The sequence below is a fragment of the Allorhizobium paknamense genome (genome assembly GCF_030815125.1).
GTDB classification, from domain to species: Bacteria; Pseudomonadota; Alphaproteobacteria; order Rhizobiales; family Rhizobiaceae; genus Allorhizobium; species Allorhizobium paknamense.
In genome coordinates, this window is the sequence record NZ_JAUSWH010000008.1 from 57,672 (window position 1) to 173,014 (window position 115,343).

Here is a 115,343-nt window from a genome sequence, read left to right on the forward strand (position 1 = left end):
ACAATGGCAGGCTGCTGGCCGATACTGACTGGCATATCCACACGCTCTATGCGGGTCTGTTGCCGAACGTCACCACGGTGCGCGCCACCTTTCATCGCTATGTGATCGATGCCAATCGCGATCCGGCGGGCAAGAGCCTTTATCCCGGCCAGAACACGACCGATCTGGTGCCCACCACGGATTTTGACGGTCTGTCGATCTGGAAAGACGGGGCCGCACCCACCAAGGCCGATATTGCCGCCCGGTTGCAAGGCTTTCATCAGCCTTATCATACGGCTCTTGCCGCTGAGATCAAGCGCGTCAAGGCGCTGCACGGCGTGGCGGTGCTCTACGATTGCCATTCCATCCGCTCGCTCATTCCTTTCCTGTTCGAAGGGCGGCTGCCGGATTTCAATATCGGCACCAATTCCGGTGCAAGCTGCGATGCTGCGATCGAGGCTGCGGCGGCGGGTGTGGCGCAAACGGCAGACGGCTTCACGGCCGTTGTCAATGGCCGCTTCAAGGGCGGCTGGACCACGCGCCATTACGGCAGGCCGCAGGATGGAGTGCACGCCATCCAGATGGAACTGAGCCAGATCTCGCATCTTGCCACGGAAGCCGTGCCCTTTGCCTATGACGCTGACAAGGCGGACAAGCTTCGCATCTATCTCCAGGCCATTCTGACGCGCATCGAAGCCGTCGCGCTGGCTCTCAAGACCAAGGGGGAATGACATGACCAATCCACGCCACAATATCCGCGAGGTTCGTGCCCCGCGTGGTCCGGAACTCAACGCCAAGAGCTGGATGACGGAAGCGCCGCTGCGCATGCTGATGAACAATCTGGACCCGGATGTTGCCGAGCGCCCGCACGAACTGGTGGTCTATGGCGGCATTGGCCGCGCCGCCCGCACCTGGGAAGATTTCGACCGTATCGTCGCCTCTCTCAAGGATCTGAATGAGGATGAGACGCTGCTGGTGCAATCCGGCAAGCCGGTGGGGATTTTCCGCACCCACAAGGATGCGCCGCGCGTGCTGATCGCCAATTCCAACCTGGTGCCGCATTGGGCCACCTGGGATCACTTCAACGAACTGGATAAAAAGGGGCTGGCCATGTATGGCCAGATGACCGCCGGTTCGTGGATCTATATCGGCACGCAGGGCATTGTGCAGGGCACTTATGAAACCTTCGTCGAGGCCGGTCGTCAGCATTATAACGGCAATCTCAAGGGCAAGTGGATCCTCACCGGCGGCCTTGGCGGCATGGGTGGCGCGCAGCCGCTTGCGGCGGTTATGGCAGGGGCCTGCTGCCTTGCGGTGGAATGCGACGAGACCCGCGTCGATTTCCGCCTGCGCACCCGCTATCTCGATGCCAAGGCCCAGTCGCTGGATGAAGCGCTGGCGATGATCGATGGCTGGACGAAGGCGGGCGAGGCCAAATCCGTCGGCCTGATCGGCAACGCGGCAGAGATTTTTCCGGAACTGGTGAAACGCGGCATCCGCCCCGATATCGTCACCGACCAGACCTCGGCCCATGATCCTATCCACGGTTATCTGCCTGTCGGCTGGACGGTTGCGGAGTGGCGCGAAAAGCAGGAGAGCGATCCCAAGGCAGTGGAAGCCGCCGCCCGCTCGTCCATGAAAACCCATGTTCAGGCCATGGTGGATTTCTGGAACATGGGCGTGCCGACGCTGGATTACGGCAACAATATCCGGCAGGTGGCAAAGGAAGAGGGGCTGGAAAATGCCTTTGCCTTCCCGGGCTTCGTGCCCGCCTATATCCGTCCGCTGTTCTGCCGGGGCATCGGACCTTTCCGCTGGGCGGCGCTTTCCGGCAATCCGGAAGATATCTACAAGACCGATGCCAAGGTGAAGGAACTGCTGCCGGACAACGCCCATCTGCACAACTGGCTGGACATGGCCCGCGAGCGCATTGCCTTCCAGGGCCTGCCCGCCCGCATCTGCTGGGTGGGGCTGGGGGATCGCCACAGGCTGGCGCTGGCTTTCAACGACATGGTGCGCAAGGGCGAGCTGAAGGCCCCGGTGGTCATCGGCCGGGACCATCTGGACAGCGGCTCCGTTGCCTCGCCGAACCGCGAGACGGAAGCGATGAAGGATGGCTCCGATGCGGTCTCGGACTGGCCACTGCTCAATGCGCTGTTGAACACCGCCTCCGGGGCCACCTGGGTCTCCTTGCATCATGGCGGCGGCGTTGGCATGGGCTTTTCCCAGCATTCGGGCGTGGTGATCTGCGCCGATGGCACCGACGATGCCGCCAGACGGCTGGAGCGGGTGCTGTGGAACGACCCGGCAACCGGCGTCATGCGCCATGCCGATGCGGGCTATGACATCGCCATCGACTGCGCAAAAGACAAAGGGCTACGGCTGCCGGGCATTCTCGGCAACTGAGCCCGAGGTTTCGGAAAGGACGGCATATGCGGGTTCTAAGAGCCGAAGCCTATCAGACCGTGCCCTGGAAAAATGGCGGCGGCGTCACCCGGGAGGTGGCGCTGCATCGCGATGATGCCGTGCATTCCGAGTTTCTCTGGCGTGTGAGCATCGCGACCGTGGCGCAGGATGGGCCGTTTTCCCGCTTTGACGGTATCGATCGCAGCATTGCGATGCTGTCTGGCGCAGGCATGCGGCTGGAAGGTGAGGAGGGAGCAGCTCCCGTTCTTTTGCTCCCGGAGAGCGCGCCCTATGCTTTTCCGGGAGAGGCAGCCATCCATGCCGTGCTGGTAGATGGTGTCACCACAGATTTGAACCTGATGACCCGGCGCGCGTTTTTTCGCCACGACATGCAGCGTTTTCCGGTGGAGGGCTCTGCCTCTTTCAGGGTGGATTGCGACGAGATGCTGCTGTTGGCGACATCGCCGGTCACGATTCATCATGCGGGTGAGCGTGTGGTCGCCGGGGCGCTGGATTGCATCGCCGATCTGACACCGGGAGAGGCGGTCTGCCTTACGGCAGATAAGCCTGCGGAGATTTTCATCCTGAGACTGTGGCAGCGTTCCTGATCGTTTTGTCTGGAACCGGATTTGCATCTGCTCCGTTGTTGCAGCATAGCAAGGAGGTGCAACCATGAGAGATGAAACATCCCCCGCCGTCGAATCGCTGGAGCATGAAAAGGCATCCCAGCGGCTGGATAAGCCAGGTAACGACCTTCAAAAGGGTCTGGAAGATACGTTTCCGGCATCCGATCCCGTTTCCATCACCCAGACCAGCCAGCCCGCTGGCCGTGTCGACCGCGATGATGCGGAACATCAACACCGGATGAACCGTGCGCAAGACCGCGACAACGATGACAGCGATGTGCCGAATGTTATCTCCGCTCTCAACGAGCACCAGCGGGAAACGGAGGATGAGAACCTTTCTCCGGAAGAAAAGGTGGAGCATCTGAAGAGTGAAGTGCGGCGCTTGCAGGATCGCCTCGCACGAAACGGCGGACAGGCAGTTGCCACAGGTTCGGGCGACGTTGTCACCGATATCAAGAACCTGATCCGCAGCCGCCCGCTGAAGGCCATCGCCGGAGCGGGATTGATCGGCTACCTCTGGGGTATGAGCCGTTAGATCGCCTTCCGATCTGAGTGAATCAGATCGGTGCTCTAACATATTCCTTTTTAAGCATAATCGTGATCGTCCTTGCTTCAATCCGCTCGGATTAGGCTCTAAACGTGACGGCCGAAGATTATTGCTCTTCGAACAGATGGGCGCGGCAGTGGCCAATCGCGGCTGCTCCGCGCTCTGCTTTTTTATCAATGACATACAGTTGAGCGAAGTCGGTCTGCGCGACCGGCTTCAGGGCTTGCGGAACGGCGTTACCGCCAAACACATCCGCAATATCCGTGTTCAAGATCAGCACATAGTCGAAATCCTGCTGCCAGTGCCGGAGATAGGGTACTTCGATCAGGGCTTCCTGCAAAAGATGCGGGCAGGTCAGCACTGCAGACGTCATCAGGCTTCCCTCCGGCACGGCAATCCTGGACCAGGGGTCTTTCACGGCCAGCGGCTGCTTGCCCTTGGCGGTGAAAATCGTCGGTACGAAAGCGTTCGAGAACGGCACCGCCAGTGTTGCAAGATGGCGGAACGTGTCCTCGTTCCAGGCATAGTAGCGAGACGGAAACTCCAGAGGCCGGTTATCCGGAATATGGGTGAGTGGCAGGATGGCCGCGCCGGGCGGCACATGGCTCAGCACCGTGAGAACGGCCTGGGCATCCTTGTTGCCGCGCCACCAGTTATAGCCGATCCAGCCGGAGCGTCCGAACACCGCGATGCAGACGATCATGGCCAGAAGAAGGGTTCGTCTGGGTGCAAGGAGAGGCCATGGCAGCAGCATGGCCATGCCCGTGAGTGCCGCCATGATCGGAAAGCGCCAACTGATCCAGCCCGTCGCCATGATGTGGCGGGGTGATAGTGTGGCCAGCAGCAGAAGGCCCAGTGTGGCAAGGCAAAGCCCTGCATGGATACGATACTGTCTGGCCTTCAGCGCCCGCGTCACGATCAGAATGATGGGAATGGCGAACAGGACATCCACCACGGGGATATAGGTGGAGATCATCGTTAGCAGGTTCAGGGCAATCAGCACCGGATTGGCGTTCCACATGGCCATGCCCTGATTGGCATCGGGGGTCGGTTGACCTTGCGCGGCAATCAGAAGAACCGGCAGAACGACAGCGAGTGTCGCCATGCCGATCCGGCGAAGTGCCGCAAGCCGGGCCGTGCGCTGACGCCAGGGTTCCATGGTGCTGCCGAAGGCGAGCCCCCACAACAACGCGAGATAAAAGCCCGTGGCAAAGATATGCACGATGGTCAGCAGGAAGGCGGCCAGCACACGGACCATGAACACCACCGCTGGTTTGCGCGCGGCCAGCCGGTGATCCAGTGCGGCCAGCAAAAGAGCCAGCCCAAGCCCGATCTGGAAGTTGATGAAACCGCCGATCAGCGTCGCGCACCAGGCCAGAAACAGAATGGCGATTTGCCAGAGATGCGCGCGTCCGAACAGGCTGCTGTTCAGTGCAATGGCGCCGAGCGGCGGCAGGGTGATGGCGAGAAACAGCAGGCAATGCGCCAGCAGGGAAACGCCGAGCACCGGGCCAATCCACCGCGCCATGAGGTCGATGCCGACATTGGTGACAGCCCGGTGCCAATCGACCTCATAAATGGCCGGAAACGGGGCCTGATCGATCCCGCCGGCCAGAAGCCACATCCGCGCATAATGATTGGGAAAATCCAGAAGCGGTGGAAAGGGGAAGCAGGCAATCAGAATAGTCGTGAGCAGCAGGAACGCGGCAATCGCTGCACGAACCAGCCGCTTTTCCAGGCTTCCGCGCTCGTCTTTCTCCCGGAGGTCGGTGATCCTGTCCATTAGATGCGGGCTCTTGATCGGAAGGTATTAGGGCAGTCACGCCGAGCGGCCGGATTGTTTTCGCTGTGCGGTTTTATCGACCGTCGCGGCATCCATCGCCTCGCGTTTCGCCTGTGGCGGCAGGCTTGCAAAATCGACGGGAAGCTCGGCCAGATCGCCATGGCGAATAATCGCTTCCACCATGAACATCGGCCTTCCCTTATGTTCCTGAACGAGACGTCCGAGATATTCGCCAATGACGCCAAGGCCGATCAACTGGATGGCGCTGAAGGTGGTGATGGCGGCCATCAGGCTTGCCCAGCCGGTGACCGTATGGCCGATAAGCCAGCTTGCCAGGGTGAAGACCAGCAGGGCCAGCGCCACCATCGCTGTGATCAGTCCAAGCCATGTCGCCACCCTGAGCGGCACGGTGGAAAAACTGGTAATCGCATCCAGGGCGAAGCTCACCATCTTCCGCAAAGAATATTTGGTCTCTCCGGCGTAACGCGGATCGCGCTCATAGGGGAGCGCCACCTGTTTCCCGCCGATCCAGCTGACCATGCCGCGAATGAAACGCTCCCGCTCCGGCATGGACAGGAGAATATCCACCACCCGGCGGTTCATCAGGCGGAAATCGCCGGTGTCTCGCGGGATTGCCACCGAACTCAGCCGCGAGAGCAGCCGGTAGAAGGCGGAGGCCGAGGTCAGTTTGAACCAGGTTTCGCCTTGGCGGCGTTGCCGCTGGCCATACACCACGTCGGCACCGCGATCCATGATCGCCATCATCATCAACAGCAGTTCCGGCGGATCTTGCAGATCGGCATCGATCAGCAGCACACGTTCGCCGCGCGCCGTGGCAAGCCCTGCGGTCGCGGCCAGTTGGTGCCCGTGATTGCGCAACAATCTGACGCCGAGAATGGCCTCGTGATCGCGACTGAGAGCGGAGATCTTCTCCCATGTGCCATCGGTCGAGCCGTCATCCACCAGGATGATTTCATAAGCGTCGCAGCAGGCTTCCGCCGCCGCTGCCGCCACCCGGCGGCAAAAAAGATCCAGCCCCTCTTCCTCGTTATGGCAGGGGGCGACAATGGAAAGGCGTGGTCTGGTTATAGAAGCAGGCATGGAAACTGTCCGATTATGGAGCAGACCGTAAACACGAAAGATCAATCTTCCTTTAATGCCGCGCGTTCCGCCGGAACTTCGCGATGGCGGACCGGTTATCCTGTAACAACCGAAGGAATGAGGATACCGACATGGCAGAAGGTCGTAAGGCAGCCCCCGAGCAGGCACCGGCAGGCGGGTGGGGCGCGTTGAACGCGGTGGAAAAACATCTGAGCAATCAGAAAATCCTGTTCAAGGGCAACCGCGCCCTGCTGTCCATGAACAAGCCCGGCGGTTTCGACTGTCCAAGCTGCGCCTGGCCTGATCCCAAAAAGCCTCATATCGCGGAATATTGTGAAAACGGCGCCAAGGCCGTGGCCTGGGAGGCGACCAAGAAAAGAACCGATCCGGCTTTCTTTGCCGACCATACCGTCGAGGAACTGAAGACCTGGAGCGATCACGCGCTGGAAGACAATGGGCGGCTTACCCATCCCATGCGCTATAACAGTATGACTGACCAGTATGAGCCTGTCACCTGGGAGGCCGCCTTTGCGGACATTGCAGAGGAATTGCTGAAACTCGATCCAAAGCGGGTGGAGCTTTACACCTCGGGCCGCACCTCCAATGAGGCGGCCTTTTTCTGGCAACTGTTCGGGCGTGTGCTCGGCACTAACAATTTTCCCGATTGCTCCGACATGTGCCATGCCACCACCACCGTGGCGTTGCCGGAAAGCATCGGCATCGGCAAGGGCACGGTGACGCTGGATGACTGGGAAGCATGCGATGCCCTCTTCATCATCGGTCAGAACCCTGGCACCAACAGCCCGCGCATGATGGGCTATCTGCACGATATGGCCAAGCGCGGTGTACCGATCGTGACCTTCAATCCGCTGAAGGAGAGAGCGCTGCTCAGATTCACCGATCCGCAAAGCCCGGTGGAAATGCTAACCGGCGGCGGCCAGCAGATCAGCTCCCGTTATTTCCAGCTGCGCACCGGCGGCGATATCATGGCCCTTCAAGGCATGTGCAAGGCCGTGATTGCCGCTGATGATGCCGCGCGGGAGCGCGGAGAAGCCCGCATTCTGGACGTGGATTTTATCGAGGCGCACACGCACGGCTTCGAGGCTTTTGCGGATTATGTGCGCGCGCTCCCCTGGCCGGATATTGAATACTACACCGCGTTGCGGCGCGAGGAGATCGAAGAAGCGGCGCGGATCTACATGCGGGCCGAGCGCGTCATCGCCTGCTGGGGCATGGGCATTACCCAGCACAAACATGGCGGCGATGCCATGCAGCAGATTTTGAACCTGCTTTTCCTGCGCGGCAATATCGGTCGTCTGGGCGCGGGGGCCTGTCCTATTCGTGGCCACTCCAATGTGCAGGGCGACCGCACGGTGGGGATCAACAAGACGCCCACGGAAAGCTTCCTCTCTCATCTGGACAAGGCGTTCGGGTTTACCAGTCCAAGAGAGTTCGGCCACGATACGGCCGAGGCTTGCGAGGCGATTTTGAAAGGCGAGGTGGATGCCTTTCTGGCCATGGGCGGTAATTTCTTCCGCGCCATTCCGGATTTCGACCGGATCGGCGCGAAGGTGCCGGATATCGGCCTGACTGTTCATGTCGCCACCAAGCTCAATCGCAGCCACCTGATCCACGGCAAAAAGGCCTTCATCCTGCCCGCCCTTGGCCGCACCGAACTCGATCTGCAAAAAGGCGAGGCTCAGACCGTGACCGTGGAGGACAGTTTCTGCATGGTGCACGGCTCCACAGGCCGCCTGAAGCCCGCCAGCGAGGAATGCCGCTCCGAGCCCTGGATCATTGCGCATCTTGCCAAAGCGACCGTCGCCGGTCGTGCGCCGATCGACTGGACGGGACTGGTGGAAGATTACGACCGTATCCGCGACAAGATCGAGGAGGTTATTCCCGATCAGTTCACGCGCTTCAAGGAGCGTATTCGAGAGCCAGGCGGTTTTCGCCTGCCCAATGGCGCCAGCGAGCGCATCTGGAACACGCCGACAAAGCGGGCGAATTTCCTCTTCAATCCCGAAATCAGGGACCAGAACGACCAGTCGCCGGACCATCCCCATATGCAATTGATGACCGTTCGCAGCCATGACCAGTTCAACACCACCATCTATTCCTATAATGACCGCTATCGCGGCGTTTCCGGCGAGCGCATGGTGGTCTTCATGAACGAGATGGACATGGCCGAGCAGGGGCTGAGCGAGGGCGATGTAATCGAATTCGCCTCTGCCGACCGGGACGGTATCGAGCGGCGGGCAGCGGGCTTCAAGGTGGTGGCCTTCGATGTGCCGAAAGGCTGCTGCGCTGCCTATTATCCCGAAACCAATGCCGTCATGTCGCTGGCGCACCGGGATGAGCGCAGCAATACGCCGGCGGCAAAGTCGGTGCCGGTCACGATTGCGCGAGTGACGCAGGGTGAGCCCGTCTCTCACGAACCGGAGGTGTCAGAGCGTTTTCCCTCAGGGCGACATATGTCCGTCCCAACGGCCTAGGGTCAAAACTCAATCAGGATGGGTGTTCTGCAAGGCGTATTTTGTGTCTGAGTAGGAGGAAAGGTGCAGGAAATGCCGATCATTTTCAAACCTTTCCGACGCCCGCAGGCGCAAAATACGCCTTGCCCGAAGGGTTGAACGGGATGGGCCGCCTGATTGCGAACAATGCTCGACAAGGCCTCAGGGCCTTGCCTTGCGCTTGTTCGCTGCCATTCAATCCCATCCCGTTCAACAGAACACCCATCCTGATTGAGTTTTGACCCTAGAGCACCGATCTGATTGGATCAGATCGGTGCTCTAACGTTTTCTTTTTTGAAGCATAATCTTATCGATCCTCGTTTCACTCCGGTCGGATTATGCTCTAACGCATGTCCGGATGGAAAACCGCGACTGCATTTTTCTCGGGACAATGCTCTAAAAATTGCCAAGCTTTGTCTTAGACTCCGACACATACAGGCCGGGCGGCGGGGAGGGTGCCCGGCTTGCCTTTGTCAGGGCTCACAAGCAACATCGGAAGATGCCACTGTTACGGCATAAGCCGTGAGAATCGGGGCATCTTTCCCACGCCAATCCATCAGGGAGATCAATGTGGCAATCAGGACGATCGTCTGGGGCGAGAATATTCATGAGCATATCAATGCCGTCGTTGGCGGCATCTATCCCGACGGGATGCATTCCACCATCGCCGCAGGGCTGAACGGCGATGCCGCCATTGAAGCGACAACGGCAACGTTGCAGGAGTCTGAACACGGGCTGACCGAGGCCCGGCTTGAGGCGACGGATGTGTTGGTCTGGTGGGGCCACAAGGACCATGGCGGGGTGCAGGATGCCGTGGTGGAGCGGGTGGTGCGCCGTGTGCATGAGGGCATGGGCCTGATCGTTCTCCATTCCGGTCATTTCGCGAAGGTGTTCAAGCGGCTGATGGGCACGCCCTGCTCGCTGAAATGGCGGGAGGCGGGCGAGCGCGAACGCATCTGGACCGTCAATCCCGGCCATCCCATCGCTGCCGGTGTTCCGGAACAGTTCGTGCTGGAAAACGAGGAAATGTACGGCGAATTCTTCGCAGTGCCCGAACCGCTGGAAACCGTGTTCATCTCCTGGTTCGCGGGTGGCGAGGTGTTTCGCTCGGGGCTGACCTGGCGGCGCGGGGCTGGCAATATCTTCTATTTCCGCCCCGGCCATGAGACCTATCCGACCTATCACAACGAGACGGTCATGCAGATTATCCGCAATGCGGTGAAATGGGCCTATCATCCGCATCCGCCGCTCAAGGGGATCCATGATGCGCCGAATGTGCCTGTCGATAAGGCATTGGAGCCGATTACCGAGCGCGGTCCGAAGCTGCATAAGGCTGGAGAGGAGGGCTATCGATGAGCGCACCTGTTCGTCTGCTCATTCTGGGCACTGGCGGCCATGCCAACCGGCATGCCATGGAATTTGCCACCAATAGCGATGCGAAACTGGTGGCTGCGGTGGATGTCGATATCGCCAAGGTCCGCGCCTTTGCCCTGCGGCATGATATTCCCGAAACCTTCACGTCGCTGGAGGAAGCCCTCGCATGGGGAGAGTTCGACGCCGTGGCCAATGTCACCCCGGACCGCGTGCACTACCCCACAACCTTGCAGCTTCTGGCCGCAGGCAAGCATGTATTCTGCGAGAAGCCCCTGGCGGAAACCTATGCCAAGGCGGATGAAATGGCGCGGCGGGCTGAGGAAGCGGGCCTGATCAACATGGTGAACCTGACTTACCGCAATGTCGCGCCGGTGCAGAAAGCCCGGCAGATGGTGCTTTCCGGTGAGATCGGCAGGGTGCGTCATATCGAAGCGTCCTATCTGCAAAGCTGGCTGGTGTCGAAAGCCTGGGGCGACTGGGCAACCGAGGACCAGTGGCTGTGGCGGCTCTCCACCAAGCATGGCTCGAATGGTGTTCTGGGCGATGTCGGCATCCACATCCTCGATTTTGCAGGCTATGGGGCGGCGACAGATGTGGAGCGCATCTTCGCGCGACTGAAGACGTTCGAGAAAGCACCCGGCAACCGCATTCGCGATTACGACCTCGATGCCAATGACAGCTTCACCATGACAGCCGAGTTTGCCAATGGCGCAATGGGCGTGGTGCATGCCACCCGCTGGGCCACCGGCCATCTCAACGAATTGAGGCTGCGCATGCATGGCGACAAGGGTGCGCTGGAGGTGATCCACACGCCGACCGGAAATTCATTGCGCGCCTGCCTGGGCGAGGATGTGGAAAAGGGCCAGTGGCAGGACCTGGACGCGGGAACGGTTGCCACGAACTTCGAGCGTTTCATCGAAGCCATTCGGGAAGGCCAGACGCGAGAGCCAAGCTTCCGCCACGCGGCGGATTTGCAGAAGGTTCTCGATCTTGCCATGCTCACCGAGATGGAGCGCCAAGAGAAAGCCGTCAGCGAAACAATTGCCGATCATCAGCCAAGGCTTGTTTCCGGCTAAATCCTAGGATGTGTGGACATTCGCCCTTGAGCGGGCTGCAAACGGCAATTTTCTGTGCTTCCGGTGCTCATGTACTCAAGTACACTCCGCTCCGGTTCTCGAAAATCACCGTTTTCACCACGCCCAAAGCCGAATGTCCACACACCCTAGAGCATTGTCCCGAGAAAAGTGCTTAGCGGTTTTCCGTCTGGAAATGCGTGAAAAATAAAGAATGAGAGCGGTTCAGTGTTTCTCGGAACACTGAACCGCTCTCATGTTTTCATGCGTTCACATCGATCACCACCCGGCCGCGAATGCGGCCATCCATGATGGCATCGGCCAGGGTGGGGAGGTTAGAAAGCGGCTCTACCGTGGTCATGGCGGCGAGATGGTCGCGGTTCAGTTTCTCCGCCAGCCGTTGCCAGGCACGTTCGCGCTTTACCATCGGTGTCATGACCGAATCGATGCCAAGCAGGCTCACTCCGCGCAATATGAAAGGCATGACGGTGGCGGGCAGGTCTGCGCCGCCTGCCAGTCCGCAGGCCGCGACCGCGCCGCCATAAACGGTTTGCGCCAGCACATTGGCAAGCGTGGTGCCGCCGACACTATCGATGCCGCCTGTGAAGCGCTCCTTTTGCAAAGGGCCGCCCTTCTCAGTCAGACTGGCCCGATCCATGATCGCAGACGCCCCCAGGTGCTTCAGATAATCATGGGTTTCCTCGCGTCCGGTGGAGGCCGTCACGAGATAGCCTGATGAGGCGAGCAGGCTGACTGCGATGGAGCCGACCCCACCTGCCGCGCCCGTGACCACCACTTCCCCCTCGCCGGGCTTGATCCTGCTCCAGTCTTCCAGCGCCAGCACGGCGAGCGCTGCCGTATAACCAGCTGTGCCAATGGCCATGGCCTGTTCCAGGCTGAAACTGTCGGGCAGCCTCATCAGCCATTCCGGCTTGACGCGCTGATAGGGGCTATAGCCACCGGCTTCCGTTTCCGACAGGCCGAAACCGTTGATCAGCACCTTGTCGCCGGGCTTCCAGGCAGCGTTTCTGGATTCGACGACTGTGCCGGCAAGGTCTGCGCCGGCGATGATCGGCATGCGCCGCGCAATCCTGCCTTTGCCGGTGAAGGCCAGGCCATCCTTGTAGTTCAGGGTGGAATAGGCAACCTGCACCAGCACGTCGTGATCGGGCAGGTCAGCCATGGTCAGGCTGCGGAACTGTCCCTTCGGTTTTCCGTCAACCGAATCAATGACGACGGCGGTGAATGACTGGCTCATGAAACTTCCTCCTATGCCGGGATGAAATACGTCGAAGGGAGCTTCGGTTCATCCTTTCCCGGTCCTCTTCCTGCTGCATAATTTAAAGCGCGACAGCGAACCTTGGTGCGCCAGATATGGCGGACGGCGCTGTAGAGCCGCAGGTTGCCATGGCTTGTGCGATTATGCCAGCCGATCCCTGCACGGAAAGCGTGCGGGACGAACGCCGTTTTGCCCGACAAAAAATTTTACCGTGCCGTTTCAAGCCCCTGCGGCGGCGTCAATAATTTCCTGATCTGTGGATTAAAGAGAAAAACAAGCAATTTCAGCTGCTTGCTTCGTCATTTCACCTTTCGTGAGGGCTGTGGGGCGGAAGGTTTGCCCGGTCATGGAAAGGAGTGATTAACCTTTATTTTTTACTTCCTTAGGGAGACGAGTCCTTTTACCGAACCGTAGGCACCATGCGTTTTCCACCGAACTCATCCTACCCGAATGTAGACCCGGCTGCTGGCGAGCAGCCCGACACTCAGGCGGCCATGCCGCCCGGGCAGGAGCAGGTGGGCAAGCCTCTGGCTTCGGCACAAGAGCTTGAGCCCTGGCACAAGGCTTTCGTGCTGGGGCCGAACGTGCGGTTTACCCGCACGCCGGAAAGCGCCATCGCCCGCCGCCGCGAAGCGGAGGCCGCTGCCGCTGCCCAAGCCGCGGATGCAGCGCAACAGCAACAGGCTGTTGCCGCCTCCGCTCTCCCTGAACAGCCAAAGTCCGAACCGGTGGAAAAAACGCCCGCCTATTTCGGCCTGCCAAAAACCGGAGCCCCCTTGCTGATCAAGAATGTCATGAGGAAACAGGTAGAGGCGGAGAAGCCCCAGCCCGTATCCGACACCACGGCGCCCGAAGCCGTGGCCGAACCCGTTGTCATGAAGACAGAGCCGGCTTCCCAGCCTGCCGTGGATGTGGAAGCCTGGAGGTTGCGTCAGGCGGCGGCAGCCATGCGGATGCCGGAAAATATCGAGGTCCATTTGCGCCACGAGGAAGAAGAACGAAAGGCCCCGCCAGCCGAACCAGCCAATCTTTCGGTTGCCCCGCCGCTGCCCGTGCTTGCCATTTCGGATTTCGCCTTCTTTGAAATGATGCCGGAGATGGGCGAGCTGCCGCCGGTGCAGCCCATGCCGGTTGCCGCGCCGCCGCGTCAGGCCATGCCTCTGGTAGGGTCGGTCGCCGCCCTTTATCGCGAAGTGAAGCCGAAGCGGGCCGAAGTAGCGATCCAGGCTGTGCCCGTTGTCCAGCCTGCCGCGCCAGTAGCCCCGGCACCTGTGGCTGCTGCACCCGTCGCTGCCGCCGTCCAGCCGGTTGTTGCTCAGGCTGACGCGCCCGTTGAAGCCCCTGCGCCCGCCCCCGTGGTGGAAGACCGGGCGCCCTGGGAAGAGCCACCCGCGCCTGTTGCCGCCGAACCTGTGATGGAAGCGGCGCCCGCCATCGTTCCGCCTCGCGTCTCTGTCGATCTCGCACCGCGTCCGCAACGCCATGTTGCTGGTGGTATCGAAATTGCCCGCAGCCATCCCTTCGACGGTGATTTCATTTTCCCGTCCATCGGTCTGTTGCAGGAGCCGCCTGCCATCCGTGCCGAAGCCATGCTGCCGGAAGCGCTGGAGCAGAGCGCAGGGCTTCTGGAGAGCGTGCTGGAAGATTTCGGCATCCGTGGCGAGGTGATCGACGTTCGCCCCGGTCCCGTGGTGACGCTCTATGAATTCGAGCCCGCGCCCGGCATCAAATCCTCCCGTGTGATCGGTCTTTCCGACGATATCGCCCGCTCGATGTCGGCGCTGTCTGCCCGCGTGGCCGTGGTGCCGGGCCGCAATGTCATTGGCATCGAACTGCCGAATGCCGTGCGCGAGACGGTCTATCTGCGCGAACTGATCGAATGCGAGGATTATTGGGAAAGCAAGTACAAGCTTGCGCTCTGCCTCGGCAAATCCATCGGCGGCGAGCCGGTGATTGCCGAACTTGCGAAAATGCCGCATCTGTTGGTGGCTGGAACCACCGGATCCGGAAAATCCGTGGCGATCAACACCATGATCCTGTCGCTGCTCTACCGGTTGAAGCCAGAGGAGTGCCGTCTGATCATGGTCGATCCCAAGATGCTGGAGCTTTCCGTTTATGACGGTATTCCGCACCTGCTGACGCCTGTCGTGACCGACCCGAAAAAGGCCGTGATGGCGCTGAAATGGGCCGTGCGCGAGATGGAAGACCGTTATCGCAAGATGTCGCGGCTCGGCGTGCGCAATATCGACGGCTATAACCAGCGAGCGGCGCAGGCGCGTGATAAGGGTGAAATCATCAGCGTCAGCGTCCAGACCGGCTTTGACCGCCATTCCGGCGAGCCTGTCTACGAGGAGCAGGATCTCGACCTGTCGCCCATGCCCTATATCGTCATCATCGTCGACGAAATGGCCGACCTGATGATGGTGGCCGGCAAGGAAATCGAAGGTGCGATCCAGCGTCTGGCACAGATGGCCCGTGCCGCAGGTATTCACCTGATCATGGCAACGCAGCGTCCCTCGGTCGATGTCATCACCGGCACGATCAAGGCAAACTTCCCGACGCGCATTTCCTTCCAGGTCACCTCGAAGATCGATAGCCGCACCATTCTGGGCGAGCAGGGTGCCGAACATCTTCTGGGCCAGGGCGACATGCTGCAAATGGTCGGCGGCGGCCGTATTCAGCGTGTCCACGGTCCCTTCGTTTCGGATGCCGAGGTCGAGCAGGTGGTGGCCCATCTGAAGACCCAGGGTCGCCCGGAATATCTCGGAACCGTCACGGAAGAGGATACGGGTGAAACCGCACCGCCTGAGGAAAGCTATGAGCGCAGCCCGGCTGCGGCCTCTGCCGCTACAGGCAGCGATGACAGCGACGATCTTTACGAAAAGGCCGTGAAGGTGGTGCTGCGCGACCAGAAGTGCTCGACGTCCTATATCCAGCGCCGTCTGTCCGTTGGCTATAACCGCGCCGCCTCCCTGGTGGAGCGCATGGAGCGGGAAGGACTGGTTGGTCCTGCCAACCATGTCGGCAAGCGCGAGATCATTGCCGGCGGCGGCCAGAGCGCCGTAAACCCTGGTATGACGCTGGATGATGCGGAGTAACCAACAAAAAACCCGGCTCTCGCCGGGTTTTTTGCGTTCTCCTGTGAGTTCCTGATCCTGCCTTATGCCAAAGCGTGAACCTTGCCCTCGACGGCAAGATGCATGACATCGCCGGGATTGGGCAGGTCAAGCCGTGAGAGGCGCAGGTGCAGCGGCGGGATCGCCTCGTCGCTGTTCAATGCCACTGTCACGCTGCCGGTCGCCCCGGCAAATTCCACATCAAGAACGCGGGCCGTGCAGGATGACGTCTCTGTGGAGGAGGCGATCCTGATCTGCTCAGGCCGCAGCATCACACGGCCAGCGCCTTGTCTCGCGCTGTGCAGCGTGAGACGGCCAAGGGCGCAATCGGCAAAGCCGCCCTGAAGCGAGGCGTTCAGCATCACGGCTTCCCCCAGCAGGATGGCGGTATCGGCATCGCAGGGCTGTTCATAGAGGGTGCGTGGCGGCCCGGCCTGCACCAGCCTGCCCTCACGCAGCACCGCCAGTTGATCGGCAAAGGACAGGGCTTCGGCCTGATCATGGGTGACCAGGATGGTGGTGATGCCCGCCTTGGCCAGCACCGCTGAAACCGCCTTGCGCATGGTTTCCCGAAGGCCGGTATCGAGGGCGGAAAAGGGCTCGTCCAGCAGCATCAGCCGGGGCTCGCGGGCAAGTGCCCTTGCCAGCGCCACGCGCTGTTGCTGGCCGCCGGAGAGCTGGTGCGGGCGGCGTTTCAGCATGGCGGGATCAAGCTCCACCATGGCCGCCAGCTCTTCGATGCGTTGCTGACGGCGCGGGTCGCGGCGTTCGATGCCGAAGCCGATATTCTCGGCAATGCTCAAATGCGGAAACAGCGCCCCATCCTGGGCGACAATGCCAATGCCGCGCAGATGCGCTGGGCAGGAAAAGCCCGGGGCGACCATGCCGGTCTCGCCCAGCATCACGCGGCCCTGATCCGCAGTCTCGAACCCGGCCAGAATGCGCAGAAGCGTCGTTTTTCCAGATCCGGACGGACCGACGATGGCCGTGCGGCTGGCAGAGGCCACCGTGAGGTTGATATCCTCCAGCGCCCGCACAGGACCGTAATGTTTCGAAACGGCTTCGATCTTCAGTTCTGTCATTGTCCGGCAGTGCGTCTGGATTGGGATTGTACGATGAGTGTCAGCGGCAGCGACAAGACCACCATCATCAGCGCATAGGGGGCGGCGGTCACGTAGTCGATCTCGCTGGTCAGTGACCAGAAGCGGGTGGCGAGCGTTTCGACGCCGTTGGGCGCGAGCATCAATGTGGCGGTGAGTTCATTGGTAATGCCCATGGAAACGAGCGCAATGCTGGCGCCCGCGCCGGGTGCTGCGAGCCGCATGGTCGTCGCCCACACCGCCTTTCCGGGCGAACGGCCAAGGCTCATGGCGGCACGCTCCAATTCCACAGGCGCCTGGGCAATACTGGCGCGCAAGCCAACGATGGCGCGCGGCAAAAACAGCAGGATATAGGCGGCAATCAGCGTGGAGAAGGTTTGATAAAGCGGCAGGGCGACGCGCACCGTAATGGTAACGAGCGCCAGCGCCACAACGACACCCGGCAGCGAGCCGACATAGTAATGGCAGGTTTCCAGCACCTTTTGAAAGCGCCCCGGCGCGCGCACCGAGATCCAGGCCATGGGCGCAGCCACCAGCGTCGCGATAATCCCGCCTGCGAGCGCCAGCAGAATGGACTGGATAAAGCTGCTTGCGACCTCCGGGCTGGCCCAGATCGCAAACCCGCCCAGCCAAAGCCAGCGACCCAGCGTGTAAAGGGGTACACCCAGCGCCAGCAGTGTCACAAGCGCGGGCAGGAGCAGAGCGGGGATCACCCAGGGACCGAGGCGCTTGCGCTCCGCCGGGCGGATCGAGCCGGTGCCGACACGGGCGTAGCGCTCATTGCCGCGCAGCATAAGGTCCAGACCCAATACGGCGGCGCAGCACAGCACCAGCACGCCGCTCAGCATATTCGCTGCCGGGCTATTGTAAGCGGACTGGAAGACATCGACGATTGCCGTGGCAAAGGTGTCGAAACGGATCATTACGAAAAGGCCGTATTCCGAGAGGAGGTGCAGCGCAACGAGCATGACTCCGCCCAGAATGGACAGCCGCAATTGTGGGAGGACGACGCGAAAAAACACCCGCCAGGGCCCAAGGCCAAGCGCTGCGGCGGCATCTTCCATCGCCGGATCGAGCCGGCGCAGCGTCGCGGCAATCGGCAGGTAGAGAAACGGAAAATAGGCCAGAACGGAAACCAGAACCGCGCTCCACAGCCCCTGCATGCCGGGAACAAGCCCGATCCAGGCATAGCTGTGGACGAAAGCCGGAACAGCGAGTGGTGTGACCATCAACCATGACCAGAGTGCTGCACCCGGCAGCCGGGTGCGCTCGATCAGCCAGGCCAGTGTCACGCATAGAACAATGCCGATGGGCAGGGTGGTGATTTCGAGGAGGGCAGTGTTGAGCAGAAGATCCGCAACGCGCTGGCGAAAAACCAGTGCCTTTACCGTTTCCCAGCCAACATCCACCGTAATCCAGAGGATAAAGCCCAGCGGCAGCAGGCTGAAAAGCGCGACCAGGGAGGCGGTAAGCAGCAATGGCCAGTTGGCGGGCAACAGCAGGGCGATGCGCGGAGAGGGGATCCTCGCGCTTCCGGCTGCCGCAGTCTGCGTCCACCTGTTGTCTTGCAGCACTCTGTTCGTTCCGCCTCTTTCAGGCCAATACGGGGTCACGCGCCCGGTGGGCGCGTGCCGTTGACGACAGGCGATTATGCCTTTCTTGAGCAAAAGACAATAGTTTTGCCCAGGCCGTACACCTCTATTGCAGAAGCAATTGGCTTAGAGAATACCTGCTGCGGTCATCATCTCGGTAACCTTCTTGCTGTTCAGCTTCGAAGGTTCGACCTTCGGAGCACCGAGATCCTTGAGCGGCACCAGTTTGGCATTGGATTCGGCATCCTTGCCAACGGCATATTCATAGGACGTGCCGTTCTTCAGAATCTCCTGGCCCGCCTTGCCGGTGATGAACTTCAGGAACGCCTGCGCTTCCTTCATATGCTGGGTGGACTTGATGATGCCGCCGCCGGAGATGCTGACGAAAGCGCCCGGATCGCCGTTACGGAAATAATGCAGGCCGACATTGGCGCTGTTTTCGCCGGTCTTGGCCTGATCGCCGAACCAGTAATAGTGGTAGATGACGGCGCCTTCCACTTCACCGGCATTGACCGCTTTCATGGCAACGCTATTGCCCTTGTAAAAGGTGGCGTTTTCCTTCAGCGCCTTCAGCCATTTGGCGGTTTCTTCCTCACCCTTCAGCTCCAGCAGGGCGCTGACGATGGCCTGGAAGTCGGCACCGGAGGGCGAGGCGCCCCAGCGGCCTTTCCAGGCAGGATCGGCAAGATCAAGCAGCGATTTCGGCAGCTTGTCCTCGCTCAGTTTGCGCTTGTCATAGGCAAACACGGTAGAACGGGCGGCAATACCAATCCAGCGGCCATTTTCCGGTTGGAATTCGGCTGGAACCTGCGCAAGTGTCTCCTTGTCCAGAGGCGCGAACAGACCGGCGGTATCCACCAGCGCCATGGCCGGGGAGTTTTCGGTGAGGAACACATCCGCCGGCGATGCTTCGCCCTCTTGTATCAACTGGTTGGCGAACTGCATGTCGCTGCCCTGGCGCATGGTGACCTTGATGCCGGTCTCCTTGGTGAAGGCATCGATCCACTCGCGGCCAAGGCTTTCATGCTGCGCGTTGTAAACCACAAGCTCTGCGCCATCGGCGGCCTGGAGGGCTGCGGGCGTGAGGGATGCGACGAGAGCCGAGACAAAAATCGCGGCGCGCAGCTGACCAGATCCGGGGCGTTTCAAGGGCTTCTCCTAATAGTGCCTGTCCCCTGCCTGCATGAGGCGGGACATGTGTGTGAACCGCTTGGCCTGCCGGTTTCGGGAACATGCCAAGGTGTCCGGGTCTTAAATAAGATGAATTTATGCGTCAACTTAACAAAAGTTGAGTCACGGACGGGTGATTTTGAATTGCCACTTATAGCAAGGCATCGAAGATGCATATGCATCCTCGCCTGCAATGGATTTCGAATATCTCAAATGCATCAGGGGCTTGAGATATTCGAAAACGGAATAAGAAGAGTCATTTTCAATAACTCTTCTTATTAAGGCACGTTAGCGGCCTGTACCGGGGTTGCAAGGCTTGCAGCAGCACCTTCCACGCTGGTGCCGGTGCCACTGCGTACCACCACCGCATTGGAGGCGAGGTTGAGGCCGGCAGCCTTGAAGGCATTCAACAGCCTTTTGATGCCCTCACGCTTGATCAGGCTGGGATTGCCCGGCCTGGAGGTGAACTTGAACCGCACCACCATGGAGGTCTCGTTGACCTCCTGAATGCCTTGCATTTTCAGCGGAATGAGGAATTCGTGGCCGAATTCCGGCTCTTCCAGCATTGCAAGGCCCACCTTCTTCGCCGTCTTGCGGATGAGTTCGAGATCGGCTTCCCGATCGAAGCGCAGTTCGAATTTCACGGTGCCCCAGTCACGGCTGAAATTCGTGACTGCGGAAATCTGCCCGAACGGAATGGTATGCACGGGCCCATTGTGGTGGCGAAGGCGAATGGAGCGCAGCGAAATCTGCTCCACCGTCCCTTTCAGCTTGCCGGTATCGATATACTCGCCGATGCGGAAGGCGTCTTCTGCAAGGAAGAAGATGCCGGAAACCACGTCTTTCACCAGAGTTTGCGAACCGAAGGACAGGGCCAGACCCAGCACTCCGAAACCGGCGAGCAGCGGAGCGATATCGACGCCCGCGCTTTGCAGGATCGCGAGAACCGCAACCGCTGCCACAATGCCGAGGATCAGGTTTCGAAGCAGCGGCAGCATGGTGGAAAAGCGGCTGGTGGTTTTGGTATGACCGTCATCCTGCCCTGGAAGCTGGACTGCATTCGAAGGCGCGATGGTCTCGAAATATTTCCAGAGGAAGCTGCAAACAGTCCAGCTTAACGTCATTGCTACCGCGAATTTCTGGATATGGCCAAGCCAGGGAGCAGGATCCATGCCGGATTCGTTGATGAGCGGCTGCCATAGCAAAATGGTGCCCTCCAGGCCGATCAGCCAGACGGCGCCGCTGAGCGGGATCGGCAGGGTCCAGAAAATGGTGGAGACAAGACCCGGTTGCGTATCCATCGCTTTTTTCCGGGCCAGATACCGGAACAGGGTGAAGAATGCCCGGTCGATAATGGGTGTGATGATGATGAGCAATTGGCTGAGACCGGCGGCACGGTTCCAGATGGCATTCTGATCCGTGCCGACCACCATGAAGCCCAGCAGCCATATCAGGATTGCCGAGGCACTGTAGAAATCCGCAATAAACCCGGCGATGGCCGTGCGAACCGATCCGGCGTCTTTTCCGGCGAAGGCCTTGGCGATATCGCGGCGGCTGGAGATGAACCAGAAAAGTTTATAAACGGTCAGGATTGTTGAACTCAGAAAGACCCAGCCATCGGTTGCCATAGGGTCCAGACCGCGTGCATCGGCGAGGCTGAGGGATGTATTGCTGAAACCGGCCAGGAACCCGAAGCCGGTCATCATATAAAAGTGCCAACGGGGGTTTGAAACTTCGAGCAGCGGTCCGCTCGTGCCGATCGGAGCGAAAAGCAACCTGCCAAAGGCAGTATAAATGGTGCCAACCAGAATAAGGCGGGTGAAACCTATCGCAACGGTGCGGGCGAAACTGCTGGAATCCATCGCCATGAGCACGCCAGTACGGGCAATGGAGTAAAAGATACCGATTGCGACGAGGTCGCCGGCAAGCCGCAGAATTGCGAACAGCGCTTTAGGCGGTGTTGCCGAAGGCCGCATCATGAAGGCGAGCGCCTTATGAAACACCAGGAGGAAAAGAACCGCGCCTGCAAGGCCACTGACAATCGCGCTCGGCGCTGCCGTGCCAAGATGGGCTACCCCCCTCTCTTCGTTTTGCAGCATTCTCCAACTGTTGCCAAAAGCCTGCGGAAGACCCTGAAGCCCGGTCAACGCAATCTTTGCGCCGCGATGGAATGCGGCAGCCCCTTCCTGTGCAAGTTCTGACAGGGCATTGTCCGGCATCGCGGATTGCGGCGGCTCCGATTTCACGGTGGGCGGTGCCGGAGGTTTTTCCGCAGTCCTATCGTCAAATTCGACAGTCACGCGCTGACCCGCAGACGCTGCGGCCTGGACGGCCTTGCTGATGGTATCCGGTGGATCATCCTTATGGAGCAGCAGGCGAACTTCGTCGCTGCCTGCTCCATGGCTGGAGACTGGCAGTGACAGAAACAGGCATGCAAAGACAATCAAAGCGGGAGCGTATGCCGCACGGAGCTTCAATAATCGCAGGAATTTGAGCATAAGCCGTGTGCTGCTCCTGGCCAGACAGATCTAATGGCCAGACTTATAGCACGGCATTTTAAAAAATTCGGTAAGATAGCAAGCGGAGCCGCACCTTCACCGCTCGAAGGCGCGATTCCAGTTTCATCGGTGCTAGTGGAATGAATTTGACATTTGATACCCACTTGCGGAGATCTCGAGGGTCAAATGTCAAATTCGAAAATTCCACTAGAATCATAAGGTTGCTAGTGGTTTTCATGATTGTGACATTTGCTCTCGAGAGTGCTGCACTGCGTGCAAATGTCACAATCAAACCACTATGCGGCTTTACCGATAAGGCGAAATACACTGCTGGCGCGGCCCGTTATAGGGCTGGAAGGTGTTATCATAGGCCCGGTATGACCGATACCTGTTTGCACACCAGCTGACATGGGCGTTGCCGCCCGTATACCGGGGGGCATAGCGCGGCTGGGATGCCAGCGCTCCGCCGATAATGGCGCCAGCCGCGAAGCCGCCAATAATGGCGCCAGCATTGCCGTGGTGGTGACGGCGATAGTAGCGGTCGCGATAGTATCGGTCCCGATGATCGCGATCCCGGTAGTAACTGCCGCGATAATCATGATGACGATAGATCCGCGGCCGGGTTCTGCGGTCATCGGCCCAGGAGTTTTCTGCCACCTGCACGCCTTGGGTTTGCACCTGCACCGAACTGGCCGTGGAGATGGACTGTGTTGCGCCCGCAGGAATGATGCTGCCCAAAAAAGTGGCTGCGGAGAGGGCGATTGCGATCAATCTGGTCATTTTCTCACCTTTTCCTTTCTGATGAGCATATCGTCCTGTTTTGCGTATGAACCAGAGGTGACTGATTAATTTTTGCCGATCAAATGCCCGTGAACAAAAGCCTCACATTCGATGGAACAAAATATTCTGTTTGGGAATTCTAGGGGGTGATCCGGCGGGACGAAAAAGAAGAGTTCGGATCAGGCATGGAAACAAATCTTTTGATCGCTCCGGTCATCAGGATGTTGTTGGCTGTCTGTTCTTTTGTCCTGCAAGCCGCAGCACCTTTCGCCATACTCCAAGGAGTATCCTCTTGAAATATATTCTTCCTGTTTTCCTTCTCGTTTCAACTCCAGCCTTCGCGCAGTCTCCGCCGCTGGAACAGGCCTGCCTGAGCGTATTACAGAATTTTCTGATGAAGCCTCAGGTGAAAACCGGTATTTCGCAGAGCTTTCCGGAACTGAAGCCAGCAGGCGCCCGTATCAGCTATGCCGAGCGGGACAATGTCGAACCTTCGGATATGGACGATGTTATCGACTGCCAGTTTCAAAAGCCGACGGCGCCCTTCGGCCTGATACGGTTCTGCATTTCCAGCACCTGTTATTCCGCCGATGAGCAGAATGCAGATAGAAAGCGCCGTTTTGAAGAGGTTCGCGCCTTGATGGACCGCCAGGCCAAGTAATACGAAGAGTCATTGAAAATGACTCTTCGTATTCCTCTTTCGAATATCTCAAGCCCCTGATGCATTTGAGATATTCGAAATTCTTTCAAGGCGAGGATGCGTTAGCATCTTCGAGCCTTGGTATGACGGGCTATCAGGCCGAACCAGCTTTTCCGCCTCCCCAGGCAAAGCCAGCAGTGATCTTTTGGAGTATCATGAGCAAAGCCAATCAAAAGCCGAAACGCCATATGGCGACTTTCGTGACATCGCTCTTCGTCCTGGCGTGTATCGTCGGCGGCGTTTATCTGTTTGCCTATCACCCGGGAGAGGTGGAGCCGGAAAATCCTGCTCAATCCATTTCCCGTCCGTGAGACCTGCCGGAAATCACGGAAATTAGAACGCTGATCTGTTTGAAGCAGATCAGCGCTTCAGCGTTGTTGAGGGCGACTCTCCAAAACGTTGGCGGTAATTCACGGCAAAACGGCCAGCATGGCTAAAACCCCAGCGCGCCGCGATCTCTGCCACAGAGCTTCCCGGCGGCGCCTCCAGAAGGGTGCGGCGGACGCATTCCAGACGCAGGCTTTGAAGATAGACAGTCGGTGTCGTGTCCTTGAACTGCCGAAAGCTCTGCTGAAGGGTTCTGGCGCCAACGCCACTTGCAGCGGCAATGTCTTCCAGGCTGATTGGTTTATGGAGATTCGCTTCCATGAAGTCGATCGCACGTGATACGTGGCGCGGCGTGGCAATCGGGGCAGGCAGTTGAAATTGCTCGGCCAGATTATGGGGCAGGAGCGTTGTCAGCATGCTGTTCAGCGTCATGGTCAGTCTGGCGCGGCACATGTCCTGCGCCAGAAGATCTGGATGTCTGGATAATTCCGCATGAAGCGTCTGGGCCATCGTACGGAAGATCAGCCCCGTGCCGCTAGTCACGTCCCACTCCGCAGGGAGCCGCAATTCGCCCTTTAGCGACGTCTCGAGATAACGCTCCGTATGCCGGGCCAGATCCGCCTTGTCGATGATCAATGCAATATGGTCTCGCGGTCCGTTCAGCGACATGCGTGTATTGCGCCTGCATTCCTGCAAGGTTGCTTTCTCGGGGGAAGAGATGCTGATTTTCCCTTCACTATCGATCAATGCACTGCCAGCGAAGGGAAGGAAGATGACACATTTGTCCGTGCTTTCTTTTCTGTTCGTGGAAAAGATGCCCTCATAGTGGGCGCGGCTGATGGTGTGTGCTCCCAGCTTCCAAGAGTTCCAACGAAACCGCAGGGGGACGGGGCGAGCATCGACGGTAATGGGCGAAGCAGGGCTTGAAAGCGTTTGTTCCAATGCTTCCGCATCGTCACCCGCTGTCATGAGCTGCTTTATGCTGGGCGCGTCCATTGGGTACCTGTCTACACAAGCTTAGAGCATAATCCGACCGGAGTGAAACGAGGATCGATAAGATTATGCTTTAAAAATAAAATGCTAGAGCGCCGATCTGATTCAATCAGATCGAAAAGCGCTCTAGAGCGAGGTTTTTTCAACGGCTGATCGCGCGAAACGGCTGTCCCGGACGATCGCAATATTGAGTGATCACCAGAAGACTATAAAAAGCCGATAAGGATGTTTTCGCTTCATGCCCGAAAGCAAAGCCTTTTTACCGCATGGTTTCCTGTTTGTTGCGGAATTTACCTCAAGTACCCGCTTTGCTTGATGGCGACAGGCTGAACTCTGAGGTTGGTCGAGATGCGATCCTTCGGAAGGTCTTTCCCCAACAGAAGTCAGTACCTTTATGTGCTGCGTGAGTATTGCGGTGTGCTGATACCGGTAAACGCACTGGATGCCGCTTGTGCTTATAAAAGTGTGCCGGTCCCGCAAAGGGCGGATCATAGGGGTCAAGACAGCGTCGCAGGACTGTCATGAAGAGTTCACACTAGAAATCAGACGTATTCGTACATAAAAAAATTATAAAATTCATGATTAGCTGGCGGTTTATCAGTGTTAATTATGAATTTTATGATTACCGTTCTGTTAACGGCAATTATTGACTTGTTTCTCTCTCTTACATAAAGCTTTCTTCAGGAAAAGCGGAGAGATCAACATGTCTGTCGAGCAAGTATCTGGCGTTTCGGGGTCGACTCTTGTATCCACACCTTCAGGTGGTGGTGACGATAAGTCTGCATCTGGGTCGACGACAAAGAAATACGATCCGAATACGGAAGAGACTATTCTGGAAGAAGGAATTGCTTCCTTCCTGCCTTCCGCAATGTCGAACCTGATGCAGTTGAACAATTCCATCTTCAACTACGCCAAGGATGCCATAGACGAGGCTTCGGACGAGTAGCGCCACGTGGCGCAGGGGCGGGTCTGAGCCCCCAATTTCCATCGCAGCAAAGGTGTTCCCAGAGGCTGGAAGGCTCATCTTCCCGGCATTTGCAATTGTGTGTCTGAAGTAGGATTGCCGATGAGTGTTGAAGATCCATCCGGGCGTCTGATCGCCCTTCAGGCGACTGCCGGTCAGGCGGGCATGCCAAACGAGATTACGGCTCGGTTTGCGGAGATCATCAATGGCAATGATGTGCCGCTGAATTCGGTTCAGGGCAGTCCAGCCGAGCTTGCGGTCGATGCCAGCCGCGGTTTGAGGATCGGTGCGGACAGCATCGACCTGCCCATCCAGATGCCACCTCACGGGGCGGGAGGGGGCGATGGCTTCCTCAGCCGTATTTCCAGTTTTTTTCAGAAATGGACTGAGCTGCCGCAGGTTAACGGGGAGAAGGTCATTCTTTCGACCTCCCGAAAAAACGAGCCGCAGGCAACGCAGGAGTTGAACGACACGCTGGAGCGGTTTGAGGCCTCGCAACGCTTTGCGGCGGGAACAGCGCTTTTATCGTCCCTCACACAATCGGTGTTGTCTTCGTCCAAACGTCTTACGCAGGGGCAGTAACGTGGGTGTTTTAGAAAGAAGGCAGAATGTCAGGGGCGCTTTGCCAGCGGCCACCGTGCTTGCTGCTCTCTTGTGTCTGTCCGGGTGCTCGGAGGATGCCTTAACAGGGCTGAGCCAGAAGGATGCATTGGATGCGCAAATCCTGCTTACTCGTTCCGGCATTGCCGCCTCGATGCGGCCGGAGAGCAATGGTTTTACTATCGTTGTCGATGCCAAGGATCGGGGCAGGGCACTGGAACTGATGGTGGAAGCGGGGCTTCCCCGGGAAAAACGCAGTGATATTCCGCAGCTTTTTCCTGGTGACGGCTTTCTGGTGACCCCTTACGAACAGCGGGCAAGGCTTGCTTATGCGACCGAGCAACAACTGGCAGAGACGCTGTCCACGCTGGACGGAGTGGCCTCGGCACGGGTGCATGTGGTGCTGCCGGAGGATAATGGCCGCGGGCTGATCAAGGAAAAGGCGAGGGCGGCTGCACTGTTGCAATATCGCCCGGGCGCTGATGTCGGCGATATTGATGTCAAAAGCCGGGCGATGCTCGTCAATAGCGTGCGTGGCCTGGGGTATGATGACGTATCAGTGGTTTTGAGCCCGTGGGCGGATGGCGCGGCGGCTCCGGCTCCGGTTGCGGCGGCTCAAGGGGAGGGGGCGAATGTGGCTGTTTCTGCGCCGGACCATGTGCAGGCCGGACTCTTTTCACTGCTGAAGGGCAGAATGGTGTTGGTCATCGCCGCTCTCTGTCTGGCAATTGCAGGGATCATGACGCTGCTTCTGCCGGAACGGCGGGAGGGGCGAAAATGAGGACCATCGTCCGGCAAGTGCCCGAGGCGATCCGGGATGCTCATGGCGAGGTGGCCTTGATGGAGCGAGTGCAGTGGCTTGCGGTTAAGGATTGGCCCGCTCTGTTGGGATCGGGATTGGCCGAGCGGATGTTCGCTCCGCAAACACGGCTGGCCCGCCGCGGCCTTGAGACGGTGATGCGGCACGGGGACAATCCTCTGCAACTGCAAGGATCGGTGCGCAGGCTTTTTATCTTTCCTCCTGAAACCATCACCATGCTCGCTGCCGCCTGCGGTCTCGCCTATCACCTTCCGGCCTTTGGTGCGGTACTGGATCGGAAGACCCTTGCGAAGCTTCAGGCGCAATTGGGGGAGGCGGCAGTATCGCTGGTGCTTGGTCAGCCAGTGGCCGAGCGTGCGAGCATTGGGCTGATCGACCCGGTGGATGCGAAATGCTTTGAGACGATCCGGGCGGATGGATGGGCGCTTCTGCATTTATGGGCGGATCTTCAGGGGCTGTCGCGCTTGTGGCGGCGGCATTGGCTATCGGGCGAGCGTGGCTCCGCCTCCCTCGATCTGCGCAGCGGCATGAGACTTGTCGAAGAGCTTGTCTCTGACCTTGCTTATTCCGGAGGCGCCTGATGGCCGCCCAAATCATTCCAGGCGAGGAAATGGGGATTTTTATCGATGCCAAGTCCCTGCTGGTAAAGGCCGAGCATGTGCTGGCTGTGGCAGAAAGCGAATGTGAAGCGAAGGCCGAGGCCGCCCGCAACGCTGGCTATCGCGATGGCTACGAGCGGGGGCTGGCTGAGGCCTTGGGCGCGGTAGAGCCACTGGTGCAGCAGGCGTCCCAGGCTCTCCGCTCTCTGGAGCAGGATATCGAGGCCGTCGTTATTCAGGCGCTCGGTCTGGTTTTGGGATCTATTCCGCCGGAGACCAGAATCCGATTGCTGATCAACCGCGCGCTGGCAGAGGTCAACGCGGCGCGGCAGGTGGTGCTGCGGGTTGCGGTGAGCGATGAACCTTCTGTTCGACGCGCCATCGCTGGCCTGGGGGATCATATCCGTGTGGATGTCGATCGGCTGCTCCAATCAGGCGAGATGACGCTGGAAACGGGCACTGGTCATCGGCATATCGGGCTGATGGCGCAGCTTTCCCGCGTGATGGAAGGGCTGTCTCATGCCTGACCGTCCGTTCGAGGATTTTGCGGCGGAGGCGCGCAACTCCGGGGCCGCGACATTGCAGCGATGGCGGGCGCGGCTCGACGATCTTGCCCCGGTGCGGGAAAGTGGCCGTGTCATGCGTGTCACGGGGCCGCTGGTGCAGGCGATAATGCCGAGTGTTGCAATCGGTGAGCTTTGTGAATTGCGGGAGCCTGGGCAGGGGCTGATCGGTCTGGGCGAGGTGGTGGGGATTGAAGGCGAGCACGCCGTGCTGTCGCTCCATGGCGATACGCGGGGATTATCCCAGCGTACCGAGGTAACCCCCACGGGGCAAAGTCCGGCTATTGCCGTGGGTGATTTCCTGCTGGGGGCGGTGATCGATGCCCACGGGCGCATGATTGCCGCGCCATCCAGGCCTGTTGCCGGAGCAGGAGAGCGGATCATGCAGCCTCTGCACGGTCACCCTCCGCCGCCCTTGAAGAAGCTGGAAATCGAACAGCCGTTTGTCACCGGCATTCGCGCCATTGACGGCCTCCTGACCTGCGGGGAAGGGCAGCGGCTTGGCATTTTCGGCCCGCCGGGCGCCGGTAAATCCACTTTGATCAGCGATATCGTGCACGGTTCGAATGCCGATGTGGTGGTCTGTGCGCTGGTGGGCGAGCGGGGACGTGAGGTCGGCGAATTCGTCCGCGCTGTCATGCCCGACGGGGCGGCCTCCAAGGTCGTGCTGGTCGTTGCCACCTCGGACAGGCCCTCGCTTGAGCGCTACAAGGCCGTGCTGACGGCGCTTTCGGTGGGCGAATATTTTCGCGACAGGGGACGCCGTGTGCTTTTGGTGGTCGATAGCGTGACGCGCGTCGCCCGTGCCTTGCGGGAAATCGGGTTGGCCGCGGGTGAACCGCCGGTGCGGCGCGGCTATCCGCCTTCCGTCTTTGCGGCACTTCCCAAGCTTTTTGAACGTTCCGGCAATAGTGAAAAGGGCAGGATGACAGCCTTTTACACCGTGCTGGTGGAAGGCGAAGATCAGGATGATCCGATTGCCGAGGAAACGCGCTCATTGCTGGATGGGCATATCATTCTATCCGACAAGATCGCGCAGGCGGGTCTCTTTCCGGCAATCGACGTGCTGATGAGCCGCAGCCGCACCATGAATGCGGTGGTCACGCCCCAACACAGGGCGGCTGCCGAAGCGATCCGCTCCATGCTGGCCCTTTACCGGGAGGTGGAATTGCTGATCCGCGTCGGCGAATATCAGCCGGGCCGGGATGCGGCTGTGGACAAGGCGGTGGCGAAACGCCCGCAGATCCTGGATTTTTTGCATGCATCGGCGCGGCAGCATGAGGATTTGCCGGCTGTCGTGGCTCATCTGGAGGCGCTTGGGCGATGACCATTCAAACCTCTGCGCAAGATCTGCTTTTCAGCCGCAAGCGCCCGGGCCTCGGGTTCGGCGGTTGCGAACCCGTCAGCTTCGGCACTGGCCGATTGGCGCTGACGCTGAGGCCCATGGCTGCGGACATGGCTGCTGCGAAGATTTCTGACCCGGTTTTCCTGCATCTCTCCTATGCGGGCCGCTTGCAACCTCTCTGTTTTTCAGCCGGAACACTGAAGCTGATGGTGCAAAGGCTGGAGCCGATGCTGGCCTGGGAGCGCCTGCCGCCGGAGGGAATGGCGGCTGTGGTGGAGCATCTCTTTGCTGGCGTCTTCGAAGCCGCGGAAAATCAGTGCGGGCAGCCCTTGGCGCTGTTGGCCATCACCAGCGAGGCGCCAGCGGATTTCATGCCGAACTGGGGGTTTGACATCTCCTGGAACGGGCTCACGGCACATGCCGCCCTCAAGGCCGATGCAGAGGTTCATGCCAGCCTTTTGCGCTGGGCAGCTCTGCTGCCTCGCCGGTCGCTTCGGCATCTGCCTGCCTGGGTGGCAATCAGGCGTGCCAGTGCCGAGGTGACGCTGTCCCAAATTCGCGCCCTCAAGCCTGGGGACGGCATCTTGCTCGGCCTTCAGTCGCCAGACATGGCCGTTGCTGTGACCGAAGAACGCTATGCGGCTCATTGCATCATCCGGTCCGAAGGGGCCGTTCTGGGTGAGCGACTGCTTGCCCCCATTCTTGGATCCAAGAGGCATTTCATGGCCAACGACCTTGACGATACCGATGTGAATGACAAGCAGATTTCCGGGCTTTCGGATATTCCGATCCGGCTGGTTTTCGAGGCCGGGCGGCTGGAACTGCCGTTGCGGGATCTGGAAAGCCTGGGCGAGGGCCATGTTTTTCCGCTGGAGCGGCCACTGACGGATGCGGTGGACATCGTTGCCAATGGCCATGTCATTGGCCGTGGTGAAATGATCATGGTCGACGGCCTCAGCGCCGTGCGCGTGACGGCCTTGCAACGCTGATGGACCAGAGCTTTCCACTGAGCCAGGGTCTTGCCGCCATGGCGGCAATCTCCTTTTTGCCGGTCATTGCCGTGGTGGCGACCTCTTTCACCAAGATTTCCGTCGTGCTGCTGATTGTTCGCAACGCCATCGGCATACAGCAGACGCCGCCCAATCTTCTGGTTTTCGCCGTCGCTATTGTGCTCTCGGCCTTTGTCATGAACCCGGTCCTTCAACAGAGTTGGCATTTGCTTCTGGCCAATTCCAGCCGGTTTGAAAGCCTGGGCGAAATGGCCGATGCCGTGGCGGTGATTGCCGCACCGCTCAAGGCCTTCATGCTGAAATTCTCGCAGCCGGAGGTGCGGGATTTCTTTGTGGCCGCCTCCGGCAAAATCTGGGCGGGCGCGCCGATGTCTGAAGTCGGCTCGGAGGATGTCATGGTGCTGACGCCGAGTTTTCTGGTGTCGGAACTGACCCGCGCCTTCCAGATCGGTTTTCTGATCTATCTGCCGTTCCTGATGATCGATTTTGCGGTCTCCGCCATTTTGGTGGCGCTCGGCATGCAGATGATGTCGCCCACGGTTGTCTCGACGCCGCTGAAACTCCTCCTCTTCGTTTCGATTGACGGGTGGCGGAGGCTGCTGGAGGGACTGGTTCTCTCCTATGCTAATTGATGGAGGTTCGTGATGCAGGAAGATCAGGTCGCCGCTGAAATCGGCATGTCGGTGATGGCGACTTTCGCCTTTGCAGGGCCTCTTCTGGCGATTGCCGCAGCGCTTGGCATCTTCATCGCCATTTTTCAGGCCGCCACGCAGATTCAGGAGCAGACCATTTCGCAGATCGTCAAGATCGTCGTCGTTTCGGCCTGTCTTCTGGCGTTCGGGCGGGTCCTGGCAACGCCGCTGATCGAGCACTCGACGCATATCCTCAATGATTTTCCCACCATGGTGCAATAGGATCTCATGGGGCAAACCGGCGCGATGATGGTGACTGCGGATGTGGCGCTGCCAGCAGCGGCCATGGTCGGTGCGGCACGGGCGCTTGGCATCCTTTCGATTTTTCCGATCTTTTCGCTCTTCAATATCGCGGGCATCCTGCGCTTTGGGCTGGCGATCGGTCTTTCGGGGCCAGCCGTCAGCTTTGCCTTTTCGGTTCTTACCAAGGGCCAGACCAGCTATTTCGATCTTGGCGCGCTTTCGCTCAAGGAGTTTTGCGTCGGTGCACTGGTGGGGGCAGGTCTCGGGCTTCCTTTCTGGGCGGCGCAAGCCGCGGGTGACATGACGGATGTTTATCGCGGCGCCAACGCCGCCAATCTCTTCGATCAGGTGAATGCGCTGGAAACGACGCCGCTGGGGCAGATATTGCTGTCTGCGGCCCTCATGCTGTTCGTGGCGGGCGGCGGCGTGGTCGATCTTGTGGCGATTTTCTACCGTTCATTCACGTTTTGGCCCCTTCTGGTCATGCAGCCCGCCTTTCCGGGGGACGGTCTCGCCATCATTCTCGATCTGTTTGCTCTCCTGTTTCGGCTGGGTGCTGTTTTGGCCTCGCCCTTCATCATTCTGACCTGTGTGCTGGAACTGTCGATTGCCTTTGTCAGCCGCTCGGCGCGGCAGTTTTCCGTCAATGACAGCCTTGCCACCTTCAAGAACCTCGCGGTTTTCCTCATTCTGATCGTCTATGTGGTGTTCATCGCCAGCTATATGAAAGAGGCTTGGCAGGCGGGATTTGCCGATATAAGGGCGATTTTCGATACGGTGTTGCATGGCCAAGAATGACGATACCGAAGAAAAATCATTGCCGCCCAGCCAGGTGAAGCTGAACAGGCTGCGGCGTGAAGGTCAGGTGCCGCGCTCCAAGGATCTGCCGCTGGCGCTCTCTCTTCTGGTGGTGACAGGCTATATTTTCTGGACCTTTCCGACCTTTCTCAGGCAAATGTCGGAAAGCTTCGATTTCATGCTGATGGCGGCCCGGCAGACCGATCCCTCCGAGGCGGTGATGATGGCCTTGCCACAGGCGGGCGCTGCCGCCTTTCAGATGATCTGGCCATGCCTGCTTCTGGCCTGGGGCATGGTCCTGCTGATCTCGATTGCCGATGCCCAGGGCTTTCCTGTGGCCATGAAGAACATGGCGCCCGATTTCAACCGCCTCAATCCGACCGAGGGTTTGAAGAAGATCTTTTCTCTCTCCAGTCTCTCCGAGTTCGTCAAAGGCTTTCTCAAGCTAGTTCTGCTCGCCATTGGCGGTGGCGGGGCAACGCTTTATTTCATGAATGCAGTGTTCTGGTCGCCGATCTGCGGGGAAAGTTGCGCCCTCACATCCGGTATTCGCTTTATCGGCACGTTGCTGGTGATCGGGGCGCTCATTCTGCTGCTGTTTGCCTTTGCCGATATTCGCCTGTCCCGGGCGCTGTTCCGGTGGGAGCATCGCATGACCAAGACAGAAGCGCGGCGTGAGCAGAAGGATACACAGGGCGATCCGAAGATCAAATCCGCACGCCGCCAGATCGGCGCGGAAATGCGAAACGCCCCGCCCCGAAAAGAACGACCGTCGTCCGAATAGAGCATTTCCAGGAAAAGTGGAATCCGGTTTTCCGTCCGGAAATGCGTAAAAACAAAAGCTTAGAGCATTTCCAGGAAAAGTGGAATCCGGTTTTCCGCTGACGATACGTCAACATCGGCTGACTTGTATCAAAGAATATGCCCGGCGAGCTGGGCTCACCGGGCATATTTTTTAAGCTTGGTGTCTTTTTTACTGCTGCGTGCCGTTGAGCTTGGAGGTCAATGCCTGCAGCAACTCCGTCAGCAGCGATTGCAGATCGGACTGGCCAGAGTCTTTTGTCTGGTCATTGTTTTCGCCGGTTGAGCCGTCGCCGGTTTTGTTGCCTGAGCTTTGATCCAGCTTGCCGCCGAACAGCACGGTCAGAATATCCTTCAGCAGGGATTTCATATCGCTGTCGAGGTTCTTCGTGGCGGCGCTGCTGTCCACCAGATCGGAGACCATGGACGAAATCGACTGGTCGCCGCTTGTCGAAGATGAATCGTTTGAGCTCGTGTTTTCGCTGCCTGAGGTTTCATCGCCGCTTGTGGTGGAAGACGCGCTATCCTGCTGTTTCTGCTGAAGAAGCGTCAAAAGTTCCTTCAACAGCTTCTTGATGTCGGGATCGAGCGTGCTGCTGCCATTGCTATTGCCGAAAATCTTGTCGATGAGCTTGTCGATATCATCGCCAACCGATGAATTGTTGCTGGAATCGCTGCTGCCGCTGCCACTTCCGTTGCCGGTGGACTGTTCGCTGCCGCTGCTCTTGTTGCCGGTCAGCATGGAGAGGATTTGCTCCAGAAGGGAGACGAGGGAGGAGTCCATGCCGGAATTTTCCGCAGCACTCTTCAGCTTGTCGGAAAGCGCACTCAGATCGCTATCGCCGGAGCCTGATCCCGAGCCGGTCGTGCTGTCCGAACCCGAACCCGAACCCGAACCGGAGCCAGAACCAGAACCGCTCGTGCCACTCTTGCCGCCCATTTCCATCATCAGCAGCACCAGCATCATGGCCAGAAGCTCCTGCTTCGACGTGGCCTGGCTGTCCTTGGTGTCCGACCCATTCTTGTCGGTTCCGTCGCTCTTGTTCGTGCTGTCGTTCTGGCCGGTCTGCTTGTCGCCTTGAAGAAGCGCGATCAGTTGTTGCAGAAGATCGGCGATTTTCTGGTCGGTGCTGCTGGCGCCGTTAGTTTGCGAGGGAACGTAGGATGAAAGCTGTACCCCGCCGGTCTTGCTCTCATCGAAGGGCGAAACCTTGCGGGTTGGCTGGTCCTGCGACGGCAAGGTCAAGGACAATGTGTTGTCGCCATCGCCAAGCGTGCGATCATTGCCCAGACGATTAAGATCCAGAGATTGCTGCAAATTGACATCTAACATCGGTCTCTCCACGTTGAGGCCAGTCCCCGGCCGTTGTTATCCTTCACCTGCCCGCAAAGGGTCAGGCTGCACGCTCACTGCCTCTGCCGATCGTCGCGACGATCTGGCAGGTGATGTCCTGTTCGATCTCATCCACCGCCAGCACGGGGATGATGCAATTCCGTCCAGCCAGCATGGACTGGGCAGCTATCCGCACATGGCTTGCCACCACCAAGACCGGATCGACGCCGCGCTGATTGGCCTCTTCCAGCGCTTTGCGAACCTGATCGGCCAAGTGTTGCGCCCGGCTGTTCAGCCGGTTCTTGCTATCGGGATCAGCCAGAAAGCGCTCCCAGTCCGGCGACAGCGCCAGAGTGGGCAGGACGCCGTTCCGATCCAGAAGAGCGTAGGCGATCTGGTGGCTCAGCCTGTCGCGCGCCTTTTCGGCAAGGGCGTCCGGTTCAAGCGCACCGGCGTCGCTGAGCAAAACTTCAAGCAGACTGCGCGGCTGCGAGAGCGTCACACCGGCATCCAGGAGACGGCGCACCACCGCTACGATGGTGAGAGGCGGAACCTGAGCCCGCACATCTGCGGCCAGCTTTCCAAGCCGTGGCTCCAGGCCCGTCAGCCATTGTGCGGCATCGTCGACGCTGAAGATCGCTCCGACATGGCGGCGGACGATCCGCACCATATCCTCGGCAATGAGGTCTATGGACCGGCCTTCTTCGCAGCGGATCAGGCCTGCCGGAACATTTTCCACCTGCACATGGATCAGGTTGTCGCCCATGCGTTCATCGATGTTGAAGGTGGGCACCGTCACGGCCACGCCTGCAATTCTTGCCGCGCGCCGGATACGGCTTTCGATCTCCGCCCCGAGATTGGCAGCGTCCAGACGGAGAAAGGCGTTGGGTGACAGGGTCGCCATGACCGGATCGCCGTATTTGGCGCGATCCAGAGGCTGGTGCTGCTGCGCCGGGTCTTCATTCGCGGGCGGTTGCCAGCCCGGTCGTAGCTCGGCCTGTCTCCGCCGATAGGCTGTCATGCCTGCGGCGGCTGCCAGCAGCAGGCCGATCGGCAGCAGGACGGCGGCGGGGAAGCCTGGAACCACGCCGAGCCCCAGTAACAGAAAAGCCGCAACGCCCAGGGCACGGGGGTGTCTGGACAATTGCCGCCCGATATCGGAACCGAGACTGCCGCTGCTTTCATCCGCAACGCGGGTGACAACCGCACCTGCGGCCACTGCCATCAGCATGGAGGGGATTTGCGACACCAACCCGTCGCCAATGGACAGCAGCGAATAGAGATGGGCTGACTGCGAGAAGGACATGCCGTGCTGAAAAATGCCGATGGCAAGGCCGCCGATCAGATTGACGGCAACCACCACGAGACCGGCGATGGCATCGCCCTTCACAAAGCGCAGCGCGCCGTCCATCGCGCCGAAAAACTGGCTTTCCTTTTCCAGTTGCTGGCGTCTTTTTTGCGCAGCCTCCGCCGTGATGTGGCCATTGCGCAGGTCGCTGTCGATGGCAAGCTGTTTGCCGGGCATGGCGTCCAGCGTGAAACGCGCACCAACTTCGGCGATGCGCTCCGCGCCTTTGGTGACGACGATGAACTGAACCAGGGCGACGATCAGGAACACCACCAGCCCGACGACCAGATTTCCGGCAACGACGACAGAACCGAAGGCGTGAATGATATCCCCGGCGTGACCTTCGGCCAGCACCAGCCGGGTGGAGGAAATCGTCAGGGCCAGACGGAAGACGGTGGCAATGAGGATGACAGCCGGAAAGGTGGAAATTTCCAGCACGTTCTTGAGGTAAAGCGTGGTGATCAGCACCACCAGCGCGAAGGACAGGTTGAAGGCGATTAGGATATCGATCAGGAGCGGCGGCAATGGCAGCACCATCATCGAGACCATGACCACGAAGAAGACGGCGAACAGCACGTCGGTCCGGCGCGAGAGGGCTTCAAGGGTTTTGGACGATGTGCGCATCAGCGGAGCCTCGCCTGTTCGGGGTGGGGCATCAGGCGCAGGCTGACATTGGTGTCTGCAGAGCCCTGCGTCCTGCCGAATGGAACGAGCTCGACCGAGGCTTCGTGGGCAAGGCGAATGGCCTGATCCTGAATGGCCTGCAACCGCCAGCCGCCTGGCAGAAGATCGCCCTCCCGGTAGCGCTTGCCATCGGTGCCGACGATGAATTTCATGGGTTGATAGCCAACTGCTGCCACGAAACCCTGCAAGCCGGAGGTCAATTGCGTCTGGTCGACGACCGGCAGCGGGCTTCGGCGCGAAATGGTCCTGATGATGTCGGCAAGGCGGGCCTTGTCCTCAAGGCGCAGTCTCACGTCGGGTCGACCGATGGTGATGCGGTCCTCTGCCGTCTCTACCGTGACCTGATCGGGTAAGTGGGCCAAACGCAGCGACTGGCTGATTTCCGCAGCCACGGCGCTGGCAGGGAGATCTTCACGAGATGACGCGATAGGCATGATCTGGCGCTGTGGCGTATCATCCGGTCCGCTGAGGGTGCCCGCAAGCAGGAGCAGCGCGGCGGTAAACAGCAAGCAGGCCGCCATGACATGCCGCTTCTTTCTGAAACCTCTGCCTTTTTGATGGAAGCCTGAGGCAGGTAGCCTGCATTCCACATCCTGAAAGGACAGTGCTGCACCGATAGGCCATGCCGCTGGTTCTCCAGGCTTCAACAAATGCCCATCGAGCATAACGCCGTCCTGCAATGCTTCGACATTCCAGGTCTGGCCGTTATCGGCGCGCTGCATCAGGAAGGTCTGTGCCGATGCAATGCCAATGATGACAATGTCACAGTCTGCGCTGCCACCTATGACGAGCCGGTCCGCCTCAAGGGTAAAGCGGCTTTCGCGCCCCTGCCGGTGGATCAGCAATTGTTCGGACATGGAAGGCACGACTGTACCGGACGCGGCGGAAACCGCGGACGTGATCCTGCCTGGAAGAGGGCTGACAAAAGCAGAGGGCATGGATTTAAACAGTCCAAATGAAGTTGAACGCGGCTCGACGGTGATTTTCTAATGAAAAGGAAGGCGGAACATCCGGAAATGCTCCGCCATGCCAGATATCAGCCGGGGCTGATCTTCTTGATGGCGTTGGCAACGCCGTTGATCTTGGTGATCTCTGTTGCAACCTTCAAGCTTTGCTCAGTTGCTTCATTTTGAGCCGATTTGAACTGGCTGATCGCCGAAGAGACGCCCGCATCAAGCGTAGAAGTTGAACTGTTGTTTGTTGATGTCGCCATAGAGTAGCTCCTCTGTGCTGTGGCAGTTGAGAGCTTATTTATTTCAGAATAAATTTCAACTGCCTGGTTAAATATTGGTAAACATATAATTTTCTAAACTTCGTTTTTAAAAGAAACATGACAGTCTTGACGACGTTATTTGTTATATTATTAATTCATTGATTTCTGAATATTAGCGTTTACCATTTATTGACCATCTTCTTCACATTTTTACGGGCTGCCTGTACAAGGCTTCTGTATTTAACGGAGCATGATCCATGCGTAGTGTCCTGACAGTCTTTCTTGCTGCCGTTGCGATCTTTCAGGCTCGTCCGATGTATGCGGAACCGGAAACTTTGCGACTAAAGGTGATTTCGGAGCCGCTGCGGGAGGTGGTCGATACGCTTTCCTATATGTCCGGCCTACCGGTGAGCGTCGTTGGAACACTCGATGGCCGTGTGGAGGGCTGGACACTGGAGGCTGCCGGGGGGCTGGACGCTTTCGCGCGCCTGGGCGCCGATTATCGGCTTTTCGTGGCCTATGATGGCAGCCGCATCATCGTTGCGGCGAGGGACAATCTTTCCACCCGGCTTTTCGATGGCCATATGATGAATTGGAACAGTGCGCAAAGTCTCGTCAGAGCGCTCTATCCGGTACTTCCTGAGGATGCGCTGCAGAAGGATAAGGCCAGCGGGATGATCGTTCTGCGTGGCCCTGATACGGTGGTGAAAGCCATCGCAGAGGTGCTGAGCCGGCCCGATGATCGGGATATTCAGGTTATTCGCAGTGGACATGTTCAGGTCGTGAAACCCGGAAGCCAGAGCTGAGCATGGGATTTGAGGCTGAATGGCAGGCTTTACTGAAGATCCGCCGCTCAAGGGCGGATAATCGCCGCCGTGCCTTTTCCGTTGCAGAAAGGGCTTTGCAGGAGACGGCTCTTGCCGTTCAACACAATCAGACGGAAACGGAAAAGGCAGCGCAAGCGCTTGATGAGGCGGGCTTGGGTCATATGGCCGAGGCTGGCATCAGCTTTTCCGGTGAAAGCCTGAAAAACCTGGCTGCAAGGCAGGAGGTTTGCCGCGCGCGGGAGCTGGATTGTCATCAAGACCGGCTTCAATTGCAGGCGGCTTTGCTGGCGCGTCAGGATGATCTTGCCGCAGCACGCCAGGAACTGCACCAGGCGGAGCGGAAACTGATCTTGACCGAAGAAGCCCTGGATCTCGTGAAGCAATTGCGCTGATCCTTTTCCAATCCCGCGTCTGTCTTTTCGTGATAAAAGTCAAAGACCTTACAAAAAAAAGCATGTGGTCCAGCGACGGATTTCCGGCTTTTATCCGTTAAACCGCAACTACGCTTTTCCTGGAAATGCTCTAAAAGTCATCGTCTCACTTTGCTCGGGGAGAGGTTTGAGCGCTCTTGTCATTGGAACGAGACAACAGTCCGGAGCGCCTGCGTCATGCCGCATGAACTGATGCAGAAAGATCCTGACATCGACCTGGTGAAGGCCGTCGGGGAGGGGGATGCGGCAGCTCTTCGCCGTATGGTGGAGCGGAAACTGCCTCGCGTTCTGTCACTCGCCCGGCATGTTTTGGGCGATGCAGCAGAGGCAGAGGATGTTGCCCAGGAGACCTTTCTGCGTATCTGGCGTCATGCGCCAAAATGGAAGCCTGGACAGGCCCGGTTCGACACCTGGATGCATCGCGTGACGTTGAACCTGTGTTATGACCGGCTGCGCAAGCGCCGCGAACGGCCCATGGCGCTCCCGCCGGAACAGGTGGATGAAGGCCCCTTGCCGGATGCGCATCTCCTGGGACAGGACAGCGATGAGCGGCGTATGCAGGCAGCGCTGCAACGTATCGCGCCAAGGCAAAGAGAGGCGATCGTGCTGGTTTATTATCAGGACCTTTCGAACCGCGATGCGGCCGAGGCCATGAATATCACGGTGGAGGCTTTGGAAAGCCTGCTTTCAAGGGGAAGGCGCTCCCTGCAAGGGCTGCTGCAGCGAGACGACGAGGATTTGGACAAGGAGAGTGATGTATGATGAGCGAGGAGATGAACTTGTCCCGTTTCCGGCAACTGACCGAAGCTTACGGAGCCGATTTTTTCCGCTGGCCGGAGGAATACCGGGCTTCAGCCCGGGCTTTCGCGGCAGAGCATGACGTGACGGACCTGCTGGAGGAAACGCATCAGTTTGACGCGCTGTTGATGTCCGCAGCCCGCTTTTCTCCCACCCAGGCGCTGACAGAGACCATTATCCGCAAGGGAGAGCAGCAGTTTGCCTGGCGCAGACGCTGGCGCCGCTGGTGGATCGGCATGGGTGTTCTGGCGGTGGGGCTGGCTGGCGGACTTTCAGGAGCTGTCGCCGTGGCGGTGATTACGCCACAGCAGGGACTGTATGGCGAGGATCCGGTGACGGCTTTCGGTATCGTTCAAAATGATGCAGCAGGAGAAACGCCATGACGGAGAGTGGTTTCCGGCGTCTGGTGCTTGGTCTTCTCGTTTTCAATACCTTCCTGATTTCGGCGCTTGCCGGGGCGGGGATATTTTACATTCAGCAGGATCCACCCTTGCCCGTTTCGCGCCTTCCGCTGGCCGGGGAGCAATTGTCCGGCGATGACAAGACCGCCTTTCAGGGCGCGCTGGCCGATGAGCGCCGTAAACTGCGCTCTCTTGGGCTGGAGGCGCGCCAGGCCCGAATTGAGGCCGCTTCTCTGATGGGTCAGCCGGATCTCAACAAGGTAGCACTTGCGGACGCATTGAAACGGGCCCGGGATGCGGAGCTTGCCTTGCGTCAGGGGGTGGAGCAAAGGGCTGTCGATTTTGTCGCCAACCTGACGCTCGATCAGCGCCGCAGGCTTTCGGAGGGGTTGATCGAACGGGAGGCGCCCAAGCCGCCTGCCACGAAATGATCACATTCCAAAAGCGACGGATTTGTCGCTTGCGCCCGTTGAATGGCCGATTGAGAAACGGAGTTTCAATCGGCCATGACCACAACAAACATGACCAATTCAAAGGAAGTGGATGCCGCGCTCGCCCTCTGGCGCTTTGGACTGGGGGCACGTCAGGGTGATCTCGCTGCGATCAAGGATGACGCGCGTGATCTTCTGCGGGAAGAAATCAATGAACGCGCCGTTCCCGTACCTGTGGGCGCCAAGCTGCAATCGACCCCGGCGCTGCTTTCGGCCCTTTACGTCTACCAGGATGAAGTAAAGGCGGAGCGGGAGCGGGAGCGTAGTCAGGCGGCGGCTGTCACGGCCAGCGCCACCACGGCAGACATGAAGGCAATGGCGCCCGCCGGCGGGGATGGCGGAAATGCCATGCAAGGGCCGCCGATGATGGCAAAGCCGCAGGATATGCCCGTGAGCAAGCGGCCTTATTTTCCGCAGCAGATCTTGCTGGCGGAGGCCGAGGCCCGGTTTTCCGGAACCATTCATCAGCCGCTGATCGGTTTCGGAGAAAGGCTGGCCATGTTCTGGGCCAACCATTTCTCCGTGGCAATCAGCAAGGGCGGTGAGGTCCATATCCTGGCCGGTGCCTTTGAACGTGAGGCGATCCGCCCGCATCTGTTCGGTCGGTTTGACGAAATGCTGATGGCGGTGGAGACGCATCCCGCCATGTTGGTCTTTCTCGACAACCAGCAGTCCGTGGGACCGAACTCCCCTGCCGGGCAAAAGGGCAAGCGTGGCCTGAACGAAAATCTGGCGCGTGAAATCATGGAACTGCACACGCTGGGCGTGAATGGCGGCTATAGTCAGGCGGATGTCACATCGCTTTCCCGTATCATTACCGGCTGGACATTCACACGGTCCGCCAAGGCAGCAACCCCCGGCGTTTTCGGCTTCAATCCCGGGATGCATGAGCCCGGTGACCATGCGGTGATGGGCGTGACCTATGCCGAAGGCGGGTTTGAGCAGGGCAGGCGTGTTCTTGCCGATCTCGCCAGACATCCGGCCACCGCGCGCCATCTCTGCCTGAAACTCGCGCGCCATTTCGTGGCCGACCAGCCGCCGGAGGCATTGGTGGCCAGCATGGCCGCCGCCTACACCAAAAGTGACGGCAACCTTTCCGAGGTTTATCGCGCGATGATCGATAACGACCTTTCCTGGCAAGCTGATCAGAGCAAACTGCGTCAGCCGATGGATTATGTCGTGGCAATGATCCGGGCAGCGGGCCTCCGTCCGAAGCCGGAACAGGTGGTGTCCATGCTCAAGGCACTGGGCCAGCCGCTCTGGGACCCCTCAGGACCGAATGGATTTTCCGACGTCAGCGACGGCTGGGCCTCATCCGAGGGGCTCGCAACGCGCATGGATGCCGCCAGCCTTTTCGCCCATCAGGTCGGAGGGGGTATCGATCCGCGTGAATTTGCCGCCGACCGGCTGGGGCCGCTCGCCTCCCAGGAGACGTTGACGGCTGTGGCGCGCGCCGAAACCAAGCCGCAGGGCCTTTCCATCGCATTTCTTTCCCCCGAATTTCAGAGGCGTTGATCATGCTGTGCGAAAATCTCAACCCTACTCGCCGCGCCGTCCTGGGCGCTTCCGGTGCCCTGTTTGCCTGGGCTTTCCTGCCGCGTTTTGCGACAGCTGCGCAGGGACGGGATCCGCGATTCATCACCATCATTCTGCGCGGAGCGCTGGACGGCCTGACGGCTGTTCCGCCCATTGGCGACCCGGACTATGCAGGCCTGCGCGGCGATATCGCGCTGAGGCTCGACGGCGACACGCCCGCCCTGCCGCTGGACAGCTTCTTTGCCGTTCATCCCTCCATGCCGAACTTTCAGCGGCTTTTCCGCGCCGGTCAGGCGGCTGCGGTGCATGCCGCAGCGACAGGCTACCGCGAACGGTCGCATTTCGATGGGCAGGATGTGCTGGAGTCCGGCTTTCCCACCCCGGGCCATGTCGAAACCGGCTGGTTGAACAGGCTGATGGAGGCGCTGCCGCAGGGAGAAAGCCTGGATCCGGGGTCGATCCAGGGGAGCCGAGGGCTTGCCGTGGGCACAACCGCGCCGCTGGTGATTCGTGGCAAGGCGCCGCTGCTCGGCTGGGCGCCATCGGTGCTGAGGCCTGCCGACCCTGATCTCGCGCCCCGCCTTGCCGATCTTTATGGCCAACGCGACCCGATGCTGGCTTCCCTGCTGGCGGAAGGCGTGGCGACTGGCAAGATCGCTTCTGGTTTCGATATGAAGGCAAAGGGTGGCCCGGGTGACCCGGACGGCATGGAGCAGATGGCGCGGGGGGCAGCCCGGCTTCTGGCTCATCCTGAAGGGCCGCGTATCGCGGCGCTCGCCTTCGAAGGCTGGGACACCCATGCGCAGGAAACCGAACGTCTTTCGAAACTGCTGCGCGGTCTGGATCGGAGCTTTGCGGCCTTCGAACAGGAAATGGGGCCGGTGTGGAAGGACACGGTCATTCTCGTGGCCACCGAATTCGGTCGTACGGCGCGCATAAACGGCACGGATGGGACCGATCACGGAACGGCAACAACGGCATTTCTGGTGGGTGGAGGTGTCAAAGGTGGCCGCGTGCTGTGTGACTGGCCGGGATTGAAGGAAAATCAGCTCTATCAGGCCCGCGATCTTGCGCCAACGACCGATTTAAGGGCAGTTGTCAAGGGCATCGGTGTGGACCTGTTCGGGCTGGACGCCCACGTGCTTGCAAATACTGTATTTCCGGGAACCGAAAAGCTGATGCCGATGCGCGGAATTCTCGTGTAACATTATGCTTTGTTAAGCTCCATTGCCTGTATATTCTACCGGCAATGGAGTTGATTTGTTTCAACTTCTATCTATTTACATCCAGTTTTTCTTGAGCATGAACATCATTTTTTCACGCGAATCCAATCGGGATAGAAGAAATGTAGGCTTTGACTTACCATCCGGCGGAGGTCTCGGGGCTGGGGAATTGTTCCTGCTGTGTCTTTCCAACGCTTGCGCCTTGCCCGCTTGAGCCAATTAGGTGTATCCGCTCCCATTTTCATCCTATCCAGTTGATCAGCAAGGCCTTTTAAATCGATTGGTCTTTCTGCTCGCTCCGGGGCCTTGTGTCCGCGATCTGCGAAGATAGGCAGGATTGTGCTACAAACTCGCTTGTTGGTAAGCGTAGGGTATTGATTATCATCAAGAATGTGAAGGCTATATGTCAACCGAGGCGGGAATGCTGCGACTGCGGTGTGCAACCCCTGGAATTTTGGGGTGCTATGAATAATTGCATTAAATTCACCGAAGACAACTTGACAGTTGTTGATGCAGACTTATGATGAAACTCAATTATTAATCGCGTGTAAGAGTTTATACCACTTATTAGCGATATAAAAATCTAAAACAAAAAATAAAAATATTCTAAATAAAAGGTTATTGATATTCATTTACTGGAGGCGTGCCTTGCGGTCTGTTGCTATTATTGGGTCTGGAATTTCGGGTCTTAGTGCGGCCTATACGTTGAACAGCCATTTTGACGTTCATGTTTTTGAGCAGGACGGACGGCCTGGCGGACATGCCAGCACCGTTGTTGTGGAAGAGTCGAACGGGTCTGTCGGTGTTGACACCGGTTTTATGGTGTTCAATCCGACCAATTACCCAAGACTTTCCAAGTTTTTCAAGGAGCTGAACGTTCCTTTGAATGATCACTTCGGTGGTTATAACTTCTTCGATCTGGACAAGAAGACCTATTACGGTACAGAAGAGCTTGAAAAAGACGAAGATTATATTCGTGCAAATTATGATGCCGAATTTATTTCTGTATGGGAGCAAGCCAGTCGTCTGCTGAGGGAAGCGCCCCGGCATATCATGGAAGGTAAGTGCCGGGTTTCGCTTGAGGATTATCTCCGCGAGCATGGCTATACCGACTCCTTTATCAATGGCTACATGATTCAGATTTCCTGCTCTTACTGGTCTGTGCCGGTCGAGCTCGCGCTGAAATCGCCGGCTGCCATGGTTATTGGCATGTTCCTCAACCACGGCAAGGATGGGCTTGGTGGCCGCGGCGTGAAATGGTGGTCCGTTCGCGGTGGCTCGAAAAGCTATGTGGATATCGTTGTTAGTCTTTTGAAGAACAAGCCCAACTACAACGCTGCCGTCACCAAAATCCGGCAGTTGGACAATGGTGTGGAAGTGCACGCTGGCGGCGAAGTGAAGTTTTTCGACTACGCGATTGTCGCGACACACGCCGATCAGGCTCTGTCCTTGCTGGATGCTCCAAGCGCCAAGCAGAAGGAAATCCTCAGCGCCTTTGAATACAACAAGTGCTATACGGTTCTGCATACCGATGCGTCCGTGATGCCGATCCCGCGCGAGCGCTGGAAGAGCTGGAACTACGGTCTGGTGAACATTGAGGGTAAGCCGCGTCCCTATCTGGTTTACCACATGAACTCTATTCAGGGGCTTGAGGCTGAGAACGACTATTTCGTTTCGCTGGAAAGTCCCATCCCGATCGACCCGGCCAAAATCATCAAGACCTTCGATTACGAACATCCGGTCATTACCGTGGAAAGCGCGGCAATGCAGGATCGCCTTCCGTCTATCAATGACGAAGGTCCGGTCTATTTCGCCGGTTCGTATTTTGCGGTCCGTGACCTTGGTCCTGATTATGTGGCTTTCCATGAAAGCGGCATTTATTCGGGTCGTCAGGCGGCAAATGCAGTGCTGCGGCATGCTGCTTCAACGGGTAGTGCCGTCGCCTGAATAATCTGACTGCTCCAAAAATTTAAAAAATAAGGCGCATCCGGATGGGAGGCAGTGAGCATCTGTATCCGGATGGTGCCTGGGCGGAGCAGTCGGCTTTCCGGTTCGTTATAAATGCCGGAATGCTCTTCCTGTAGAGGGTTTCCGAGCGGCGAGTTTTAACAGGCGGCTGCAAGGATATCGATGGTATTCGAGGGTGTTGGGACAATCATGTCTGATATTTTCAAGATCATTCATGTCATCGCTGCAGTTCTGTTTCTGGGAAACATTATTGTAACTGCCGTATGGAAAGTGATGGCAGATCGGCGGAAGGCACTTGATGTACTCCGCTTTGGCATCGATCTGGTGATCCTTACCGACATTCTGTTTACCTTTGGCGGCGCGGCGATCCTGATCGGCTCCGGCGGTTACATGGTGATCAGCTATGGCATGTCGATCCTGGATACGCCCTGGCTGCTTTACGGCATTGGTTGCTTTGCGGTCTCTGGTTTCATCTGGCTGCTCGGGCTTGTTCCCAATCAGTTCAAGCAGAGACAGCTGCTTCGGTCAGCGACCGATTACCGGCTCATTGCTCAGGAGTTCGAGCGTCTGGCGATGAGGTGGAATGTACTTGGGGTTATTTCAACACTTTTTGCCATTGCGGCAATCGTGTTCATGACCGTCAAGTAAAAAACCGTTCCGGCAGGGGCGCGCAAGGCGTCACAAAGGACCAGGGCATCTCTGTGTCCAGGAATCGGTGAAGCTATGTCTTCCTGCTGCCGGGTAAATTTAAACGTCCATTATTTTTTGACCAAAAGAGGTATTCATGTCCGATATTGCGACGACTTTCACCGCAACCGAAGCGAAGAACTGGCTGGTTGAAAAGTTTGCTTACAAGCTCGAAATTCCGGAATCGGAAATCGACCTCCACAAGCTGTTCTCGGACTTCGGTCTCGACTCCACGGAAACCCTCGTCCTTGCGGGCGAGATGGAGCAGTGGCTGGGTTTTGAACTCCCGCCGACTGCCATGTGGTATCACCCCAACATTGAGAAACTTTCGACCTATCTCGTTGAATTGAAAGATCTCCACGAGCGCGGCGAGTTGTAACAAGGCGCCGTTCGCAGACATTCCTTGGAATGCTGCATCGGCCTGCTTGACCTCTTCAAGCCATATGCAAGGCCTCCCGGGTTCTGGCGGGAGACCAAGGTGATTTTTTGCCTTGTCTCAAGCCGTTGCGGAAGGGCCTTGCAAAGAAAGTGCACGCTACGAAAGTAACGGCAGGCTTTCGTGCGCGTATGTCCCCGGTAATTGTGCCGCTCTTCATAGATGGGCTTTGCTGCAGTCAATAAACAAGCCAAACATTTTATAAGCTATATTATCACCTAATTATATTTTCTTTCTTTGCAGTTTTAGGCTTTTTCGTGTCGCACTTAAACGAATTGTCTTTCGTATTTTGAGGTTTTATCAATGTCATTGCCAAAATCAGCCATGGAACTGGTTCGACGCGATGAGAGCGACACGGTCGTTATCTGCGTGCATCCGGGTGGCATGCCAACGCGCAGCTATATGCAGCTTGCAACGCAGATGACGGACTATTCGTGGCATCTCGTGGAATTGTCCCTCAATCGGCGTTATGCCTCGGCGGTCGGCAAGTCCGATCTGCCATCGACCATCCTTTCCGAAATTGCCGATGAGGTGATCGAAGAATTGGGCGAGCTTTGGGAATCCAAACGAATCTGTCTGTTGGGATGGTCTTTCGGAGGCGTTTTGGCCTCCGAAATGGCGAGGCGGCGGCATGATGCGAGTTGTGGCGTGATCCTGCTCGACAGTATCGCCCCCCGGCTTTTCGATGATGTGATGGATGGAACGCAACCGGATCGGCTGGTCAGGCTCAGCCGTACCCAGGTGGTGACTGTTCGGTGGTTCACCGATTACATGCGTGTCCTGAAGCAGGTGGACTGGGAAATAGAAGGCAGCGATGCCCATAACCTGTCCGAGGAAGCACTTATCGAGCTGATGTGCAGCCGTTTGATAGAGAAGGGCGGCCTTCCTGCCTCGACCTCAACGGTCGGCTTTTCAAAGGTTTACCGGGAATTTGCAAAAGGAATGAACCGCAATATTGCGATCATCCTGGCGCATCAGCCGGAGACCGTTGATTATCCGTTGCATCTCATCCGATCGGAATATCCGCTTTACGAGATATTCCACATCCATGAGGACATGGGGTGGGGCAAGCTTGCCACTGATCTCAGCGTCTCCAGCGTGCCTTTCGGACATTACGACATGCTGCTCTCGCAGCCGTCTCTCGATCATATTTCAGTACAAATTGAAAAAATGTCGCGTCGCTTGACGTAATCACTTTATTTATTGGGGTTTCAAAATGGATGGTTTTTCCCAGCAGAAGAATAGTGGTTTTGCATCAATTGCAATTGTAGGCGTCGGTGCCCTGTTTCCCGAGGCTCGTACTGCCGATGAGTTCTGGCAGAACATTGTCACGGCGAGAGATTGCCTGAAGGATGTCCCGGAAACCCACTGGAAAATTTCCGATTATTACGATCCAAATCCCGCCGCGCCCGACAAGACCTATGCCCGGCGCGGCGGTTTCGTGCCGGAAATCCCGTTCAATCCGCTGGAATTCGGCCTGCCGCCCACCCAGCTCGATGTCACCGACATCCTGCAGATTTTGAGCCTCACTGTCGCCAAGCAGACCTTCCTGGATGCCGGCTATGATCACGCCAAGCTCAATCGCGAAAAGACCGGCTGCGTTCTCGGCATCACCGGCGCGAATTCGCTGGTGACGCCGTTGACCTCGCGCCTGCAATATCCGGTCTGGAAAAAGGTGCTGGCAAGCCGTGGGCTCGATGAAAAGCAGGTCGACGACATCATCGAAACCCTGAAGCTCGCCTATGCGCCCTGGGAAGAAAACTCCTTCCCCGGCATGCTGGGCAATGTCGTTGCAGGCCGTATCGCCAACCGCTTCGACCTCGGCGGCATCAACTGCACGGTGGATGCCGCCTGCGCCAGTTCGCTTGCGGCGATGCGCATGGCCATCGATGAGTTGCATAGTGGCCGCGCGGACATGATGCTGACGGGCGGCTGCGATGCCGAGAACACCATTCTGATGTATATGTGCTTCTCGAAGACCCCGGCCTTCAGCAAGAAGGGTGTGATTTCGCCCTTCGATGAAAAGGCTGACGGCACGCTGATCGGCGAAGGCATCGGCATGATGATGCTGAAGCGGCTCGAAGATGCCGAACGTGACGGCGATCAGATCTACGCGGTCATCAAGGGCCTCGGCTCCTCCAGCGATGGCAAGTTCAAGAGCATTTACGCCCCGCGCGCCGCAGGCCAGATCAAGGCCCTGGAGCGCGCCTACAAGCAGGCCGGGATTTCGCCTTACGACGTGGACCTGCTGGAAGCGCATGGCACCGGCACGGCAGTGGGCGATGCCACGGAAGTGGACGGTCTGAAGAACTTCTTCAAGAACTGGCAGCCGGAAGGCCAGCCGTCGCCGATCGGTCTCGGCTCCGTCAAGTCGCAGATTGGCCATACCAAGGCTGCTGCCGGTGCGGCTTCTGCGATCAAGGTGACGCTCGCCCTGCAAAACGGCGTTCTGCCACCCTCGATCAATGTCAACAAGCCGGACCCGAAGCTCGGCCTGGAAGAGACCCCGCTTTACATCAATACCGTATCGCGTCCGTGGTTCCGCGATCCGAAGAAGGGCAAGCGCCGGGCAGGCGTCAGTGCCTTCGGTTTCGGAGGCACCAATTTCCACCTCGTTCTGGAGGAAGCGCCGAAAAATGCGCGTCAGCCGCGCTATCGCGGAGTGCTGCCGCGTCCGGTTTTGATCTCCGCCCCGGATGTCGCAGCGCTGCGCAAGCGTTTGCAGGAGTTGAAAGGCCTGACGGGTGAGCCGGCATGGCCGTATGAAACCGAGATTCCGCCCCATCATCCGCGTCTCGGCTTTGCTGCCAAAACGGAAGAAGCTCGGCAGGAACTGATCGGCCAGGCGCTTCAAATGCTGGAGAGCCGTGCTGCAGAGACCGCCTGGCGTCACCCCAAGGGTATCGTCTTCCGCGCGTCGGCCTTGAAGGACGGCAAGGTGGCCGGTCTTTTTGCCGGACAGGGTTCGCAGCATCCGGATATGGGCCGCGCCGCAGCCCTTGCCATGCCGGAACTGCATGGTTTCGTCACCACGGCGGATGGGCTTTTCCTGCAATCGGGCGACCAGCGTCTCAGCCATGTCATGTATCCGCTGCCCGCCTATGATCCGGAAGAGAAGAAGGCACAGGAGCGGTCGCTGCGGCGCACCCAGTATGCGCAGACGGCCATCGGTGCGCTTTCTGCCGGTCATTTCCGCTGGTTTGAAAAGCGTGGGCTGAAGCTGGATGCCGCCGCAGGTCACAGCTTCGGCGAATTGTCCGCCCTCTGGGCCGCAAATGTGCTGAGCGATCAGGATTTCATGACGCTTGCCAAGGCGCGTGGCGATGCCATGGCGACCTTCACCAGCGATGGCGCGAGCACCATGACCGCCGTGAAAAGCGGTCGTGCGGCACTGGAAAGCCTGGTGGCAGAGAGCAATCCTGCCGTTCATTTCTGCAATCTGAATACCCCGGCACAGACGGTCATTGGTGGTTCTCTGGAAGCCGTCGAAGCCTTCGAGGGCAAGCTGAAGGCCGCCAATATCGCCTTCACCCGCCTCAATGTTGCCGGTGCTTTCCACACGCCTTTCGTCGCGGGTGCCGTGGAAGCCTTCGCAGGTGCAATCGACAAGGTTGCCTTCAACGCACCGCAGATCCCCGTCTATGCCAACAAGGATGGCAAGGCCTATCCGGGGGATGCGGCGGCAGTGGCCGCACAGTTGCGCACCCAGTTGAAGGAGCCGGTGGAATTCCTGAAGATCATTGAGGAAATGTATACCAACGGCGTGCGGATCTTCGTGGAGTTCGGCCCGCGCTCGACACTTTCGAAGATGGTGGCCGATATTCTGGGCGACCGCCCGCATCTCGCCATCGCCCTCGACCAAGGCCAGCCGGACAAGTCAGACCAGACCCTGATGGATGCGCTGGTGGAACTGGCCGTTGCCGGTCTCAAGCTGGAAAATCCTGTCACCATGCCTGCACTCGGCGTGCAGACACCGCAGAAGGGCGAAGTGATGCTGAACGGCATCAACTACGTTGCCCCGGCCCGCAAGCAGGCTTTCCAGAAGGCGCTGGATAACCCGGTGGTGGTCGCTGCCAAGCCCGCACCGGTCGCCCAGCCCGCACGGCCTCGCGCCGCGGCTGCTGCGGCGGCCGTGGAGAAAATCTCCAGCCCTGCACCGGTTGCTTCACCGGCCGTAAAGCCGCCCGTTGCGGTCGCGCCGCCAGCCCCTGTCGCCGTGGCGCAGCCTGCTGCCGTTCCGGTGGCAAAAGCTGCTGTCGTGGAAAAGCCTCTCACGCTCACGGGTGAAACCATGTCCTCCAACGCCCATCGCCAGGCTTCGGCCAATCTTGTCACCGGTGCGGATTTCATTGCCGATCTGGCCAAGACCAATGGTGAACTGCACCGCGAATATCTGAAGTTCGAACAGGCCGCCCTCAGCGCCCTGCTGCACAATCCGGGAGAACTGGGTGACGCGCATATTGCAGCCCTTGCCGATATTCACGGCGAAACCAACGATACGCATCGGGAGTTCATGCGCAGCCTCGTCAGCCTGTGCACGGGGCCGGTGGTTTCCGGTTACAAGACAGTGGATGCCGTGGCAGAGCCCCGCCGCATCCCCAGCCTGCCGCAGCCCGCACCTCAGCAGCCTGCCGCTTCTGTCGCCAAGGCCGTAACCCAGCCGGTCGAGGCACCGAAAGCCCCGGTGGCGGCTCCGGCACCTGTTGCCCCCACTCCGGTCGCCGCGCCTGTCGCCGCCGTTGCCAAGCCGCAGCCTGCTCCGGTTGCTGTTGCTGCTCCGGCTCCTGCCGCTTCTGTTCCGGCGAAGGCCGGTCCGTCTGCTGCCGCCGTCAAGGATGTGCTGCTGGCCGTGGTCAGCGAAAAGACCGGCTATCCGGCGGAAGTCATCGACCTTGGCATGGATCTGGAAGCTGATCTCGGTATCGACTCCATCAAACGCGTCGAAATCCTCGGCTCGCTGAAGGAGCGCCTGCCGCAGATGCAGGACCTGTCGCCGGAAAAGCTGGGTGAACTCCGCACGCTGGCGCAGATTGTTGAGCTTGCCGGTGAGACAGCGGCCGCAGCTCCGGCTGCTGCACCGCAAGCCGCTCCTGTCACTTCTGCTCCGGTTGCGAGCGGTCCGTCGCTTGATACTGTCCGGGAAGCTCTGCTGGCCGTGGTCAGCGAAAAGACCGGCTATCCGGCGGAAGTCATCGACCTTGGCATGGATCTGGAAGCCGATCTCGGCATCGACTCCATCAAGCGCGTCGAAATCCTCGGCTCACTGAAAGAACGCCTGCCGCAAATGCAGGAACTGGCGCCGGAAAAGCTGGGTGAATTGCGCACGCTGGCACAAATTCTGGACGTAGCAGGCGCTAGCGCCGTTGCCGCCGCACCGGTGGCCGCACCTGCTGCTGTCGCTGCCGCACCGGCCAAGGCTGGTCCGTCCATCGATGCGGTACGCGATGCCCTGTTGGCGGTTGTCAGCGAAAAGACCGGTTATCCGGCAGATGTGATCGATCTCGGCATGGATCTGGAAGCCGATCTTGGGATCGACTCCATCAAGCGTGTTGAAATCCTCGGTTCGCTGAAAGAACGTCTGCCGCAAATGCAGGAACTGGCGCCGGAAAAGCTGGGCGAGTTGCGCACGCTGGCGCAGATCCTTGAACTTGCCAGCGCCGGTCAGCCTGCCGTCGCAGCCGCCCCCGTTGCCGTGGCCGCACCTGTTTCCGATGGTCCCTCCCTCGACACTGTTCGCACGGCTCTTCTGGAGGTGGTCAGTGAAAAGACCGGCTATCCGGCGGATGTGATCGATCTTGGCATGGATCTGGAAGCCGATCTTGGGATCGACTCCATCAAGCGCGTCGAAATCCTCGGCTCGCTGAAGGAACGCCTGCCGCAAATGCAGGAACTGGCGCCGGAAAAGCTGGGTGAACTGCGCACGCTGGCGCAAATCCTCGAACTTGCCGGTGGCAGCCAGGCCGCAGCCGCACCGGCTGTCATTGCCCAGCCCGTGGTCTCCGCTCCCATTGCGGCTGTGGCTCCGCAAAGCGGCATCAGCACCGCTGCTGCCCGCACGGCACTGCTGGAAGTGGTCAGCGAAAAGACCGGCTATCCGGCGGATGTCATCGATCTCGGCATGGACCTGGAAGCCGATCTCGGCATCGACTCCATCAAGCGCGTCGAAATTCTGGGCTCGCTGAAGGAGCGCCTGCCCGACATGCCGGAACTGGCCCCTGAAAAGCTCGGCGAACTGCGCACGCTCGGTCAGATCCTCGATATGGTCGCCCAATCCGGCAGCGCCGGTGGCGAAGCCCAGCCGGTCACTGCGCCTGCCGCAGCAGATCTGGATGACGGTGTGGACCTGATCGGTCGTGGTGTCGTGACACTTTCGCCGGAACGGCTGGACCTGACGGTGGAAACACCCTTCCGCAGCGGTGCGCGCATTGCGATTGCCGGTGCCGATGCCGGGGTGGTGGCAGCACTTCAACATCAGCTGACGGAAAAGGGCCTGACGCCGGTCTGGCTGGACTTCGATGGCACCGCCAGCGGTGAAGGCGTGGTCAAGGCCAGCGATGACGAGGCGGCTCTCAAGCAGCTTTGGAATGAAGGCGTGTCCTTTGACGGTGTGATCTATGTGCACCCGACCGCCATCGACAACAGCCTGCCGGGCTCGACTGCCGATGCTTCGGTGATCTGGCTGAAGCGTGCCCTGCTGCTTGCCAAGCTTTCGATTGCAACGCTACCCCAGCGTTCGAAGGAAGGCCGCACGCTGTTCGTCACCCTGACACGGCTCGATGGCGCCCTGGGCTATCAGGACCTCGACGCCGCCAAGGTTGCAGCGGGCGCTCTGTCCGGTCTCGTCAAGACCTATGCCGCCGAAGCGCCGCATGTCTTTGCCCGCGCCGTGGATATCGCCCCGGTACTGGACGATGCGACGGTTGCAAGCCTCTTTGTGCAGGAACTCTTCGACGCAAACCATCAGATCACCGAAATCGGTCTGAGTGCCGATCAGCGCCTGAAGCCCGGCATTGTCGAGGAAAGCTCGCTCGGTGCCGAACTGGTGGGCGATCCGAATGAACTCTTCATCGTCACCGGTGGTGCGCGTGGTGTGACGGCAGATTGCGTACAGGCTCTTGCCGCCTCGGCTCCGCGTCGCTTCCTGCTCATTGGCCGCTCTTCGCTGGAGGCGGAACCCGCCTGGGCTCAGGGCATCTGTGATGAGGCGGGCCTGAAGACTGCGGCTCTGACTGCCCTGCGGCAGGCGGGCGCTGCTGTTACCCCGAAGGCCATCGATCAGGCTGTGCGTCAGGTCCAGGCGTCGCGGGAAATCACCGATCTTCTTGCTGCCCTGCAAAAGGCCGGTAGCCAGGCAAGCTACCTCTCGCTCGACATTTCTTCGCCTGCCGTCGTTACGCTGGCGGACCATGAAGAGATCAGAAAGGCGGGCAAGATCAGCCTCGTCCATGGCGCAGGCGCGCTTGCCGACCAGATGATCGCGCAGAAGAAGATTGCCGACATGGACAAGGTCTTCACGCCGAAGATCTTCGGTCTCGCCGGGCTGCTCAAGGGTCTGGCCGGCAAGTCGCTGAACCGCGTAGTGCTCTTCTCCTCGGTTGCCGGTCTCTTCGGAAATCCCGGCCAGTGCGATTATGCCATGGCGAACGAAATCCTGAACCGTCTTGCTGCCAGCGGCGCTTCTAAGGGCCAGGATATGCGCGCCATCAACTGGGGCCCGTGGCTGGGTGGCATGGTCACGCCGGAAATCCGGCAGATCTTCCTGAAGCGCGGCGTTCCGATCATCCCGCGTGATCTTGGCGGCCAGTATTTCGCCAAGGAAACCGGCATGACGCTTCCGGCTACCGGGGCCATCCTGGTTGGCGGCCTGAAGCCCATCAACGCCCGCTTCGTGAAGGCTGCCGAACTGGCGCTGGCCGAGCGCAAGCTCTCCATCAATGGCGCGCATTGGGGTCAGTCGGTTCTGCTGGAAGCCCACCGCATCAAGGGCCGTCCGGTGGTGCCCGCCGCCTTCGTGCTGGGGCTTGTGGCCGAGGGTCTGGAAAATCTACTGCCAGGCTGGACTGTGGCAGGCTTCGGTCAGTTCAGCGTGCTGAACGGTCTGGTGATCAACAAGGACTGGTCGGGTGAGTTCGAGCTCCGGGTGAGCGCGCTGAAGCCGGTGGGGGATAAGTCTCTCTCCGTCGATGTCCTGCTCTGCGACCGCAGTGGCCGTCCGCGCTACAAGGGCGAGAGCATTGCGTTGCGCCCCGCCGCCGAAGAGGTGGGCCTTGTCACCCGCTCACTCGCCTCGCTGGAGGGTGCCGACAGTGCGGCATCCTTCTACAAGGACGGCACGCTGTTCCATGGTCCGGAACTGCAACTGCTCGACAGCGTCAAGCAGCTTGGCGAAGGCCATATTCTCTTCGGTGTGCGCCAGCCGGATGCAAGCCTGAGTGCGGCCTTGAACGGCTTTGCCGATAGCCGCCTGGTGGATGCTGTGGCCATCGATGTGGTGTTGCAGGCCGCACTTGCTTCCACGCGGTTGACCGCCGATAGCGCCAGCCTGCCCATGCGCCTTGGGGCCGCAAGCTTTGCCGCCCGCCCGGCCTTTGGCAGCAACTGGATCATCGAAGCCCGCCTGCAACAGGCCCGCGCTCAGGAACTGGACTGGCAATTGACCGGCTTCGACCTTGGCGGCGTGCAGCAATTCCAGCTGATCGCCACCACGGTGAAGCGCGAGCAGACCGGCAGCACCACCGGCAAGCAGCAGGAGGCGGCTGAATAATGAGCCGAATAGCCATAACTGCCCTCTCGCTTTGCTTTCCGGGGGCGAATGACCTGGACAGCTACTGGCGAAACCTTCTCCAAGGCAAGGACTCCCGCTCGACGGGCGGGGTCAACGAATTCCGGATCGATCCGGCCTTCATCGACGGCCCGGGCACCGATGTGGATCAGCTTCGCTGGACGCGGGGCGGCTTCATCGATCTGAACGATCTGGCCCGGACCACCCCTGCGGATATGCCGCAGGGACTGGACCTGCCCTGGCAACTGGCCTGGCGGGTCTCCAACGAAGCTTTGGTCGCCAGCGATCTGGCGGCCAAGGCCGACCTCAGCCGGGTGGGCCTGGTGCTTGGCAATTACACCTTTCCCACCTTCGCCTCCAATGATGCCGTGGTTCCGGTGTGGGAGAAGGAAATTGCCCGCGGCGTGGAAGAAGGGCTTGATCTGGGCGAAGGCGCGCTGTCTTCAGGCCCGCTGGCGGTGCCGCTGCCGGAACAGGGCATTCTCAGCGCCAACGGCATCTATGCCGTCACCCGCTCGCTCGGGCTTGGCGGCCCGGCCTTCAGCCTGGATGCAGCCTGCTCGTCCTCGCTTTATGCCATTGAGCTTGCCTCCAGCTATCTGCGCAGCGGCAAGGTGGATGCCATGCTGGCGGGCGGGGTCTGCCTGCCTGATCCGTGGCTGATCCATGTGTCCTTCGGCGATCTCGGCGCCTTTCCCAATAATGGCGTCAGCCAGCCCTTCGATAACAGCTCCGATGGCATCGTCACGGGGCAGGGGGCAAGTGTCGTCGTGCTGCGGCGGCTGGAAGATGCGCTGAAGAGCAATGACAAGATTCTGGCCGTCATCGAAGGTGTCGGCCTCTCCAATGACGGCACGGGCCAGCACATGCTGGTGCCGAATGCTGCGGGCCAGCGGCTGGCCTATGAGCGCGCCTATGCCCGCACCGACGTGAAGCCTGCCGAGGTGGATTATGTCGAATGCCATGCCACGGGCACGCCGCTGGGCGACCGGACGGAACTCACCTCCCTGCAACGCTTCTTTGCTGCCGATCAGGCGCATTTTCCGCTGATCGGCTCGGTCAAGGCCAATGTCGGCCACCTGCTGACGGTTGCGGGCATGAGCAGTCTTGCCAAGGTGATCCTCGCCATGCAGGAAGGCACCATCCCGGCGACGCCCGGTGTCGGCGCGCTTCAGCAGAGCCTGGATGCGCCGGGCATGGAAAAGCATCTGGTGCTGGAAAATCGCGCTTGGCCGACGCCTTCGGGCAAACGTCATGCGGCGATTTCCGCCTTCGGTTTCGGCGGCACCAACGCGCATATGGTGGTGTCGGACAGTTTCGATCCGCATCAGGCTGGTCCTTCGGGGCGCTTGACGCTGCCGTCGCTCGACATTCTCGGCATGGCCGCCCATTTCGGCACGGCCACCAGCCTTTCCGCCTTCGAATCCGCCTGCTTCAACGCCCAACCGATGGTGACCCAGCCTTCGCAGCGCCGCTGGCGCGGGGCGGCAGACCATCTGAACCCGGAGCCGCAGGGCGCGATCAACGCTTATGAGATCGATTTCCTCGGCAACCGCATTCCGCCTGCCGAAACGGATGCCTTCAACAGCCAGCAGGGACTGGTGCTGAAGGTGGCCAATGAGGCGCTGATCGATGCCGGTTACGGCAAGCTTGGCGGCAAGCATCCGCCGCGTCCGGTGGCCGTGCTGGTGGTTCTGGAACTGGACCTCAGCGCGCACCTGCGTCGCGCCCGCGTGCTGGTGCCTGCCTGGATCGACAGCTATCTGCAAAGCCAGGGGATCACGCTGTCACCGACAGAGCGGCTGGAGTTGGAAACCGCCTGCAAGAAGGCGCTTCTCGGACCGCTGCGGTCCACGGAAATCACCAGTTACATCGGCAATATTTGCGCCAGCCGTATCGCCTCGCAATGGAATTTCACCGGCCCGGTCTTCACGCTCTCCGCTGGTGATCTGGGTGTGGCCTATGCGCTGGAACAGGCGGGCCTGATGATTGCCGACGACAAGGCGGAAGCCGCCCTTGTCGTCGCGGTCGATCTGGCCTCCGGCCTTGAATCCTTCGCGCTGGAACAGGCGGGGCAGGCCGCGCCCGCGGGGCCGATGGGCGATGGCGCCGGTGCCTTGGTGATTGCTCCGCACAGACCGGCATCCGAAACAGAAAAGCCAGCTGCGGCCTATGCGGTTCTTGATCGGCTCTCCATCCATCACGCAACGGCGGACAAGCCGCTGCCGGTAGATGCGGCCCTTTCCGCCTGCGCGGCGGATGCCAAGCCCGGTCTTTTCGAAGTTGCAGGCATGCCGGGTGGCCTGATGGCCGAAACCGATGCTGCCGGGCGGCATGTGCCCGGAGCTGTTCTCGCCGGAATTGGCCAGATGACCGGCAATTGCAAGGTGGCGCAGCCCATGGCGGCGCTGATCCGCGCGGCCTTGAGCCTTGCGCGCCGGACCTTGCCCGCCACGCCGCAGGCCTGGCTTGCCAGCGATGGCAGCAAGGCTTCGGTCGAGGCTGTCGAAAAAGCCGGTCTGACGCTGATGGCGGAAAGCGCACCCTGGATCCGCGAGGAGCGGGCAACACCGCTTTCCGCCGTTATCGGCAATAGCGGCCCCTTCGGCAGCTATGCGGCTTTCCGGCTGAGCGAGGCTGAGGATGCCGCAGCCTTCGAGACGGTGCGGTGCGAGGTAGAGCAGGGCTTTGCCTTTCTGCCGCTGGCCGGAGAAAGCCGCGCGGACTTGCTGGCAGACCTTGCAAAACTCGTGACAAGCCTTGAGGCCGGAACGCCTTGGCAGCAGCTTCAGCGTGAAACGCTGCTTGCCTCCCAGGAGGCGATTTCCGCCCTGAAAGCGGTGCTGACCGGCAGGGATGCAAGCCAGCTTCTGGCGGAAGCCCGTCAATTGGAACGCTTCCTGAAGGACGGCAAGCCCGGCGAGTGGCAGACCCCGATGGGCAGCTATTTCACCGACCAGCCGCTGGGCCGCAAGGGCAAGATCGCCTTTGTCTATCCGGGTGGCTTCAACAGCTATCCGCTGCTGGGCCGCACGCTTCTGCATCGCTATCCCAACGCGCTGCGGCAGTTCGAACGCTATGTGCCCGATCCGGCGGCGACGCTGTGCCAAACGCAGCTCTACCCGCCGCACAAGGCAGGGCTGGATGCCAATATGCGGCTGATGCAGGTGGAAGCCGGCATGCAGCAGGATATTGCCGCGATGATGAAGACCGGCGTGGGCTTCGCGCTGATCTATACCGCGCTGCTGCGGGATGATTTTGCCATCAAGCCGCAGGGTGCGATCGGCTACTCCATGGGCGAGGTGAGCATGCTCTTCGCCAATGGCGTCTGGCCGATCGAGGATCACGGACTGAGCAATGACCTGCCACTGTTCAAGACCTGGATCGGCGGTCCGCGTCAGGTGGTGCGGGACGCTTTCGATGTGGCGGAAAAAACGCCGAATTCGAAGCTTTGGGCCAGCAGCGTGCTGCTTGCCCCTGTGCAGGAGGTCCGCGATGCCGTTGCCGCCCGCAGCGATGTGTTCATCACTCATGTGAACACGCCGAAGGAAGTGGTGATCGCCGGTCTGCCGGATGGTGTGAATGCAGTGGTGAAGGGGCTTTCGGCCTATTCTTCCTATCGCAGCCCCGTCTCCTTCATCCTGCATGTGCCGATCCTGCGCCGTGTGGCGGATCTGATCGGCGATCTGCATGATCACCCCTCGACACCGATTGCGCCGGATTTCGAGCTCTTCACCACGGCCACCTATGGCACGATGGGGGATTTCGACCGTGGCGCGCTGTCGCGCACCATCACCGATGTGATGTGCACCGAGGTGGATTTTGTGCGCATGCTCGACAAGGCTTATGACGATGGCTACCGCATCTTTGTGGAGTGCGGGCCTTCGGCAACCTGCAGCCGGTGGGTTTCGTCTACCTTCGCAGGCCGGGAGCATCTGTCGATCAACCTCAACCAGAGGGGCGCAGATGACGAGAAGAGCTTGATTGCCGCCCTGGCCAAGCTGGTGTCGCACGGTGTGAAGGCTGATCTCACCAGCCTCTTGCCGAAGGAAGTGCAGCCCGCTTCCCGGACCATCATCAGTCTTGAGCCCGGCGGAGCACCCTTGCGGGCAGCAGCCAAGGCCGTGGTTGTGACGCTGAAGCCGCAAGCGCGAGCTGAACTGTCCCAACCCGAAGCGCTGACGGAGGCCTCCGCCCCCATGCCCGCAACCTTGATCTGGGGTCCGACTCCGGAATGGCTGACCAAGTCCGCAGCGCCGATGGTCGCATCCGCCCCGATATCCCAACCCGCCGCAGAAGCCCCGAAACAGGAGAGAGCCGTGCCCGAACAGACCTTTACGCCCGCTCCAGCCCCCGCCGCAGCGGCCCAGGCCGAAACCACGGCGCAGCCGCGCCTGCCCGCCCGCGCGGAACCGGCCTATACCAGAGCGGCAAGCCGTGCCGCATCGGCTGCCCCGCGATCCACCCATCTCGTGCAGGCCATTCTTGAGCGCCACAAGCTTGGCCACCAGACCTTCCTGCAAACCCAGGCAGCCTTGATCGATCTCTGGCGCGATCAGATCGGCGAGGGCAGCCAGTTGATCGAGCATGAAGCGGGTGCCGCCGTGCTGGAGGTGGAGCGCCCCGTTCCGCCGCAACCGGTCGTGATCGAAGCGCCGGTTCTCCGGGAAGAGCCCGTTGTCGTGCAGGTGCCGAAGGTTGCCCCGACCCCGGCTCCGACCGTCATCACCGTTCCGGCCAGCCAGAAGCGGGCAAAGCCGGAAGGCGTTTTCCTGGATGAACAGGATCTTCTCACCTTCGCAAGCGGCAAGGTTGCCGATGCCTTGGGCGAGCAATTCGCCCCGATCGATGCCTATCCGGTGCGGGTGCGCCTGCCCGCGCCGCCTTATTTCTTCGTTTCCCGCGTCACCAAGGTGCAGGCGGAGTTCGGCAAGTATCAGCCTTGCTCCCTGACTACGGAATATGACGTGCCGCATGATGCCTGGTATCTGGTCGATGGTCAGATGCCGCCCGGGGTTGCGGTGGAATCCGGCCAGTCCGACCTGCTGCTCGTCGCCCTGCTCGGTATCGACTTCAAGAACAAGGGCGTGCGCAAATACCGCCTGCTCGACGGACGGCTGAGTTTCTATGGCCGCCTGCCCAAGGCGGGCTCGACGCTGCGCTTCGACATTTCCATCGACCGCTTCGTCTGGCAGGGCGATGGGCTGCTGTTCTTCTTCCGTTACGATGGCTATATCGATGGTGAATTGGCCTTGCAGCTTCACAGCGGCTGCGCCGGTTTCTTCACCGAGGACGAGCTGAATGCCGGTGGTGGCGTGGTACTGAAGGAGCCGCCGAAGCCGCCGCTGGAACTCGTCAAGCCGCTCCTGCCGCGGGTGCGCAACACGCTGGAAAAAGCCGATCTCGTGGCGCTGTCGCATGGCCGTATCGCGGAGGTTTTCGGTCCCGGTTCGCAATATCCGGAATCCGGCAATTCCATCCGCCTTCCGCCGGAAATGTTGCTGATGATCGACCGCGTCACCGATATCGGCTCCTGGCGCGGCGAGCATTATGTGATGGAGGCGGAGAAGGAATTCGACGCTGAGGGCTGGTATTACACCTCGCATTTCGTCGACGATCCGGTTCTGCCCGGTTCGCTGATCGCAGAAGGCGCGACCCAGCTTCTCAAGGTGTATCTGATCGCCAACGGCATGCACCAATGCTTTGCCGATGGCATGTTCGAACCGACCACCCATCGGGAAATGCAGATCACCGTGCGCGGCCAGATCACGCCCGCCGTCAAGAAGGTGCGCTATCGCCTGTTCCTGCAGGAAAGCGGCCTGCTGCCAAGACCTTACGTCATTGCCGACGTGCTGATCTATGACGAAAACGACAAGCCGCTGGTGCGTGTTTCCAATCTCGGCCTGCAGGTCGTGGAAAAGCCCGGCGCCTCCATCGAACCGCGCTTTGGCGATCCAAGCTGGTTCAGCGGTCGCAAGACCAAGGATGGCGAAAAGGTCGTGCTCAACGAACTCAGCATGGCGCACGCCGCCAAGGGCGAGTTGCGCATCGGCCTGGGGCCGGAGTTCAACATTTATGGCGAACAGCACCGCGCGCCGCATATTCCGAACGGTTGCTTCCAGTTCGTGGACCGCTGCCTGGAAACCACCGGCAAGCGTGGCGAAATGAAGCCGGGCGCGGTGATGGATACGGAATACGACGCCCATGCCGATAGCTGGTATTTCCAGGAAAACAGCCATCCGCATATGCCGAATTTCGTGGTGCTGGAATCGGCGCTGCAGGCAGCCATTCTCAATGGTTATGCACTGGGGCCGACGCTGAAATTCCCGGACAAGGTCTATTCCATCCGCAACCTCGATGGCACGGCGGTCTATCTTTCCGATCCGGATACGCGCGGCACCACCATTCGCCATAGCCAAACCCTGCTGAACACGGCGCTTCTGTCGGAATCCATCCTGCAGAATTTCGACTTCAACCTGAAGGTCGATGGCCAGCCATTTTACAAGGGGCAGTCCTCTTTCGGTTACTTCACCGCCAAGGCGCTGGAAAACCAGCTTGGCCTCGACCAGGGCAAGCTCAGCCGCTTCTGGCTGGAAGACAATGCCGGCGCAAAGGTCGAAACGCTCGATCTGCAATCGCCTGACGAGGCGCATCTCTTTACGGGCACCGATGCCAAGCCCCATTGGCGTCTGCCGCCCGGCCATCGCTTCCGGCTGCTGCACAAGGCGGAACTGGTGCGCGACGGTGGCAAGTTCGGGCTGGGCTACATCAAGGGTTACCGGGGCATTCATGCCGGTGAGTGGTATTTCACCAACCATTTCCACCGCGATCCGGTGATGCCGGGCTCGCTGGGGCTGGAAGCCATCCTCCAGGCCATGCAGCTCTTTGCGCTGAAGACCGGTCTCGACGCTGGAATTCCCAATCCGCGCTTCGGCATTGCCGTCGGCGTGCCGGTGAATTGGCGCTATCGCGGCCAGTTGCTGCGCACCGACAAGGATATGAACATCGAAATCCACATCAAGGAAATCCGCAAGGAGGCCGATCAGGTCGTGGTTATCGCCGATACCGATCTCTTCAAGGAGAAGCTGAGGATTTACGAAGCCCTGTCGATGAGCATTTCGATCAAGCCGGCATAAGCCTTCCTCGCTCCGGCATGGCGGGCGGTCGGGCCGGTCGTGTCGGAGCCTGTTTTTCGCAAGAAGCTATTTTCGGGATTTTCCGCCTCAGAGCATTTCCATGAAGAGTGGAAGCCGATTTTTTAGGACGAAACCATGACGATCAACGCTAAATTCGAAGAAAAGGCGGCGACGCCGGAGATCTTCTGGGACCCCGCATCGATTGCTGCGCAATTGCAGAAGCTGGAAGAGCCGGGCACTATCGTCACCGATGGTCAGCGCTTTGGGGTCACTCCGCGTCTGGCTCCGAGTTTTCCGCAGCTTCAGGTGGTTTGCCACTATCCGGCACTGCCGCCGGAAGCGCTGGGCGATCCGGAATTCGCCGCTCTTTATGGCGTGCGCTATCCCTATATGTCTGGGGCCATGGCCAATGGTATTGCTTCGCCGGATCTGGTGATTGCGCTGGCGGGGCAGGGCTATCTGGCAAGCTATGGTGCAGGCGGTGTGCGGCTGGAACATGTGGACAAGGCGCTGCAAAAAATCACCTCGGCGCTCGGGGATAAGCCCTTCTCTGTCAACCTCATCCATAGCCCCAGCGAACAGGCGATGGAAAACGGGCTGATCGATATCCTGCTGCGCTATAATGTGCGGATCATCGAGGCCTCGGCCTTCATGGGGCTCACGCCCGCGCTGGTCCGTTACCGGGCAAGCGGTCTTTCCCGCCGACCCGATGGCACGATCGAGATTGGCCACAAGGTGATTGCCAAGGTGTCGCGTTCGGAAGTCGCGGCGGTGTTCATGGAACCTGCGCCGGAGACCATTCTGAAGAAGCTGGTCGATCAGGGCGTGATCACTGCAGAACAGGCAGAACTTGCCCGGCAGGTGCCGGTGGCGGACGATATTACGGCGGAAGCCGACTCCGGCGGTCATACCGACCGTCGCCCGCTGGTGGTGCTTCTGCCGGTTCTGCTGCGTCAGGCAGAGCGCGTGGCGTTGAAAAACGGCTACGCCAAGCCGATCCGCATCGGCGCGGGCGGCGGCATGGGCTCTCCCAAGGCGGTGGCTGCCGCCTTTGCCGCCGGTGCCGCCTATGTGGTGACGGGCACGGTCAACCAGGCCTGCCAGGAATCCGGCTCTTCGCCGGTGGTGCGTGACATGCTGGCGCGGTGCGGCTTTGCCGATACGACCATGGCGCCCGCCGCCGACATGTTCGAGCTCGGCGTTGAATTGCAGGTGCTGAAGCGCGGTACGCTTTTCGCCAGCCGTGGCAAGATGCTCTACGACCTCTATCGCCGCTATGACAGCCTGGACGCGCTGCCGCCCGAGGTGGTGCAGGAGTTGGAGCAGAAGCTCTTCAAGCAGAGCCTGGCCGATGTCTGGAAAATGACTGCGGACTATTTCATGGGCCGCGATCCCAAGCAGGTGACCGAGGCCGAGGCTGACCCGAAGCGGAAGATGGCGCTGGTGTTCCGCGCCTATCTTGGCAAAGGCTCTCACTGGGCCAATGCCGGTGAAGAGGGACGCCAGCTCGACTATCAGATCTGGAGTGGCCCGGCGATTGGCGATTTCAACGACTGGACGGCAGGCAGCTATCTGGAAAAGCCGGAAAACCGCCGCGTGGTGGACGTTGCCACCCATCTCATGCGTGGCGCCGCCTTCGAGACGCGCCTCAACTGGCTGAAACTGGTTGGCGCGCGCCTGCCCAATTCTGTTTCCTACACGATTGCGCCGCTATGACAGATATGACCATCCTACCCTATCTTGAGCACCTGAGCGCCGTGCTTGGCGATCCGCTTGAGGCGGATCAGCCCTTTTCCTATGCCAAGGCCGTGGCCGCCGATCTCCAGGAAGATCCGCTGGATGAGCAGGCGGCGCTGCTGATTGCCTCCGGCTTTCCCGCCCAGCTTATCCCTGCCCATTGGCAGACGGGCGGGCAGTTGCGCAACCTCTCCACCATTCTCGATATCGCCCGGCGGCTGGCCGGGCGAAATCCCTCGCTCATGCCGCGGCTGATGTATTCCATCGGCGCCATCGTGGTGCTGGATCTGGCCGGTACGGAAGCGCAGCGCGCCCTGCTGTCGGAATGGTTCCTGGCGGGCCGCAGTATTTCGCTGGCCGTCAATGAGCCGGATATTCGCAGCGATGTAATGAACAACCGTACCGTCGCGGAACGCAAGGGTGACTGGTACATCATCAATGGCCGCAAGTGGCTGGCCGGTCAGGCCAGCCGCGCCCGCGGGCTGATGGTGTTGGCACGCACCGGAGCGGCAGGCCCTGCCGGTTCCTCGCTCTTCCTCATCGACCGGCAGCCGCAATGGGAATCCACCCTGCCGGGCCCCCGCGCCAGCCTGACCGGCATGCGCGGTATCGATGTCGCCGATGTCGATATCGATGTGGCCTGCGTCAATGCCTCGGCGCGGGTTGGACAGGAAGGTGAGGGGATCGAGCTGGTCTTCCGGGCAGAATCGATCATCAAGCTGCTTTCAATCGGAGCAATGATCGGGCCATGCGAAAGCGCCTTGAAGCTCGCCTATGATGAAATTGCCAGCCAGCCGCATGGCGTGCATCCGCATCAAAAGCTTCTTCTATCGCAGGCGCTCACCGATTTTCAGGTCATGGAAACCGTGGCCCGGGCAGCCGCCCGCTTTGCCTCTTTCCGTCCCCAACATTTTCCCATTGCCGCTGCGGTGGCAAAGCAGATCGCCCAGGAGTTCAGCGGGCGCATTCTCTCCGCACTGCTCGCAGCCCTTGGGGCGCGGTCGGTGCTTGCCTCCAATCCGGCGGTGGCGATGATCCAGAAATTCAAGCGCGACGTGGAAGTGGCGCATTTCATGGACATCAATCCGCAGGTCAATCTCGGCATGCTGGCCAATCAGTTGCCCATGCTGGCCAAACGTCGCGCCGGGCTTTCGGGGGAGACTGCCGATGCGCTTTATGCCAAGCTCATCGCAGAACTCTCCAGCGCAACGCCTTGTCCCGACATGGAAATGCGCAAAGTGCCAATGCTGAACCGGGGCGGCGAGCCGCTGACCGACCTTCTGCCCGGCCTGGGCGACAGGATCGCGGCGGAGCCGGGTCTTGCCGATGACGACCGGCAGGCGGTTCGGGCTGCGCTGGGCAAGGCGGTAACCGCCTTTACAGCGCTGGAAGAGGGGCTGGCCGCCCTTGCCGCCTTGAAACAGGGCGAGCGACCGGAAGCGGTCAATGCCGGGGCGCAGTTCTCGCGGCTGTTTTCCGTCAGTTGCGTCGTGCTGTCCTGGCTTGCGGCTTCGGAGAAGGAGCGGAAAGGCATGCGCCTACCCGCCTTGCTCAACCGCCTGATGGAAGCAGACCCGTATGCCTTTTCCGGCCCCTATCCCTATCTCGATGACGGCTGGGAGCGTCTGCGAATGCTGAGTTCGGCCCATTGAGGCAGGAGAGACAGCCAGCGAAGGCCGGTGCTTCAGGATATTTCCTCTGCGGCTTCACTTGAAGCCACGATGCATTGTCAAATTTTAATCGATCAGGATTTCAAAAATGCTTTTTCCAGAAGTCAAAAAGAAGGGTTCGGACGAGGTTCTTCAGACGCTGCGGCAATTGGAACGGGCCATGGGCGATCCTTGGGACGACAAGGCCCCCGCTTCCTTCGCGCGGATCATGGCCGATGACGAAGCCGAGCGCTTTCCGGTCACGGCCTATGATGCGCTGGTGGGGGAAAAGGTCAGCCGCTGGCTGGTGCCGGAAGGCTGCGGCGGCATGATGTTTTCCTATGCGGAATCCCTGCAGATGTACCGCGCCATCGCGCGCCGAGACATGACGCTGGCAACGGTGGCCATTCTTCCCTTCATCGGTTATCTTTCGATCGTCACCTGCGGCACGGAAGAACAGATCCGGCGTTACGGCAAGTTCGTCGCCGCTGGTGGCTCGATCTCCTGGGGCTTGAGCGAAGGCCAGCACGGCAGCGACGTGTTGACCAACGAAACCCGCGCCGATCTGCAAGGCGATGTCTACAAGGTCAACGGCGAAAAATGGCCCATCGGTTTTGCCGACCGCGCCGGCGCGATGATCGTTCATGCCCGCACGGCCGAGGGAAGCTCGCCCGTCACGCATAGCATGCTGATCGTCGATCGCACCCACCTGGACCGCAGCCAGTATCGCGTTCTGCCGAATGAGCGGCTTTACGGCGTGCGCGGCCTGCCGCTGGGCGGGGTGCGGTATGAAGATGCTCCGGTTCCGGCAAGTCAGTTGCTGGGCCGCGAGGGGGCAGGCCTTGAGGTTACCCTGAAGAGCCAGCAATCGCTGCGTCTCGGCGTTGCTGCTCTATGCCTCGGCGGTCTCGATACCGGCTTGCGCCTGACTTACGGCTTTGCGGTCAACAGGCCGCTTTACGGCGGGCAGAAGGTCAGCCAGATTCCGGTCAGCGCAAGGCAACTGGCAGATGCCTATGCGGATCTGATGATTTCGGAAATTCTCGTGGCCTCTTCCACCCGTCTGGTCCATGTGCTGCCGAAGCAGATGTTCCTCTATTCCTGCATTTCCAAATATCTGGTGCCGAACCGTCTCGATGCGGCTTTGAGAAGTCTTTCGCAGGTGCTGGGCGCCCGTTTTTACATGCGTGACCGCTTCGGACATGGCGTGTTCCAGAAAATCCTGCGTGACATCGGCATGACCAGCTTTGTCGATGGCAACAGCTATGTGAACATGCGCATCGTCGGGACCCAGATGGGCCTGGCACTCGGCAAGGCGCTGAAGGCCTATGAGGCGCCCGAAGACGCAAAGCGGCGCGAATTGCTGGATGAAATTTATGATGTTCAACGCCCGGTCGGCCCGCCGCGCTGGCACCAGCTCGGGCTTTCGGCATCCGGCGAAGATCTGGCGCTGTTTGACCTCGTCCACGCTCTGGAGCGGTTGAAGCCCTCAATTTCCGCGCAGGAATACGCCCTGGGCCGCAAGATAGTTTCCGAAGTCGAGCGGCTGGAGGAGGATCTCAAGGCCGATCAGGCCCGGCTGGGTCGCGATTTTGCCAATAGCGCCAATTTCTACGCGCTGACAGACCGCTATTGCAGCCTCAACGCCGCTGCCGCCTGCGTGCAGTTTGCCTTGGCCAATCTCGATCACCTGCCGGAATCGCTGCCGCTCTCTTCCGGCTGGCTCGGCTATGTCCTCAAGCGCATCCTGCACTGGAACGCCCCGGTCGATTACATTCCCGAGCAGGAAGAAACGACCCGCCTTCTGTCCGTTGTGGATGAGCTGTACCGGCAGAACAAGGCCTTCTCCGTCTTCCCCGTGGAATATGAAGGCACGGTGGAAACCATGGAACAGGCCGGCGTCTTCATGACCTCAAAGGCCAGCATCTATGACCTGAATGCAGAACGCCCGCTTCCGTAAGTGAGCTTCACCCAGCTCTCAGCAGCCTCGCCATCGCATGGCGGGGTTGTTTTGCGTCTAAAAGCTTTACGTCAATTCGTAAATCTATCCACCTGAATTTATGAGGAAAATGGCGGAAGAGGTGGGATTCGAACCCACGGTACGGTTTCCCGCACGCCGGTTTTCAAGACCGGTTCCTTAAACCACTCGGACACTCTTCCTCAGGGCCTATGCTTCGTCCCTCGAATATCTGGCGTTATAGTGGAGAACGGGAAGAGGTCAACAGGGACATGCACTGCTTGTGCAAACTTCCGGATGCTCATGATTTGTCATGGTGGCCATAGTCTTCCAGAAGCGGAAAAAGAGCCAGGATACCGAGTGGAAAAGCCAGCAGCAGCGCGGCCGAGGTGCCGAGATGCTGGAAGACGAAAGCGCCGCTTACCCCGCCGATAAAAAACAGCAGGATCATTTCGCACAGCAATTTGAGCTTGGGCTTGTCCGCCGTCACCGGGGCCTTGCCGTCGCGGGCGTGCCCATTCCAGTAAAACAGCTTGCCGAGTTCGATCCCTGTATCGGTGACCAGCCCTGTGACATGCGTGGTGCGGATGCGGGCGCCGGACAATTTTGTGATCATGGCATTTTGCAGCCCCATGATGAAGCAGAGCAGGGCAATGATCATCAGCAATCTTGCCGGGGTATAGCCACTGACCGCGAACAGCATCATCAGCCCGCATTCCAGGGCCAGCGGCAAGGCATAGACGGAACGCAATGCGCGCCGTCTGGCCCAATTGATCAGAATGGCGGAGATGGCGGCACCCGCCATGAAACTGCCAAGAGCAAGAGCGCCCGTCAGAAAGAGATCGTACCGTCCAAGAACCAGCGTGTCCGCCATGCCCGAGACGATACCGGACATGTGGGACGTATATTGCCCCACAGCCATGAAGCCACCGGCATTGGCCGCGCCGGCAATGAAGGTCAGGTAGAAGGCAAGATGCCTGTCGCTGTTTTCCGTCCGGTCGCGATGGGCAAGGCTTGTAAGATAGGCTTTCATGAGCGCGCACGCTCTCTTTCAACGTTTCAATGTGATGAGTTGCCGGAAACATGCGTCTTGTCAGGTCCGCCGTTTCTGCTCCATCAGTCGACACTATTGCGCGCCTATGTTAACCAAGCTTTATGATCGATCGAAAGAGTGCGAATCCTGAAGGTGAGGACGTGGCAGCGGCGCAAAGCGCTGTGCGTGTCCTCATGCTTTGGCTTTTGCTGGTCTTCATTGCCATTTTGTGTTTTCACACCGGGCTTTGGGGCGGTCGCTCGACCTTTTCGGGGCGGGATCTGGAGCTTTCGGCTCGGCTTGCACGGGCGAGTGCCCAGCTGGGGCCGCGAGAGGACATGCGCGCACCGGAACTGGAGCCGGTGCGTGACAAACACGCTCCCGGCCCCGGAGATCTGACGCTCCCCTCTATTCCGAGGAACTGGCTCCCTCGGGGGGATATGGGGCTGGTTACTGGCGGAAATCCGTCTCAGCCGGTCCTGCGCCTTGCGTTCAATCCGTCTGCTTTGCCGCGCGCACCGCCCTTTGTGGTGGCGATCGCCTGACCTTTCCATTCGTCATGGCCGCGAATGCGGCATGATGGTGTTTGGCGCTCTGCTGCGCGTTCATGGGATGCGCTTCAGCGCCTGTGCCTCGGCTTGGTCCGGGGATGCTTCTTCTGGATATTGCGAATGAAAACTTCTCGCTGGCTTATCGCGGTCTATTCCGTGGTTATTCTTTTCGGCGTTCTAACGGCGCTTCCCAATGTGCTGCCGCAGACCGTTCTGGATAAAATTCCCTCCTGGCTTCCCCATCAGAGGGTATCGCTTGGCCTTGACCTTCGTGGCGGGTCGCATCTCGTGCTGGAAGTCGATGCTGCCGATCTCATCAAGGAACGCTTGCAAAATCTCACCCAGGATGCCCGTCAAAGTCTGACCCAGGCCGGGATCGTGTCCACGAGCATCCGGCGCGTGGATCGCGGGATTGTCGTCACGTTGCGTGATGCTGCGCAGCGCAGCGCTGCTTTGACAGAGTTGCAGAAACTGTCCGTTTCCGTTGGCGTTGCGGGTTCGGCTGATCTTGCCTTCGGCGGCAATGGCGGCGAAATCACGCTGACCCTGACCGATGCCGGGCTGGCCGACCGTGTGACGGCGGCTGTGGATCAGAGCCTTGAAATCATCCGTCAGCGCGTGGATCAGGTCGGCGTTGCCGAACCGACGATCCAGCGTGTCGGCTCAGACCGTATTCTGGTGCAGTTGCCCGGTGTGCAGGATCCGAAGCGCCTGCGCGATCTGCTGGGGTCTACAGCCAAGATGAGCTTTCACATGCTGGCCCAACCCGGACCGGACGGCCGGATGCCGGCAGGTGTCGTCACGCTGGCCGATGACGAAGGCCGGCAATATCCGGTGGTGGAGCGCCCCGAACTTTCCGGCGACCACCTGACGGATGCCCGCGTCAGCTTTAACCCCAATACCAACGAGCCTGTGGTCAGCTTCCGCTTCGACACCCTGGGTGCGCAGCGGTTTGCGGCCATTACCCAGGCCAATGTTGGCAAGCCTTTTGCGATCGTTCTCGACGACAAGGTATTGAGCGCGCCGGTCATCAACGAGCCGATTACGGGTGGCGCGGGCCAGATTTCCGGAAACTTCTCCGTGCAATCGGCCAATGACCTTGCCGCGCTACTGCGCGCCGGTGCATTGCCTGCAAAGTTGACGGTTGTGGAAGAGCGGACCGTTGGCGCCGATCTTGGCGCGGACGCCATTGCTGTCGGCGTGACGACGGGCGTTATCGGCTTCGGGCTGGTCGTTGCCTTCATGGTGTTTCTCTACGGTGCCTGGGGCCTGCTGGCCAATCTGGCACTGGCACTGAATGTGGTGCTCACCTTTGCCGGTTTGACCCTCTTGGGTGCGACGCTGACGCTTCCTGGTATTGCAGGTATCGTGCTGGGCATCGGCCTTGCGGTGGACGCCAACGTTCTGATCAACGAGCGTATCCGGGAAGAAACGGCGAAGGGTCGCGGCGCGATGGCAGCACTCGATGCGGGCTTCAGCCGCGCCTATTCCACCATTGTCGACAGTAACGTTACGGCGCTGATCGCAACCGCTTTGCTGTTCTGGTTCGGTACTGGCCCCGTGCGTGGCTTTGCGGTGACCATGGGTCTGGGCATTGCCATTTCCATGTTTACGGCTGTGTCGATCGTCCGCGTCATCATGATCGGCATCGTTCGGCGCCGGAAGTTCAAGACGCTCACCATCAAGCCGCTACTGCCGCTGAAGCTGGTGCCGTCGGGAACCAAGATCGCCTTCATGAAGGGGCGTTTCATCGGTATCGGCATTTCGGCTGTTCTGTCCATCGCGTCCGTCGTTTTGTTCTTCAAGCCGGGCTTGAATTACGGCGTGGACTTCCGCGGCGGCATTCAGTTGGAAGTGGCGACACAGCAGCCGGCTGACCTTGCGGCCTTCCGGTCCGGTCTGGAGACGTTGGGCCTCGGGGATGTCGCCTTGCAACAGTTTGGTGACGAGCGTCGTTTCCTGGTGCGTGTCGAGCGGCAGCCGGGCGGCGAGGAGGCGCAGAGCGTGGCCGTACAGGCCTTGCGCACCAAGCTGGCAGCGATCGATCCGGCGGCCTCCATTCAGCGGACGGAAGTCGTGGGGCCGAAGGTGAGCGGCGAATTGGCCACCGCAGGTTTCCTCTCCGTGCTGCTCGCCAGCATCGCTATGATGATCTACATCTGGGCGCGTTTTGAATGGCCGTTTGCCGTTGGTGCGATTGCGACGCTGGTGCTCGATGTGACAAAGGCGGTCGGATTTTTTGCGCTGACAGGGTTGGATTTCAACCTCACAGCCATTGCCGCTCTGTTGACGCTGGTGGGCTATTCCGTGAACGACAAGGTGGTTGTGTATGACCGCATGCGCGAGAATATGAGGCTCTACAAGGCGATGCCGCTGCGGGATATCATTGATCTATCCATCAATGAAACCCTGGCTCGCAGTCTTTACACCTCAGCCACCGCATTTCTCGCCCTGCTGCCCATGGCGATCTGGGGCGGCAGCGCGGTGGAGAGTTTTGCCGTGCCCATGGTCTTCGGCATTCTCGTCGCGGCAATTTCCTCCGTCTTTATCGCCGCGCCGATCCTGCTGTTCCTCGGCGACTGGCGTCGTCGTCATGCCTCCGGAAAAACCGTTACGCCGACGACGGCGGCATCAGGAGGTTGATCACGGACATGGAGAGCGCCGGCCTGTTGGAACAGACCGGCGTTCCGATGTAACAGCAAATGCCTTTTCGCTCCTGTCGTTGCAGGAGGGAACAAACGGGCGTAGCGCATCGTGGATCGTTGCGCCTGCTTTTGTTGGATGAGGTCAGTGCTTGTAGAAATACTGTAGAAGTTAATCATAAGCAAAATCGTCGAACCTGCTGAAATCCTCAGGTTTTTAATCTGGCCGTGCTTTCCCGTTTGTCTTCCGGCCGCTTTTGTTGCACAACAAGCCGGGGCGCTCATGAGTGGGGGAAGACGGATTGGCACATGACGCGTGTTTTATTGGTGGACGATGATCGGGAGCTTTCCGGGCTACTGACGGAATATCTTCTGGAAGAGGGATTTGAGGTTCAGACGACGGATGACGGGCGTCATGCGCTGGATGTGGTCGCGCAGAAGCTGGTCGATATCATCGTTCTCGACATTATGATGCCGCGTCTCGACGGCATGGAAGTCTTGCAGGCGCTTCGCAAAGTGTGTGACGTGCCCGTGATCATGTTGACGGCGCGCGGCGATGAGGCAGACCGGATCGCCGGACTGGATCTCGGGGCCGATGACTACATGCCAAAGCCGTGCTCTCCGGGCGAATTGGTGGCGCGGCTCCGGGCCATCCTGCGCCGTAGTGGGCTGGGACAGGCAAAAAATCATCGGGAAGTGCTGCAAAGCGGCAGCCTGATGCTTTATCCCTCCGCGCGAAATGCTTTTCTGGACGGGACGCCGCTCGCACTCACCGGCACGGAGTATAGCCTTCTTGAGGTGCTTGTGCGCCAGGCCGGGAAGGTGGTCTCCAAGCAGGAAATTTCAACGATTGTGTTCGGCAAGGCGCTCACCCCGTTCGACCGCCGCATCGATGTGCATCTGAGCAGTGTGCGGCAGAAGCTTGGGGTGCGCCCGGACGGTCATAGCTGGATTCAGTCGGTCCGGGGTCAGGGATATATCCTGGTTCAGGATTGAGGGGATGCCACCGGGTGATGGTGCGACCAGAATGGGTGTCGCGACCGCGATGAAACGCTTTTTACCGAAGATAAGCTTGGGTTGATCAAGGCTCTTCAATCTTCGGCTTCGGGAGGAGCCGCGTGATCAGACTGTTCTGGAAGTTTTTCATCACCATCTGGCTTACGGTGACGCTGACGGCCTTTGTGCTCATCAGCTTTGCGCATCAGAGCGACGGAGGCCTGCCGCCGGATGAAAGGATGGTGCTGGACATGCAGCACTATTTGCATGGCCTTGTGCAGCCTGTGTTGACGGAAGAGGGGCCGCAGGCCGTGGAAACGCTGCTGGAGCGCGCGGGGGCAGAAGCAGGATCTGTGCCTTTCCGAATGATTTTGAGCCCGATAGCCGATTGTTCGTCACAATCCCACATTCTCAGGGGCGAGAATGGCCTTTGCTATCAGGTCAAACTGTTTCACATGCCCCGCGAGTTTGATTGGAAAATCGGCTTGCCCTGGGTGACGGCGGCTCTTGCCGGGTTGGCATCCGCCCTGATGCTAACCTCCTATCTCTTCAGGCCGGTCGCGCAATTAAGACGGGGTTTGCGGGCGCTTGCGGAGGGCCGCTTCGATGTCCGTATTCATGACGGCGTGGCGGGGCGGCGTGATGAAATCGCCAAATTGACCCGGGATTTCGATCTGAGCGCCGCGCGGCTTCAGGAACTGCATGAGGGGCGGCAGCGGCTGTTTCACGATATTTCGCACGAATTGCGCTCCCCGTTGTCCCGCCTTCAGGCCGTCACGGGAATTTTGCGGCAAAATCCCGTCCGTCTTCCGGATATTCTCGACCGGATTGACCGGGAGGTGGAGCGGCTGGATGGACTTGTCGGAGAAATCTTGACTTTGGCGCGGTTGACAGCCTCTGACGAGACTTACCGTGCACGTCAGGCTCTCGATGTGATCGATCTCGTGGAGAGCATTGTCGAGGATGCGACATTCGAAGGGCAGTCACGCCGGATCTCCGTGGTTTTCGAACGGCGCTTTGCGTTTATTTCTACCGTGGACGGAGAGCTGATCTATCGGGCTATTGAGAATGTCGTACGCAACGCCCTGCGCCATGCCCCGGAGGGCACGGCGGTGGTCATCGAAACACGATTGATCGACAAGACCTTGCACATGACTGTCTGCGATGAAGGGCCGGGTGTCGCCGAGGCAGAGCTCGGCAAAATTTTTCGGCCTTTTCACCACGGTGACAACGGCGTCAAAGCCGGTTTCGGGCTGGGGCTGGCGATTACGCGGCAAGCCTTTCTGCAGCATGGCGGTGAAGTGACGGCGTCCAACCGGAAACCCACCGGGCTTTGCATCGGCTTTATCCTGCCTCGCCACGAGGTGGCATAGTGGCTCTGAAAAGCCGGTCAGCTCTGTCGGATGCCGCGGCCTTTCCAGAGAAAAACCAGAAAGCCGATACTCATGATCGCCATGGCAAACCAGGTCAGGGCATATTGCAGGTGGTGATTGGGAAACTGGACCTGGGTAAGGCCGCCAACGGGATAGCCGCCGGGGATGTCGCTGCGATCCGCATCGATAAAATAGGGGGCGACCCTGCCAGCGGCTAGACCGCGCTTTGCCGCAATCGCCTGAACGTCTCTGGAATACCAGCGATCGGCAGCAACATCGTTGGATCTGAGCAGTGTGCCCTTGGGTTCTGCGATGCGCAGCAAGCCGGTGACCTGAACTGTGCCCTCAATCTGCCCGGCTTTTCGGGTGGAGGGATCCTTGCGATCGAGGGGGACGAAGCCGCGATTGATGAGCGTTATCTGGCCGCCGCTTTCAAGTGGCGTCAAAACCCAATAGCCGGGGCCGAGCACAGTAGACGCATAGACCAGCGTTTCCTTTGAATGATCGAACTGACCGCTCAGTTGCACATGGCGGTATTCGTCATCACCCGCATTGATCCGGGGCCAATCCTGAACGCCGGGTGCTGGGACTGGTTCGGCATGAACCCGTGCATCGACGCGGGCGATCAGGTCTTCCTTCCAGCCAAGACGCTCCACTTGCCAGATGCCGAGGCTGACAAACACGGCGGTCGCCAGAATCAGAAAGGCGGAAAGCAGAAACCCGCGTCCTTTGGATGTGGAACCGATCTGCTTTTCCGCCATGGGATATCATCCGCAAAAAGAGGCGGCACCGATGTGCCGCCTGTTTGGTATCAGGGCATGTTGCGCATCATGTCCGGGCTCATCGGCATCATGTTGGTGTTCAAATGATGCATGACCCAGAGCGAACCGGCCAGCGCGATGACGACGATGATGATCGTGAAGATCAGCGCCATCATCGTCCAGCCACCCTCGGACTTCGTGTTCATATGCAGGAAGTAGATCATGTGCACGACGATCTGCACCGCACCGATGCCCATGACCAGAGCAGCCGTAAGCGCCTTGTTGTCAATGGCGCCGGACATGACCAGCCAGAAAGGAATTGCCGTCAGGATGACCGACAGGACAAAGCCGATCATGTAACTCTTCATCGAGCCATGGCTGGCTTCATGGCCGCCATGGTGATGATCATGCGCGTGGGCGTGTGAATTCTGGCTCATCCGAGGACTCCCAGCAGGTAAACATAAGAGAAGACGCCGATCCAGATCACGTCCAGGAAGTGCCAGAACATTGAAAGGCACATCAGGCGGCGGCGATTGGCTTCGATCAGGCCATGCTTGGCAACCTGGGTCATCAGCGTCACCAGCCAGATGATGCCGAAGGTGACGTGCAGACCGTGCGTACCGACCAGCGTGAAGAAGGAGGACAGGAAGGCGCTGCGCTGCGGGCCTGCGCCCTCGTGGATCAAGTGAATGAACTCATAGAGTTCCAGCGCGATAAAGACCGCGCCGAATGCACCCGTCACGGCGAGCCAGCCGAGCGTGCCTGCCTTGTTGTTCTTTTCCATCGCCAGCATGGCAAAGCCATAGGTGATGGACGAGAACAGCAGCATGGCGGTGTTGATGGCCACCAGCGGCAGATCGAACAGATCAGCCGGCGAGGGGCCGGCCGCATAGTTGCGGCCGAGCACGGCATAGGTCGCGAAGAGCATCGCGAAGATGAGGCAGTCGCTCATCAGGTAGAGCCAGAACCCGAGATTGGTGCTGCTCTCCGGATGATGTTCCTCGGTGAGGTAGAATTCAGGCTTTGTGGCCTTGTAACTTCTCGGATCCATCAGATCACCCCTTCTTGGCCAGAAGTGCGGTCCGCGTGGCTTCGGTATTCACCACCTCTTCGGCGGAGATGTAGAAGTCGCGGTTATAGTTGAAGGTGTGTCCGATCGAGACTGCGACGATCGCGACGAAGGACACGATGGCAAGCCACCACATGTACCAGACCAGACCGAAGGCCAACGCTACGCTCAGCGCGGAGAGAATGACACCCGTGCCGGTATTCTTCGGCATGTGGATGGGCTTGAAGCCCAGAAGCGGACGGCTGTAGCCGCGCTTCTTCATGTCGTCCCACGCATCGTGGTCATGCACCACGGGCGTGAAGGCGAAGTTGTAGGCGGGCGGCGGAGAGGCGGTGGACCATTCCAGGGTCCGGCCGTTCCACGGGTCGCCGGTCAGATCACGCAGCTGCTCGCGCCGCATGACGGAGACGGCGAGCTGGATGATGAAGGAGCCGATACCGCAGGCAATCAGCACCGCGCCGAACGCAGCGATGACGAACCAGATCTGGAGCGACGGATCGTCGAACTGGCTCATGCGGCGGGTGACGCCCATCAGGCCCAGCACATAGAGCGGCATGAAGGCGAAGTAGAAGCCGACCAGCCAGAACCAGAAGGACATCTTGCCCCAGAACGGATCGAGCTTGAAGCCGAAGGCCTTCGGGAACCAGTAGGTCACTCCGGCCATCAGACCGAAGACCACGCCGCCGATGATCACGTTATGGAAGTGCGCGATCAGGAACAACGAGTTGTGCAGCACGAAGTCCGCCGGCGGAACTGCCAGAAGCACGCCCGTCATGCCACCGATCACGAAGGTGACCATGAAGCCGATGGTCCAGAGCATAGGAACTTCGAAGCGGATGCGGCCACGATACATCGTGAACAGCCAGTTGAAGATCTTCGCACCTGTCGGCACCGAAATTATCATCGTGGTGATGCCGAAGAACGAGTTGACACTCGCACCCGAACCCATGGTGAAGAAGTGGTGCAGCCAGACCAGATAGGACAGGACGGTGATACAGACCGTGGCATAGACCATCGAGTTGTAACCGAACAGCCGCTTGCCGGTGAAGGTGGAAACCACTTCGGAGAAGATACCGAAGGCCGGCAGGATCAGGATGTACACTTCCGGGTGGCCCCAGATCCAGATCAGGTTCACGTACATCATCGGGTTGCCGCCGAGATCGTTCGTGAAGAAGTTGGTGCCGACATAGCGGTCAAGCGACAAGAGCGCCAGCGTTGCCGTCAGGATCGGGAAGGTGGCGACGATCAGTACGTTGGTGCAGAGCGAGGTCCAGGTAAAGACCGGCATCTTCATCAGCGTCATGCCCGGAGCGCGCATCTTGACGATGGTGGCAATCAGGTTGATGCCTGAGAGCGTTGTGCCGACACCGGCGACCTGCAGGCCCCAGATATAGTAATCCACGCCAACGCCCGGGCTGTAGTCCACGCCGGACAGCGGCGGGTAGGCCAGCCAGCCGGTGCGGGCAAACTCGCCGACGAACAGCGAAATCATGATGATGATGGCGCCAGCGGTGGTCATCCAGAACGAGAAATTGTTCAGGAAGGGAAAGGATACGTCGCGTGCGCCGATCTGCAGCGGCACGACGAGGTTCATCAGACCCGTCACGAAGGGCATGGCCATGAAGAAGATCATGATCACGCCATGGGCGGTGAAGACCTGGTCGTAGTGATGCGGCGGCAGGTAGCCTTCATTGCCGTTGAAGGCAATGGCCTGCTGGCCACGCATCATCAGCGCGTCGGCAAAGCCGCGCAGCAGCATGACGAGCGCGAGCACGACATACATGACGCCGATCTTCTTGTGGTCGACGCTGGTGAACCATTCCTTCCAGAGATAACCCCAGAGGCGGAAATAGGTCACGGCGCCCAAAAGCGCGCCACCACCGATCATCACGGCCAGCAAGGTGACCATGATGATGGGCTCGTGAAGGAACGGGAATGACTCGAGCGTCAGACGACCGAAGATGAATTTTGTAATGTCAGGGTTGCTAAACATGGTGTACCCCGTTTTCTCCTGGCTTTAAGACCGGCTCAGTTCTGGGCCGGTGCCGTTTCGCCGTTACCGTTGTCGGGCATGTTCATTCCCGGCATGGAGTGATGCATGGTGTGGCCTTCATGGGCAGCCGGAGCTTCCTTAACCGATCCCGTGGTGCCGGTATCGGTTGCGGGGGTGGGCTCATGGCTTTCCAGGCCTGCGGTTTCGCCGTGGTTCGGGCTGACGCTCAGGTCCACACCGCGATTGTCGTATTGCAGCTTTTCGCGATTTTCTTCGCTTTCCTTGCCGCCGCCGCCCATCATGTCGATGTGCATCATGTCCTGCATGCACATCTTGTTGGGGTCGGCGCAGAGGTTGACGATGTTGTTGAACAGCGCCTTATCCGCAGAAGCGAAGTAGCGAACCGGTTCCTTTTCGCTCGGCTTTTCGAGCTTCAGGTAGGCGTCGCGGCTAAGCGGGCTGCCCTGTGCCTTGACGCGGGCCACCCAGTCATCGAAGCCCTGCTGGTTCAAGCCATGAAACTTGAAGCGCATGTGCGAGAAGCCGGCGCCGGAATAGTTGGCGGAGAAGCCGTCATAGACGCCTTCCTTGTTGATGACGCCGTGAAGCTTGGTCTGCATGCCGGGCATGGCGTAGATCTGGCCTGCGAGCGCCGGAATGTAGAAGGAGTTCATGACCGACTGCGCGGTGATCTTGAAATTGATCGGAACATCCACCGGCGCGGCCAGTTCGTTCACCGTGGCAATGCCCTGATCGGGATAGATGAACAGCCACTTCCAGTCCATGGCCACGACTTCCACCGTCAGCGGCTTCACATCAGCAGGCAGGGAGCGTTCGGCATCGATGCGTTCCAGCGGACGATAAGGGTCCAGCTTATGGGTGGCGATCCACGTCACGGTTGCCAGCACCAGGATGATGGCGATGGGGGCAGACCAAACCAGAAGCTCGATCTTGGTGGAATGGTGCCAATCCGGCAGATAGGTCGCGGACGTGTTGGAGGCCCGGTAGCGCCAGGCGAAGAACAGGGTGAGGAAGATCACCGGCACGATGATGATCAGCATCAGCACCGTGGCGAAAATGATCAGATCACGCTGCTGCGCCGCAATATCGCCGGAGGGCGCCATGACGACCATGTTGCAGCTCGAAAGCAGCAGAAGCGGTGCCAGCATGATGGCGGGCAGGAAAGGGATTTTTTTCATCTCATTGACTCACATCAAGCACGCTAACGCGAATTAGACCTTTTTCTTCCCAAGGAAATGCGCGTTTTGTCGCAGGTGTGACGCGGTGTCTAGGAAAAATATCCTTAACAATTTCCGCATTTTCTAACAAAAAACCCCCTGAAATTCAGAGAAGTCTATGGATTGGCTCACGGATTCCGGATTGAGCGCATTTCGCATCTGCACAAATTTTGAGGTTCAGACCGGCTCCGGATGATGAAAATCAAATTGTCGCACCTGCTTCCCACAAAAAAATGTGAAGGGATGGAATAGGTGCGCCCTGCGCGGCGTATATGCAGGTGATGGACAAGAAAACTCGGAAATTTGACGTGATCGGTCAGTTGGGCGCGCTTCGGCGCTACGCCCTGTCGCTGGTGCGCGATCGTGAGGATGCCGAGGATCTGGTCAACGAAGCCCTGGTGCGGGCACTCGAGAAGGAAGGCAGTTTCAGGCGCGACGGCAATCTGCGCAGTTGGCTTTTTTCCATCTTGCACAATGCCCACATCGACCGGCTGCGGCGCAAAAAGCGCCTGGCCCGGCACGAGGAAGGCGGGCTGGAGACGGCTGACGCTCCCCTTGGTCCCGGGCAGGAGCATGCGGTGCGGCTGGCGCAGATCCGCCGGGCTTTCCAGCATCTGCCGGAAGAGCAACGTCAGGTGCTGCATCTCGTCGCCATCGAGGATCTTTCCTACGAGGAGGCGGCGCAAATCCTTGGAGTTCCCGTGGGAACGCTCATGTCGCGGCTGTCGCGGGCAAGGGCGCGGCTGCGGGATATGGAAGATGGAAAGGTCAGCGTTCCGACGTTGAGGCTGGTTGGAGGCAGTGATGAACAAGCAGAGTGATCCGGTTCAGGACTTTGATCTCCACGCCTATGTCGATGATCAACTGCCGGTGGCGCGTCGGATCGAGGTGGAGGCCTATCTCTCCGGGCATCCTGACCTGGCTGCAAGGGTCATGGGCGACTTGCGGGTCCGTGATGAGTTGCGTCTGGCACTGGCCGGGCAGACCGTGCCGCCCAGGGCCGAGACTCGCGAGACGGCGCGCAGGCTGGAAGCCGTTCTCGGGCAGGAGCAACGGCTGGCCTTTCTGCGCCGTGCCGCCGCGGTGGTGATCTTCGTGGGCGGCGGATGGCTGGCGCACTCGGCCTTCAGCGTCTTCACGCCGTCCGAAGTGGTGGCCTCCGTGCCGCCGCCTGCCTTTGTGGATGAGGCGGTTAAGGCACATGAGACGGCGATGCTGCGGGAAAGTGTGAGCGGACCGACGCAGAAGGCGGCTTTCGGGCCCGCCGAGATCCGTTCGGCAACGGGCATCATGCTGCCGGAGCTTCCCGCCCGTTGGACAGTGCTGGATAGCCAGATCTTTCCTTCGGCCTATGGGCCGAGTGTGGAAATGGTGGTGAAGCCGCTGAGCGGCGGTGAGATGTCGCTTTATGCCGTGCGGCCCGGCAGCTTCAGCGTGCAGCCCGTAACCCTCCGCCTGTCCGATAAAGCCAATGCGGCCTATTGGCAGATCGGCGAGGTGGGTTACGCCCTGGTTGCAGGGCATCAGCGTCCCGATGAACTTGCCGCGACAGCGCGGCAGTTGGCACGGACGCTTTATTGAAACAGGAATTCAAAGAGTTCATCAAGAGAGGAGACATTATCATGGACCCCTTCAACCGTCAGTATCCGCTCGGTGCCTCGGCCCGTGCCGATGCCGGTCTCGATCAGGGATTGCGGCAGCACATGCTGCGCGTCTACAACTATATGGGTGCAGGCCTGATCATTACAGGACTGGTGGCTTTCATCGTCGGCTCGACGCCTGCGCTTTACGTGCCGATCTTCCAGTCGCCTCTGAAGTGGGTGGTGATGCTGGCGCCGCTGGCCTTCATCTTCTTCTTCTCGTTCAAGATCCAGACCATGTCGGCCAGCGCCGCACAAATGGCATTCTGGGCCTTCTGCGCCGTCATGGGACTTTCCATGGCGTCGGTCTTCCTGGTGTTTACTGGCACGAGCATCGCGCGGACCTTCTTTATCGCCGCCACCATGTTCGGCGCGATGAGCCTCTATGGCTATACCACCAAGCGTGACCTGTCTCAGTTCGGCTCCTTCCTCATGATGGGCCTGATTGGCGTGGTCATCGCGTCGCTGGTCAACATCTTCCTTGGCTCCAGCGCACTGCAGTTCGCGATTTCCGTGATCGGTATTGTGGTCTTCGTCGGTCTGACGGCCTGGGACACCCAGAACATCAAGGAGCAGTATGCCGAGAATTACGATCAGGAATCGCAGCAGAAGCTTGCAGTGTTCGGGGCGCTGTCGCTCTACCTGAACTTCGTCAATATCTTCCAGCTCCTGCTGAATTTCACGGGTGAGCGCGAATAAAGCACGATCTCATCGGCGTTTGTAAAAGAGAAAAGCCCCGATTTCGGGGCTTTTCGCATGTATGCCATCAGGGAGAACCGCATTTTTGTCTTGGCCCAATGAGGGGCTGATAGGTGTTGTCGAAGGCGCGGTAGGAACGATATCGCTCCGCACAGCGCTCCTGTCGGGAGGGGTTCCGGGTGGACCTTTCAGCATCCGGCGTGCGCGGAAGCGGGCGGGCACCGAAGGCCGAGAGTGGATACCAGAAGCCGTCGCTGTGGCGGCGATAACCGCTTCGAGGAGCCGTGGCGCCACGATATCCCTTCCACAGTCCGGGCGGGTTGTCGCGATACTGAACCCGTTCGACGTCAGCGGCTTTGGGAAGCGGCAGATGCTCGAAGGTGATGGCCTGAGCAGGGGCAATGACGGAAGCCGTCATCAGGCCACTGAGGACGAAACCGGCGAATGCGCGGGAAAAGGTCGGCATGGTTCTTCCTTTCCGGGATGTTCTGCGGCCAACGTGCCCCTGACGACTTTGTTCCCGCTAACGCGATACTGACGGTTTCGCCAGACAGCCGACTACTTTAAGGAATCCAGTTCTGCGGCAATCTTGTCCTTTGCCTTCTTCGGCAGGGTGTTGTTCTTGATCGCATCCGCATTCGGGGCAGGAGCGTCGCCCACGACCACAACGGCAACCATCCCCATGCCGACATGCGGCGCGCATTTGATGGCGTAGGCGCCCGGGGTGGTGAATGTCACCTTCACGCTTTCATTGATCTTGCCCTTGAAGGTCTGTCCGCCCGCCGGCACAAGACCGTCAATGGTTTCGGCGCTATGGGCCTTGTCGGTCGGAATAAAGGTGACGGTGTCGCCGGGTGCGACCTTCAGCGCAGCGGGTTCAAACACCATCGCCGTTCCATCCGCACCTTTGTTCAACATATGGATTTCGTAATCAGCCGCCATGGCGGGAAGAGAAAAACCGGCAAGGGTCAGCGTCGCCAGGGTAAGGCTTGCAATAGCCAGGGGTTGTGCGAAAACGCGCATATTGGTCTCCATGATGTTACACGCCGGTCGTGCATTTCCATGCTGCGGCGTTGTCAGCCTTGTTGCTCCTTTCCGTGCGGACCGGTCCTGGCTGCCTGCCTCGGTCTCGTCACGGATGGGTTGCTATGCGTCTCTTTAGGGGGCGGGAGAGCTGCCGACTTTGATCCTTCGCAAATCCCCTCGAAAAAGCGGGGCGTTTTTCCGAAAAACCGGTGTTCTCGTATTTGAATATGCGCAGCTGATAAATATTCCAAAAGTGGTAAGGTTTGATTGGCCTTGGGGGCCGGTTGCAGGTAGAGTGTTCTGGGGCTGGGTAACGCATTGAACGAGGACGGGCATGGCCAGCAAATCTCTTCTGAACGCCTTGGGCGAGGCGCTCTACTACAGCGGCGACCCCACGCATTGGTATTCGGCGACCGGCGTCACCGGCACGCTCTCCGGATCCACCGGCAATGATGCGATGTATGGAGACAGTGCCTCCAATGTCACCATGGCTGGCGGCACGGGTGATGACGTCTATTATCTCTATTCGACGATCAATCACGCCACGGAAGCGGCCAATGGCGGGATAGACACCATCAACACCTGGATGAGCTATACGCTGCCGGACAATTTCGAAAACCTCGTCGTGACCGGCAACAATCGCTATGCCTTCGGCAACAGTCTCAACAACATCATCACCGGTGGTACCGGAACCCAGACCATTGACGGCGGTGCCGGCAATGACATCCTGATCGGCGGCGGCGGCGCGGATATTTTCGTGTTTTCCAGCGGCAATGGTAGCGACCGGATCACTGACTTTTCCAGCGACGATATGGTGCGGCTTCAAAATTACGGACTGACATCCTTTGACAGTGTCGTCAGTCATATGACGCAGCAGGGAAGTGACGTTTGGCTCGATCTCGGCAATAGCGAGGGCATCCTCTTCAGCAATCGCGAAATTGCCGATTTCAGCGCTGATCAGTTCCAGCTGACGCTGGACCGGACCCATCTGACCCAAACCTTTTCGGATGACTTCAACAGTCTTTCCCTTCATGGCACCGCCCAGGCAGGCACCTGGGATCCCGGTTTCAACTGGTTTGCCGCCAATGGCGGGACGCTGACGGACAATCAGGAACTCCAGTGGTACATCAACCCCTCTTATGCCGGAACGTCCTCGGTCAATCCTTTCTCCATCTCGGATGGGGTGCTGACCATCACGGCAGCGCACGCCTCGGAGGCGGTGCAAAGCCAGATCGGCGGCTATGACTACACGTCCGGCATGCTCACCACCTATTCCTCCTTCAGCCAGACCTATGGTTATTTTGAAATGCGGGCCGATGTGCCGGATGATCAAGGCGCGTGGCCAGCCTTCTGGCTGCTGCCAACAAGCGGCGCATGGCCGCCGGAACTGGATGTGATGGAAATGCGCGGCCAGGACCAGGGCAATGTCATCGTCACGGCCCACACCATGGAGACCGGAGAAAAGACGGCGATTGCCACCGGCATCAGCACGGATACTGAAGGCTATCATACCTATGGCGTGCTGTGGACGGCGGACAAGATTACCTGGTACATCGATGACGTTGCTGTGAAGCAGATCGATACGCCCAGCGATATGCATCAGCCGATGTATATGATTGTAAATCTTGCCGTGGGCGGCATGGCGGGAACGCCCAACAGCGATTTCGACGACGGCTCGCAATTGAAGGTGGACTATATCCGCGCCTATTCCCTGGATGAGCACGCCGCCGCCACGACGACAACCCACGACACATTGCTGTGAGTTTTGTCCCGGTGGGAATAGGAAGCTTTGGGCACGATGCAGGATGAAAAAAGGCTCCCCCGATGAGGGGAGCCTTTGCATTTTCAAACCTGTGATATGGTTATTCCGCAGGCTGGATTGCAGCTTCCGGAACGGTGACTTCCTCCGGCAATTCTCCGGCCATGGCGGCGCGGAACTTGGTCTGGTCCAGTTCATTTTCCCAGCGTGCCACGACGATGGTCGCAACCGCATTGCCGACGAAATTGGTCAGCGCGCGGCATTCCGACATGAAGCGGTCGATACCGAGAATGAGTGCCATGCCAGCAACCGGCACCGAGGGCACGACCGAAAGCGTGGCGGCCAGTGTGATAAAGCCGGCGCCCGTGATGCCTGCGGCACCCTTGGAGCTTAGCATCGCCACCAGCAGCAGCAGGATCTGATCCCCCAGCGACAGGTGAATATCGGTGGCCTGGGCGATGAAGAGCGCCGCCAGCGTCATGTAGATATTCGTGCCGTCAAGGTTGAAGGAGTAACCGGTTGGGATGACGAGGCCGACAACCGAGCGCTTGCAGCCGGCGCGTTCCATCTTCGCCATCAGGCCCGGCAGCGCCGCTTCGGAGGAGGAGGTGCCGAGAACCAGCAGCAATTCCTCCTTGATGTAGCGGATCAGGGCGAGAATGGAGAAGCCGTTATAGCGGGCAACAGCACCCAGAACCACCAGCACGAACAGCAGTGAGGTGACGTAGAAGGTGCCAATCAGGAAGGCCAGATTGGTAACCGAGCCGATGCCGTATTTGCCGATGGTGAAGGCCATGGCGCCGAAAGCGCCGATGGGGGCGGCCTTCATGAGAATGGCAACCAGCTTGAAGATCGGCGCCATCACGGCCTGCAGGAAATCGACGACCGGCTTGCCGGCATCGCCGACGATGGCGAGCGAAATGCCGAACAGGACGGAGAAGAACAGAACCTGAAGAATGTCACCCTGAGCAAAAGCGCCGACAATGGTGTCGGGGATGATGTTCATCAGAAAGCCGGTGATGGTGGAATCATGCGCCTTCTGGGCATAGGTGGCGACCGCCTTGCCGTCGAGCGTTGCTGGATCGATATGCATGCCAGCGCCCGGCTGCACGACATTCGATACGATCATGCCGACGATGAGGGCAAGGGTTGAAAAGACGAGGAAGTAGATCATCGCCTTGCCCGCCACGCGGCCGACCTTCTTGAGGTCGGTCATGCCGGCAATGCCGGTGGCGACGGTCAGGAAAATCACCGGCGCGATGATCATCTTCACCAGCTTGATGAAGGCATCGCCCAAGGGCTTCAGGGATTCGCCCGTCGACGGATAGTAATGACCGAGCAGAATGCCGGCGACGATGGCGACGAGCACCTGAAAGTAGAGGTGACGGTAAAAGGGAAGCTTGCCGCCGGTTGGGGCAGCGGGGGTGGAAATATGCATCGGATCCTCCGTAGACCCCCAACCGGCATCTGCCGGCCTCCCGGGGGAAATGGACTTTCAACATCCCTATGAATGTTTGTGGGAGTAAAGCAAGGGGTGTGCCAAAGTTCTGCCCTTTCTCAAGCAATTGAAATACCTCGGAAATTCCCGGGCTTTTCGCAGTTTTGACGCAATATGTGCGGAATTCCGCACATTTATCTTGTCTTGTGTGCTGAAAGCTGCTCAGTTGACATCATGGTCACGGGAGAAAGACAGGCGGATACCATGATCCGGCCAGAGGGAATGTGGAGCAGGGCGCAGGCCTGGGCGATCTACGGTGCCTGCCTCATAGTGTTCCTGGCGCTTGGTTTTTATGGCGCGGGTCTTTACGCGGATCGCCTTTCGCTGGTCGATCTTGAGGGGCAGGCCCGTGACGACGCCAATTTGAAGGTCGCTCTTTTGCGGGCCGTGCTCGAAAGGCCGCGGTCTCTGCCGCTGTTGCTCTCTGAAGACCAGCAGGTTCTGGATGCGTTGACCGAGCGCACCCCGCAGGCCGTGCAACGGCTGAATGAAAAGCTGGAACGGCTGGTAACGGGCACCAGTGCGTCCGTTCTTTACGTCACCGATGTCAGTGGGCGGGCAATTGCGTCCAGCAATTGGCGTGAACCGCTGAGCTTCGTGGGTGTGGACTATTCTTTCCGGGATTATTTTTCCAAGGCCATGGCCTTTGGCACCGCGGAGCATTTTGCCCTGGGCAGCATCAGTAAGCGTCCGGGGCTCTATATTTCGCGGCGGGTCGGCGCAGAGCAGGGTGCGCTGGGGGTCGTGGTCGTCAAGACCGAGTTCGATCAATTGGAGACGGACTGGCGGGAAGCCACACGCTCTGCCTTCGTCACCGATGCCAATGGCGTGGTGCTGATTTCCAGCATTCCCTCCTGGCGGTTCATGACCCTGTCCCGTCTGGCTCCGGAGCAACTGGCCTCCATTCGTGAAAGTCTGCAATTCGGCGATGCGCCGCTTCGGCCGCTGCCGATCAATCATGTCGAGCCGGCAGGGGATGAGGTGTTTCTCGTCCGGTCGGTTTTTCCCGGTGATATTCCCGCCCAGTACCTGCATCTCGCCGTCCCTGTTCCAAGTACCGTGTGGAGCCTGAATTATCTGGTGCCGACAGAGCCAACGCTTGGGTCCGCCGAGCGGGAAATGCGGCTGATCACGCTTGCGGTCCAGGTGCCGGTGGCGGCGTTTTTCGCGCTTCTGCTCTGGCGGCGGCAGGCCAGCCTTGCCCGGATGGCGAAGGCGCGGTCCGACCGGCTGGAGCTGGAACGGCGGGTGGAGGAGCGGACGCGCGATCTCTCCCAGGCGCGAGATCGGCTGGAGGCTGAAATGACCGGCCACAGGGCGACGGAAGCGCGGCTACAGGTGGTGCAGCAGGAACTGGTGCAGGCCAACCGTCTTGCCATTCTGGGTCAGGTGGCGGCGGGTGTCGCCCACGAGATCAATCAGCCGCTGGCGACTATTCGCGCCTATGCGGAAAACGCGCAGGTTTTTCTGCAGCGCCAGCAGACGGCGCCTGTCTCCGAGAATCTCGGGGCCATAGCGCGCCTCACTGAACGCATCGGCACCATTACCGATGAATTGAAGGCTTTTGCCCGCAAGGGCCGCACGGCGCCAGAACCCGTTCTGCTGCGGGAGGTTATCGAGGGGGCGGTGGTGCTGCTCAGAAGCCGTTTTGCCGGGCGGCTGGAGGCGCTGGTCATCCACCAGCCGCCTGCGGACCTTGCGGTAAGGGGGAACCGTATCCGGCTGGAACAGGTGCTCATCAACCTGTTTCAGAACGCTCTGGAGGCTCTTGAAAACCGTAGCGATGCGCGTGTCGAAGTGTCGGCGGCGGTCAGCGGATCCGAGGTGGTGATCAGCGTTCGGGACAATGGTCCCGGCATTGCCGAGGAGATCAGGCCGCATCTGTTTGCGCCGTTCAACACCTCGAAAGACAAGGGGCTTGGCCTCGGCCTCGTCATTTCCAAGGATATTATCGGGGATTATGGCGGCAGGCTGGAGGTCGAAAGCGATACCCTTGGAACCTGTTTTACCATTCATCTGCCGAAGGCTGAACCATGAGTGACATGCCCTCCGTCATCCTGATCGATAATGACCGCGACCTGCTGATGGCAACGCGTCAGACCTTGGATCTGGCCGGTTTTGACGTCTTATCCTTCGATCATCCGCTGGAAGCCTTGAAGGTCATTCATGCCGATTTCGGTGGGGTGGTGGTTTCGGATATTCGCATGCCGCACATGGATGGCCTGGAGCTTTTTGCCCGGGTTAGGACACTGGATCCCGAATTGCCGGTGATCCTGGTAACCGGCCATGGCGATATTGCCATGGCGGTCGAGGCGATCAAGTCCGGCGCCTATGACTTCATCACCAAGCCTTTTTCCACGGATCGGCTGGCGCAGACGGTGCACAGAGCCGCTGAAATGCGCCGCCTGATCATGGAAAATCGCAGACTGCGCCATGCCGCGGAGGCGGCACAGGAGGGGCTGCCGCTGATCGGCCAAACTCCCGCCATGGAGCGGCTGCGGCGAACGCTCCGCCAGATTGCCGATACCGATGTGGATGTGCTGGTGGTGGGCGAAACCGGCAGTGGCAAGGAGGTCGTCGCCAGCCTGCTGCATCAGTGGAGCCGCCGCGCCAAGGGCAATTTCGTGGCCCTCAATTGTGGCACCCTGCCGGAGAGCATGATTGAAAGCGAGCTGTTCGGCCATGAGCCGGGCGCCTTCACCGGAGCGCAGAAAAAGCGCGTGGGCCGGATCGAGCATGCGAGTGGCGGCACGCTGTTTCTCGATGAGATCGAGAGCATGCCGCTTTCCACCCAGGTGCAGATGTTGCGCGTGCTGGAAATGCGCGAGGTGACGCCGCTGGGGACCAATGAGGTGCGCCCGGTGGATCTGCGGGTTGTGGCGGCGGCCAAGATCGATCTTGGCAATCCGTCCGAGCGGGGTGATTTCCGTGAAGACCTCTATTATCGTCTGAACGTGGTGACGCTGACCATTCCGCCGCTGAGGGAGCGGAAGCCGGACGTGCCGCTGCTCTTCGCGCATTTTGCCGAGCGGGCGGCGCAGCGGTTCCGCCGCGATGTGCCGCCGCTGACCCGCGCGCTGGAGCGCTACATGTTTGAGCACGATTGGCCCGGCAATGTGCGGGAGCTTTCGCACTTTGCCGAACGGTGTGTTCTGGGTTTGGATATGCCGGAGGCGGCTCCCGTGCCGGGCTTATCTGAAACGGACGGCCCGTCGCTGCCGGAGCGGGTCGATCTTTATGAAGCAGGTCTTATTCGCGAAACGTTACGCAGTTTCGACGGTGACGTTCGCCGCACGCTTGAGGCGCTGAAAATTCCGCGCAAGACCTTTTACGACAAGCTGCAACGCCATGGAATCGTGAGAAAGGACTTCCTTGAGAATGGGTGAGGTTCAGGGCTTGATCGAGGCCAATGTCACGCTGACAATATGTTCGCCCCACGCTTCCAGCGCCTCCTGCTGAAACAGATCGCGACCGAAGATCGTTGAAATCGTATGGCGATTGTTGAGATAGAAGAAGCCGAGGGCGGCAATGGTCATGTAAACGGAGAGCGGATCGATGTCCGGGCGAAACACGCCGCTTTTGGCGCCACGATCCAGCACCGACGATAATTCGCCGATAAAATGCGAATGCATGGCAGCCAGCGTTTTCGAACGCTTCAGATGCTGGGCCTTCAGGAGATTTTCCGTGGCCAGAAGGCTTAAGAATTCGGGGTGATTGAGGAAATATCGCCAGGTGAACAGCGCAAGGTCGCGCATGGCCTGCAACGGATCGCGATGGGCAAGATCAAGGCCCTTTTCCGCCTGACGGATGGCGCCGTAAATGCTTTCCAGCACCGCGAGGTAAAGCGCCTCCTTGTCCCCGAAATAATGGTAGAGCATGCGTTTATTGGTGCAGGCGCGGGCCGCAATCGCATCTACGCGCGCACCGCCATAGCCGTGGTGTGAAAACTCCTCCACAGCGGCGGCCAGAATGGCCGCGCGGGTAGCTCTCGGATCGCGCAGCAGCCTGCGTCCCGGCGTCGGCGGGGCTGATGCAGGCGGCGCAGCGTCGCCATTTGTCTTCAGGTTGTCGGTCATGCCCTTCTGACCTTATCCACAGAGATTGCCCCCGCATCCTGGCCGATGATTACGCAGCCCCATGTTGACCAGAATGTGGCTTGACAGCTTCATTATTTGCCGACAGTTTTGTAACCAAACGGTTATTTGTCGCAAGACAATTCGCAAGTTCATCTGGACAACTGGGGAGGAGACCAGGATGACACTGACGACGAACCGCCGTGGCATGCTTTTGGGAGGAGCTGCTACCTTGGGTTGCTTTTTGGCTGGGCGTGCGCTTGCTCAGTCTGAAACGCGGTTACGCTTCCTGTGGTGGGGGTCCAAGGAGCGTTCCGATCGCACCTATGCCGCCATCAACGCTTATCAGGCGAAAAATGCCGGGACCAGGATCGAGGGCGAATCCTTCGGCTGGGATAATTACTGGACGCGGCTGGCGACCCAGACGGCGGGCGGCAATGCTCCCGATCTGATCCAGATGGATTATCGCTACATCTTTGAGTATGCGCGGCGAAATTCGCTTCTCGACCTCACGCCCCACATGGGCAAGGGCTTGACGATCGATGATTTTGGCGCGGCCAATATCAATTCCGGCAAGGTGGACGGCAAGCTTTACGGCGTCAACCTGGGTGTGAACTCGTCCATCATGCTGTTCAACCGCACCGCCTGGGAAGAGGCTGGCGTCGAGCCGCCGCATGACGACATGAGCTGGGACGATTTTACCGCCGCCTGCGTCAAGCTGACAGAAGCCAAAAAGCGGCGGGCCTTTTACGGCACGCAGGATGGCAGCGGTCTGGAGCCGACGCTGGAATGCTGGCTGCGCCAGCGAGGTAAGGCGCTCTATTCTCCAAGCGGAGATGTTGCGTTTACCGCCGCCGACATGACCGACTGGTTCAAGATGTGGGCGGAGATGCGCAAGGCCAAGGCCTGCGTGCCACCGGATGCGCAGGCTCTTGATCAATTGACCATCGAAACCAGCATGGTGGCGCTTGGCAAGGCGGCTGTGGCTTTTGCCCATTCCAACCAGTTCATCGGTCATCAGGCCATCAGCAAGGAAAAGCTGGGCCTGACCAGCTATCCGCTGACGCCGGGCGGCAAGCCCGGACAGTACCTGAAGCCGTCCATGATGGTCTCTTTGTCGGCGCAGACAAAGAACCCGGATGCTGCGGTGGCGCTGATCAATTTCCTGGTGGAAGATCCGGAAGCTGCAAAGATCCTTGGCGTGGAGCGCGGCGTTCCGGCATCGGAGAAAATCCGCAATGGTCTGACGTCCAGCTTGAGCGACAATGAACAGCAGGTCGTTGCCTATATCGATCGGCTGACGCCCAAGGTTGGCGCCCTGCCGCCGCCGCCGCCGAATGGCGCGGGCGAAAACCAGTTCATGCTGAAAAAGATTGCCGAGGAAGTTGCCTTCGGCAAGACCAAGCCGGAAGACGGCGCGGCAAAGTTCGTTGAGCAGGCCGCCGCCAATATCAAGCGAGGCTGAGCGCGTGAGCCAGATCAGAAGCAATGCAGCCGGTGTCATTGACACCGGCAAGGCTGCCTCGCCACCATTGAAGGCGGTAGATACGCCCCTCCAGGCGGCCTTGCGGCGCAATGCGCCCGGCTATCTCTTTCTTCTTCCCTGGTTTGTCGGTTTTTTCGGGCTGACGCTCGGTCCGGCGATTGCCTCTCTTTATCTTTCACTGACGGATTACAATCTGCTGCAGTCACCGAACTTCGTTGGTCTTGCAAATTATGCCCGCATTGCCACGGCGGATGACAAGTTTGCCACCTCGCTGCATGTGACGCTGGTCTATGTGGTTCTGTCGGTGCCGCTCAAGCTGGTCTTCGCCCTGCTGGTGGCGCTGCTGCTCAATCGCGGTATTCGCGGGCTACCGGTCTACCGGGCGATTTTCTACCTGCCGTCGCTGCTGGGCGCCAGCGTTGCGATCTCCATCCTCTGGCGGCAATTGTTCGACGGTGACGGGGTGGTCAACATCCTGCTGTGGAACCTCTTCGGTATCGAAGGTCCAAGCTGGATTTCCAATCCGGACACCTCGCTCTACACATTGGTGGTGCTGGCAATCTGGCAATTCGGTTCACCGATGATCATTTTCCTCGCTGGCCTGCGGCAGATCCCCGTCGACCTTTATGAAGCGGCCAATCTGGATGGCGCCTCAAAAATCCGCATCTTCTACAAGATTACCCTGCCATTGCTGACGCCGGTGATTTTCTTCAATGCGGTGGTGCAGACCATCGATGCCTTCAAGGCCTTTACACCGGCCTATATCATCTCATCCGGCACCGGTGGGCCGATCGATTCCACGCTTTTCTACACGCTCTATCTCTATCAGGAAGCCTTTGGCTATTTCCGTATGGGATATGCGGCGGCGCTGGCCTGGATCCTGGTGGTGATCATCGCGCTGTTCACGGCCTTTTCCTTCCTGACCTCACGCTATTGGGTGCATTACGATGACTGACGCTCTCCTGACACCAGCAGGGCCGGATCACGCCCCGGAGGAGGGCAGGCCCTGGTATCTGTCCCTGTTGATCCATGCCGGATTGATCGCTGCCTCCGTCGTCATGCTCTATCCGCTGTTGTGGATGCTGGCGGGGTCGGTGAAGGACCAGAGCGAAATCTTCGGTCAGGCATCGCTTCTACCGGAAAAATGGGATTTCACCGCCTATACGCGCGGCTGGAGCGGCATGACCGTGTCCTTCGGCACTTATTTCTGGAATTCGCTGGTGATTGCCGTGCTCTCGGTCATCGGCAATGTACTGTCCTGCTCGCTGGCGGCCTTCGCCTTTGCGCGGCTGCAGTTCTGGGGGCGGAATTTTTGGTTCGCCCTGATGCTGGGCACGCTGATGCTGCCCTATCACGTCACGCTCATTCCGCAATATGTGCTGTTTCTGAAGCTGGGCTGGATCAACACCATCCTGCCGCTGGTCGTACCGAAATTCCTGGCGGTGGATGCGTTTTTCATCTTCCTGATGGTGCAATTCTTTCGCGGCATTCCGCGCGAACTGGATGAGGCGGCGATGATGGACGGCTGCAGCCCCTGGCGCATCTATTTCCGCATCATGCTGCCGCTGTCGCTGCCAGTGCTGGCGACGGCTGCCATCTTTTCCTTCATCTGGACCTGGGACGATTTCTTCGGTCCGCTGATCTATCTGAGCAATTCCGGCTCCTACACGGTGCAATTGGGGCTGCGGTCCTTCGTCGACTCCACTGGCAATTCCGACTGGAGCGGCTTGTTTGCCATGTCCAATCTCTCTCTCATTCCGGTGTTTCTGATCTTCCTCTTCTTCCAGCGCCTGCTGATCGAGGGAATTGCGACTGCCGGTCTGAAACGCTGATTGTCACTTTCAGGGATGTTTTCATGAGTTCTCTTCGTTTTGCGGTCATTGGTATCGATCACGATCATATTTTCGGGCAGGTGCAGTCGATGCTGTCGGCGGGCGCGGAACTGGTCGGGTATCATGCCGATGACAATGACCTGACGCGCCGTTTTGCCGAGACCTATCCCGATAGTCCGCGCGTCAGCGACAAGCGGCGGCTGCTGGAGGATGAAACCGTCGCGCTCATCGTCAGCGCCGCCGTTCCCGCCGACAGGGCGGCGATTGCCGTCGAAGCCATGCGTCATGGCAAGGATGTGATGGTGGACAAGCCGGGCGTGACAAGTTTCGAACAGCTTGCCGAGGTCAAGGCCGTTCAGGCAGAAACGGGGCGCATTTTCTCCATCTGCTATTCCGAACATTTCGAGACGGGCTCGACCGTCAAGGCCGGTGAACTCGTGCAGGCGGGCGCGATTGGCGACGTTATCCACACCACGGGGATCGGGCCGCACCGGTTGCGCAAGCCTCAGCGTCCCGGCTGGTTTTTCGAGCGGCAGCGCTATGGCGGCATTCTCTGCGATATCGCGTCGCATCAATGCGAGCAGTTTCTGTTTTTCACCAACAGTCTCGATGCCGAAGTGCTCTCCGCCACCGTTGCCAACCGTGCCAATCAGGATAAGCCCGGCCTCCAGGATTACGGCGACATTCACCTGCGGACGGGCAGCGCCACAGGCTATATCCGGGTGGACTGGTTCACGCCGGATGGCCTGCCGGTCTGGGGTGATGGGCGCTTGTTCATCCTTGGGACCGAAGGCACCATCGAGCTTCGCAAATATATCGATGTCGAAGGGCGGCCCGGCAAGGATCACCTTTTTCTGACAGATCGAAAGGGGACGCGCCATATCGATTGCTCCGGCGTTGAATTGCCTTACGGACGGCAATTGCTCGCCGATATTCGGGACCGGACCGAAACGGCCATGCCGCAGGCCCGCTGCTTCAAGGCCATGGAACTGGCGCTGACCGCCCAGCGGCTGGCCGAACAGGGCAGGGGGTAAGCAATCATGGCAAAGATCATGAAAGTTGCCCTCGTTGGTCTCGGGATCGGGCAGGCGCATATCGAGCGAGGCTATGCCCAGAACCGCGATATTCTGGAGGTGGCGGTGCTCTGCGATCTCGATCGCCAGCGCCTTGCGCAATGCGCCGAGCGCTTCGGTGTTGAGCGGACCACGACCTCCTATGATGAGGTTCTGGCGATGCCGGATATCGACATCGTCGATCTCTGCACACCGCCGATGGCGCATCTTGAGATGATCCTGAAAGCCTTGAAGGCGGGCAAGCATGTGATCTGCGAGAAGCCGCTGGTTGGTTCGCTGGCCGATCTTGACCTCGTCATGGCGGCGGAGCGGGAGGCTTCCGCGCGGCTCATGCCCATCTTTCAATATCGCTTTGGCGATGGCGCGCTGAAAGCCAAGCGCATCATCGAAGCCGGGCTTGCAGGCAAACCCTATGTCGCCACGGTCGAAACCCACTGGCGGCGCGAGGCGGATTATTATGACGTGGCCTGGCGCGGTAAATGGGCCACCGAACTGGGCGGGGTGCTGATGACCCACGCCATTCACCAGCATGACATGCTGACCTTTCTGATGGGGCCTGTCGCGCGGCTGTTTGGCCGCACGGCCACGCGCGTCAATCCTATCGAGGTGGAGGATTGCGTCAGCGCAAGCCTCTTGATGGAAAACGGCGCGCTGGCGACACTGAGCGCGACCTTGGGATGCGCGGAAGAGATCAGCCGGGTTCGTCTCTGCTATGAAAACGTGACCTTCGAGAGCAATCACGAGGCCTATAATCCCGGCGAGGATCCGTGGCGCATTCTCCCTGCAAGACCTGAGATTGGCGAACAGATCGATGCCTTGCTGGCCGGTTGGGAACCGGTGGGCAATCGCTATATCGGCCAGTTCCGGCAGTTTTACGAGGCGCTGCAATCTGGCGGTCCGCTGCCTGTGACGACCGAGGACGCCCGCCGATCGCTGGAACTGGTGACGGCCTTTTATCACTCCTCCGAAACCGGACAGGATGTGCTTCTGCCGCTGGATGCGTCCCATCCCAAATATCAGAGCTGGAGACCCGCATGACCGCACATCCCGTTCAGGCTAACCGCAGGGAGGCATCGATGGCGACACGGGTCGTTCTTGACAAGGTTTACAAGCGCTATGGCGAGTTGCAGGTCGTTCACGGCATCGATCTCACCATTGAGCCGGGGGAATTTGCAGTCTTCGTGGGTCCCTCGGGATGCGGGAAATCCACCCTTCTGCGGATGATCGCCGGGCTGGAGGCCATTTCCGGCGGCGCCCTGCTGCTGGATAATCAACGGATGAACGAGGTGCCCGCCTCGCGGCGCGGCATCGCCATGGTGTTTCAATCCTATGCGCTTTATCCACATATGACCGTCTATAAAAATCTGGCTTTCGGGCTGGAAACGGCAGGGATGAAGCGGGCGGAAATTGAGCCGCGTGTGGCGCGGGCGGCGGAAATTCTGAAAATCGGTCCGCTTTTGCAGCGCAAGCCGAAGCAGCTGTCCGGTGGTCAGCGCCAGCGTGTGGCCATCGGCCGGGCTATTGTGCGCGAGCCGAATATTTTTCTCTTCGATGAACCGCTCTCCAATCTCGATGCGGAATTACGGGTGCAGATGCGGGTGGAAATTTCCAAGCTGCATCAACGTCTCGGCAATACGATGATCTATGTGACCCATGATCAGGTGGAGGCTATGACCATGGCCGACAAGATCGTGGTGCTGAATGGCGGGCGCATCGAGCAGGTGGGCGCGCCGCTTGAGCTGTATAACCGGCCCGCCAATATGTTCGTGGCGGGCTTTGTCGGCTCGCCGCGCATGAATTTTCTGGAGGGTCGTGTCGAGGCTGACGCCGAGGGCGGGCTGAAACTGAGCATGGGAGAGGTGTCACTGCCCTTGCCGCAAGGCATGTCCGGGCTGCAGGCGGGTGAAAGCATTCACCTCGGCGCGAGGCCTGAACATATCGTGCTGGGGCAGTCCGGTCTGTCGCTCGGCGAGGCGCGGGTCGATCTGGTCGAGCAACTGGGTGGGCAGACCATTCTCTATGTTACGACCGCCTCCAGCCAGCCGCTTGCCGTGGCCTTGCAGGATCAGCAGGCCATTCGGGCCGGGGAGCGGGTGCCCCTGACCATTGATCCCAATCGCTGCCATATCTTCAAAGCCGATGGAAGGCGGCTGGGTTGAGATATTACAGCGACCTTTGTGCGCCAAATATGGCGCACAAAGGTCGCTGTAACACTTTTAATCTGCTGCATAATTTTCACCTTAAATCGATTCCGATTTAAGGAATTATGCAGTAACGGCCCTGACGGGTTTTCCGGGGGCGACGGTAGAGCCGACCGCGAAAGCGGCTCTTGAAGAACAAATTTGCTCCTCCGGCCCGTGATTATAGAACAGTAATTTTGTAGAAAATATTGACCTTCCGCCTTCTTCACGTCACACTGGTTAACACTCGCAACAATGCGTGAAGAGCAGGAGGAATGGAAATGGTGATTGCAGCCAACTTGTTTTCCTTCGATCTCTTCGGCCTGACACGCCGCAAGGGGGATGATGCTGGCAAGGAGCAGAAACCGGCTTCGGTTTCGTCTGAAACCCGGCAGAGTGATAGAGATGACGTGAAGCTGGGCGAGGCCCAGGGCATTTTCTATTTTGGTCTTTTTCCCGTTCTTTAAGGAGGCAAAGATGAGCACATTGCTTCGTTCTTCGCCGCGTGGCGACAGCCATTTCGTACACCAGCACCAGGGGGCATTGCGCGGTCTTGCGCAGAAACTGCCGATCATCGCTTGTGCTGCGGCTTTTCTCTTCGTGATCGTCGCGCTGTTTGCGCTTTGATCGGTGGGGAGGCACGGCAAGCCTCCCCGTAAGCTCTAACGACTTGTTTTTACGCCTTTCCGGACGGAAAACCGGATTCCACCTTCCTGGAAATGTTATGGAAATTCAAAGAGTGTGGTAGCCCCGTTGAAAATAGATCAGCGGGGCATTTTCATGGGTGTGAATGGCCAGAACCTGCGCGATAAGAATATCGTGGGTGCCGCCATCGACCATACGTTCGATGCGACAATCGAAGCTGGCGAGTGCATCGCTGAGAATGGGGCAGCCGGTATCTCCGCTTTCCCACGTTCCGGTCGCAAAGCGCTCCTGCATTGGCGTCTTCCCGCCGAACACCTGCGATACCGGCTGGTGCTGCTGGCCGAGTACGTTCACCGCAATGATGCCGTTCGCCTTGACCGCCGCGTAGGCGGATGACCCCTTGTTGAGGCAGACAAGCAGCGTAGGCGGCGTGTCGGATACGCTGCAGACGGCGGTGGCGGCAAAGCCAGCACGGCCTGCCTCGCCATCGGTGGTGACAATGGTCACGGCGGCGGCGAGATTGGCCATCGCCTCGCGATAGGCGGCACGGGCCTGTTCGGCTTCGGTTATCATGTCGTCACTGCGGGCCAGCATGCTCGCTTCTCCTGTTTCTACCGTCTCAAAAAATCAACGACAGTTTTGTTGAACGTTTCCGGATGGACGACATTGACGGCATGGCCGCCACTTTCCATCAGCTCAAGCGTCGCATCTGGCAGGCCTTCGGCCAGACGCAGCGATCTTTGATAGGGAACGAGCAGATCGTCCCGGGTAGCCAGCACGAGGGTGCGTGTGCTGATCGCGCCCAGCCGATCATCCACATTGAAAGCGCGAAGCGCTGCGATGCGGCGGCGGATATTGGTCTCGCCCTGGAAGTGCGCAAGACCATGGGCTTCTTCCTGTGCCAGCCGTTCGGTTTGCTCGCTCATCCACCATGCCGGATAGAGAAAAAGCGGCTGCGCTTTCAGAAAGGCAGGAATACCTGATTTTTCAAGCAGTTCCAGCCGGATATCGAAGCAGCGGCCCGAATGTGGATCGGCCTTGCTCCAGGCATTGATCAGCACCAGGCTTTCCAGGCGCTCCGGGCAGCGCAAGGCGAGGTCGAGACCGATCAACCCGCCCAGCGCATGGCCCATGAGGTGAAAGCTGGACAGGCCAAGCGTGTCGGCAATCTCCAGCACATCCTCCGCCATGGCGCGGATGCCGCCGTCTGGCGGCACCTCGCCGCCGGTTCTGCCGCAGCCGCGATGATCATAGGTGATAACGCGAAAATGGGGCGTCAGCGCCTGCAATTGCGCGGCCCAGTAACCGGCGGAGCCGCCGAGCCCGGAGGAGAGGATCAGCGCCGGGCCGTTTTCGCCATGAACGTCGTAATGCATCGATCATCCAGGCTCAGGCTTTGCCGATATGGGCGACGGTGGCAATTTCCACCAGCGCATCCGGCTTGACGAGGCCGCATTGCACGCAATAGCGTGCCGGCTTGTCGCCGGGGAAATATTCGGCATAGATCTTGTTGATGGCCTGGTAGTTGGCCCAGTCGGTGAGGAAGATGTGGTTCATGGTCACATCCTCCATCGTGCCGCCCGCCGTTTCGATCACCGATTTGATGAGTTCCAGCACATGCCGGGTCTGGGCAGCGGCATCGCCGACATGCACGACATCATTGTTCTTGTCGAAGGGCAGCGTGCCGGAGACGTAGAGCACGCCATCGGCAAGGGCACCGGGGGAATAGGGGGCGATGGGCTTTTGCGTGCCTTCAGGAACGATAATGGTCTTGGGCATGGAAGATCCTTTCGAAGAATGAGAGCGGAATGGGACGCGATCAGGCCGGAGCGGCCTGACCGATGGCGCCGCAGAAATCATTGACGGTGGAAACCCAGCCGAAGAATTTCTCGACATTATAGACTGTGGCCTGCTGGATATAATCCGGGCCGAGATGGTGGGTGGCGTCTTCCAGCATCACGCCGAAATATTCGAGATGGAAGGCATCCCGGAGCGAGCTTTCCACGCAGACATTGGTGGCAATGCCGACAAAGACGAGATTGCGAATGCCGCGCGCGCGCAGCACGCTGTCCATATTGGTGTTGAAAAAGCCGGAATAGCGGGTTTTCGGCACCAGAATGTCACCGGGTTTCGGCTGAAGTTCATCGACAATCGCATAATCCCAGGTGCCCTTGGCCAGAAGCTGCCCCTGAAGCTCGGGCCGCGCCCGCATGGTTTTAAGCGCGTTCGACTTATGCCAGTTGGGGGAGCCGGGGCCGCCTGCTTCGATATAATCCTTGTCCCAGCCATTCTGGAAATAGACCACCAGCACGCCTGCGGCGCGGGCGGCATCCAGCGTCTTGCGGATGTTGGAGATGGTGGATTTCGCGCCGGAAATATCAAAGCCCGCCAGATCCACGTAACCGCCTTCGGTGGAATAGGCGTTTTGCATATCCACCACCACCACGGCTGTTTCGCTGGGCTTGAGGGTAATCGGTTCGGGTCTTGCGGGCAGCGTTACGCTGGCCGCATGATCGGGACGAGGCTGATAGCCGGCGGCAGTCACAGGCGTGCTCATTCAGCGGCCTCCAGCGCAGGCTTGATGTGCTGGCGGCTCTTCATCAGCGGCTGGACATATTTGCCAAACTTCTCGATGCCTTCCACGAAATCGTCAAAAGTCAGCATGACGCCGCCAGTGCCGGGCACTTCGCTCATTTCGTCCAGCATGGCCGCAACTTCCGCATAGGAGCCGATGATCGTTCCCATGTTGATATTGACGGCGGAAACCGGGTTCGACATGTGGCGGACATTGGTGTCCGAACCGGATTTCGTATCGGCAGCACTTTGCAGGCCAAGCCATTTGATGGCTTCCTCATCGGCGCCCACTTTATAATGCTCCCACTTGGCCCACGCCGCTTCGGATGTCTCTTCCGCCAGCACCATGGTCAGCACGAATGAGCGCACATCGCGGCCCGTTTTCTCGGTGGCGGCCAGCAGGCGCTGGTTGGTGGGCGCAAAGGCCTTCGGTGTGTTGACGCCAACGCCGAAGCAGAAGCTGTAATCGGCAAAGGTGGCGGAGAAGGCGAGGCCCTTGTCGGAAGAGCCTGCGCAGATCAGCTTCACATCCCCTTCCGGCACCGGCTTCATCCGGCAGTCGTCCATGGTGAAATGCTTGCCCTTGAGATCGGAAACGCCCGTCGTCAGCAACTCCTTCAGCACGGTCGTATATTCCGAGAGGTATTCGTAGCGATCGCCGAAATAGTCGTCGCCCGGCCACAGACCCATCTGGCTATATTCAGGACGTTGCCAGCCGGTGACGAGATTGACGCCAAACCGGCCGCCGGAGATGGAATCGATGGTGGTTGCCATGCGCGCAACGATGGCTGGCGGCATGACCAGCGTGGCCGCCGTGCCAAACAGCTTGATCTTGGAGGTGACGGCGGCAAGGCCTGCCATCAGGGTGAAGGATTCCAGATTGTAATCCCAGAATTCCGTCTTGCCGCCAAAGCCGCGCAGCTTGATCATGGAAAGCGCAAAATCGAATCCGTATTTCTCGGCTCGTAGCGTGATTTCCTTGTTGAGTTCGAAACTCGGCTTGTACTGCGGCGCATTTTCGGAAATGAGCCAGCCATTATTGCCGATGGGAATGAAAACGCCGATTTCCATGTCTTGCTCCTGCCTCTGGTGTGCGGGGCGTGCGCCCGTTTGACAAAAGAGAAGCAATGACTGTGCCAGTTTGAAAAGTGATGCAAAGTCAGAGGCTTGGAATTCTGATGGTCAAAAAATTTATCAAAAGGTCAAAAATGAAGGTGGGTTGCGTCATTTTGCCCGTTTTCACGCCGCTCGGGCGGCCACGCTGCATGTCGGGCAAGCGGAGGTGAAGGCGTCGTCCCTGGAGCCTGGAATTAACTATTTGAATTTATGAAGAAAGGATTGCCTTTAGGCAAAGGAAGAGTGTGCCCGCTTATTGGGCAGGGCGAGCAGATGTCTTTAATCCCAGCAGTGCGGCGCCCATCAGGCCGGGTTCGATCCGGCATTCGGCGGGTACGACAAGCGGGCGCTGGAACTGCCGTAAAATGCGCCGGCGCACGGCCTGATCGATGGAGGCTACCAAGCCTGTTGCGTTGGAAAGCCCGCCAGCCACCGGAATAATCGTCGCGCCCGTCAGGTTGACGGTCAGCGCCAAGGGCGCGGCAATAATATCGACAAACACATCGATCGTGCGGCTGGCGGCGCTGTCGCCTTCCGTCCAGCGCTCAACAATGCTTTCGCTTGTGCGGGCTTCGCCATGCAGATGCTGGTGCAGCCTTTCCAGTCCTCTGGCGCTGCATGTGGCATCAATACAGCCCGCCTGGCCGCAGCCACAGGCAAAGCGCGGTATGGCTGCGGGCGGATTGCCCGCAAGCGTGGCGGCGATGGGTCCATGCCCCCACTCCCCCGCGAAGCCGCCATCGGCATTGATCAGGCTGCCATCGATGACCAGGCCGCCGCCCACACCTGTGCCGAGAATGATCCCGAATACGACGCGGTGGCCGCGCGCAGCGCCAAGCCCGGCTTCCGCCAGCACGAAGCAGTCGGCATCATTGGCAATCAGCACCGGCAGGCCGAGAGCGGTTTCCAGATCCTGTTTGAGCGGCCTGCCATGGATACAGGGGATATTGGCGACCACGGTATTTTGGGTATCCGGATCGATGATGCCGCAGATGGAAATGGCCACACAGTCCGGCTTTTCATCGGCCTGATCGATTACGGATTGCAGGGCGGACACAAAGGCTGCGAAATCCTGCGTCGGGGTGGGCAGCCGGGGCAGGGGGCGAATGTCGTCGGGTGAAAAGGCGAGCGCCCCTTTGATGGCCGTGCCGCCAATGTCGAAACAGACGATCATGATCTTTTCGCCTCATACACGCAGCGTCCGCCGATCCAGGTGGCCGTCAATTCAAGCTTCGGGGTGAGAAACAGGAAATCGGCATCCTTGCCGGGAAGGAGAGCGCCCTTGCTGGCCGCTCCGATTGCCTCTGCGGGATGGAGGCTTGCCATATTAAGGGCCTCCGGCAACGGCACGCCAAGCTTTTCCGTGACGAAGCGCAGGCAGGCGAGCATGTCGATATCGGCTCCGGCCAGCGTCCCATCGGCCAGCGTCAACCGGCCATTGCGACGGTAGACCATGCGGCCGTTCAGTTCGAAGCTTTCATCATCCACGCCAATGGTGCTCATGGAATCGGTAACGAGGAAAATCCGTCCCGGCCCTCTCTTTGCCCGCAGCGCCAGCGTCATGCAGGCAGGATCGACGTGAAAACCATCGGCAATCAGACCGCAGGAAAGCTCCGGCAGGAAAAGACCCGCGCCAACCAATCCCGGCTCTCGATTGGTCAACTGGCTCATGGCGTTGAACAGGTGGGTGACGATGCTGGCCCCGGCGGCCACATAGTCGCGAAAGGTCTCGAAGCGTTCATCCGTATGACCGAGGCTGACGACATAGCCCGCCTCGCTCAGAGCCCGCACCTGCGCGGTGGTGACGCTTTCGGGTGCGATGGTGGTGAGCGCATAACCAAACTGCCCGGCCTGATCGAGAAGGAAAGCGAGATCCTCCTCCGTCATCCTGCGGATCAGGGCCGGGTCGTGCGTGCCTTTGCGGGCAAGGGAAAGATGTGGCCCTTCGAGGTGCAGGCCCAGATAGCCTGGAACCTGCGCTTTCAGGGCCTCACAGCCGGCCTGCAAGGCTTCTGGCAGAATGTCGGGCCTGTCAGTGATCAGGGTCGGGAGCAGCGCCGTGGTTCCGAAGCGGGCGTGGGCGGCGCAGATGCGCCGAATGGCTCCAAGGCTGGTGTCATTGTTCAGGAGAACGCCGCCGCCACCATTGACCTGCAAATCCACGAAGCCGGGGACGACGAAGGCGCCGCTCGCATCCACAAGGGCAATGTCGGCGGGTAATGCGCCCTGTTGTATCCGAGCCTCGATCTTGCCTTCCCTGACCAGTAGGGCCTGCCCTGTTTGAAACTGTGTTCCATCGAAAATCTGCCCGCCTGTGATGGCGTAGGGCGCGCGGATGTCAGGCAAGGCGTTGTCCATCAGGATTCCAGAGTCAGTTCGGCCACGAGGTCATACGCGTCATGGCGGTAAAGGGCGCGGGAGACTTCCATGACCCTGCCCGTGTCGAGATAGGCGATGCGCTGCACGGAAAGGGCCGGCGATCCTGCGGATACGCCGAGTAGCTCCGTCTCGTCATCCTTCAGCAGAACGGCTGAAATGCGCTGATTGGCGCGCACCGGGCGGATGCTCCGCTGCCCGAGCAGATGATAGAGTGAGTTTTCCACCGTTTCCGGGTCGGGCAGGAGATCGTCCGGCAGGCTGGTGCGCTCCAGCGCAATCGGCATGTCGTTCGCGGTGCGGATGCGGATGAGGCGTGCCACCCGCGCCGAACTGCTCAGGCCAAGCGCCATGGTTTCCTCCGGGGTGGGGAAATGCAGGCCACGCTCCAGCCAATGCGATCCCGCGATCATGCCCCGGCGGCGCATGTCTTCCGAAAAAGAGGTAAGGCGTGTCAGCGGCTGCTGCATGCGGGGAACGGGCTTGGCGACGAAGGTGCCCGAGCCGCGGCGGCGGACGAGAAGCCCGTCCTCGACCAGATGATCCAGAGCCTTGCGAACCGTGACCCGGCTGATGTCGGCTGCGTCCGCAATGTCCCGCTCCGGCGGCAAGGCATCGCCGTGGCGCAGTTGGCCGTTGGCCACGGCTTCTTCGATCAGCCGCTTCAATTTCACGTAAAGCGGACCGCCTGAACTTGTCTGCAGCCTGTGCAATGGAAGCGTTTGCGTCATGCCCTGTCCTTGCCCCACGGCGTCTTTGGATGCAACCGGCATTTTTCGTCCTGTTCGGCGGCAGGCGAGAAGGAAACCGTACCAAGACAATACCAGTTTCCGGCTTTGGTGCAATTGGTTATGTCGTTTTGCCGGAATGGCGGTAAAAATGCTGATATTTCAGCGAAAATAGCCCTCTTGATGAAGAATTTCAATTCGTGCTGGACGATTGGCATTTTTTTGGTATGGTTTGTTAAAACACGTTAAACAGGCTGAAGGCGGCGGGCTGGGTTGCGGTCCATCGACCTGGAGAGATCGAGGGGCAGGCGACAAGGACTAGGGTTTTGAAAATCATTTTCGCGTTTGGATGCGAATTTGGCCCTGACTTGACGATGCGCTGAAAATTTCTCAGGCTGAAGAAAATAAGTTACAAACAGGGGAAGATATCGATGAAGGTCGCCATTATCGGGCTCGGATTCCGCATGGGCTATCTCGGTCGGGTGTTCGCCGAACTCGATCCGACGTTCGAGATCGTGGGCTATGCGGATCCTTCTCCTGCCGGTCTTCCTGGTTTGACGGAGGCCGGGATTCCCGTTGGCAAGCGCTATGAAACGCCTGAAGCGCTGATTGCCGGTGAGCGTTTCGATCTTTTGATGATCGGTTCACCCAACCACATGCATCTTGGCCATATCCGCATGGGGCTTGAGGCAGGGCTGACAGTGTTTACGGAAAAGCCCATCGTCATTTCCATCGCTGAAAGTCTGGAATTGGCGCGTTTGCTCAACACTCATGGGCATGATCGGCTGCTTGTCGGTCTGGTGCTGCGCTACTCGCCGCTCTATCGCGATCTGCGGGCGGCGCAGGCTCAGGGCAGTCTGGGTGACGTGGTCTCCATCGAGGCATCCGAGCATATCGAACCCTATCATGGTGCATTCTTCATGCGCGACTGGCGGCGCTATGGCCGCTATACCGGCGGCTTCATGCTGGAGAAATGCTGCCACGACCTCGATCTTTACAATGGCGTCGTCGGAGCGAGGCCGCGCTTTGTCGCGAGTTTCGGCGGGCGCAAAAGCTTTGTGCCGCAGAATGCGCCGGAGCCGGGCGTCAACGATCTGGAGATCTACCACCGCAAGCCGAGCGGCTGGATGGGCTCCGACAAGGTGTTCGACAGTGATGCCGATATCATCGACTACCAGACAGCCATCATCGAATACGAGAATGGTGTGGCAATGACCTTCCATACCAATCTCAATGTTCCGGACCAGTTTCGCCGCTTCTGCGTCATCGGCTCGAAGGGCATGGCGGAGGGCGATTTCGTGCGCGGCTACCTGGATGTGCACAGTGCCCGCACCCATGAAAAGCTGGTGGACAAGCGCTATTCGGCACCTTCCGAAAAATCCCAGCATTATGGCGCGGACGAGCAGATGGCAGCGGATGTGCTGGCTTTTATTCAGACCGGCGCGAAGCAGCCGGTGTCGGCGCTCGACGCCATCGAGGCTGGCATTCTGGCGCTTGCCATCGATCAGGCCAGGTTGAGCCGCACCGTCGTGGATCTTGCGCCGCTCTGGAAGGAATATGACGCCTGCCTGCACGGCGATGATGCGGGCCGTGACGTGCCCGTGGCAAAGCAAGCCTGAGGAGGCGGCCATGGATGCGAAGCGTAGTTCCCTTCTCTTCGCCTGGCTGCTGCTGCTTCCGGCGGTTCTTTATATTACCGTCATCGTCGCCTATCCGCTGGTCGATACGGTCATCCTGTCCTTCACCGATGCCTCGCTGAAGCGCACCACCAACTGGGTCGGCTGGCTGAACTATCAGAAGATCTTCAATGCGACTTTTGCGGATGTGATTATCCGCACCTTCGTCTGGACCTTCTTTTCCGTCTCCATCAAGATGATCATTGGCGTCTTCGGCGCGGCCATGCTGAATTCCGCCGTGCCGGGGCGCACGCTGTTTCGCATCCTTACCATGCCGCCCTGGATCGTGCCGATGGCTATTGGCATTTTCATGTGGGGCTGGATGTATAATGGCCAGTTCGGCATGATTTCAGGGCTGTTGCAACGTTTTGGTCTCGTGGATGGCCCGGTGGCCTTTCTCGCCTACGGCTCTACCGCCTTCTGGGCGACCATCTTCACCGATGTCTGGATCGGTGTGCCCATGGTGACGCTCTACATGCTGGCCGCCATGCAGGCGATCCCCGACGATCTCTATGAGGCCGCCTGGACCGATGGCGCGGGCCGTTTCTACCGCTTCCGCCGCATCACGCTGCCGCTTTTGAAGCCGGCGATGATCACCATGTCGATGCTCTCGCTGATCTCGACCTTCAATTCCTTCGACATCATCTGGATCCTGACGCAAGGCGGCCCCACCGGCTCCACCACGACGATGATCATCGATACCTACAAGACGGCCATTGGCTCCAACAAATACGGTGAAGGGGCCGCGCGCGCCGTGCTGATCTGCATTTTCCTGTCGATCTTCTGCTTTGCCTATTTCCGTGTCACCAGCCGCCTTTCCACAGGAGACAAGCGATGAGCAAGCCGCCCTCCCTGATGAACCGCTACCGCTGGTATGAGATTATCGGCATTTATGCCGGTATCGCGGTGTTTCTGAGCTTCGTGCTGTCTCCCTTTGTCGAAGGGTTTCTGGTTTCGCTGAAGCCACTCAGCCAGCTTTTTTCCTCGCCCTATCGTTTCTGGCCTGAAAATGGCTCGTTCGAGGCCTATCGCACCATGTGGGAGCATGTGCCGGGTTTTGGCTGGTACATGTTCAACTCGCTGTTCATTTCCTCCGCCATTACGCTGATTACGCTGATCCTCGTCATTCCGGCGTCCTACGCTTTTGCGCGGTTCGAATTTCGTGGCAGCGCGCTGCTTCTGGGAGGCTTTCTGGCGGTCAAGATGTTCTCCGGTGCGGTGCTGCTTATCCCGCTGTTTCGGTTGATGCGCTCCTTCGGCCTGCTGAACACCTATTTTGCGATGATCGTCCCGGGTGTTGCCTTTATCATTCCCTCCGCAATCTGGCTGCTGCGCACCTATATGATGCGCATTCCCAAGGAACTGCACGAGGCGGCCTATGTGGATGGCGCCAGCCATTTCTATACGCTGCGGCGGGTCATCCTGCCGATCTCCATGCCGGGTATTGCGGTGGTGGCCATCAGCGCCTTCATCGAGGCCTATGCACAGCAGTTCATCTATGCGCTGACCTTCAATTCCAAGAGTGAATACATGCCACTGCCGGTCGGGCTGTTTGCCTATTTCGGGCGTCAGGAAGTGGTGTGGAACGAATTGATGGCTGCGAGCTTCGTCGGCATAGCGCCTGCCATGATCGCGATTTTCTTCATGCAACGCTACCTCGTCAGCGGCCTGACCGCCGGCGCGGTGAAATAACGGATCTGGAACAAGAGCGGATCTAACCTGTCAACAAAGGGGAACAGGACATGAAAAAGACCTTCATCATCATGACCGGGGCGCTGTCGCTGCTGGCTGGAACGGCGCTGCCGGGCCTGGCGGCGAATAAGGAAATCAGCTGGATCTATTGCGGTGACAAGATCGATCCGGTGCATGAAAAATACATCAAGCAGTGGGAAGAGAAGAATTCGGGCTGGAAGATCGCGCCGGAAGTCGTGGGCTGGGCGCAATGCGAGGATAAGGCGACGACACTTGCTGCCTCAGGTTCTCCGGCTGCCATGGCCTATGTTGGCTCCCGCACGCTGAAGGAATTCGCCCAGAACGACATGATCGTGCCGGTGCCGATGACGGATGCGGAAAAGAAAAGCTATTATCCGCATATCGTCGACACCGTGACCTTCGACAATAACCAGTGGGGCGTGCCGATCGCCTTCTCCACCAAAGCACTCTACTGGAACAAGGATCTCTTCAAGAAGGCAGGGCTCGATCCCGAAACGCCGCCGAAGACCTGGGCGGAAGAAATCGCCTTCGCCAAGCAGATCAAGGAAAAGACCGGCATTGCCGGCTATGGCTTGCCTGCCAAGACTTTCAATAACACCATGCACCAGTTCATGCATTGGGTTTATACCAATAACGGCCAGGTGATCGACAAGGACGGCAAGATCACCATGGACAGCCCGGAGGTTCTGGCAGCCCTTCAGGCTTACAAGGATATCTCGCCCTATTCGGTGGAGGGCGCGACCGCCTATGAGCAGAATGAAATCCGCGCCATCTTTCTCGATGGCAAGGTGGGCATGATCCAGTCCGGCTCTGGTGCGGCGACGCTGCTGCAGAAGACCAATATCAATTGGGGCATTGCACCGCTGCCGCTCGGGCCTTCCGCCAAGGGACAGGGCACGCTCCTGATTACCGACAGTCTTGCCGTGTTCAAGGGCTCGGGCGTTGAGGAGAAGGCCATCGAATTCGCCAAATTCATCACTTCGCCGGAGCCGCAGGGCGAATATGAGTTGCAAGGTGGTGCTGGTCTCACCCCGCTGCGTCCCTCGGCCAAGGTGGATGAATTCGTGAAGAAGGATCCCTATTGGAAGCCGCTGATCGATGGCATTGCCTATGGCGGTCCGGAGCCGCTCTTCACCGACTACAAGGGCTTCCAGAACGTGATGATCGAGATGGTTCAGTCCGTCGTGACCGGTAAGGCCGAACCGGAAGCCGCGCTGAAGAAGGCAACAGGCGAGCTGGAGCAATATAAGTGATCGTGAGCGAGGGGCCTGGAACTGCAGGCCCCTTTCCTTGCGGGTCAGGATAGACGCAGCCGGATACACCGGTTGGCTGGAGATGGATGAACGTGGGTCAGCTTTATCTGAACAAGGTGGTGAAAACCTATGGCCATTTCGAGGTCATCAAGGGGGTGTCGCTCGATATTCCCGAGGGTGAATTCGTCGTTTTCGTCGGTCCGTCCGGCTGTGGGAAATCCACGCTGTTACGAATGATTGCCGGACTGGACGACACCAGTGCCGGCGATATCGTCATCGACGGCGAGCGTGTCAACGACCTGCCACCGGTGAAGCGCGGCATTGCCATGGTGTTCCAGTCCTATGCGCTGTATCCGCATATGAGTGTGTTCGAAAACATCGCCTTCCCTTTGCGGGTGGAAAAACGTCCTGAGGCTGAAATCCGGGACAAGGTGGAGCAGGTTGCGCGCATCCTCAAGCTCGATCAGCGTCTCAATCAGAAGCCGGGGCAATTGTCCGGGGGGCAGCGCCAGCGCGTTGCCATTGGCCGCGCCATTGTTCGCGAGCCGAAAATCTTTCTGTTCGATGAGCCGCTTTCCAATCTGGATGCGGCGCTGCGTGCGGACATGCGCATTGAACTGACGCGGCTGCACCGCGACCTGAAAGCCACGATGATCTATGTGACCCATGATCAGGTGGAAGCCATGACCATGGCCGACCGCATCGTGGTGCTGAATGGCGGCCATATCGCGCAGGTGGGCATGCCGCTCGAACTGTACCACAAGCCTGACAATCTGTTCGTGGCAGGTTTTATCGGCAATCCGAAGATGAATTTTCTTCCCGTTCTCTGCAAGGGCGTCTCGGATGAGGGTGTGACCGTTGCCTATGGAGAGCAGCACATCACCGTGCCGGTGCGGGGAGAGGTTGCGCATATGGGCATGGAACTGACGCTCGGCATTCGTCCGGAACATTGCGGGCTGGGCCGCGGCGACCTGACCATCCATCTCAGCCCCGGCGTGATCGAGAGACTGGGTGTCAACACCATTGCCTATGCGACCCTTGCCGATGGCGCGGCCTTTAGTGCCCTATTGACAGGTTCCGCGCCGGTTCAGGTGGATCAACCGATGTCTGTCGCCATTGCTGCGGATCATTGCCATCTCTTTGACAGCCAGGGCAAGGCGCTGGAGCGGATGATGGACTGGCGGGACCAAATTCTGCCGGTTGCGATGACGGCGGCGGAATAAGGCACCTGCGCTGGAGGAAGCCGGTCAAGCTCAATCACTGCCGTGCGGATGATCCACGATCGGCCAGATGTCGCGCCGGGCATGCCTGTAGGGCGTGACCTTCGGGTCATTGGGATAGGGCCTGCCTGCGGAACAATAGACAATATCGGCGGCAATCCTCGAAAAGGCAGCATGAAAATGGTTGGTGGACTTGATGACCAGAAGCCGTTTTTGCAAAGGATCGATATCCAGCGCGGTGAACAGCGACGGGTCGTAGCTCTGGACCCGCACCGAGCCCAGGACCACGTCGATACCGCGAAAATGCACATGCGCCGCATCGCCAAAGGGGGCAATGCTGGCGCCAAAGCGCATCTCGGCCTGACGTTTCAGCCTTTTCACCGTGACCCGGGCATCGATGGGATGGCCAGTGCCAGGGGCGGATTTGGCGCCAAAGCGCAGCGGGATTTCCGCCCCTTCGCCCGCCGCCATGCAGATCTGCACCGCAACCGGATCCCAGATCAGGCCAATCGCAACATTTTCAATGCCGCGCGCCAGCAATTCCTCAAGGATAACGGTGGAGTCGCCTGCGGTTCCGCCGCCGGGATTGTCCCAGACATCGGCAATCACCACTGGCGATCCGGGGGTGGCCAGCGCCGTGGTGATCGCCTCGCGCTCGTCAAGTTGCGGCACCATGAAGGTGCCGCGTTTGGCAAACAGTTCAAGGCCCAGTTCCCGTGCAAGGGCCGCACCCTTTTCGGGAGAGGCATTGGTCACGGCAAGAATTTTCGTGCCCATGTCCGGCACATCGCCAGCCATGAACCCATGGATGACGGAAAGAGAGAGAATGTCCGGATCTTCCGCTTCGATCCGCTTCAGCTTGTCCACGAAGCTGCGCATGGGCTCGCGCGAGGTGGGGAAGACGTCGATCATCCGGCAATCGAACACCGACATCGCCGGTTTGACCCGTCCTTCAAGCGTATCGATGGCGATACGCCACAAATCTTCCGCCCGCTCGACAAAATCGGTGTGCGGAAATTCCTTGAAGACGACCAGGACATCCGTGGCATTGACGCGCCTTTGCGTCAGATGGCTATGGGGGTCGAGTTCGGCGCAAAGCAGAATATCGGGACCGATAAGAGCGCGGATTCGCTCCAGAAAATCCCCTTCCGGATCCAGATAGCCGTTGGCGATCATGGCGCCGTGCAGGCCGAGTATGACGGCATCCACCGGCAGCGCCGCCTTCAATTGTGCGAGAATTTCGTCTCGCAGGCTTTCATAGGCATCGCGGTTGATGAGCCCGGCAGGGTCTGCCCAGGCTGCCGTTCCTTCAATCAGCGTCCAGCCTTTTTCCCGGCAGATGTTGCGCCCCACCGTGATCGGGGCTGTGCACAGTGTCGGGGTGGCCGGATGCATGCCGGGTGGCGCGTAGAGCGACTCCTCGAAGGCGCGCCGGTCGATGCAGATCGGGGAAAAACTGTTGGTTTCCGTAGCCAGTGCGGCGGTGAATATTCGCACCCGTATTTCCCTTCCTGTACGCTGAAGTCTTGCCGGAGCCCGGATCCGGGCCTTTCAGGTGGATATGGAGCCCATGGAATAGGGCAGGTAGCCGGTAAAGCCGCTCAGCTTCCATCGACCTTGATGCAACCGGCAGGAATAAAGTGTTTGCCATTCCATGCTGTCGAAGGCGCCATCGGCGCGCCGGATGCCGCCCTTGAACCTCTTGCGGGCCAGGGCCGCGTCACCTTTGACATCAATCTCTTCAAGCGTGGTGGTATTGAAAATCGCGATACGCGGATCTTCCGCATAGCGCTTCGCCGCGAAGTCCTCCGCCTGACGAAGCCATTCCGCCCGATAGGCGGCAAGGGTTGGAAAAGCGAGTGTCCATTGTCCCGGATCGGCCTGATGATTGCCGCTGATGCCGTAAAATCCGTCTTCTATGAAGTCTCCCGCCACCACAGTCCAGTCTGCCGCCAGGAATGCATCGATATCGCGCGGCACCAGCATCTCCCAAATGGCATGACGCGCTGGATCATCCGGGCTGAAAGGGTTGTGAAAGGGATCGCGCATGGTCTGCGTCTTTCTAAATTAATTTCACTGATCCACCGAAATTCTGTAAAGAATTTGGTGGAAAGGCTGATTTGTCAATCGTGTATGAAAATAATTTGCATAAGATGGTGGCGATCAGGCGGTGCCATGCCGTGCGCGGTATGGCATTGGCGATGCGCCAATGGCTTTCCCCGATGATGGTCGATTGCAAGGTGAAAATGGACTGCGTAGCGTACGGGCCCGAACGCTTTGGGAGGCCTCTGCCATGATGGATATTTTCGCGACCCTGCAGGAGGACCGAGGACAATTTTCCGGTTCCGAGCAGCGCATTGCCGATGTGCTGCTGAACGATTTCGATTTCGCGGTCAAGGCATCGATCATCGAACTTGCTGGCCGCGCCAAGGTATCCCCACCCACCGTGACGCGCTTTTGCCGGCGATTGGGCTGCCGGAGTTTTGCCGATTTCAAGATCAATCTGGCGAAAACTGCCTATGTCGGATTGCGCTATCTGAACCCGGAAGCACGCAGCACCGAGCCCTTGGACGTTGCCGAGGATGTGGTGACAAAGGCGCAGAACGCTTTGTCGCTGATGCATCGGTCTCTCGATGCCGGTGTTCTGGAGCGGATGGCAGACAGGCTTTCGCGGGCGGAGATGATCTACGCCTTCGGGTCCGGCGGCAATTCCTCGATGATGATACAGGAATTGCAAAACCGTCTCTTCCGGCTGGGATCCCGTATTACCGTCTGCTCGGATCATGTGCTGCAATTGATGATGACGGCCGCAGCACAGACCAATGACGTGCTGTTCGGCTCCTCCTTTTCCGGGCGAAATCGAGAGCTTATCCGCTGCTTCGAACTGGCGCGGGAAAATGGCATCAGCACCATGGCGCTGACGCAAAACGGCAGCCCGCTTGCGTCAGTCGCTGAACTTGTGATCGGCATCGACTTGCCGGAAGGCAGCGACATCTACCGGCCAACCTCCACCCGGTTCGCCTATCTGGCGGTCATCGATATTCTGGCCAGTCTGGTGGCCTATCGAAACCGCAAGCTCTCCACCGTGACACTCCGGCACATCAAGCAGCAACTTGTCGAGCACCGCGATGGTGATGATCGGCAAAGTCTCGGGGACTAGAGAATGAATAGCAAAGGGGACATGCATGTCTGAAGCGCTGTTTCGGCTTGAAAATACCTGGCATCCGATAGAGGGAGACGAAGGCGGCGGGTTCGTTTTCGTGCTGGTCAATCTCTCGGACAAGGCTTTCTCCGGGTTCAAGCTGGCCTATACCTCGCTGACCCGTGTGAAAGCCGACCCCCGTTGTGAAAACGCTTCGTTTTTGCGCCGCCATGCGAATTTTCATCAGTTTGCCCCGCCTGAGGGTTTTGTGCTGGCGCCCGGCGCTTCCTGGCGCTTTACGGTGCGTGACCTCTGGCGTCCGGCGCACCATCGGACCGATGGGGCCAAATCCGCCTATGTGACATTCCAAGATGGCAGTCATGCCGCCGTCAGTGTCGATGATCTGCTGCTGGAGGGCTATTCCCCGCCAGCGCCTGCTCGGCTTCTGCCGGAGGGTGAGGTCAAGGAGTCGTTCTTTCTCCTTCCCTGGCCGGCCGAGATGACGCTGACGGCTGGGGAAAGCCTGCCCGCTGCGCTTTATCCGGTGGCGGGCACATTGGTGGATGATCTGAAGGCTCTTCAAGTGGTGAACGGGCTGCATCGGCGGCTGTTTTCCGCAGCGCCTGCGATCTTTGCCCTGACGCCACACAGCCATGGTTTACCCCTGGTTTTTCAATCCGAAACCCATTTGCAGGCCGATGCCTACCGGCTGACATTCGCAGAAGCGGTGGTGCTTGCCTATGGCGGCAGCGCTGGCCGCCAATATGGGTTGACGGCGCTGGCGCAATTGCTGCATGGCGCGCGGCAGGATGCGCGGTTCCGCTTCCCGGTCTCCGGCCATATTGCCGATCATCCGCGCTATGGCTGGCGAGGCTGCCATCTGGATGTGTCGCGCCAGTTCTATCCGGCTGGGGATGTTTCCCGTCTCATCGATATTCTGGCCTGGTTGAAGCTCAATGTTTTCCATTGGCACCTGACCGATGACGAGGCCTGGCGTCTGGAAATCAAGGCCTTTCCGCAATTGACGGAAATCGGTGCCTGCCGCGGGCCGGATGAACCGCTGCTGCCGCAACTGGGGAATGGCGCGGATCCGGTGCGCGGCTACTATACCCAGGAGGAGGTTCGCCATATCGTTGCCCATGCCGGGCGTCTTCATATCGATGTCGTGCCTGAGATCGACATTCCCGGCCATAGCACGGCGACGCTGGTGGCGCTGCCGGAGCTGACCGATGGACAGGAAGCTCCCGACAGCTATCGTTCGATCCAGGGCTATCCCAACAATGCGCTCAATCCGGCGGTCGAATGGACCTATACCTTTCTGGGGCAGGTCTTCGATGAAATGGTGCAACTCTTCCCGTCGAAAATCCTGCATGTCGGCGGCGACGAGGTGGCGGCCAATACCTGGATGGGATCGCCACTGGCGCTTGCCTCTATGGAAAAACATGGGCTGGATGGGACTTTCGGCCTGCAAAGCCATTTCATGAAGCGCGTGCAGGAGATGCTGCGCGCCCGTGGCAGGGAACTTGCGGGTTGGGACGAAGTGTCCCATGGCGGCGGCGTCGATCCCAATGGCACGGTGCTTATGGCCTGGCAAAAGCCGGAGGTGGGTCTCGATCTTGCACGCCAAGGTTATGACGTGGTGATGACACCCGGTCAGGCCTATTATCTGGACATGGTCCAGGACGATGCCTGGCAGGAGCCGGGTACGAGTTGGGCCGGCACCGTGCGGCCCGAGCACACCTACACCTATGAGGCTGTGGCGGAATTCCCGCCGGCGCTGAAGCCGAGACTGAGAGGCGTGCAGGCCTGCATCTGGTCGGAGCATTTCCTCAACCGTGATTACTTCAACCATCTGGTCTTTCCCCGCTTGCCCGCGATTGCGGAAGCGGCCTGGACACCGAAAGACCGGAAGGATTGGCTGCGTTTTGCTGCCCTGGCTCCGCTTTCTC

At 59.3% G+C, this 115,343-nt stretch carries 95 protein-coding genes and 1 tRNA gene (2 of these 96 cut by a window edge); 62 read left to right on the forward strand and 34 right to left on the reverse strand.

Annotated elements, in window-relative coordinates; translation table 11 throughout:
* The 4 genes from hutG to QO005_RS13450 all read left to right on the forward strand — a co-directional run.
* On the forward strand, positions 1-710 hold the 3' portion of the coding sequence (gene hutG / locus QO005_RS13435; RefSeq protein WP_307158561.1) for an N-formylglutamate deformylase. It extends 100 nt beyond the left edge of the window; the window shows 710 of its 810 coding nt (coding positions 101-810); the start codon falls outside the window, past its left edge; the stop codon is at positions 708-710.
* Position 711: 1 nt separating this feature from the next.
* Positions 712-2,385 (forward strand): urocanate hydratase, encoded by a 1,674-nt coding sequence (gene hutU, locus QO005_RS13440; RefSeq protein ID WP_307158562.1) that lies wholly within the window; start codon positions 712-714, stop codon positions 2,383-2,385.
* 26 nt (positions 2,386-2,411) lie between these two features.
* Positions 2,412-2,993 (forward strand): HutD/Ves family protein, encoded by a 582-nt coding sequence (locus QO005_RS13445; protein WP_307158563.1) that lies wholly within the window; start codon positions 2,412-2,414, stop codon positions 2,991-2,993.
* 64 nt (positions 2,994-3,057) lie between these two features.
* The gene (locus tag QO005_RS13450; protein ID WP_307158564.1) at positions 3,058-3,546 is read left to right on the forward strand and encodes a hypothetical protein; all 489 of its coding nucleotides are present in this window, start codon (positions 3,058-3,060) and stop codon (positions 3,544-3,546) included.
* 118 nt (positions 3,547-3,664) lie between these two features.
* Here QO005_RS13450 and QO005_RS13455 read toward each other — a convergent pair whose 3' ends face one another.
* Positions 3,665-5,341, reverse strand: a complete 1,677-nt coding sequence (locus QO005_RS13455; protein WP_307158565.1) for a hypothetical protein — start codon at positions 5,339-5,341, stop codon at positions 3,665-3,667.
* A 36-nt stretch (positions 5,342-5,377) separates the two neighbouring features.
* Positions 5,378-6,442, reverse strand: a complete 1,065-nt coding sequence (locus QO005_RS13460) for a glycosyltransferase family 2 protein (protein ID WP_307158566.1) — start codon at positions 6,440-6,442, stop codon at positions 5,378-5,380.
* 131 nt (positions 6,443-6,573) lie between these two features.
* Between QO005_RS13460 and QO005_RS13465 the strand changes: the two genes are divergently transcribed.
* From QO005_RS13465 to QO005_RS13475, 3 genes are all read left to right on the forward strand, one after another.
* Positions 6,574-8,937 (forward strand): FdhF/YdeP family oxidoreductase, encoded by a 2,364-nt coding sequence (locus QO005_RS13465; protein ID WP_307158567.1) that lies wholly within the window; start codon positions 6,574-6,576, stop codon positions 8,935-8,937.
* A 588-nt stretch (positions 8,938-9,525) separates the two neighbouring features.
* Complete coding sequence (locus tag QO005_RS13470) at positions 9,526-10,311, forward strand: ThuA domain-containing protein (RefSeq protein ID WP_307158568.1); 786 nt, start codon at positions 9,526-9,528, stop codon at positions 10,309-10,311.
* Entirely contained in the window at positions 10,308-11,405 is a 1,098-nt protein-coding gene (locus QO005_RS13475) for a Gfo/Idh/MocA family protein (protein WP_307158569.1), read from the forward strand. The genes QO005_RS13470 and QO005_RS13475 overlap by 4 nt, the downstream gene beginning before the upstream one ends.
* Positions 11,406-11,664: 259 nt before the next feature.
* Here the strand turns inward: QO005_RS13475 and QO005_RS13480 are convergent, their stop codons facing one another.
* The gene (locus tag QO005_RS13480) at positions 11,665-12,660 is read right to left on the reverse strand and encodes an MDR family oxidoreductase (RefSeq protein WP_307158570.1); all 996 of its coding nucleotides are present in this window, start codon (positions 12,658-12,660) and stop codon (positions 11,665-11,667) included.
* Positions 12,661-13,175: 515 nt separating this feature from the next.
* Between QO005_RS13480 and QO005_RS13485 the strand changes: the two genes are divergently transcribed.
* The gene (locus tag QO005_RS13485; RefSeq protein WP_370878072.1) at positions 13,176-15,779 is read left to right on the forward strand and encodes a DNA translocase FtsK; all 2,604 of its coding nucleotides are present in this window, start codon (positions 13,176-13,178) and stop codon (positions 15,777-15,779) included.
* A gap of 62 nt (positions 15,780-15,841) precedes the next feature.
* Here the strand turns inward: QO005_RS13485 and QO005_RS13490 are convergent, their stop codons facing one another.
* The 5 genes from QO005_RS13490 to QO005_RS13510 all read right to left on the reverse strand — a co-directional run bounded on the left by QO005_RS13490 (position 15,842) and on the right by QO005_RS13510 (position 22,937).
* Positions 15,842-16,879, reverse strand: a complete 1,038-nt coding sequence (locus tag QO005_RS13490) for an ABC transporter ATP-binding protein (protein ID WP_307158572.1) — start codon at positions 16,877-16,879, stop codon at positions 15,842-15,844.
* On the reverse strand, positions 16,876-18,420 hold the full coding sequence (locus QO005_RS13495) for an ABC transporter permease (RefSeq protein WP_307158687.1): 1,545 nt from the start codon (positions 18,418-18,420) through the stop codon (positions 16,876-16,878). The genes QO005_RS13490 and QO005_RS13495 overlap by 4 nt, the downstream gene beginning before the upstream one ends.
* A 195-nt stretch (positions 18,421-18,615) precedes the next feature.
* On the reverse strand, positions 18,616-19,638 hold the full coding sequence (locus tag QO005_RS13500) for an iron ABC transporter substrate-binding protein (protein ID WP_307158573.1): 1,023 nt from the start codon (positions 19,636-19,638) through the stop codon (positions 18,616-18,618).
* A gap of 299 nt (positions 19,639-19,937) precedes the next feature.
* The gene (locus QO005_RS13505) at positions 19,938-21,959 is read right to left on the reverse strand and encodes a mechanosensitive ion channel family protein (RefSeq protein ID WP_307158574.1); all 2,022 of its coding nucleotides are present in this window, start codon (positions 21,957-21,959) and stop codon (positions 19,938-19,940) included.
* 504 nt (positions 21,960-22,463) lie between these two features.
* Entirely contained in the window at positions 22,464-22,937 is a 474-nt protein-coding gene (locus tag QO005_RS13510) for a BA14K family protein (RefSeq protein WP_307158575.1), read from the reverse strand.
* Positions 22,938-23,229: 292 nt separating this feature from the next.
* Here QO005_RS13510 and QO005_RS13515 point away from each other — a divergent pair, with 292 nt between their 5' ends.
* Positions 23,230-23,598, forward strand: a complete 369-nt coding sequence (locus QO005_RS13515; protein ID WP_307158576.1) for a hypothetical protein — start codon at positions 23,230-23,232, stop codon at positions 23,596-23,598.
* A 194-nt stretch (positions 23,599-23,792) separates the two neighbouring features.
* Complete coding sequence (locus QO005_RS13520) at positions 23,793-23,948, forward strand: hypothetical protein (protein WP_307158577.1); 156 nt, start codon at positions 23,793-23,795, stop codon at positions 23,946-23,948.
* A gap of 49 nt (positions 23,949-23,997) precedes the next feature.
* Here the strand turns inward: QO005_RS13520 and QO005_RS13525 are convergent, their stop codons facing one another.
* A complete protein-coding gene (locus tag QO005_RS13525) occupies positions 23,998-24,960 on the reverse strand; it encodes an AraC family transcriptional regulator (RefSeq protein ID WP_307158578.1) in 963 nt (320 codons plus the stop codon).
* Positions 24,961-25,660: 700 nt separating this feature from the next.
* Here QO005_RS13525 and QO005_RS13530 point away from each other — a divergent pair.
* The 11 genes from QO005_RS13530 to QO005_RS13580 all read left to right on the forward strand — a co-directional run bounded on the left by QO005_RS13530 (position 25,661) and on the right by QO005_RS13580 (position 33,375).
* Positions 25,661-25,903, forward strand: coding sequence for a hypothetical protein (locus QO005_RS13530; protein ID WP_307158579.1), 243 nt, complete (start codon positions 25,661-25,663; stop codon positions 25,901-25,903).
* Between the two features lie 120 nt (positions 25,904-26,023).
* Entirely contained in the window at positions 26,024-26,503 is a 480-nt protein-coding gene (locus tag QO005_RS13535) for a hypothetical protein (RefSeq protein WP_307158580.1), read from the forward strand.
* A 55-nt stretch (positions 26,504-26,558) separates the two neighbouring features.
* Entirely contained in the window at positions 26,559-27,302 is a 744-nt protein-coding gene (sctJ, locus tag QO005_RS13540) for a type III secretion system inner membrane ring lipoprotein SctJ (RefSeq protein ID WP_307158688.1), read from the forward strand.
* Complete coding sequence (locus QO005_RS13545) at positions 27,299-27,922, forward strand: hypothetical protein (RefSeq protein ID WP_307158581.1); 624 nt, start codon at positions 27,299-27,301, stop codon at positions 27,920-27,922. Before sctJ ends, QO005_RS13545 begins: the two co-directional genes overlap by 4 nt.
* Positions 27,922-28,467, forward strand: coding sequence for a type III secretion system stator protein SctL (sctL, locus tag QO005_RS13550; RefSeq protein WP_307158582.1), 546 nt, complete (start codon positions 27,922-27,924; stop codon positions 28,465-28,467). Before QO005_RS13545 ends, sctL begins: the two co-directional genes overlap by 1 nt.
* On the forward strand, positions 28,460-29,830 hold the full coding sequence (locus QO005_RS13555; protein WP_307158583.1) for a FliI/YscN family ATPase: 1,371 nt from the start codon (positions 28,460-28,462) through the stop codon (positions 29,828-29,830). Before sctL ends, QO005_RS13555 begins: the two co-directional genes overlap by 8 nt.
* Positions 29,827-30,837 (forward strand): type III secretion system cytoplasmic ring protein SctQ, encoded by a 1,011-nt coding sequence (gene sctQ / locus QO005_RS13560; RefSeq protein WP_307158584.1) that lies wholly within the window; start codon positions 29,827-29,829, stop codon positions 30,835-30,837. The genes QO005_RS13555 and sctQ overlap by 4 nt, the downstream gene beginning before the upstream one ends.
* Positions 30,837-31,490: a type III secretion system export apparatus subunit SctR gene (gene sctR, locus QO005_RS13565; RefSeq protein ID WP_307158585.1), complete on the forward strand. Its 654-nt coding sequence runs from the start codon at positions 30,837-30,839 to the stop codon at positions 31,488-31,490. Before sctQ ends, sctR begins: the two co-directional genes overlap by 1 nt.
* A gap of 12 nt (positions 31,491-31,502) precedes the next feature.
* Positions 31,503-31,772: a flagellar biosynthetic protein FliQ gene (locus tag QO005_RS13570; RefSeq protein WP_307158586.1), complete on the forward strand. Its 270-nt coding sequence runs from the start codon at positions 31,503-31,505 to the stop codon at positions 31,770-31,772.
* A 6-nt stretch (positions 31,773-31,778) separates the two neighbouring features.
* Complete coding sequence (locus QO005_RS13575; RefSeq protein ID WP_307158587.1) at positions 31,779-32,591, forward strand: EscT/YscT/HrcT family type III secretion system export apparatus protein; 813 nt, start codon at positions 31,779-31,781, stop codon at positions 32,589-32,591.
* Positions 32,578-33,375 carry an EscU/YscU/HrcU family type III secretion system export apparatus switch protein gene (locus QO005_RS13580; protein ID WP_307158588.1) on the forward strand — a complete coding sequence of 266 codons (798 nt, stop codon included), beginning with the start codon at positions 32,578-32,580 and terminating at the stop codon, positions 33,373-33,375. Before QO005_RS13575 ends, QO005_RS13580 begins: the two co-directional genes overlap by 14 nt.
* A 189-nt stretch (positions 33,376-33,564) precedes the next feature.
* Here the strand turns inward: QO005_RS13580 and QO005_RS13585 are convergent, their stop codons facing one another.
* The 3 genes from QO005_RS13585 to QO005_RS13595 all read right to left on the reverse strand — a co-directional run bounded on the left by QO005_RS13585 (position 33,565) and on the right by QO005_RS13595 (position 37,614).
* Entirely contained in the window at positions 33,565-34,725 is a 1,161-nt protein-coding gene (locus tag QO005_RS13585) for a hypothetical protein (protein ID WP_307158589.1), read from the reverse strand.
* A 61-nt stretch (positions 34,726-34,786) separates the two neighbouring features.
* Positions 34,787-36,697, reverse strand: a complete 1,911-nt coding sequence (locus QO005_RS13590) for a flagellar biosynthesis protein FlhA (protein ID WP_307158590.1) — start codon at positions 36,695-36,697, stop codon at positions 34,787-34,789.
* Positions 36,697-37,614 (reverse strand): SctD/MshK family protein, encoded by a 918-nt coding sequence (locus tag QO005_RS13595; RefSeq protein ID WP_307158591.1) that lies wholly within the window; start codon positions 37,612-37,614, stop codon positions 36,697-36,699. The genes QO005_RS13590 and QO005_RS13595 overlap by 1 nt, the downstream gene beginning before the upstream one ends.
* Between QO005_RS13595 and QO005_RS13600 the strand changes: the two genes are divergently transcribed.
* Complete coding sequence (locus QO005_RS13600; RefSeq protein WP_307158592.1) at positions 37,613-37,747, forward strand: hypothetical protein; 135 nt, start codon at positions 37,613-37,615, stop codon at positions 37,745-37,747. The two genes, QO005_RS13595 and QO005_RS13600, sit on opposite strands and share 2 nt — an antisense overlap.
* 46 nt (positions 37,748-37,793) lie before the next feature.
* Here the strand turns inward: QO005_RS13600 and QO005_RS13605 are convergent, their stop codons facing one another.
* A complete protein-coding gene (locus QO005_RS13605; protein ID WP_307158593.1) occupies positions 37,794-37,970 on the reverse strand; it encodes a hypothetical protein in 177 nt (58 codons plus the stop codon).
* Positions 37,971-38,227: 257 nt separating this feature from the next.
* On the opposite strand from QO005_RS13605, the gene QO005_RS13610 reads away from it, so the two are divergent.
* The 16 genes from QO005_RS13610 to QO005_RS13685 all read left to right on the forward strand — a co-directional run bounded on the left by QO005_RS13610 (position 38,228) and on the right by QO005_RS13685 (position 68,032).
* Entirely contained in the window at positions 38,228-38,776 is a 549-nt protein-coding gene (locus tag QO005_RS13610) for a hypothetical protein (RefSeq protein WP_307158594.1), read from the forward strand.
* 2 nt (positions 38,777-38,778) lie between these two features.
* Entirely contained in the window at positions 38,779-39,189 is a 411-nt protein-coding gene (locus QO005_RS13615) for a hypothetical protein (protein WP_307158595.1), read from the forward strand.
* Positions 39,190-39,405: 216 nt separating this feature from the next.
* Entirely contained in the window at positions 39,406-39,990 is a 585-nt protein-coding gene (locus QO005_RS13620; RefSeq protein WP_307158596.1) for an RNA polymerase sigma factor, read from the forward strand.
* A gap of 11 nt (positions 39,991-40,001) precedes the next feature.
* Positions 40,002-40,409, forward strand: a complete 408-nt coding sequence (locus QO005_RS13625) for a hypothetical protein (protein WP_307158597.1) — start codon at positions 40,002-40,004, stop codon at positions 40,407-40,409.
* Positions 40,406-40,858: a periplasmic heavy metal sensor gene (locus QO005_RS13630; protein WP_307158598.1), complete on the forward strand. Its 453-nt coding sequence runs from the start codon at positions 40,406-40,408 to the stop codon at positions 40,856-40,858. The genes QO005_RS13625 and QO005_RS13630 overlap by 4 nt, the downstream gene beginning before the upstream one ends.
* 75 nt (positions 40,859-40,933) lie before the next feature.
* Positions 40,934-42,433, forward strand: a complete 1,500-nt coding sequence (locus QO005_RS13635; protein ID WP_307158599.1) for a DUF1800 domain-containing protein — start codon at positions 40,934-40,936, stop codon at positions 42,431-42,433.
* Between the two features lie 2 nt (positions 42,434-42,435).
* Positions 42,436-43,659: a DUF1501 domain-containing protein gene (locus tag QO005_RS13640; protein WP_307158600.1), complete on the forward strand. Its 1,224-nt coding sequence runs from the start codon at positions 42,436-42,438 to the stop codon at positions 43,657-43,659.
* A 666-nt stretch (positions 43,660-44,325) separates the two neighbouring features.
* A complete protein-coding gene (locus QO005_RS13645) occupies positions 44,326-45,624 on the forward strand; it encodes an NAD(P)/FAD-dependent oxidoreductase (protein ID WP_307158601.1) in 1,299 nt (432 codons plus the stop codon).
* A 210-nt stretch (positions 45,625-45,834) separates the two neighbouring features.
* Positions 45,835-46,293, forward strand: coding sequence for a DUF2269 family protein (locus QO005_RS13650; RefSeq protein ID WP_307158602.1), 459 nt, complete (start codon positions 45,835-45,837; stop codon positions 46,291-46,293).
* A 136-nt stretch (positions 46,294-46,429) separates the two neighbouring features.
* Entirely contained in the window at positions 46,430-46,711 is a 282-nt protein-coding gene (locus tag QO005_RS13655; RefSeq protein WP_307158603.1) for an acyl carrier protein, read from the forward strand.
* A 381-nt stretch (positions 46,712-47,092) separates the two neighbouring features.
* Positions 47,093-47,959 (forward strand): thioesterase domain-containing protein, encoded by an 867-nt coding sequence (locus QO005_RS13660; RefSeq protein WP_307158604.1) that lies wholly within the window; start codon positions 47,093-47,095, stop codon positions 47,957-47,959.
* A gap of 25 nt (positions 47,960-47,984) precedes the next feature.
* Positions 47,985-55,532 carry a polyketide synthase gene (locus QO005_RS13665; RefSeq protein ID WP_307158605.1) on the forward strand — a complete coding sequence of 2,516 codons (7,548 nt, stop codon included), beginning with the start codon at positions 47,985-47,987 and terminating at the stop codon, positions 55,530-55,532.
* Positions 55,532-62,686 (forward strand): beta-ketoacyl synthase N-terminal-like domain-containing protein, encoded by a 7,155-nt coding sequence (locus QO005_RS13670; protein WP_307158606.1) that lies wholly within the window; start codon positions 55,532-55,534, stop codon positions 62,684-62,686. The genes QO005_RS13665 and QO005_RS13670 overlap by 1 nt, the downstream gene beginning before the upstream one ends.
* Positions 62,687-62,821: 135 nt before the next feature.
* The gene (locus tag QO005_RS13675; protein ID WP_307158607.1) at positions 62,822-64,402 is read left to right on the forward strand and encodes a PfaD family polyunsaturated fatty acid/polyketide biosynthesis protein; all 1,581 of its coding nucleotides are present in this window, start codon (positions 62,822-62,824) and stop codon (positions 64,400-64,402) included.
* Positions 64,399-66,075 (forward strand): acyl-CoA dehydrogenase family protein, encoded by a 1,677-nt coding sequence (locus QO005_RS13680; RefSeq protein WP_307158608.1) that lies wholly within the window; start codon positions 64,399-64,401, stop codon positions 66,073-66,075. The genes QO005_RS13675 and QO005_RS13680 overlap by 4 nt, the downstream gene beginning before the upstream one ends.
* 106 nt (positions 66,076-66,181) lie before the next feature.
* On the forward strand, positions 66,182-68,032 hold the full coding sequence (locus tag QO005_RS13685) for an acyl-CoA dehydrogenase family protein (protein ID WP_307158609.1): 1,851 nt from the start codon (positions 66,182-66,184) through the stop codon (positions 68,030-68,032).
* Between the two features lie 110 nt (positions 68,033-68,142).
* Here the strand turns inward: QO005_RS13685 and QO005_RS13690 are convergent.
* Both QO005_RS13690 and QO005_RS13695 read right to left on the reverse strand, forming a co-directional pair.
* A tRNA-Ser gene (locus QO005_RS13690) sits at positions 68,143-68,232 on the reverse strand.
* 98 nt (positions 68,233-68,330) lie between these two features.
* Positions 68,331-69,062: a YoaK family protein gene (locus tag QO005_RS13695; protein WP_307158610.1), complete on the reverse strand. Its 732-nt coding sequence runs from the start codon at positions 69,060-69,062 to the stop codon at positions 68,331-68,333.
* A gap of 671 nt (positions 69,063-69,733) precedes the next feature.
* Between QO005_RS13695 and secD the strand changes: the two genes are divergently transcribed.
* The 3 genes from secD to QO005_RS13710 all read left to right on the forward strand — a co-directional run bounded on the left by secD (position 69,734) and on the right by QO005_RS13710 (position 74,624).
* Positions 69,734-72,256, forward strand: a complete 2,523-nt coding sequence (gene secD / locus QO005_RS13700; protein WP_307158611.1) for a protein translocase subunit SecD — start codon at positions 69,734-69,736, stop codon at positions 72,254-72,256.
* A 308-nt stretch (positions 72,257-72,564) separates the two neighbouring features.
* Entirely contained in the window at positions 72,565-73,251 is a 687-nt protein-coding gene (locus QO005_RS13705; RefSeq protein ID WP_307158612.1) for a response regulator, read from the forward strand.
* 122 nt (positions 73,252-73,373) lie between these two features.
* A complete protein-coding gene (locus tag QO005_RS13710) occupies positions 73,374-74,624 on the forward strand; it encodes a HAMP domain-containing sensor histidine kinase (protein WP_307158613.1) in 1,251 nt (416 codons plus the stop codon).
* A gap of 17 nt (positions 74,625-74,641) precedes the next feature.
* Here QO005_RS13710 and QO005_RS13715 read toward each other — a convergent pair whose 3' ends face one another.
* Genes QO005_RS13715 through cyoA form a run of 5 tightly spaced genes read right to left on the reverse strand, consistent with a single transcriptional unit; the run spans position 74,642 to position 79,646 of the window.
* On the reverse strand, positions 74,642-75,385 hold the full coding sequence (locus QO005_RS13715) for an SURF1 family protein (protein WP_307158614.1): 744 nt from the start codon (positions 75,383-75,385) through the stop codon (positions 74,642-74,644).
* Positions 75,386-75,435: 50 nt separating this feature from the next.
* The gene (gene cyoD / locus QO005_RS13720) at positions 75,436-75,822 is read right to left on the reverse strand and encodes a cytochrome o ubiquinol oxidase subunit IV (protein ID WP_307158615.1); all 387 of its coding nucleotides are present in this window, start codon (positions 75,820-75,822) and stop codon (positions 75,436-75,438) included.
* Complete coding sequence (gene cyoC, locus QO005_RS13725; RefSeq protein ID WP_307158616.1) at positions 75,819-76,436, reverse strand: cytochrome o ubiquinol oxidase subunit III; 618 nt, start codon at positions 76,434-76,436, stop codon at positions 75,819-75,821. Before cyoC ends, cyoD begins: the two co-directional genes overlap by 4 nt.
* 4 nt (positions 76,437-76,440) lie before the next feature.
* On the reverse strand, positions 76,441-78,447 hold the full coding sequence (gene cyoB / locus QO005_RS13730) for a cytochrome o ubiquinol oxidase subunit I (protein ID WP_307158617.1): 2,007 nt from the start codon (positions 78,445-78,447) through the stop codon (positions 76,441-76,443).
* A 35-nt stretch (positions 78,448-78,482) separates the two neighbouring features.
* A complete protein-coding gene (cyoA, locus tag QO005_RS13735; protein WP_307158618.1) occupies positions 78,483-79,646 on the reverse strand; it encodes a ubiquinol oxidase subunit II in 1,164 nt (387 codons plus the stop codon).
* A gap of 320 nt (positions 79,647-79,966) precedes the next feature.
* Between cyoA and QO005_RS13740 the strand changes: the two genes are divergently transcribed.
* Genes QO005_RS13740 through QO005_RS13750 form a run of 3 tightly spaced genes read left to right on the forward strand, consistent with a single transcriptional unit; the run spans position 79,967 to position 82,024 of the window.
* Positions 79,967-80,506 (forward strand): sigma-70 family RNA polymerase sigma factor, encoded by a 540-nt coding sequence (locus QO005_RS13740; protein ID WP_307158619.1) that lies wholly within the window; start codon positions 79,967-79,969, stop codon positions 80,504-80,506.
* A complete protein-coding gene (locus QO005_RS13745) occupies positions 80,490-81,266 on the forward strand; it encodes an anti-sigma factor family protein (protein WP_307158620.1) in 777 nt (258 codons plus the stop codon). The genes QO005_RS13740 and QO005_RS13745 overlap by 17 nt, the downstream gene beginning before the upstream one ends.
* Before the next feature lie 41 nt (positions 81,267-81,307).
* Positions 81,308-82,024 carry a Bax inhibitor-1/YccA family protein gene (locus QO005_RS13750; protein ID WP_307158621.1) on the forward strand — a complete coding sequence of 239 codons (717 nt, stop codon included), beginning with the start codon at positions 81,308-81,310 and terminating at the stop codon, positions 82,022-82,024.
* 67 nt (positions 82,025-82,091) lie between these two features.
* On the opposite strand, the gene QO005_RS13755 is transcribed toward QO005_RS13750, so the two are convergent.
* On the reverse strand, positions 82,092-82,490 hold the full coding sequence (locus QO005_RS13755) for a BA14K family protein (protein ID WP_307158622.1): 399 nt from the start codon (positions 82,488-82,490) through the stop codon (positions 82,092-82,094).
* Between the two features lie 92 nt (positions 82,491-82,582).
* Positions 82,583-83,047 carry a pseudoazurin gene (locus QO005_RS13760; protein ID WP_307158623.1) on the reverse strand — a complete coding sequence of 155 codons (465 nt, stop codon included), beginning with the start codon at positions 83,045-83,047 and terminating at the stop codon, positions 82,583-82,585.
* A 337-nt stretch (positions 83,048-83,384) separates the two neighbouring features.
* On the opposite strand from QO005_RS13760, the gene eglC reads away from it, so the two are divergent.
* Positions 83,385-84,812, forward strand: a complete 1,428-nt coding sequence (gene eglC / locus QO005_RS13765; RefSeq protein ID WP_307158624.1) for an endo-1,3-1,4-beta-glycanase EglC — start codon at positions 83,385-83,387, stop codon at positions 84,810-84,812.
* 100 nt (positions 84,813-84,912) lie between these two features.
* Here eglC and QO005_RS13770 read toward each other — a convergent pair whose 3' ends face one another.
* Positions 84,913-86,247: a dicarboxylate/amino acid:cation symporter gene (locus QO005_RS13770; protein ID WP_307158625.1), complete on the reverse strand. Its 1,335-nt coding sequence runs from the start codon at positions 86,245-86,247 to the stop codon at positions 84,913-84,915.
* A gap of 264 nt (positions 86,248-86,511) precedes the next feature.
* Between QO005_RS13770 and QO005_RS13775 the strand changes: the two genes are divergently transcribed.
* Positions 86,512-88,344, forward strand: a complete 1,833-nt coding sequence (locus QO005_RS13775; RefSeq protein WP_307158626.1) for a sensor histidine kinase — start codon at positions 86,512-86,514, stop codon at positions 88,342-88,344.
* Positions 88,341-89,693, forward strand: a complete 1,353-nt coding sequence (locus QO005_RS13780) for a sigma-54-dependent transcriptional regulator (RefSeq protein WP_307158627.1) — start codon at positions 88,341-88,343, stop codon at positions 89,691-89,693. The genes QO005_RS13775 and QO005_RS13780 overlap by 4 nt, the downstream gene beginning before the upstream one ends.
* Positions 89,694-89,696: 3 nt before the next feature.
* On the opposite strand, the gene QO005_RS13785 is transcribed toward QO005_RS13780, so the two are convergent.
* On the reverse strand, positions 89,697-90,383 hold the full coding sequence (locus QO005_RS13785) for a TetR/AcrR family transcriptional regulator (protein ID WP_307158628.1): 687 nt from the start codon (positions 90,381-90,383) through the stop codon (positions 89,697-89,699).
* A 178-nt stretch (positions 90,384-90,561) separates the two neighbouring features.
* Here QO005_RS13785 and QO005_RS13790 point away from each other — a divergent pair, with 178 nt between their 5' ends.
* The 8 genes from QO005_RS13790 to QO005_RS13825 all read left to right on the forward strand — a co-directional run bounded on the left by QO005_RS13790 (position 90,562) and on the right by QO005_RS13825 (position 97,578).
* Positions 90,562-91,845 carry an ABC transporter substrate-binding protein gene (locus QO005_RS13790; protein WP_307158629.1) on the forward strand — a complete coding sequence of 428 codons (1,284 nt, stop codon included), beginning with the start codon at positions 90,562-90,564 and terminating at the stop codon, positions 91,843-91,845.
* A gap of 67 nt (positions 91,846-91,912) precedes the next feature.
* The gene (locus QO005_RS13795; protein ID WP_307158689.1) at positions 91,913-92,821 is read left to right on the forward strand and encodes a carbohydrate ABC transporter permease; all 909 of its coding nucleotides are present in this window, start codon (positions 91,913-91,915) and stop codon (positions 92,819-92,821) included.
* Positions 92,814-93,698, forward strand: coding sequence for a carbohydrate ABC transporter permease (locus QO005_RS13800; RefSeq protein WP_370878068.1), 885 nt, complete (start codon positions 92,814-92,816; stop codon positions 93,696-93,698). The genes QO005_RS13795 and QO005_RS13800 overlap by 8 nt, the downstream gene beginning before the upstream one ends.
* Positions 93,699-93,721: 23 nt before the next feature.
* Complete coding sequence (locus QO005_RS13805) at positions 93,722-94,732, forward strand: Gfo/Idh/MocA family protein (protein WP_307158630.1); 1,011 nt, start codon at positions 93,722-93,724, stop codon at positions 94,730-94,732.
* A gap of 6 nt (positions 94,733-94,738) precedes the next feature.
* The gene (locus QO005_RS13810) at positions 94,739-95,809 is read left to right on the forward strand and encodes a Gfo/Idh/MocA family protein (RefSeq protein ID WP_307158631.1); all 1,071 of its coding nucleotides are present in this window, start codon (positions 94,739-94,741) and stop codon (positions 95,807-95,809) included.
* 38 nt (positions 95,810-95,847) lie between these two features.
* Entirely contained in the window at positions 95,848-96,930 is a 1,083-nt protein-coding gene (locus tag QO005_RS13815) for an ABC transporter ATP-binding protein (RefSeq protein ID WP_307158691.1), read from the forward strand.
* A gap of 302 nt (positions 96,931-97,232) precedes the next feature.
* Entirely contained in the window at positions 97,233-97,418 is a 186-nt protein-coding gene (locus tag QO005_RS13820) for a hypothetical protein (protein WP_307158632.1), read from the forward strand.
* A 10-nt stretch (positions 97,419-97,428) separates the two neighbouring features.
* The gene (locus tag QO005_RS13825; RefSeq protein WP_307158633.1) at positions 97,429-97,578 is read left to right on the forward strand and encodes a hypothetical protein; all 150 of its coding nucleotides are present in this window, start codon (positions 97,429-97,431) and stop codon (positions 97,576-97,578) included.
* 105 nt (positions 97,579-97,683) lie between these two features.
* On the opposite strand, the gene QO005_RS13830 is transcribed toward QO005_RS13825, so the two are convergent.
* From QO005_RS13830 to QO005_RS13865, 8 genes are all read right to left on the reverse strand, one after another.
* On the reverse strand, positions 97,684-98,190 hold the full coding sequence (locus QO005_RS13830; protein WP_307158634.1) for a flavin reductase: 507 nt from the start codon (positions 98,188-98,190) through the stop codon (positions 97,684-97,686).
* A 17-nt stretch (positions 98,191-98,207) separates the two neighbouring features.
* The gene (gene rutD, locus QO005_RS13835) at positions 98,208-98,972 is read right to left on the reverse strand and encodes a pyrimidine utilization protein D (protein ID WP_307158635.1); all 765 of its coding nucleotides are present in this window, start codon (positions 98,970-98,972) and stop codon (positions 98,208-98,210) included.
* Between the two features lie 13 nt (positions 98,973-98,985).
* On the reverse strand, positions 98,986-99,375 hold the full coding sequence (rutC, locus tag QO005_RS13840) for a pyrimidine utilization protein C (protein ID WP_307158636.1): 390 nt from the start codon (positions 99,373-99,375) through the stop codon (positions 98,986-98,988).
* A 40-nt stretch (positions 99,376-99,415) separates the two neighbouring features.
* A complete protein-coding gene (gene rutB, locus QO005_RS13845) occupies positions 99,416-100,153 on the reverse strand; it encodes a pyrimidine utilization protein B (RefSeq protein ID WP_307158637.1) in 738 nt (245 codons plus the stop codon).
* Positions 100,150-101,241 carry a pyrimidine utilization protein A gene (gene rutA / locus QO005_RS13850; protein WP_307158638.1) on the reverse strand — a complete coding sequence of 364 codons (1,092 nt, stop codon included), beginning with the start codon at positions 101,239-101,241 and terminating at the stop codon, positions 100,150-100,152. Before rutA ends, rutB begins: the two co-directional genes overlap by 4 nt.
* Before the next feature lie 298 nt (positions 101,242-101,539).
* The gene (locus QO005_RS13855; RefSeq protein WP_307158639.1) at positions 101,540-102,460 is read right to left on the reverse strand and encodes an ROK family protein; all 921 of its coding nucleotides are present in this window, start codon (positions 102,458-102,460) and stop codon (positions 101,540-101,542) included.
* Positions 102,457-103,623 carry an N-acetylglucosamine-6-phosphate deacetylase gene (gene nagA / locus QO005_RS13860; RefSeq protein WP_370878073.1) on the reverse strand — a complete coding sequence of 389 codons (1,167 nt, stop codon included), beginning with the start codon at positions 103,621-103,623 and terminating at the stop codon, positions 102,457-102,459. Before nagA ends, QO005_RS13855 begins: the two co-directional genes overlap by 4 nt.
* A gap of 20 nt (positions 103,624-103,643) precedes the next feature.
* Positions 103,644-104,393 carry a GntR family transcriptional regulator gene (locus QO005_RS13865; protein ID WP_307158641.1) on the reverse strand — a complete coding sequence of 250 codons (750 nt, stop codon included), beginning with the start codon at positions 104,391-104,393 and terminating at the stop codon, positions 103,644-103,646.
* A gap of 428 nt (positions 104,394-104,821) precedes the next feature.
* On the opposite strand from QO005_RS13865, the gene QO005_RS13870 reads away from it, so the two are divergent.
* The 5 genes from QO005_RS13870 to QO005_RS13890 all read left to right on the forward strand — a co-directional run bounded on the left by QO005_RS13870 (position 104,822) and on the right by QO005_RS13890 (position 110,255).
* Positions 104,822-106,009 (forward strand): Gfo/Idh/MocA family protein, encoded by a 1,188-nt coding sequence (locus QO005_RS13870; RefSeq protein WP_307158642.1) that lies wholly within the window; start codon positions 104,822-104,824, stop codon positions 106,007-106,009.
* Between the two features lie 10 nt (positions 106,010-106,019).
* On the forward strand, positions 106,020-106,904 hold the full coding sequence (locus tag QO005_RS13875; RefSeq protein WP_307158643.1) for a carbohydrate ABC transporter permease: 885 nt from the start codon (positions 106,020-106,022) through the stop codon (positions 106,902-106,904).
* A complete protein-coding gene (locus QO005_RS13880; RefSeq protein ID WP_307158644.1) occupies positions 106,901-107,758 on the forward strand; it encodes a carbohydrate ABC transporter permease in 858 nt (285 codons plus the stop codon). Before QO005_RS13875 ends, QO005_RS13880 begins: the two co-directional genes overlap by 4 nt.
* Before the next feature lie 71 nt (positions 107,759-107,829).
* Positions 107,830-109,032 carry an ABC transporter substrate-binding protein gene (locus QO005_RS13885; RefSeq protein WP_307158692.1) on the forward strand — a complete coding sequence of 401 codons (1,203 nt, stop codon included), beginning with the start codon at positions 107,830-107,832 and terminating at the stop codon, positions 109,030-109,032.
* A gap of 92 nt (positions 109,033-109,124) precedes the next feature.
* Positions 109,125-110,255 (forward strand): ABC transporter ATP-binding protein, encoded by a 1,131-nt coding sequence (locus tag QO005_RS13890; protein ID WP_307158645.1) that lies wholly within the window; start codon positions 109,125-109,127, stop codon positions 110,253-110,255.
* Between the two features lie 30 nt (positions 110,256-110,285).
* Here the strand turns inward: QO005_RS13890 and QO005_RS13895 are convergent, their stop codons facing one another.
* Both QO005_RS13895 and QO005_RS13900 read right to left on the reverse strand, forming a co-directional pair.
* A complete protein-coding gene (locus QO005_RS13895) occupies positions 110,286-111,749 on the reverse strand; it encodes a M81 family metallopeptidase (RefSeq protein ID WP_307158646.1) in 1,464 nt (487 codons plus the stop codon).
* 54 nt (positions 111,750-111,803) lie between these two features.
* Entirely contained in the window at positions 111,804-112,301 is a 498-nt protein-coding gene (locus QO005_RS13900; RefSeq protein WP_307158647.1) for a hypothetical protein, read from the reverse strand.
* Positions 112,302-112,548: 247 nt separating this feature from the next.
* Between QO005_RS13900 and QO005_RS13905 the strand changes: the two genes are divergently transcribed.
* Together QO005_RS13905 and QO005_RS13910 are read left to right on the forward strand one after the other, a co-directional pair.
* Positions 112,549-113,412 (forward strand): MurR/RpiR family transcriptional regulator, encoded by an 864-nt coding sequence (locus QO005_RS13905; protein WP_307158693.1) that lies wholly within the window; start codon positions 112,549-112,551, stop codon positions 113,410-113,412.
* 25 nt (positions 113,413-113,437) lie between these two features.
* Positions 113,438-115,343, forward strand: partial view of a beta-N-acetylhexosaminidase gene (locus QO005_RS13910; protein ID WP_307158648.1) — the 5' portion only. Its footprint extends 11 nt past the window's final position; the window shows 1,906 of its 1,917 coding nt (coding positions 1-1,906); the start codon lies at positions 113,438-113,440; its stop codon lies beyond the right edge, outside the window.

Excerpts from the sequence above, each read along its gene's own strand:
- sctQ (WP_307158584.1), top strand. The coding sequence starts at position 29,827 with ATGACCATTCAAACCTCTGCGCAAGATCTGCTTTTCAGCCGCAAGCGC.
- QO005_RS13630 (WP_307158598.1), top strand. The coding sequence starts at position 40,406 with ATGACGGAGAGTGGTTTCCGGCGTCTGGTGCTTGGTCTTCTCGTTTTC.
- QO005_RS13600 (WP_307158592.1), top strand. The coding sequence starts at position 37,613 with ATGGAAGGCACGACTGTACCGGACGCGGCGGAAACCGCGGACGTGATC.
- eglC (WP_307158624.1), top strand. The coding sequence starts at position 83,385 with ATGGCCAGCAAATCTCTTCTGAACGCCTTGGGCGAGGCGCTCTACTAC.
- QO005_RS13605 (WP_307158593.1), bottom strand. The coding sequence starts at position 37,970 with ATGGCGACATCAACAAACAACAGTTCAACTTCTACGCTTGATGCGGGC.
- QO005_RS13590 (WP_307158590.1), bottom strand. The coding sequence starts at position 36,697 with ATGCGCACATCGTCCAAAACCCTTGAAGCCCTCTCGCGCCGGACCGAC.
- QO005_RS13455 (WP_307158565.1), bottom strand. The coding sequence starts at position 5,341 with ATGGACAGGATCACCGACCTCCGGGAGAAAGACGAGCGCGGAAGCCTG.
- QO005_RS13815 (WP_307158691.1), top strand. The coding sequence starts at position 95,848 with ATGGCGACACGGGTCGTTCTTGACAAGGTTTACAAGCGCTATGGCGAG.
- rutB (WP_307158637.1), bottom strand. The coding sequence starts at position 100,153 with ATGAGCACGCCTGTGACTGCCGCCGGCTATCAGCCTCGTCCCGATCAT.
- QO005_RS13465 (WP_307158567.1), top strand. The coding sequence starts at position 6,574 with ATGGCAGAAGGTCGTAAGGCAGCCCCCGAGCAGGCACCGGCAGGCGGG.
- QO005_RS13460 (WP_307158566.1), bottom strand. The coding sequence starts at position 6,442 with ATGCCTGCTTCTATAACCAGACCACGCCTTTCCATTGTCGCCCCCTGC.
- rutC (WP_307158636.1), bottom strand. The coding sequence starts at position 99,375 with ATGCCCAAGACCATTATCGTTCCTGAAGGCACGCAAAAGCCCATCGCC.
- QO005_RS13595 (WP_307158591.1), bottom strand. The coding sequence starts at position 37,614 with ATGTCCGAACAATTGCTGATCCACCGGCAGGGGCGCGAAAGCCGCTTT.
- QO005_RS13665 (WP_307158605.1), top strand. The coding sequence starts at position 47,985 with ATGGATGGTTTTTCCCAGCAGAAGAATAGTGGTTTTGCATCAATTGCA.
- QO005_RS13810 (WP_307158631.1), top strand. The coding sequence starts at position 94,739 with ATGGCAAAGATCATGAAAGTTGCCCTCGTTGGTCTCGGGATCGGGCAG.
- cyoC (WP_307158616.1), bottom strand. The coding sequence starts at position 76,436 with ATGGATCCGAGAAGTTACAAGGCCACAAAGCCTGAATTCTACCTCACC.
- QO005_RS13790 (WP_307158629.1), top strand. The coding sequence starts at position 90,562 with ATGACACTGACGACGAACCGCCGTGGCATGCTTTTGGGAGGAGCTGCT.
- QO005_RS13625 (WP_307158597.1), top strand. The coding sequence starts at position 40,002 with ATGAACTTGTCCCGTTTCCGGCAACTGACCGAAGCTTACGGAGCCGAT.
- QO005_RS13820 (WP_307158632.1), top strand. The coding sequence starts at position 97,233 with ATGGTGATTGCAGCCAACTTGTTTTCCTTCGATCTCTTCGGCCTGACA.
- QO005_RS13585 (WP_307158589.1), bottom strand. The coding sequence starts at position 34,725 with ATGTTAGATGTCAATTTGCAGCAATCTCTGGATCTTAATCGTCTGGGC.
- QO005_RS13680 (WP_307158608.1), top strand. The coding sequence starts at position 64,399 with ATGACAGATATGACCATCCTACCCTATCTTGAGCACCTGAGCGCCGTG.
- QO005_RS13880 (WP_307158644.1), top strand. The coding sequence starts at position 106,901 with ATGAGCAAGCCGCCCTCCCTGATGAACCGCTACCGCTGGTATGAGATT.
- sctL (WP_307158582.1), top strand. The coding sequence starts at position 27,922 with ATGGCCGCCCAAATCATTCCAGGCGAGGAAATGGGGATTTTTATCGAT.
- QO005_RS13745 (WP_307158620.1), top strand. The coding sequence starts at position 80,490 with ATGAACAAGCAGAGTGATCCGGTTCAGGACTTTGATCTCCACGCCTAT.
- sctR (WP_307158585.1), top strand. The coding sequence starts at position 30,837 with ATGGACCAGAGCTTTCCACTGAGCCAGGGTCTTGCCGCCATGGCGGCA.
- QO005_RS13520 (WP_307158577.1), top strand. The coding sequence starts at position 23,793 with ATGAGCAAAGCCAATCAAAAGCCGAAACGCCATATGGCGACTTTCGTG.
- QO005_RS13900 (WP_307158647.1), bottom strand. The coding sequence starts at position 112,301 with ATGCGCGATCCCTTTCACAACCCTTTCAGCCCGGATGATCCAGCGCGT.
- QO005_RS13780 (WP_307158627.1), top strand. The coding sequence starts at position 88,341 with ATGAGTGACATGCCCTCCGTCATCCTGATCGATAATGACCGCGACCTG.
- QO005_RS13865 (WP_307158641.1), bottom strand. The coding sequence starts at position 104,393 with ATGACGCAAACGCTTCCATTGCACAGGCTGCAGACAAGTTCAGGCGGT.
- QO005_RS13760 (WP_307158623.1), bottom strand. The coding sequence starts at position 83,047 with ATGCGCGTTTTCGCACAACCCCTGGCTATTGCAAGCCTTACCCTGGCG.
- QO005_RS13905 (WP_307158693.1), top strand. The coding sequence starts at position 112,549 with ATGGATATTTTCGCGACCCTGCAGGAGGACCGAGGACAATTTTCCGGT.
- QO005_RS13715 (WP_307158614.1), bottom strand. The coding sequence starts at position 75,385 with ATGGCGGAAAAGCAGATCGGTTCCACATCCAAAGGACGCGGGTTTCTG.
- QO005_RS13640 (WP_307158600.1), top strand. The coding sequence starts at position 42,436 with ATGCTGTGCGAAAATCTCAACCCTACTCGCCGCGCCGTCCTGGGCGCT.
- QO005_RS13615 (WP_307158595.1), top strand. The coding sequence starts at position 38,779 with ATGGGATTTGAGGCTGAATGGCAGGCTTTACTGAAGATCCGCCGCTCA.
- QO005_RS13580 (WP_307158588.1), top strand. The coding sequence starts at position 32,578 with ATGGCCAAGAATGACGATACCGAAGAAAAATCATTGCCGCCCAGCCAG.
- QO005_RS13770 (WP_307158625.1), bottom strand. The coding sequence starts at position 86,247 with ATGCATATTTCCACCCCCGCTGCCCCAACCGGCGGCAAGCTTCCCTTT.
- QO005_RS13775 (WP_307158626.1), top strand. The coding sequence starts at position 86,512 with ATGATCCGGCCAGAGGGAATGTGGAGCAGGGCGCAGGCCTGGGCGATC.
- QO005_RS13655 (WP_307158603.1), top strand. The coding sequence starts at position 46,430 with ATGTCCGATATTGCGACGACTTTCACCGCAACCGAAGCGAAGAACTGG.
- QO005_RS13695 (WP_307158610.1), bottom strand. The coding sequence starts at position 69,062 with ATGAAAGCCTATCTTACAAGCCTTGCCCATCGCGACCGGACGGAAAAC.
- QO005_RS13830 (WP_307158634.1), bottom strand. The coding sequence starts at position 98,190 with ATGCTGGCCCGCAGTGACGACATGATAACCGAAGCCGAACAGGCCCGT.
- rutD (WP_307158635.1), bottom strand. The coding sequence starts at position 98,972 with ATGCATTACGACGTTCATGGCGAAAACGGCCCGGCGCTGATCCTCTCC.
- QO005_RS13445 (WP_307158563.1), top strand. The coding sequence starts at position 2,412 with ATGCGGGTTCTAAGAGCCGAAGCCTATCAGACCGTGCCCTGGAAAAAT.
- QO005_RS13575 (WP_307158587.1), top strand. The coding sequence starts at position 31,779 with ATGGGGCAAACCGGCGCGATGATGGTGACTGCGGATGTGGCGCTGCCA.
- QO005_RS13685 (WP_307158609.1), top strand. The coding sequence starts at position 66,182 with ATGCTTTTTCCAGAAGTCAAAAAGAAGGGTTCGGACGAGGTTCTTCAG.
- QO005_RS13485 (WP_370878072.1), top strand. The coding sequence starts at position 13,176 with ATGCCGCCCGGGCAGGAGCAGGTGGGCAAGCCTCTGGCTTCGGCACAA.
- QO005_RS13570 (WP_307158586.1), top strand. The coding sequence starts at position 31,503 with ATGCAGGAAGATCAGGTCGCCGCTGAAATCGGCATGTCGGTGATGGCG.
- cyoA (WP_307158618.1), bottom strand. The coding sequence starts at position 79,646 with ATGAAAAAAATCCCTTTCCTGCCCGCCATCATGCTGGCACCGCTTCTG.
- QO005_RS13525 (WP_307158578.1), bottom strand. The coding sequence starts at position 24,960 with ATGGACGCGCCCAGCATAAAGCAGCTCATGACAGCGGGTGACGATGCG.
- cyoD (WP_307158615.1), bottom strand. The coding sequence starts at position 75,822 with ATGAGCCAGAATTCACACGCCCACGCGCATGATCATCACCATGGCGGC.
- QO005_RS13635 (WP_307158599.1), top strand. The coding sequence starts at position 40,934 with ATGACCACAACAAACATGACCAATTCAAAGGAAGTGGATGCCGCGCTC.
- QO005_RS13740 (WP_307158619.1), top strand. The coding sequence starts at position 79,967 with ATGGACAAGAAAACTCGGAAATTTGACGTGATCGGTCAGTTGGGCGCG.
- QO005_RS13545 (WP_307158581.1), top strand. The coding sequence starts at position 27,299 with ATGAGGACCATCGTCCGGCAAGTGCCCGAGGCGATCCGGGATGCTCAT.
- QO005_RS13620 (WP_307158596.1), top strand. The coding sequence starts at position 39,406 with ATGCCGCATGAACTGATGCAGAAAGATCCTGACATCGACCTGGTGAAG.
- QO005_RS13530 (WP_307158579.1), top strand. The coding sequence starts at position 25,661 with ATGTCTGTCGAGCAAGTATCTGGCGTTTCGGGGTCGACTCTTGTATCC.
- QO005_RS13650 (WP_307158602.1), top strand. The coding sequence starts at position 45,835 with ATGTCTGATATTTTCAAGATCATTCATGTCATCGCTGCAGTTCTGTTT.
- QO005_RS13750 (WP_307158621.1), top strand. The coding sequence starts at position 81,308 with ATGGACCCCTTCAACCGTCAGTATCCGCTCGGTGCCTCGGCCCGTGCC.
- QO005_RS13510 (WP_307158575.1), bottom strand. The coding sequence starts at position 22,937 with ATGACCAGATTGATCGCAATCGCCCTCTCCGCAGCCACTTTTTTGGGC.
- secD (WP_307158611.1), top strand. The coding sequence starts at position 69,734 with ATGAAAACTTCTCGCTGGCTTATCGCGGTCTATTCCGTGGTTATTCTT.
- QO005_RS13885 (WP_307158692.1), top strand. The coding sequence starts at position 107,830 with ATGACCGGGGCGCTGTCGCTGCTGGCTGGAACGGCGCTGCCGGGCCTG.
- QO005_RS13535 (WP_307158580.1), top strand. The coding sequence starts at position 26,024 with ATGAGTGTTGAAGATCCATCCGGGCGTCTGATCGCCCTTCAGGCGACT.
- cyoB (WP_307158617.1), bottom strand. The coding sequence starts at position 78,447 with ATGTTTAGCAACCCTGACATTACAAAATTCATCTTCGGTCGTCTGACG.
- QO005_RS13660 (WP_307158604.1), top strand. The coding sequence starts at position 47,093 with ATGGAACTGGTTCGACGCGATGAGAGCGACACGGTCGTTATCTGCGTG.
- QO005_RS13805 (WP_307158630.1), top strand. The coding sequence starts at position 93,722 with ATGAGTTCTCTTCGTTTTGCGGTCATTGGTATCGATCACGATCATATT.
- QO005_RS13785 (WP_307158628.1), bottom strand. The coding sequence starts at position 90,383 with ATGACCGACAACCTGAAGACAAATGGCGACGCTGCGCCGCCTGCATCA.
- QO005_RS13800 (WP_370878068.1), top strand. The coding sequence starts at position 92,814 with ATGACTGACGCTCTCCTGACACCAGCAGGGCCGGATCACGCCCCGGAG.
- QO005_RS13480 (WP_307158570.1), bottom strand. The coding sequence starts at position 12,660 with ATGAGCCAGTCATTCACCGCCGTCGTCATTGATTCGGTTGACGGAAAA.
- rutA (WP_307158638.1), bottom strand. The coding sequence starts at position 101,241 with ATGGAAATCGGCGTTTTCATTCCCATCGGCAATAATGGCTGGCTCATT.
- QO005_RS13875 (WP_307158643.1), top strand. The coding sequence starts at position 106,020 with ATGGATGCGAAGCGTAGTTCCCTTCTCTTCGCCTGGCTGCTGCTGCTT.
- QO005_RS13705 (WP_307158612.1), top strand. The coding sequence starts at position 72,565 with ATGACGCGTGTTTTATTGGTGGACGATGATCGGGAGCTTTCCGGGCTA.
- QO005_RS13490 (WP_307158572.1), bottom strand. The coding sequence starts at position 16,879 with ATGACAGAACTGAAGATCGAAGCCGTTTCGAAACATTACGGTCCTGTG.
- QO005_RS13855 (WP_307158639.1), bottom strand. The coding sequence starts at position 102,460 with ATGATCGTCTGTTTCGACATTGGCGGCACGGCCATCAAAGGGGCGCTC.
- QO005_RS13610 (WP_307158594.1), top strand. The coding sequence starts at position 38,228 with ATGCGTAGTGTCCTGACAGTCTTTCTTGCTGCCGTTGCGATCTTTCAG.
- QO005_RS13475 (WP_307158569.1), top strand. The coding sequence starts at position 10,308 with ATGAGCGCACCTGTTCGTCTGCTCATTCTGGGCACTGGCGGCCATGCC.
- QO005_RS13825 (WP_307158633.1), top strand. The coding sequence starts at position 97,429 with ATGAGCACATTGCTTCGTTCTTCGCCGCGTGGCGACAGCCATTTCGTA.
- QO005_RS13755 (WP_307158622.1), bottom strand. The coding sequence starts at position 82,490 with ATGCCGACCTTTTCCCGCGCATTCGCCGGTTTCGTCCTCAGTGGCCTG.
- QO005_RS13870 (WP_307158642.1), top strand. The coding sequence starts at position 104,822 with ATGAAGGTCGCCATTATCGGGCTCGGATTCCGCATGGGCTATCTCGGT.
- QO005_RS13675 (WP_307158607.1), top strand. The coding sequence starts at position 62,822 with ATGACGATCAACGCTAAATTCGAAGAAAAGGCGGCGACGCCGGAGATC.
- QO005_RS13555 (WP_307158583.1), top strand. The coding sequence starts at position 28,460 with ATGCCTGACCGTCCGTTCGAGGATTTTGCGGCGGAGGCGCGCAACTCC.
- QO005_RS13450 (WP_307158564.1), top strand. The coding sequence starts at position 3,058 with ATGAGAGATGAAACATCCCCCGCCGTCGAATCGCTGGAGCATGAAAAG.
- QO005_RS13670 (WP_307158606.1), top strand. The coding sequence starts at position 55,532 with ATGAGCCGAATAGCCATAACTGCCCTCTCGCTTTGCTTTCCGGGGGCG.
- hutU (WP_307158562.1), top strand. The coding sequence starts at position 712 with ATGACCAATCCACGCCACAATATCCGCGAGGTTCGTGCCCCGCGTGGT.